The following is a 113,072-nucleotide window of genomic DNA, read 5'->3' on the forward strand; positions in this document are numbered from 1 at the left end:
CACTCCCGCCAGCAGTTATCGCCCACACTCCACCAACCAGCGCGGCGCGGTAAATCCCATTCGGAGAAAAACGAAGATCTGCAATGTTGGGCATACGTTCTTGATGGGTTGAAAAGACAAGCAGGCACGCACCGCCTTTGCACACCACCGTTGAATCAGGATGGGGGATCAGTTTGATGGTTCCGACAACACTGGATAGAATCTCCCAGAGAGGACCACAATGAAGGGAACGACGACCTGTACATTCATCATAATACAATACATCATTGACCCAAGTCCCATCCAACGAAATCCTGATCCGGGATATGGAAAAGGTTCCATGGACCAGCCCTGTGGCATAATGCGCAACCGAAAGTGGATCCAGAATACTGTCCAGCCTTTCGTCCTTGTGGAAAAAAGCAAGAACGACAGTGGAATCATTGAGCCAATTCATAGACCCCTGGTCTTCGTGGATCCAGAGCTGTTTGCCCAGACCACATCCCAGAAGGGACATTGTGAGGAATAGAATCCAGCGCCGCATCCGACTTACTCCTTCTTTGAACGTGAAATTGTTCTTGTTCTCCAGATTGTACCCAGGGAAATCTTCACTTCGGGAGTCCATGTCGAGTAGACCCAGCGATGTGCTCCCTCCAGGTGAATATGCGTAAGGTCCAGTCCCAGAGAAACATACCGATTTGAACCCCTGGCTGTCCTGATCCCCAGAACCCAGCGATTCCCGTGTGCCATGACTTCCCCTGTGGCATACCGGACGTTCACCGTATTCCATTGTACATAGGCGCCATATTTCCATGTGCCCCGTTTGTTCCAGATGGCGGCATGCAATCCCCAGAGATTATGGCCCCCTTCAACCTGAAGGAGTGGATAGGCTTGAATGCCACCGAGGACAAGCCAGGTAGGTGAGAATGTATAAGGAACGGAGATCTGCATTCCCAGCACACTGATCCCCGACCCCAGATAATAACTGGGGATAACCGGCCATGCAGTCCCCAACAGGACAGGCATCCCCAAAGGATGGTTCCAGTGAACACTCAATTTGAGTTCAGCGCATCCCGCATACAAAAGCGCACATGCAAAGGATAGGGGTTCAACCGCGGGTTGTGTCCATGAAATCTCCATCTGATAGGAGGCGGTGGACGACACCGGTGGATAAGATGCAGGTCCCGTGGCAATGCAACCGGAGAAAAGGATTACAGCAACAAGGAAGATTGCGTACTGTACGTTGAGGGCGCGGTTGCGCCCCAAACACATCCTCTTTCCATCTTTACGTTTTCGGAGTTTGCCCGTGGTCATGGCGCTGCCCCCGGGTTTGCCTGTGCCGAACAGAGATCACCACCCGTGGTGTAGATCTTTCCCTTTCTGTCGTACACAACAGCCTCCCCATTCATCCGGTTCACCAGCCAGAATGAACCGTCACGCGTCCAGACCCCGGGATTCATAAAAAGGGTGTCACCTGGATTCCCATACAGATCTGTGATCACAATCGCCGATCCTGTATCCGCGGGAATCTGAAAGGTCAGACTGTCCGGTCCAGGTCCCCAGGAGAGACACTTCCAGTCTCCTGGAAAAATGCCAAGCGTATCCACCTGACTCCGCGTGAACGTGAGAAGTACGTTGTTGACGCACAGACTGTCTCCCGTAATTGACCAGTCTGACGTTGCCCATGGATCAAACAATTTGAAGGTGTCCCCCTCGTAAACGATGGTCAGTTTCTGCGCATTTTTTTCTATCAACGTGTATTTCCTTCCGCCTTCGTGCATGCTTTTTATTTCCCATGGGAACGTATGGACAACATGACGCTGGACGGTCTGCGTTTCTGGACCACCCCAGCGCACCAGGTACAAGATGCCTCCTTCCGTATAATAGATGCGATGAAAGATATCCAGCAGCCATCCTGGATCCACACCACAGGGGGAATCGGGGCCGAATTCTGCGGAGCAGTGTTCTTCATAGATTTGTTCTTCCCGGGTCGCCAGAGTGTTCATTGCGAAGATACGGGTATGAAGGTGATAGAGGCCAATGGTTGCCACACCCGGTTGCGTGATGTCATAATCCGACATGATGTCCCGTATGGTCTGTGTCGCACGATCCACGCACACAAGCACCATCCCGCCATTCGCCCCTCGCCCCACAAACGAAAGACGTTCCCTCTCCCATCGGATTCCCTGACATCCGGCCATCAGCAACGCAATCATCCAGATCCATTCCGCCGTTTTCATCTCTTGTTTCCTTTCTCCATGGGAATCACCATCCCTCCCTCCAGTGTGGGCATCCACCTCTTCGTGCGCGCATTCCCGAACCACAGCACATCATACCACCGCAGGGCCAGTCCCAGAAACATCGGCATTCTTGTGAGATGTATGCCTGCAGCGTTTTGCCATCCGCGGACAATTTCTTCTCCTCCGGTTGCCTTCAGAATGCCCCAGGTCAAGTTTTCGTAGCCCACGACCTGAACACGCCTCCTCTGGTAAAGCACCACCTGATAGGTGAGCCCGATAGGCCAGTGCGTCCCATTCATCCGGGCAAGCGGCCACAGATGCACCATACCGGCCATCGGAAAGCCCCGCCAGGAGAATCGCCTTCCCAGGGTGAATCCCAGCCGTTCAAGTGTCAGTGAGGAGGCAAGGATGGGGAGCTCGGTCGCGATCACCGTGGCCCCCCGCCCTGACCAACCCACAAGCACACCTCCGCATGGATTCTGGAAAAGGTAACACACCACAAGATCCTGATCCCGGGCAACGACACCGCGAATCCACACGGTGGCAGCGCGTGGGGAGGGCATCACGGGCGGCGCAGAAGCCACGCAACCGGTTCCTATAACGGCCCAGAGAACAAGTGTAATCGGCAGAATCTTTCCTGTATTCTTTCTCATCGTCCGCCCCTCCAGTCATACACAATCTGCAACACCGGTCCCACTTTCGCGTCGGGGTTGAGGTTCCAGTCATCGCCGTAATAGATCCACAGCACCTTCTTGATAAAATGCTTCAACTCCGCCCCTGATCCTTTGTCGCGCAGATGTACGCGCACGGGAATTTTCACCGTGTCCCCATTTCTCACTTCGGAGTAGTAATATTCAACCTGGTTCCGCGAGTCATACTGCCCCGGATCAATGGATCCTCCAAAATCGTCAAAATTCAACGCGGCAAGAAAGGTACGGATGGAGGAGTCCGCATCATAGTAAAAATACGGCCTCATCAGATTCCACAGCGCTCTGGATGTGTGCTTGTCCACAATTGTATCGGGTACCACAGGAAAATCTTTCCCTCGCCGAATATCCGCAGTATCTACATCAAACCCCCATGTGTTGGCGTCACTATTGATGCCGTGCACAAGGATGACAGGATACGGACGGTAATGCCCGTCCAGGGGCAAACTCAATAGTCCCAGCGCCAGTACGGCGAACATTGCAACACCTCCTGTGTTGCGTCTTTGGGAGTGCAAATAACCACGTCTGCTTCAACACAACGGATGGCATTGCGCCCAAACCATTTCCACATACTGGAACAATTCCCCGCAGCCCCCGACCATTGCTCCCCCTCCCAGTGAACTGTATCCACCACGCTATCCCCATAATGGAAGTAAAAGCGCGAACGATACATCACCACCAGCGTATCCCCCTTGAACCCAAAATACAGCGCCGGACTGTCCACCACCGTGAAACGGTCTCCTCCCTCCCAGCGGAGAATAACGTCGCCCCATGAAAAATACACGGTTCCCAACGGCCCACCATGGAGAAATCCAAGCGATGAGAGATTCACGATGTGACGCACAAATAGCGTTTCCGGTACGGCGTTCGTGATGTTCAGCGGTTTCCGAATAAAGTAAATGTCTCGATTCTCCTGACACGCATAGTACAATGTATCTGCCCAAAACGATATGTTCCCGCACCCAGGGATCTCCTCAACAACTTCACCAAAAGATCCGTTGTAGTGTCGTATTCCTCCATCCAGCAAAACCATCCACCACCCCCTTCCCCGCGGATCTCTCCACATGTCGGACCCCTGCGGGATCACACCCCCCGGCTCATGGATCACCCACACGCTGTCCACAGCACGGCTCACAGGGTCCACCCACAGCATCACGTCCTGGTCTTTCAGCGTGTCATACGACGCGCCCCACAACCACCCATACGTCACCCGCACGTCCGTAAAATGTCCCAGCACCAGCACCCTCCCATCCTCACTCCAGTCCGCCCCATACACCTTCAAAACCCTCTGCCGCTCCACATCACGCCTGCACGCCCCCAGAATCAGCAGCATGGCCAGCATCGCAAACGTTCTGCTCATCCCGACACCTCCGGATCAAAGGGGGGTTTTCTTTACCATAGGCATTGGGGAGGGGGTTGTCAACCCCCGAACTGTTCCCCTGAAAAAACCGCGGGGCGGGCAACGCCCGCCCCGCTGAAAAGCGTCTCACAACCCAGGGCTCATCCGCACCGGGAATAGCCACACTGCATGCAGGTGGCACACCCGTTGGCCTCCACCATCACGGCTCCGCACTCCGGACAGAGATCCCCCACCGCCAGGCTGTCCTTCGGCGGGGTGAGCACCACCCCGTGCTCCAGCTTCACGGAAGACGCCGGAACCTCTTCCACGGTGGGCACGTGCTTCATCTCCTGGAGAAACCGGCGGAGGGCCTTGGCAATGGCATCCGGAACGGAGAACACAAAGGTCCCGTCCGGCTGACGAATGGCCGGGCCGCTCTTGATCCCCTCCAGCTGCCGGATCACGTGATCGGGTTTGATGCCACTCCGCAGAGCCAGGGACACCAGCCGCCCCAGCGCCTCCGCAAAGGCCATGAGGGTGGAGCCGGACTTGCCCAGGTGGACAAACACCTCCATGGGACCTCCGCCGTTGCGGTTCACCGTGATATACACGTTCCCCATGTCGGTGCGCACCTTATAGGTCCGCCCGTCCAGCGCCACGTCCCGGGGACGGGGCGTGAGATACGGCGTCTCCTTCTCTTTCGCCTTCTCGGTGATCAGGATGCCCTCCCGGGACCCTTCCCGATACACGGTGATCCCCTTGCACCCCTGCCGCCAGGCCTCCAGATACACCTGTGCAATGGTCTCTTTCGGCGTTTCTTTCGGAAGGTTCACGGTGGAGGAGATGCTGTGGTCAATGTGCTTCTGGATGGTGGCCTGCATCTTCACCCGGAAGAAAGGGTCAATTTCATGAGCGGTTACGAAATAGTCTGGAAGATCTTCATCGGACGTGCCCGTGAGCTCCTTGAAGGTCTTCACAAGAGGATGATACACCCGGAATTCCTCCTGGGAGAGGGATTCTGAACGGCGGATATACCACAGGGCAAAAATGGGTTCAATCCCGGACGATACCCCCGCCAGCACCGAACCCGAACCCACGGGGGGCACGGTCAGGAGGGCGCCGTTCCGGAGACCCCCGCGGATCTTGGCCCGGAGTTCCTCGGGAAAGTCCTGGAAGAAGGGACTCTGGAGGTGGCGCTCCGGATCAAACTTCGGAAAGGAACCCTTCTCCCGGGCGATGTTGGCCGACTCGTCATACACCGTCCACTTGATCTTCTGGAAGAGCCGGTCCACGAAGTCCACCGCTTCAGGCGTGTCGTATTTGAGGCGAAGCTGGGCCAGCATATCCCCCAGGCCGGTGAAACCCACCCCGATCCGGCGACTGGTCATGGACGCTTCCGTCTGCGCGGGGAGGGGATGGCGATCCCGGTTATAGTCCAGCACGTTGTCCAGAAACCGCACCGTGTAGCGGGCGGCCTGGAGAAGACCGTCCCAGTCCACCTCGGCGTTGTCGGTGAAGGGCTCTTTCACAAACCGCGCCAGGTTGATGTTGCCCAGACAGCAATCCCCATAGGCCTCCAGGGGGATTTCGGAGCAGGGGTTGGTGGTGAGGACCGGCGCAAAATATTCGGTGGTGGAAAACCGCTTGATGGTGGACCAGAAGATCACCCCGGGTTCAGCGGAATCCCAGGCGCTCGCCACCAGGCGATCCCAGATCTCCCGGGCCGGGATCCGGTCATACACCCGTTTTTTGCGGAGTTCTCCGGTGTTCTCCACATAGAAATACAGGGCGTCCGGGAAGTGATAAAAGCTCTCCCTGGAAAGGTCAATCCGGACAAAGTCGGAACGCCCCTCCAGCGATTCCAGAATGGAGGGAAGATCGTCGGTGCCGAACTCGTCCAGCAGGTCTTCCCGGCGCAGAAGATCGGGATACCACAGGGGCCAGACCTCATCCTTCTCCACCGCCTTCATGAAATCATCGGACACCAGGACGGAGATGTTGGCGAAACGGACGTTTCGCCGTTCCGGGTCGTTTTTGATCTCAATGAAACGCAGCACATCGGGGTGGGCCACATGGATGGTGAGCATCAGGGCACCCCGCCGGCCCGCCTGGCCGATGGTCCCCGTGGTCATGGAAAAGATCTCCATGAAGGACACCGCCCCGGTGGAGTGGAGGGCGGAGTTGTTCACCGGGCTTCCGGCCGGGCGAAGAACGGAGATGTCCGTTCCGCACCCCCCGCCGAAGGAATAGGTCCGGGCCATCTCCTTGGCCGTTTCAAAAATCCCCTCAATGGAGTCTTCCCGAATGGGGATCACATAGCAATTGAGGAGGGTGGCTCGCCGCGGATTGCCCGCCCCGAAGAGAATCCGGCCCCCGGGGACCATCCGGAAATCTTCCAAGAGCCAGAAAAACTTTTCTTCCCAGGTTTTTCGCTTTTCCGGAGCCTCCACCGACGCGACTTCTCTCGCCACCCGGTGCCACATCTCCTCCGGGCGCTTCTCCAGGACGTTCCCGGCCAGGTCCCGAAGGGCGTATTTCTCAAAGAACACCCGTGCCCGCAGCTCATCCCCTCCGAAGGCTTCCAGGGTCTCCGGGGGGATCTCCCGGGGTTTGCGCTGGGTCATGGAAGACGACATCACACACCTCCTTTCTGACGCACCAGGGCGTCTTCAATAAAATGGCGAAAATCCTCCACCGAGTCAAAACTCAAATACACGGACGCAAAGCGGACATAGGCCACGGGGTCCAGGATCTTCAGGCGCTCCATCACCATTTCCCCGATCCTGTGGGACGTCACCACCTGCTCCCCCGCGTCATACAGGGCGCCTTCGATGTCCTCCACCACCCGCTCCAGCTCCTCCACGCTCACCGGCCGTTTGTTCACCGCCACCTCCAGGCTTCGGAGAAGTTTGTCCCGACGGAAGGGCTCCACCCGACCGTCCCGCTTCCGGACCTTGAGGCGGAGCTCTTCCGCTTCCTCATACGTGGTGAACCGCCGCCCACAGAACTCACACACCCGCCGCCGCCGGATGGCCCGGCCGTCCCGGGCAAGCCGGCTGTCCAGAACGCGACTTTCCAGATGACCGCAGAAGGGACACCGCATGATCACCCCCAAGATGTTGTGTGCTTGACAAAGATACACCCAAGAAATTGTATTGTCAACGTCCGCCACCCGGGCCCGAAACAGGAGGGCAAACGGGAACCTTCCCGTACCGTCCGGGCGGGAGACGTCTCAGGATGAAACGCCAAGGGTCATCTCGTTAGGCGACACCAGGCTCAGGTATCCCTGGTTTCGTATAACAGGTGCCGGCTCACTCCTGGGCATGTCTCGTATCCAGGATCCACCGTTGATGGAGCCCCTGATCGTTGGGATGACCGCCTACAAAATCTACACGCTGTTCAGATTCCATATTCCACCGGGACCTCTTGTCCCGGTGGACCGGAAACCCCGGACAGGGTGGGGGGCCAAATCCTTGTGCGGAGGTCAGCTGCTTTCTTGAATCACCCTGCCCCTTCCCGTATCCTTTCGCCCATGCCGTCGCTGGATCCAACCCGGGACGAGGTCTGGGACCGCTTCTGGAGCGGCCGGGACGCGTCGGAAATCTATCCGGCCGTCACCGATCTTCTGTATGAAATCCGCCGGGTGCTCCCCGATCCCCGGGGGGCCCGGATTCTGGAGGTGGGGGCGGGCACCGGTCGGGAGGGCCACACCCTGGCCCGGAAAGGGGCGCAGGTGGTGCTCCTGGATATCTCCCGGGAGGCCCTTCATCTTTCCCGGCGCATCTCCCGGGAACCGGCCTTCCTGCGGGCGGACGCCCTCCGCACACCCTTCCCCGACAACACCTTTGACCTGGTATATCACCAGGGACTTCTGGAACACTTCCAGGATCCCCTGCCCCTCCTCCGGGAAAACTTCCGGATTCTGAAACCCGGCGGGATCCTGGTGGTGGACGTCCCCCAGAAATACCACGTCTACACCCTTCTCAAGCACGCCCTGATGGCGGTGGGGAAGTGGTTCGCCGGATGGGAGACGGAGTTCTCCTATGGCGAACTACGGAAGGTGGTGCAGGAAGCGGGGTTTGAGGTTCTTCATGGCTGGGGTTATGGCATGCGTCCCGGCCTGGGCTATCGTCTCCTCCGGGAAGCCCTGAAGAAGGCCAGCATCCACCTGCCCCTCTATCCTTCTTTCGGCCCCCTCCGGCCGGTGATCCGGGGTTGGTGGCGCCTCACCCTGGCCCTGGAGCGAAAGGGGCTGGGCCCCTATGTGGGGGTGACGGTGGGTGTGGCCGCCCGAAAACCTTCAGAATAGCAGGGTTTCCCGGTAATGGGGCATGTCCACCCGGTGGCCCCGGGCCACCAGGCGATCCCGCAGCACCTCCATCTGGTCTTCTTCCCCGTGCACCAGGAAAATTCGGGGAGTGTTCTCAAACCGGCCGGACCAGGCCAGGAGTTCGTCCTGTCCCGCATGGGCGGAGAAACCGTTGATGGTGTAGATCCGCGCCCGAACCGCCACCGGTTGTCCATAGATATAGACTTCTCGCGCCCCTTCGATGATTTTTCTTCCCAGGGTTCCCCGGGCCTGATACCCCACCACCACAAGGCCCGTCTTTTCTTTCCAGAGGTTATGCTTCAGATGGTGCTTGATCCGCCCCCCGTTCATCATGCCGCTTCCCGCCAGGATGATGGCCCCGCCGTCCACCTCGTTGATCCGCTGGGAGGCCCGCACACTCCGGGTGAACTGGAGCCCTGGAAACTGAAAGAGGGACCGGCCTCTTTCACGGTGAACGTCCAGGGCCTCCAGATCAAAGCACTCCGGATGAGCGAGAAAGATCCGGGTGGCGTCAATGGCCAGGGGAGAGTCCAGGAACACGGGCACGGACGCGGGGACCTCACCCGTTTCTTTGAATTCCCGGAGGACATAGAGGATTTCCTGCGCCCGCTCCAGGGCAAAGGTGGGGATGAGGACATTGCCGCCTCGATCCAGCGTTTCCTGGATGGCCTGGAGAAACTCCCGCCGGGATTCCTCAAAGGGTTTGTGATTCCGTCCACCGTAGGTGCTTTCCAGAAACACCGCCTCGGGATCTTTCAGCACCGGCGCATCCGGGTCCCGCACAATGGGTTTGTTCCGATTCCCGAGATCTCCGGAGAACACCAGCCTGCGGGGGGCTTCCATCTCCACAAAGGCCGATCCCAGAATGTGGCCCGCATCCCGGAAGGTCATCACGAAAGGTCCCACCGTGAAGGTTTCTCCATACGCCACCGTTCGCCAGGGAAGGCGGAAGGTCTCCAGGACGTCTTCCACGTCATACAAAGGCTCCAGGGGCGGGAGGCCTGCCCGGGCACGGCGGCGGTTTTCATGATAGAGATCCTCTTCCTGGACGTGCGCAGCATCCAGGAGCATGATCCGGGCCAGGTCGAGGGTGGCGGAGGTGGCGATCACCTCTCCCCGGAATCCCTGGCGCACCAGCATGGGAAGACGGCCGATATGGTCCTGGTGGGCATGGGTGAGCACCACCGCCTGGATGTCCGAAGGCGGAACCGGCAGGGGATCCCGGCTGGCCTCCTCCATCTCCCCCTGGAACATTCCCGCATCCAGAAGGATCCGGGTGTCTCCCTCCTGCAGCAAATACATGGAACCGGTCACGGTTCGCGCGGCCCCGAGAAGCGTGAGTTCCATAATTCACCCCCTTGTGGTGGTGCCCTAAACGGTATAGCCCGGAGGCGGACGTGTCAACCAGGGACAAAACGCCTCTTCCCATCAGGGTTTTCGGACAGTCACCCCGGGCTTTCCCCCATCAGTTCTTGAAATTCCTGTGGGGGGTGCGTATAATTACCCGCGATCGGTCCCATGAAACGAGGAGGTTACCCATGAAGAAGCAGGATCTCGTGTCCAAAGTCGCCGCCCGTGCTGGGCTCCGGAAAAAGGATGCGGAGGCCGCCCTGGACGCCTTCGTGGAGGTGGTAAAAGAAGCCCTGAAGCGCGGGGATACCGTCCGCCTCGTGGGCTTCGGCACCTTCAAGGTCCAGGAGCGGAAAGCCCGCCGGGGCATCAACCCCCGGACCAAGAAGCCCATCCAGATCCCTGCCCGGAAGGTGCCCGTCTTCCGTCCTTCCCCGCGCTTCCGCGACGAGTTCTGAGTCTGAAGGTCCATCGGGGGAGGGGGAATCCCCTCCCCTTCCAGGTCCTGTTTCCCCATGATTTCTCGTGCCTGGGAAAGGGTATCCCTTTTTGTGGACACGGCCGATGAAATCGAGGGGGAAGGGCTGGCAGCGCGCCTGGCATCCCTGGGCTATGTTCCTCCCGACTCCCCTTCCCGCCGTGTGCCTCCCCCCATTCTCTCCCAGCCTCCCCGGGTTCTGATTCACCCCCAACAGCGCACCGAGGTCCGTGCCTACCCTTTTGGCGTCCTGGAAGTTTCCCTGCGGAGAACGCTTGGAACCGGCATCGCGGACCTCCATCGCACATGGCTCGCAGAGATCCCGGCCACCGTGTATGATCGCCTCCAGAACATCTTTCATCAGGTCATGGAGACGGGGGGCGATGCGTTCCGGGGGCACGGTTCAGGAGAGGAGGAGCTGTATCGGTTCGGGGTGATCGTCCCGGATCCCCCCATCCCGGTGGAACGGCTGTGGGACCAGCTTCCCCTGGTCAAGTGGCTGATGGGAGAAGATGAGGACTTCTCCCCGGAGATTCTGGAATCCGTCCGCCACGCCTCTTTTTCCTACACAGCCTTTGACCTCCTTCTGGTCGGGTGGGACCGGACCCTCCTGCTGGACCCCTGGGAAGAAACCGGGGTGCTGGATATCGTGGCCTATGCCCAGGCCCAGGACCTGGAACTTTCGGCCTTTGACCGGTATCTGGAACAGGAAACGGACCGCGTCCACGAAATCCTCCGGGGGCGCCGCCGGTTCTCCGGTCGGGATCTCCGGGAAATCCGGGAGTGGGCGCTCGACTTTCTGGAATCCCTGGATCGGATCCGGGGGGGCATCCAGCTCACCGAAGACCTCTACTATGCCCGGGTTTATGATCGCGCCCTCCGGGTGTTCGGTGTGCCCCCGCTTCAGGAAAGCCTTGAACGCCGCCTGCGCTATCTGGAAACCCTCCTGGAATTCCTGGAAAACCGCCAGCGGGACCGCCGCCTTGAACTCGTGGAGTGGGGCATTCTTCTCCTGATTCTTCTGGAAGTCCTTCTCTGGCTTCCGGAGATTCTGGGTTAGCTTTCCCGATAGGCGACTTTTCCCCCCGAAACGGTGAGCCGGACCACACCTTTCAGGGACGTCCCATGGAGGGGGTTGTTTTTTCCGCGGGAAAAGGTGTTTCGGGTGGTGGGTGTCCAGGTGGACGTCAGGTCCACCACCACCAGATCCGCCCGTTTCCCTTCCTCCAGCACCCCCCGATCCGTGAGCCCCAGAAGACGCGCCGGCCGGACGGTCATGGCCTCCACAAGGGTGGCAAGGGGCACCCCTCCCTGCTGGACCAGGAAGGTGTAGAGGGCGGAAAAGGCGAGATCCAGCCACGCGATGCCGAAGGGAGCCTCCAGCCAGTCAAACTCCTTCTCAAACACCGTGTGGGGAGCATGATCCGTCCCCATCACCACCCATGCCTCCCCGAGAACGCCCCGGAGGGCGTCCCGATCCGCTTCTTCCCGGATGGGAGGGTTGACCTTGTAGCGGGTGTCCAGCGTCTCCAGCACTTCATCCGTCCAGAGAAGGTGATGAGGGGTCACCTCGGCCGTCACCGCAAGTCCCTCCTCCACGGCCTTCCGGATATGGGCCAGGGAGGTCCCGGCGGAAACATGCTGGATGTGCAGACGCACCCCGGTGAGACGGGCCAGAGCAAGGTCCCGGACCACCGCAAGTTCCTCCGCCTCCCGGGGAATCCCCGGAAGTCCGAGTTTCAGGGCTCGCCGGCCCCAGTGCGCGACACCCTCCCGGTGCCAGCGGCGATCCTCCGCATGGGAAAAAACGGGTTTCCCCAGGGCAGCTGCCATGGCATAGGCCTGATAGGCCACATGGGCATCCTCCACCCAGGACCCGTCATCCGTGAAGGCCACCGCTCCCGCTTCCACAAGGAGGGGCATCTCGGTGATGGCCTTTCCCTTCCTTCCGAGGGTCAGACACGCCGCAAACCGCACGTCCACCGGGAGATTCCGGGCTTCCTCCACAAGTCCCCGGAGCAGTTCGGGGGAATCCAGGGGGGGATCGGTGTTGGGCATGGCCACGACGGTGGTGACCCCTCCGTGGGCCGCCGCCCGGGCCCCGGTCTCCAGGGTCTCCTTGTGCTCCTGTCCGGGGGTGCGAAGATGCACGTGGGGATCAATGAAACCGGGCAAAACCGTTCCTTCCATCTCCAGGAGTTCATCCGCCTCACCGGCGGGGATGTCTGGAGCCACCTTCAGGATCCGATCCTCTTCCCACAGCACCGACAGGGGATTCCCCGCAAGATCCACCGTGCCCCGAAGAAGTGTACGTGCCATCTCATCCCTCCAGCGGCGGAAGCAACAGATACAGAACGGCCATGCGCACGGCCACCCCGTGGGTGACCTGTTCCAGAATCAGCGTGTTCACCTCTTCCTCCACGCCCCGCTCGAGTTCCACCCCCCAGTTCACCGGTCCCGGATGCATGAGCACGCCCCGGATCTTCCGGGCCCGCTCCCGGGTGATGCCATAGAGGAGGTGATATTCCCGGAGACTTCCGAAAAAGGACGCCTCCAGCCGTTCCTTCTGGATCCGGAGAGCCATCACCGCATCCACGCTCTCGAGGAGATCGTTCTCCAGGCGGTGCACCACCCGGACGTTCCCGAGATCTTCAAAAGCCCGGGGCACCAGCGTGGGCGGCCCCACCAGAACCACCTCGGCCCCGAGGGTGGTGAGCCCGAAGATGTTGGACCGGGCCACGCGGGAGTGGAGGATATCCCCGACGATGGCCACCCGGAGCCCCTGAACATCCCCGAAGTGCTCCCGCAGGGTGAAGAGATCCAGGAGCGCCTGGGTGGGATGCTCGTGGGCTCCATCCCCGGCATTGATCACCGAAGTCCGGGTGTGACGGGCCAGCGCGTGGGGGACCCCGGGGGCCCGGTGGCGCACCACCACGGCGTCCACCCGCATCGCCTCCACGTTCCGCAGGGTATCCAGGAGGTTTTCCCCTTTCACCACAGAGGAAGATTTCGGTGAGATGCTCATGATATCCGCAGAAAGCCGTTTGGCCGCAAGATCAAAGGACGCCTGGGTCCGGGTGGACGGCTCAAAAAAGAGGTTCAGGATGGTTCGGCCCCGAAGGGTGGGGAGTTTGGGAATGGGCTGCTTCAGCACCTGGAGAAATCCCCGGGCGGTATCCAGGATGGCCAGGATATCCTCCCGGGGATAGCCCTCCAGTCCGAGAAGATGGCGGGAGGAGAGCTGCACCCGTTCCATCTCAGAGTCCGGCTTTCAGGCCCAGGGAAAACCCGGTCCGGTTTTTGAGGAGGCTCACCTCTCCCACCACTTTCACGAGGGGGAGGGGAGAAAGGAGCAGGCCGGCGTACATCCGGGTGTACCCCTGTTTCAGGAAGTCCTCGTTCAGGCTGCTGTATCCACCGTTGGGATCGGTTCGCCAGTCCACGGTGAGGTTCCCCCGCTCATAACCGATCCCGGCGTAGGGCGTGACAATGAGAAAGTTCTTGGACACGTCGAGCTGCATCCGCAACACGCTGGCCTTCATCCGCATGCCCACGTAATTGCTTCCTTCCTGATAGTCCGAAACCAGATCGCCCCACGAGGTATGGAAGACCGTGACCGACACGCCCGGCACGGGGGGAATCAGACGGTCTTTCAGAATTCCCACCTTCACACCGAACCCGAAACCCTGAGGGGTTTCCACGCTGGACCCCAGGGCGGAGAGTTTGATGGGCGGAAGGTACCGGACCAGGACATCCACTGCACCGATGCCCGAAAGGAGTCCAGGCACCAGGGAAAACCCGTCAAACACCCCCAGCTCAGCCTGAAAGTATGGGGAGAACAGCATCCCCTTGATCTCCTTCGTGGGGTCGGCAGGATTGACGGACGAAAAGCTCACCAGGTTGGCAGCCACACCCAGGTCAAAGTGGGGGATGGGGAAAGGTTTGCCATGGACGGTGGCCGAGGTCATGGTGCCCGATCCCACCAGGAAAAAGAAGGTTCGGGTGGCATCCTCCGCCAGGCTCCGCACCCCCTGCGGCGGGGTCTGGGCCTGGAGGGGCAGAACCAAGAGCATCACACCGAGAAGCCCTTTCCTCATGACAAAAGCCTCCTGTTTTCAGGGGTTTCATCCGGTGAATTCACAAGGCGCTGGGCCTCCTCCACCGCCCCGGCGGCGAGGAGTTTCAGACCCTCCAGGAAGCGGGGGAATGGCTCCACCAGGCGCTCCACCTCCTCCTCTCCAAAGGGCGCAAGGACAAAGTCCCGCAGCGGTACACCCGGAGGGACCGGTCCAATCCCGATCCGGAGGCGGGGAATGCGGTCATGCCCCAGGTGCTGGAGAACCGACGCCATCCCCCGGTGCCCCCCTGCAGATCCCTTGAGCCGCAGCCGGGCACGCCCGAGGGGAAGGGCCACATCGTCATACACCACCACCGTGCGCTCTGGCGCCCATTCCGGGAGGGACGCCGCCAGGATGGGAAGGATCTCCCCCGACAGATTCATCCAGGTGAGGGGTTTGACCCACACGAAACCATGGGCCCGGGCCACCAGCCCCCGGGGAATTTCAGGACGAAAGGCACGGGGAGACCCCACGGCCCAGTCCGCAAACATCCACCCGGCATTGTGGCGGGTGAAGACATAGTCTGCCCCCGGGTTCCCCAGGGCCAGAACCACCCAGACCGACGACCTTTTCACCCGGTGCGTCCCGAGAACGCCTGCGTTCAGGCCTCTCCGGTCCCCTCTCCACCGGCCGGAGGTGCCTCGGGCGCCTCCTCAGCGCCCTCTCCTTCCGCCGCTTCCGCCCGCGGTGCATGGATCACCACCACGGGCTCATCGGGATCCTCAAGAAGGATCACCCCCTCCGGCACCGGGATATCCCGGACATGGAGAACATCGCCCAGACCGAGGGAGCTCACATCCACCTCGATGTGGGGCGGAATCCGATCGGCGGGGGCGCGGAGGTCCACCTCATGAAGGAGGTGATCCAGCACACCTCCTGCCTTCACACCGGGGGCCTCACCCACCAGGACCACCGGAACGGTCACTTCCACCTCTTCGCCAGCGTGGACAATCTGGAAGTCCACATGAAGGACTTCGCCGGTCACGGGGTGAAACTGGACATCTTTCACAAACCCCTTGCGCACGTTCCCACCGATGGAGAGGTCCAGCACCACCACCTCACCGTGGAGCTCCCGCACGAGTTTCTCCATCACCTTCCGGTCCACCTGGACCAGAACGTTTTCCTCCCCGGCACCATACACGATCCCGGGGATTTTGCCCGCCCTGCGGAGTTTCCGGGCTCCGCCCTTTTTGCGGGCGGTCCGGAGTTCAAGGTTCAGGGTTGTGGTCTGGAGAGCCACCATGAATTGCCTCCTTGTTTTTCCACTCTGCGATGAAAATGTTGGCCAGATGAGGATTTTTGCTTCCACGGTTGGACGCCCACACCAGAAAGCGCCCATCGGGTGAGAACATGGGGAAAGAATTGAAGGTGCCTTCAAAGGTAATCCGTTCCAGGTTGGCCCCGTCAAAATCCACCGCCCACAGGTGGAAGGCCCGTCCGGACTGGTAATTCGACGCAAAGATGATGCGCTTTGTGCCGGGGAAGGGGAAGGGTGCAAAGTTCACGGCGTTGTTGTCGGTCACCTGCCAGAAGGTGTCCCGCTCCAGGTCATACACGAAGATCTGAAGAGGCACACCCTTCATGAGTCCTTTCGCAAGGAGGTCCCGGTATTCCGCAAGAGAGGCGGAATCTTCCGGATGCCATCCCCGATAGACGAGATACCGCCCATCCGCCGTGAAGAAGGCCCCTCCGTCGTATCCGGGCGTGTGGGTGACCCGCCGGGGTTTGCCCGTGTAGGGAGGATCCAGGATGTAGAGTTCCATGTCCCCCTCAAAGGTGGAGGTGAAGACCACCCGGCCGTCCGGGGCCACCGTGGCTTCCGCATCGTAGCCGGGACTGGAGAAGAACAACCGGGTTTCACCGGTCCGGATGTTCGTCACATAGATGTCGTAGTCATACAGGGGCCAGACATACGCCTTGAGTTCCGGATCAAACCGCCCACCCGGCAGGCACTCCGGACCGTGCTTTTCGTGGGTGGAGGAATAGATCACAAGCGAATCTCCGGGAAGGAAATAACTGCAGGTGGTCCGCCCCTTGCCGGTGGAAATCAGACGGGGAGCGGGGTTCTCCAGGTCCTCGATCAGGAAAATTTGATCGCAGGCAAAATCCCCGCGAACCGACTGGAAGGTGAGCTTTTTCCCATCAAAGGAAAAATAGGCCTCGGCGTTGTCTCCCTCGTGGGTCAGGGCCCGTATGTTTGCAAGATGGACCTCCCCCATCTGGGCGACCAGTGCCAGGAACCAGAGCATCATGGACAATTCCCCCTTGTGCGCGTCTGGCGCAAAGTATAGGGGACACCGCCCGCCCTTTCAAACGCGAAGGGTCTGGCACCCCTTCAGGGAATCACCACCCGGAGAGGACGGGTTGCCTCCGTTCTTTCCGCCTTCAGGATGTAAACGCCCCGGGGCAGACGCAGGATTTCCGACGGGAGAAGGGATGCCCGGGTGCGGAGACGCCCCGTGGATGCCTCAAAAACCGAGACAACCGAAGGCTCCCCCTCCAGCCGGATTCCTCCAGGAACCACCACGAACCGGAATTCCCGGGTCCGGGGGGTTTCCTGAACGCCTGTCACCTGGATAGGAACCGAGAGGGTGTAGATGGCATCCCCGGTGGCCAGTCCGTTTCCGTTGGCTCCGTTATAGGCGATGTACACGGTGACGTTCGCCGGACCGGACGGGGCGATCCACCGGAAGGACCAGGAGGCGGAATCCGTCTGCCCTGCAAACGTGCCCTGGGAGGTGTGCTTCACGTAGGTCCGGTTGTTGGCGGTGGACATCTGGGTGAGGGTGGGGTCCAGGAGCTCAAAGGTCCCCACGGTCACGCCGGAGGGATCGGGCGTGTCGAGGAGGGTGGCTTCAAACCCCCAGCGCTGGGCATCGGGGTCGGCAAGCAGGACGGTGAATTCCACCGTGTCGCCGGGGTTCACGGGGACGGTGTGAACGAACGACGGAGTGCCGTCCTGCGTCCCTCCACCGTGGCAGCCAACCTGACTGCACAGCCCTTCGCCCGGCGCTCCCGTGACGCCATCGGGCGGCCCGGAAGACCAGGCGATCATCAGTCCAACCATCATCCATGCGTGCATCCTTCCCTCCTTGTTAAGGGCTCAAGGTTTCAATCCACCGGCGAATCAGATCCACCTCCCGGGTGGAGAGCCTCTCGCCGGTGGGAGGCATCCGGCTTCCGCATTTGGCCGGATCGTCCGTGATCTTGAGATAAAGAAGAGATAGATCTGGAAATCCTGGTTTGACGCGCATCATGTTAGGGTCACAGGTAGAAGGTACATTTACGAGGTTTTGCTGTGCTTGACCGGGCTCTAAGGAAAGCCCCCCGTTGTTTCCATGGCATCTCACACAGTAGGCATCAAAAATCGGCTGGATGCACTGGGCGAAATCCACCTGGGTGTCACAGGCTTCCGGGAGGACCGGAGACTTTTTTGTCTGATTGCAGGCGAACAGGCCTGCGCCGATAGCGATGACCACCATCCACAGCCCCCTGCGTCTCACCATATCACCACCCCCACGGTGAGCAGGGTGGCCCCGGTGGCCGCCAGGGCCGCGTTCCGATGGGCGTAATACCGGTCAAATTCCGAAAGGGTGCGGGCCTGATAGGCAAAAACCCCGGCCGTCACATACAGGGCGGTGGCCGTCCAGGAAAGAAGGGCATGCACGTAATGCTTGCGCCGGCGCTTTTCGGGATCCATGGACAGGAGATTCCAGCTTCCCAGCAGGGCGTTGGTGGTGGCCAGACTCACCACCCCGTACCCCAGCACCCGATGGGTGTTCCGGAGAGGATCGGAAGGGGCGTTTCCACTTTCATAGACCGAAAGGGTGGCCCAGCCCAGGCCGGACTGAACCAGACTCGTCCCGAGCAGGGTATAGCCGATGATCCGGTGAATCTTGAACAGGGTGCTGTGGGAACGGGCTTCTTCCCAGATGGGCGTGGGCGCCGGAGGGGGGGCAAGCATGTGGAGAAGAAACAGCACCATCATGGCTCATCTTCCTTGTGAGGGAGAAACCGGAGGTCTCCGGTGAGGTGAAGGGTGTCGTCTGCCCGGGAAACCAGGCCTCCCAGAAGCCCCAGCCCCTTCACCCGGGGGGGATCCAGTCCGAGTTCGGTGAACCGGGTGCCCAGCGCCGTGCGGGCGATGAGGGTGTCTTCCTTTCGAATCAGATTCACCTCCTGGTTCGCAAACACCCTTGTGCAGTCCCGGACGGTAAGGGTGAGGGTCACCGGGAAGCGAAGGGAGTCCCGCTCACCGGAAAGCACGGTCTGGACGAATTCCGGTGCAGCCTGAACGGTGACGGTGATGAAGGGAAAGCGACGGTATTCCAGAATTCCCGCCACGTCCTGATCCCGCTGGAGGTTGCCGGAAGAAAACCGGACCACCGGGACATACAGCGTCCCCACCACCGCCGTGTCCCCCACCCACACGGTTCCCGAAACGTCCATGTTTTCGGCCCGGATTTCGTGGGGGATGAGGCCCGCCGCACTCCGGGCCACCGTCCAGTAGGTCACCGATCCTCCCACCACCTGAAACACCTGCGCCAGGATCCACCAGACCATCCGCCCCTCCTTAAATTTAAACCAAACTTCAAGATACACGCTGGAGGGGGATTTGTCAAGGGGGCGAATCCACCCGGATCTCTTCACCGGACGATATACTCCTCCCAGTTCTTGAGCAACCAGATGCCCGGGGGCAACCTCCACAGGTAGGCGGGACACGAGGCAGATTCCACCTCATCAGGTGCAGGTTCTGCCCACGGCTCCCAGGAGAAAAATACAATCCCCCGTCCGTGCTGTGGGACTTCGGCCCATACGGGGTGGCGAACCGTGGTCACCCCTTCCCACGGGACCTCCACCTCCACACCCGTATTCTCCTGTCGATCCCAGATCAGTAAACGCTTCCGCCATTCGCCGCGCCACCAGCCGACCTGATCCCCCACCACCCATCTTCCCTCCCACGGGTCAATAGAAGGGAAAAACCCGTACGGCATCTGCCACACCGAATCCCCATCCAGCGCATACCCCCGATAGGAATAGAAGCCGTACAGATCCACAAGATCCGCAACTTTCCATGCCGAGTCCTGACCCCGGTCGTAACGCCACACCCCCGGCGTACAGCGTGGGGTACCCATCGTATCCGCCTCATCGTAGGGGATCAAAGCCGCAAAAACCGACTGGCCATCCGGGCTGAACCGGGGATCCACCACCGGCAAATCACATCCCCAGGAAAGGGTATCCACCTGGCCTGAACCTGGACGAACGAGCAGGAGAAAAGGCAAAGGCCGGAACCAGAAAGGCTCCTGAACGCTCGCAACCACAAGCGTTTCTCCCTCGAAGAAGCCCACGTCATACATGTTCGCACAGAGGCTGTCGAAATCCCATACCCGAAAGGATTTTCCCGTTTGAAGGTCCTGGCTCCATAACTCAGGGGCGCAGGTGCAATCGCTCCGGCATTCACCGAGGAGGTAAAACAGCGTGTTTCCGTACACACGGGGGCGAAAGGGCAGCCAGCGAACGAACCCCCGGGTTGTATCAGGAGGTACCATGTAGATCAAATCCGGAGGAGGATCCGGAGGGGGAGGAGGGGGATCGCATACCCGGGGTTCCTTGCACTGCAACCCCATTGCCAGCATCCCTACGAGGAGGAGTCCCACCATCCGCCGCATCCGTGACCTCCCGTTACTCCACCACCCGGTATCCCAGGTGTTCCAGCAGGACGGTGGCATACGCCCCCGAAGGGAGCACCACCTCCAGGCCGTCTTCCCGGGGAATAACCGCTTCGGGGAAGGCGATCACCGCCCGGCGGGTGCCCCGGACGGGGAGGCGCTGCAGCACCTCCGGTGTGAGCCCGGCTTCCTCCAGGACGTCGCGCTCCAGTTCTCCCGGCGCACCCCCAGCAGGGGCCTCTTTCTTTCCCGGGAGGAGATGGGTGGGGACGCGGTCCGGGCGAACGTCCACCGCCTCTCCTTCATAAAGATAGGGCCTCCCACCGGGACGACGGACCACCCGGTCACCGGGGAGGACCTTCCGGAGCCATCCCCGTCCTTCCCGGAGGTCCACCATCCGGTTGAAGCACCACGCCTGAAACACCGAGAGGAGAAAGCGGGTTTCAAACCGCCGGGGGATACGTTCCCCACGGGCAATCCGATCCACCAGATTCCGCGCCCGTTCCAGGTTGTCCCGGGCAAAACGCTGGGGGCCATACCGGTTGGGAAACCCCTGCATCTGAAGGTCCACCACCTCCCCCGGCGAAAGGCGGATCCCGCGGAGAACGAACCGGTTGGCCCGGACCTTCCCGGGACGGAGTTTGTGCCGGTGGGGACGGATTTCCAGGACCTCCACCCCCAGATCTTCCAGGATCTTTCGGGCCCGGACTTCATGGTCCCGATGCACCGAAAGCCACTGAATCACCGTGGCATCCCGATCCTTCAGTCCCGCATAGCCCAGCGCCCCCACGGGGATTTCTTTTCTCAAACGGGACAGAAGGGAGGAGGTGGACCGCCCGGCCATGCAGATCCGGAGAAACCGGTGTTCCCCTTCGCCGGAGGGGTGAAAGGGGAGACGTTCCTCCACGTGGAAGGTGGACGGGGTTTTGACGAACACCCGCCGGGGATCAGGAGACTTCACGCTTTGCCCGTTTCCACCTGCGAATCAGATAGGGCTTCATCTCCTCAAAAATCAGTGCCTGCTCCTCAAAATAGCCTTCCACCTCCTCATCCGGAAGGTCCCGGAGTTCCGTCACCAGGGAGGCCACCCGGGCGTTGTAGAGGGGAACCATCAGGTCCACAAGTTTCAGGCGCTGACGGGGCGCCTCGTGATAAGCCACCGCAAAGTCATACACCACCCGGACCCACAGTTCGGGAGGGAAATGAAAATCCTCTGGCGGGAGGGAAGCCAGCTGGCGGATCTGCCTGTAGGCCTCTCTCCCCACGATCTGGCGCCACACCGGACCGAAATTTTTGAGGCCCAGCCGGAAGTATTCCAGGAGAGCTGGCACGCTGATCTCAAAGGGCTCGGGTTTTCCTGCAATGGGATAGGGGCGCAAAAGGGGGACCTCCTCACTCCCCCGGATGTGCATCCAGAAGGACTCGTGCACCTCCATCAGGGAAAAGATGGTCCCCACCACCTGACGGAACATGGGAGTGAGGTGTTCGGCCGGGTCTTTCACATCGTGGATCTTCACGCCGAGATAGGTCTGCACCACCCGGAATCCCCGGACAATGGCCATGGTGGTGAGCCAGATGTCCACACCGAACCGGGCCACGTCCGTCATCCACACGTCCTCCTCCTCCACGCACGCCCGCACGAGGGGACGGGAAAGGGCAAAATCCCCCCCGATGGGCTGGCGAATCCGCTTGCCAAACAGGGCACGGGTGAGGTTATAGGCGATGGTGTTGGTGATGGTCCCGTCCAGGCGATACCGGGCATAATAGGGGGCCACGAAATCGTAGCCGTGCTCCAGCACGGGTTCCACAAGGTTGGGAATCCATTCAGGCGTGATGGACCGGAGATCCGCATCCAGCAGGACCACCAGCCGGGCCTTCAGGATCACCGCCGCCTCAAAAATCGCCCGCACCGCACTCCCTTTCCCCGGAAGCCCCCGATAGATGGTTACGATCTTTTCGTTCTCAAAGGTCGTGGTGTCCACCTCCGAGGCCACTTCCCGGGTGTCGTCCACCGATCCCCCGTCGGAAACCACAATCAAACTGCGCATGCGGGGATAATAGCGGGAAAGGCCCTGAGCCGCGGTGGCGACCACGTGTCCGATGGTGTCCTGGGCGTTATAGGAGGGAATCCCGACCACGATGTCCGCTTCCCCCATCTGCTCGATCCGGCGGCGGGCCTGATCCCGCAGCGCCGTGGAAAATCGTCTCATCCTTCCACTCCTGTCTCCTTGAGAATCCGTTGAACGCCCTCAATCCACCCCTCGGGGGGCAGGGTCTCCACCCGGGGGAATCCCCGTTCCCGAAGGAGGGGATGCCGCCCGATCACCATGGGGAACTCCACCGCCTCCAGAAGGGAAAGGTCGTTGGGTGCGTTTCCCAGACCGGCGGTGACCCACTCCACGTCCGGAAAGGCCCGGGAGAATACCTCCACAAGCCACCGGACGGCTTCCCCCTTTCCGGCGCGCATACCGATGATGTGGTCAAATCGATCTCCCCGGAGGATCCGGAAGCCCCGGGCTTCCGCCCGCAACGCGATCACCGGACGGAGATGGGGCTTGAGCACCACGAAGGGTTCGGAAAACTCCCTTGCCCGCATGGCCTGGATTTTCTCCGGAGGGAGGCCGGTGAGGCGCACCACCTCTTCATCGTCCATGTCCGACAGGGGGATGAGGGCATCCTCCCCCACCTCTTCCAGGATTTTCCGGAGGGCCCGGAGGGCCTCTTCATGCGGAACCCCGAGGATCCGGACCCGATAGGGGCCATACTGGGCGAGATCCACTCGATCGTGGAGGGGCGAAGAAGGCGGAATAAACACAGCACTGCCGTTTTCCACCACGAACGCCCCCAGCTCCCCCACCCGCTCCACCAGATCCTCCACCTCGATCCGGGTTTTGCTCGTCGTGGGGATCACCCAGTGGCCCCTGCGGGCAAGATCCCGGATCACCGGAATCGCCGCATCATAGGCATAGGTCACGGGATGCATCAGCGTCCCGTCCAGATCCGTGAAGATGAGGAGTCGGCGAGGCATCTCACACAAGGTCCCGCAGGGGTTCCTCCAGCGCTTCCCGAAGAGCGTCCAGCACACCTCCCAGGGCCACATCCACCCGCCGCCAGCTCGGGATCATGGGTGAACCGAAAGGATAGCGGTGAAAATCCTCAAAGGCATAGGTCAACGCCTCGGCAAAGGACTCCACGGCGGAAAGCTCTGAATGGAGATCATAGGTCAGCCCATTCATCCGGGCGAGGGACTCATACACCCCCACAAGCTCCCGGGCCTCGGTGAGATAGGTGAGTTTGAGGGTGTGGAAAAACTCCTCGTTCAGGACAAGCCCCTGGGCGGCAAGCTGGGTGAAGAAGGTCCGGGCAATGTCGGCCACCATCTTGAGAAGTCCCGAACGGGCGTCGGTGCCCACCTGCTGGTGCTTGTGGTCATACCGGTGGGTGAGTTCCACCTGGCACACCCGGTGAGGGGGAAGGAGGCGATAGATCTCCGCCAGGATGCCCACCTCAATCCCCCAGTCCGAGGGAAACCGGATTTCCCGGGCGATGTCCAGCACGGTGGCAAATTCCCCGGACAGGGGATAGCGAAAATCGCCCATATAGGAGAGAAAAGGAAGGTCCCCGAAAATCTCCCGCAGGGAATGCACGAAGGGGAAATAGAAGAGCCGGACCACCCGTCCGAAGAGGCGGTCTTTGTACCGGGCATAGAAACCTTTGGCAAATTGATACCGGAGCACCATGACGGGGAAAAGGAGCCGGGCGAGAAAGGCCCGATCATAGGTCAGGATGTCTGCATCGTGAAAGGCAAGGACATCCACCTCTTCCGTGGCGAGCACATAGCCCAGGGCCGTCCACACCGCCTGTCCCTTGCCCCGGGGTCCCACGGGGAGGGTTTTTTCCACCTCCGCGATGATGGCCCGGACGGCGGGGTTGTCGTTCCAGAGGAGAACGGCTTTCTCCCCCAGGGGGGCCACCACTTCCAGCGCCTGATAGAACTCCTGGCGGTTCGCCCGGTCCAGGGAGATATACACGCGATGGACATAGGGGATGTCGGACAGGACCTCAATGATCCCCTGCATGGCGGGGCTCACCAGATCCGAATACAGCGCGGGGATGATGACGCCGGCCCGCGTTCTCCGGGAGGCCCGGATCAACCGCTCTTCCATCTCCGGGAGGGCGTCCCCCCGGAGGATGGTGAAGGTGGGCACCCGGTTCTGAAAGAAGTCCGCCATATATTTCAATTATAGGCCGACCGCCCCGAACCATCCGGCGGGACCACGACGCTCTGCCCTTTCAGAGCCCCCTCATGCAGGACCCGTTCCATCCCTTCCCCAGAAACGGACGTAGGGGCTCCTGCCTGCAGGGATCGAATCTCACGGTTTTTGCTGCTCTCATACCGTGCAAAGAAGGAAGGTCTCCCGCATAGGGAACATAGGCAAGATAGGAACCCTCAAGGCCCACAAGAAATCCCTCCGGACCGGCGTGAAAAGAAGACACCCAGCCAATTCCGCTCCAGAGGTCCCGGGAAGACATTTCCTGGCCGGTGCGCAGATCCAGCTGGACATACCGCAGGGATGCGGAATCCAGCACCAGGGCACCGGCAAAGGACCCGCCGGGCGGGATGTCCACCATGCGGTAGGGGACGTTGTCCCGTTCCCAGAGGACGCGAAAGGCTCCCAGATCGAAATAGAAGAGGGTCCAATCAGAGAAGCCTTCCCGGATAAGAAACCCGTTCTCACCCTCCACGACACTGACCCAGGGACTTTGTCCATAGCCCAGCGTGGTCTCGGCGAGCACCTGACCTGAAGCCGTGAGTTTCATGATCCAGAGAGAGTCTGCAGCACTGGAGTCCCCCGTACTCCCCAGATATCCGAACCCACCGGATGAGGGAATCAGAATGCCACCGCCGCTGTATGCATGTCGATTTCGATGATACCGATGGAACCACACCTGATGGTACGTTCCCGATGTCCGTTCGAGATACGCCAGGAAGGCAGTGGAGGAATCCGCCCGGATCCAGGAGGTTCCGGCCACCAGAAACCCGCCACTCCAGGGGATGACGTCTGCAAATGCGCAGTTGTATCCTTCCGGATCCCTCACGATGAGACTGTCCTCAAGCCTTCCATCTTGTCCGAGAAGATAGATCCTGCACTGTGTGGGATCCAGGTTAAGAGGAACGGCCAGAAAGCCCCTGCTCCATGGCACGATCCAGTAAGAGATTTCTGGAGGAAGGGTGGTGATGGGCTGGAACGTTTTCCACGTACCTTCCATCGAAAGAATTCCCACGAAAAAAAGGTTCTCCGAAAAAATCCCGAACCGTCCGGACACCGCGATACCCGATGGGAGAAAGGCGACTTCCTGCAATTCCAGCTCATGGCCGCTGGAGTCGGGCGCCACAAGGGGAATGACCCATCCCGAGGGAAGACCAGGCGGACGGGTGGTTCGATCGCACTGCGCCCCTAGCACCCCGAGACCCACCAGAATCACCGCATACGACCGCTTCATCGTGATCCTCCTGGCTTCATCGTGAAGACTCTTGGATCATACCCAGAGGATAACCCGACATCTGCGGACGTTCACCGGCGATGGGACCATAGATCAGGAGACCGCACCGGCAAACGCAAGGTCATCCAATGGATCCACGGACGGGACGCGGAAAATTTCCCGCAAAATGAGGGCGGGAACTAGGGGGCCATATCCCGGCGCTCCTTGACAAACCGTCAGGGGAAGGCTATGCTCATTTCGTGAACAAGGGGTTGCCATGAGGTACGGATGGCCCTTCTCGTTAGTGGGAGGGTTTTTCATTTCTTTTCCGGCGAGGGCTCAGGAAGGGGATTCAGCGTTTCTCTATATCCTCCCCATTGTGGACAGCTTTGATCTTGAAGTTCGGGTCGAAGCGGTGAAGGAAACGGTGATTCAGGAGCCTCTCCGGATGGAAGTGCTGGAGATTCGCCAAAACGCTGCACGTTCCCATGGGCCTTTGCCAGAGGTGGAGGTGACAGACACCGACAGCGTGCGGTTTGTGTACCGGTATAGGATTTACAATCGTCCGAAAAGCAGACAACCCGTGATCACGTTTGAGATCCCGCGATTTTCTACAAATGGAGATGTTCAGGTCTATTTTTACAGACTCGGCAAAGCATGGTGTGAAGGTGCAAGCGGACCTCCTACACTGGATACGGCAGCCACGGCTTTCTGGACACTGATCCACTCGCCACTCCTACCTGGGGAAAGCCTGGGAGGATTTGTGTTTTTAAGCCCTGATTTGCCGGACATCAGCTGGTGGCATGCGGAAGGGAAAGATCTGAATCCTGTAACCCGTGGAACGCCCATCATGACGGAAGGCGCAGAGCAACTTCTTGATTCGGTGTATTATGGCAAAACACCTTTTGGCCCTGGCAAATACGGGCGGACGGTGGGGCCGGGACTGTTGCCGCCGCAGTCCTTGGACTCCATGGCCATTCACCTCCAGATCCGGAACGACACGGCTTTCGCCATCGGGTGGATGAGTGAACGGGCGTATGATCGTCTTGCCCGGCTTCTTCAGCAGGCCCTTCGCTGGGCACGGGAAGAACGCCTGGACCGCTATCGCGCCACGCTGGAGCGGTTTCTCAGCACCCTGGAGCGTCTTCACAACCAGGGACACGTTCGGGACGAGGCGTTTTACGTTTTGTATTACCGCGCCCGGTATATCCTGAACCATCTCCCCTACTCCGAAGGTCCACCCTGCAGGTGAAGATTGCCCTGCTGATCCTCGAGGCTTCTGTCCATGGGAACGCCGAGCATTTTCGATTGCCCTTCCTTACCCGTCTTTCCTCCCGGGTCCTTCTTTACCATTGCACCCGAACATATGGGTTTCTTGATTGAAATACTACAGTTCCTCTTGACAAACCGTCAGGGGGGGGGGGGGGTATACTTTCCCCAACCTGAGTTTTCGAAAACGGAGGGGTGGATATGGGCTTGCTTGCTCTTGTCCTCACGGCAGGAAGCATTTTCCACATCCCCGCTCAGGATTCACCCCGGATAATCCTTCAGGTCCAAACCTCCAGAGGCCCGGCCATACTCCGGGGATGGGATCGGGGTTCGATGGGGATGGGACTTCTTCATCCCCACAAGGACTCGATCACTCCGGTGGTGGAACATGCGGGTTCTGCCTTTATGAAACCGATGTTGCAAACCTTTCCGGGTGGATGGATTCTCCAGCTTCCGGAACCCCGGGAAATCCGGCTGGAGCTGTTTGACGTCGTTGGGAGAAAGGTGGCTCAGTTTCAGGCCCAACTTGCACAAGGAGAACACCGTCTCACGCTCCACGGCCTTCCGCAAGGGGTGTACTTTTTCCGTCTTCAGGCAGGCGCGGATCGGTGGAAGGGTCGGATGGTGTGGATGGGGGTGGTCCGATGAGGCGCATCCTTCTGCTCGCTTTTCCCATTTTTCTTCTTGCAGGGGAGGCAAAGGGGGATGGAGATCTTCAGACCATCTCCATGTGGGTTGACTGGTACCACATCTGGGTGGATTCAACCCTGGCCATTCACCGGGATCCTCTGGACACGGTGGAGGTCACGGACACCATTGCCCTTACCCTAGAGACGTCTTTCAGCCTTGACCACTGTTTCTTGCTTGGAGACACTCTGTTCGTGGAATTTTGGTGTCCGGTACGAGACACGAATGGCCAGGTCCGGGATACGCTGAAATGCATGGACGCGTATGTGGCGGCGGTGGACACGGTGGACTGGGGCCTTGTTCTGAAGTGGTATCAGGACAATCCCTGGATTCTTCCCATTGTAGAATACGACACCGTTGCGTGGGGATGGGAGTGCGGAATGGATATCTGGCACTGGGTACGTCTTGCGACCCGGCAATACGGGTCTCTTCGATTTACGGATTATGCCCGTTTTCCCGGGACATGGATCGGAAGAGCCCGGTATGTTCGTCCAGGCGTTCCCACGTTGCTGGAAGAGCGGGTGAAAGAAGATACGCTTGAGGTGGTGGACCATTATGTGGATGTGGAGATCGTGAAGAACGATCAGGAGACGTTGCAGGTTTTCGGGGAGGATACGCTGAGGGTGCGGTATCATGAGAACACGTTCGCGTGGTTGCGGGTGGAGCTGTGGGAAGATGGGGAGCCGGTTCGGGAGAGTTCGTGGGTGATGGTGGGTGTGGGGCACACGAAGACGTGGCGGGAGGTCCCTGTTGGGGTGGATTTTGGGGAGGACATTGGCGCGATATACAAGGTCCGGGTGGTGGCGGTGGATCTTTTCGGGAACGAGGCGAGAGATTCGGCGTGGGTGGTGGTGATGCCGCGGGTCACAATTACCCTGAGTCCCAATCCCGTACGGCCCTATGTGCCGGCGATATACAATCCCGGCAGGAATTGGGGCATTGAAGACATTGTGACACTGTCTGTCACTGTTCAACATCCCCGAACAGGCGCACCCATGGACAGCATACCCGTGGAAATTCGGTTGAAGGGTATACCCCGAACAGGCTATCATGAACACGACACGGTAAGTGCGTTACCCCCTCTGGGTTCGTGGATTGTTGTGGCACCCTCTTTGACAGATACTACATTTGGTTATAGTCATCAGGCGAAAGGCTGGGATACGTTGCTGGTAGCTCGGGGACGCACCGATACCAGCGGAACATTTGTAATCCAGTATCACCGGGATGCTGTGGCGGGTCTTCGACTGGTGAAGGTTTTGCCTGGAGAAAAGAGGCGATATGCGTTGGTGGACACGCTGGTTATTCGATTCGACGGATTTGCAGAACTTGGAACAGGGGAGGGGTACGAACTGGTAGGTGCCACAGCATCCCATCCGCAGAACCATTATGGTCGCCCCTATCTTCTTGCATTCATTCGCGCCCTGGCTCAGCAAGCACGCCAGGAAATTCCTGGAGAGTTTTTATCCATCAACGACATGAGCCTTCCATGGGGTGGGTTGTTTGACGTGTGTGGAACATATGATCCGAATGACAGGTGTCTTTCCGCTCGTGGGACATGGATTACCGGTCACAACTACCATCGCACAGGAGAACAGGTGGACCTCTGGGGAAGGGGAAATGGAGGGAGCAGCCTGAACGATGTCCTGTTCCGTCAAATCCTGAGCCGCATTGCAAGCGCCATGCATTTGACTCCCTATGTACGCTTCCACAACAGGCACTATCATATTTCGGTCGTCGAAGGAGGGTAAATCATGGCGGCTATCTGGATGTGGTCAATCGTGTCCGTAATCCGCATGTCTCTTGCCGATACGGTGACCCTCTTGATTCCTGAAGATGATCGTTTTTCGCTTTCCATCCAGGTTCTCGTTAGAGAAACTCTGTGGCAGGATTCCTTGCGACTCGTGTATCAATACGTCGTGGTCAACCTCCCTACGAGTGAACAACCATTAGGTCACCTGACGATCGGAGGATTTTCACCCTTCGGAAACGTTCCATGGAACATCGATACCTTGTGGGTTGAAGAGGTTGAAATGCTAAGTTTAAACAGCAACATTAGCTCATGGGGATTCAGGAGCTTTCTACCAGGTGACACCCTGCATGCGCAACTCGTTTCTCCCTTATTACCGGATGTGGTGTTCTGGAAAGCATGGGGCATTGACTCGATTCTGTTCCCCACGGTAACCGGCATCAGCGAAGGGGGGCCCCTGGATGTTGTGATCGACTCCATTCTGGACGCCATGTACTTCAGCAAAACACCCTTTGGGGGGGGTAAATACGGCTACACGGTGGGACCGGGACCCCTGCCGCCTCCTTATCTCGACTCCATGGTGATTCACCTCCAGATCCGGAACGACACGGCTTTCGCCATCGGGTGGATGAGTGAACGGGCGTATGATCGTCTTGCCCGGCTTCTTCAGCAGGCCCTTCGCTGGGCACGGGAAGAACGCCTGGACCGCTATCGCGCCACGCTGGAGCGGTTTCTCAGCACCCTGGAGCGTCTTCACAACCAGGGACACGTTCGGGACGAGGCGTTTTACGTTCTGGATTACCGCGCCCGGTATATCCTGAACCGCGTTCCCTTCCCGGAGGGACCGCCCCGAAGATAACATACGCGAAACCCGATCTGAAGCCTCTTTCCTGAAACTTCGCCGTAAATCCCGTATATCAACGGGGTCAGGTGGGCAAGATCCCCGAAAATGCACCGGATGGTTTGAAAATCCTTCCCCCGTTCTGCACAATAGCCCCTGTCCATGAACCGTCTGCGTGCCCTTCGCTCCTCCCCCCAGGCCCGGGAATCTCTCGGGGTGTTTGCCTCCCGGGTGCTGGCCATCGCCATCCAGGTGGTGAACGGCTATCTCTTGGCCCGGGGTCTGGGGCCTGCCGACTACGGGCGATACGGCTATGCCGTCGCCCTTCTCAACATCCTCCTGGTGGCGGTGAACCTGGGCTTTCCCACCGTGACCATGCGGGAGGTGGGCCGGGCCCTGGTGGAAGGCACCTGGGGCCTGGTGAAGGGGCTTCGCCGGTTCGTCTCTCTCTGGATGGTGAGCGTGGGGGGGATGTTCGCCCTGGGGCTGGTCCTCCTCTCCCGCCTTTCCCCTGACCCTCACGGTCGCCTGGAAACCCTGGCCCTGCTGTCTCCCTTCCTCCTCATCGCCTCCCTGGAGGCCCTTCAGATCTTTTCCCTCCGGGGCCTCAAACGCATCGTGCTGGCCAGCATCCCCTTCACCGGCATCGCCTATGCCCTCAGCCTGATCCTGCTCTTTGCCTTTCCGGGGCTCACCCTCCCCCGGGTGGCGGCTGCCTTTGTGGGCAGTTACGTGTTCGGGGTGATCGTTCTCCAGACGATTTTTCAGCAGAGTGTTCCCCCCGCCTACCGGACCGCCCGACCCACCTATGACATCCGGAACTGGTTTGCCTCCGCCCTTCCCCTGTTTCTCGCCGGAAGCCTTTTCGCCCTGAACACCCAGGTGGACATGGTGATGCTGGGATGGTTCCGGGGAAACGAGGAGGTGGGGATCTATCGGCTGGCCCTCCGCCTGGCGGGGTTTGTGTCCTTTCCTCTTCTCGTGGCCAACGCGTCCATCGCCCCCCGTGTGGTGCAGCATTACCTGACCGGCCAGATGGACCGTTTTGCCCGGTGGGCCCGGCGCCTGATCCGTCTGGCCTTTGTGGGGGCACTTCTCGTTTATGGAGGCCTGGCCCTTCTGGGAGGATGGGCCCTGGGCCTGGCGGGCGACGCCTATCGCCCCGGATACAGCGTGCTCCTCCTCCTGGGACTCGGGCAGCTCGTGAACGTGGGAGCCGGGGCGGTGGGGTGGGTCCTTCAGCTCACCCACCGGGAACGGGACACCGCCACCGGGGTGGGGATCGCCCTGATCACCAACATCGTGTTGAACGCCCTTCTGACCCCCCGGATGGGCTATGTGGGCACGGCCATCGCCACCGCCCTATCCCTCATGATCTGGAACCTCACCCTCTCCTTCTTCGTGTGGCGCCACCACCGCATCCGGGTGGGGGTGATCTGATCAGAACTGAAACACCACGTTGAACCGGAGTTCCGTCCGTCCCGAGACGTTCTCCGACTGATCCCGGGTTTCCCACTTCTGCAGCGTGAGCCCCCCGGAAACACCGGTCCCAAAGTTGTAGTTCCCGGAGAGAATCCACTCCGTCCGGGAGGAACTTCCGTTGGGTGTTCCGTTGGCAAAAGACTCGTTCCGGGACCGGGAATAGGAGAAGTTCAGGGTCAGGTTGCCGGACATCCGGAGGATACGGGTTTCGGAAAGGGGCAGACGAAATCCCCCGGGCCGGGAGAAGGTGTAGGCAAAGGAAAAGGTGAGGGCGGAGTTCCGGTTGAGGGTTTCCCCGGTGTAGCCCACCGTGAAGGTCTTCTGACGGGTGGTGCTCCGCTCATAGGAAAGCTGGGGGCGCACCCCGTTCCGGAGGGAGGCGTTGAGGTTCAGCGCAAAACGATCCGAACGGCTCTCCGTCTCCGGGATTTTCTCCGGTTCGAGCTTCCCGCTCACCTGAAGGGTCCGGTCCACGCTCCCGTTCACCATCAGACTCATGATCCGCCAGGGTTCGGGGAGAGGGAGGGGTGGACGGGCCAGGCTGGTGGACACGCTCACCGAGGGCCAGGTGCGCTGATCCTGGAAGGAGGCCGACGAAGCGGTGAAGGTCCGGGTCCAGGACCAGGACGGACGAAACGTCAGGTTGAGGCTCATGACATTCAGGGTGAGGTTGTTGAGCTGCAACGAGGTGGTGCGGGTTTCCCCATAGGTCTGTTCGTCAAAGGACGGAAGGTCCCGGGAAAGCCCCAGGCGGAACCGCCAGTCCGGCCGTCCGGCCACGCTGTTGGCGTTGAGCCGCTGGGAATAGGTCAGGTTCGCCCCCACATCCGGCATACGGGACAGGCTGCTCTGGAGGCGGTCCAGAAGCCAGGCCGGGGAGCCCACCCGTCGGGTGGTGTCGGGAAGACCCCGCCGGATCCAGTCGGCAACAAGCCGGAGGATCCGGGAGGTGGGCAGGGTGATCCCGCCCCCCACCGTCTGGTTGAGGCTGATGTTCCGGAGTCCACTTGCCAGGACCTGGGGGTCTTCGCTCCGGTTTTCGGAATAGGAATTGTCGTAGCGCGGGGAGAGGACCACGCCCCACCATCCCAGACTCCAGCTTGCAGAATAGCCTTCGGACAGGGACAGTTCCGGAGGACGCAGATCCCCGGGGGCGAGATAGCCCGCAAACCGGTGGGACCGGCGATAGGAGAGGTTCAGGTTCTTGAAGGGCTGGGCTCCCACGTTACCCCCCAGGTCATAATACCACTTCCACGTCTGGATGTCCGTGCCCGCCCGGACATCCCGGCTCCGGCTCCGGTTTTCCGCATAAGAAGCGGTGAGGTTCAGGTTCGTGGGCCAGGGGCGAAGATCCCACCGGGTCCAGCCAGGTCGGAGAACCCGGAGATTCCAGGTTCCGGTGAGGTTCTGGGAGAAACTCGACGAGGAAGCATAGGGTCCCCGCGCACTGGAACGGTTGCGAGTATAGGTGAAGGAGGGGAGGGCCAGTCCTCCCCCCATGAGAGGGGAAAACCCCAGGGAGGCGTTGAACCGGGACGAGGTGTTGGTGCTCGCAAATCGGTCGGCCAGATCCCCTTCGATGAGAAGATCCGAATCGGGGGCATAGCGGGGAACCCGGCGGTCCCGGCTTTCCTCATAATTCAGGGAGAGCTGAACAGGCGGGCGGGAAGACAGCACCCCGAAGGGTTCGCTGTGCAGGGTGTAGGTCACCTGCCGGCTGGTTTCATATCCCGGCTCCCGGCTTTCAAAGGGGACAAAGTCGTCGTCCAGATACGAGCCCTGAACCGAAGCCCGAAGGAGGGGCGAAAGGTTGAGTTCTGCCTGGACGCTCGCCGCATCGCCAGGCCGGGTCCGGGGCTCCAGGAGCTGGATGTCGTCCACCCAGATTTCCAGGGAAAGATCCATCGAATCGGTGTTGGCCAGGCCGAAGGCGAGATAGCCCACCGCATGGAGGTTGGGTTCGCCCACAACGGTGAGGTTTCCGCTTGTCAGGGTGTCTCCGCCCACGGCGTTCCGCAGGCTGTCTTTCACCCGGGGAAGGTGATCCAGATCCAGCCACACCTCCTGCCATCCCCCGGCGAGGGGGGTCCGGATTTCATAGTAGCGCACGGAGTCCGTGCCCACCCGAAAAACGAAGGTGCCGTAGGGGGGGCTCGACCCGGGGCGGGGACGGACCCAGAGTTTGAGTTTCCGGTAGTTCCGGTAATTCTGCCGCCTTTCTCCCAGATCCCGGACCAGCAGGGCGAGATGACCGGGGCGGAGGTTTTCCACAAGAAGGCTGGTGGATCGCTCACTCTCCAGGGTGCCGTCCGCCAGGCGGAGGCGCACCGCATCGGGCGGGGGGGTGTAGTCCGGCGTCTCGTCCGTGCTCACCGTGCCCACCGCCATCCGCTCCACCGTGGTGTCCACCGGAGACGTGCCCGTTTCGTCCACGATCCCCGCCCGGCGCCAGTCGTTCCCCACCACGTCCATCTGGGCGATGAACAGGGTGTCCTTCCGGGTGAAGTTCTCCCACCGCAGCCGCCCAAACCGGACCGCACTTTCCTGGAACCGGGCGCCGTACCGTTCCTGCACCGGGGACCGGATGGGGATGCGATAGAACTTCCACCCGTTCACCTCGGCATAGGGAGCAATGCCGTACACGCTGTAGAGGGCGGGATCCAGGGGGACGGGAACAGAGATGTAGTCGCTGGACACGTCCAGCTGGCCGTTGTCGTTCAGGTCCTCCGTGTCCGGACGGCCCCCGTTTTTCTCCGTTCCGGAGGCGCGGGAATAGTCCGAAAGGTCAAACCGGTAATCGTCGTTGCAGTCGTCCCCCGGAACCTGGGCGTTGTCGTCCCCGGCCACCCCGTCCAGCCCCGTGTCCTCCCCGGGATCCAGGAGTCCGTTGCTGTTCCGGTCTTCCGTCTCCAGGACCAGATCCGCCCCCACGATCTCTCCACGGCAGTTTCTCCGGATGCTGTTTTCGTTCAGGTTGGTGGCCAGATCCACCCACACCACACCGGCATCCCCCTGGACCACCACGTCCAGGAACTCATAGTTGCGCAGGTTCGCCCCCACCGGGTCCAGCACGGTGTTGAGGCTCGCCCAGTTGGTCGTATCCCCGGGATGGATGGGGTCGGCCACCCACATGAGCACCGGCGCCCGTTCGTTTCGCTGCTGGGGTGTGGGGAGGTTGGGATAGATGTCCCCCCGAAGGAAAAAGTTGTCCGGTGCCGCCCAGAAGGCGGAACGGGCGAGTTCCGAGGTGTCCCGGTCCTCCGGTGGACTCCCCCACTTCCAGGCCCGGGCATAGGTCACCGGAAAGGACAGGACCAGGCTCCGGCTCTCCATATCGTCCACATAGGCCCGGCCGAGGGTGTTGGGATTGGGAAAGGACCTTGCTCCTTCCAGCGCAAAGGACAGCAGGTTCTCCCGCCGTCGCTGAGGGGAAGGAGGCAACCGGCGGGCGGCGGGGAAGAGATCCCGGATCCTCCGCAGCCACAGCGGGGCCATCCCGCCTTCCAGCCTCAGATCCGCCACGAAGTTTCTCCCCGGTCCCCCGTCCCAGGTGGGTCTCAGATCCCGGCTGCTCTGGCCCCGATAGAGGAAAACACCCGCCAGGGACAGGGAGGAATCCGGCGTGGTGGAGAACAGGGACATCCCCAGCAAGGAGGTCTGCATGAGAGAGAAGGTTTCGCCGTAGTCATAAGAGACGGATAGGCGGACGGAGGTGTCCTGAAGGATCTGGGGGTTCAGAATGCGGACCACGCCAAAATCGTAGTCCACCTCATAGTCCACCCCTTCCTGCAGGGGCTGGCCGTTCGCCACCACCCGCACGCTTCCCTCCAGCACGTTGAAGGGAAGCTGGATCTCCCGGCTCCGGGTCACATACCGCACCACCAGGCGATAGGTGACCCCCTCGCCCGAAAGAAGCTGGTCCTTGAAATAGATGACAGAATCCGGTTCGGACAGGTCCGAACGGATGAAGGGAAGGGGGTCGGGGAAGAAGAGGAGGCCCCGGGCCCGATCCCACACCGTGATGGGCTGTCCGTTCCGGAACACGGTTTCGTTGATCTGCCCGTCTCCGTCCGGATCCAGACCGAAGATTTGAAGATAGGTCTGACCTCCTTCCCCGGAGAGGAGGACACCGGCGGAATCTCGATAGATGGTGAGCTGGAGGCTCTGCACCTCCGGGGCTTCGACTTCAGAATAGAGTTCATACACGTTGCGAAGCTGCAGGAACCACAGCACCGAATCCCGATGGGTCCCGCTTTCGATGGTGGGGGAGAGGGGGCGGATGAGCTTCAGCACCAGGGTGTCCCCCGAGACGTCACCCACCGTGTCTCCGTTCTGGGTGATGTAGAACACGCCCAGCCGGAAACTCGTCGGGGCGTTTTTGATCTCGATCACGTTGCTGGTTTCGTAAAAGATGTAATCCCCGTTGGATTCAAGGAGGGGATGGAATTTTCCGCTCTCGCAATCGTTGAAGTCGGGGGTGCCGTCCAGGTCAAAAAAGCAGGCCCGGCCCACCTGGGCCCCCAGTTCGTTGTCGTTCGTGACGTTCTGATCGTCGAGAAACACCACAAGCTGCTGGATGGGCTGGGGCTCGCCCAGATAGAAAAACCGGTCCTTCTCATAATCTTTGGCAAAGATGGTTCGCTCCTGCACGGTGCCCCCGGCCTGGAGTTCCTGGGACTGGCTCTGCCCCTGCTGGCGGGTGGCCACAAAGGCAAGGTCCACCGGTCCGAACTGGAGTTCCCCCCGCAGGCCGAACAGCCCCTTTTTGGCCCCACCCCCGGCGGAGAAGGCCGCATACCGCATGGAGAGGGGAAGGCGAAGCTCCGTGTTCCCCGCCTCAAGCACCTTCACGATCTCGTCCTCATCCCCGGTGTAGCGCAGGCGGATGGTGTTCTTGGTGTTGTCCTGGACCTCGGAGTTGTGGTCAATCTGGACACTGATCTTCCGGCCGATGGTGCCCACGAGGGAAAGGAGAAGTTTCTGGTTGAGTTCCAGTTCGGGGAAGCTCGCCGCCCCGCCCTGGGACTCCACGATGGCGGGGTTGGAGGTGTAATTCCGGGAAAAAGAGAAGGAAAGTTCCTGGTTACCGTTGACCTGCAGAGAACTGGTTTCTTCAAGATTTCCGAAGCCCGGCAGGCGCACGGGGATGGTGATGTCCGGAATGAGCCCTCCACCTCTTCGGCCGGTGTCTCCCGCGTTGCGGGTCTGGAGCCCGGCAAGCATCAGGCTGTCCAGGAGCACCTCCGGACGGTAGGTGGCAGGCAGGGTGTCCACCGGAACCCCGGCCGCATACACCACCCGCGCCCATCCCCCCCAGGAGGGAATCCACACCAGACTTTCCGGAAGGGCAAAGGCGAGAAGAAGCCCGAGAATCACGGCGTGGAGCGAAGCTTCTTGAGAAAGTCCTGAAAGGCCTTCATGTTCATGGAGAGGGTCATCTCCACCCGCGGGATCTCACGGGGATGGAAGCGGTAATTTTCAGGATGCTTTTCGGCCAGCACCAGCGCAAGCCCCGCCTCACCCACCCGGTCGTCATACTGGGCGTGCACGATTTTGCCCCCGGCAAAATACACCCCCCGTTCATATCCGTGGCGAAACGCCCCGGAACGGTTGGATTTCATGATCATGACCACCGCCGCCACCATTTTGGGGGAGAGCTCCCCCACCTCCACCTGGGCCGTGGCCTTCTGGATCTTTTCCTGAACCTGGGGAATGGCGGTGTAAAGGTCCACCTCCACAAGTTTCTTGAGGTCCTCATAGTTCACGGGCTTGGGGATGAATTCGTCCGCACCCACCTCCTCGGCCCGTTCCCCCTTCGCCCGATCCCGGGAGAGAACGAAAATCAGGGTGTCCCGCCACCGGGATCGGAGGGCGGCCACGGTGGTGGGGGTCACAAAGGACGAATCGTCCAGATCCACCAGCACCACGTCGGGCGGGAGGGTCCGTTCCAGCGCCCTGCCAAAGGCCACGCTGTTGGCCACCTTCTCGATCTGCACCCCGAGGGAAGCAAGCAGGAGTTCCACCATCCTCATGTCGGGGTTGCCCGACTGAACCACGAGGGCGGTGGGTTTTTTCATACGCGAACCTGCAGAACGTCCATCACCTTCCGGGCAAGCTGAAGGTATCCTTCCCGGGCGGGATGGTCCGTGAGCACCACCGGTCGGCCCTCATCCGAGAACCGGACCACCGCCGGGTCCAGGGGCAGAGAACCCAGCACCGGAACGCCGAATTCCTCCGAAAGGCGCCGGCCCCCCTCCTCTCCGAAGATGTGGGTTTCTTTCCCGCAGTGGGGACAGCGGAACACGCTCATGTTTTCCACAATGCCCAGCACCGGCACCTGCACCTTTTCAAACATCTGGATGGCCCGGCGCACGTCCAGGAGGGCCACATCCTGGGGGGTGGTCACCACGATCCCTCCGGAAACCTCCACGAGCTGGACCAGGGAGAGCTGGGGATCGCCCGTGCCCGGAGGAAGGTCCACCACCAGCACATCCAGCCCGCTCCAATCCAGATCGAAGAAAAGCTGTTCATAGGCCTTGTGGATCATGGCGCCCCGCCAGATCACGGGCGTGCGAGAATCCAGGAAAAAGGCCATGGTGACCATCCGCACCCCGTGAACCAGAGGTGGACGAACCTTTCCGGTTTCCGGATCCGGACGGAGTTCGGCCTCCTCAAGTCCCAGCATCCGTCCCACCGAAGGTCCCCAGATGTCACCGTCAAAAATCCCCACCGAAAGCCCCAGTTCCCGCAGGGCCAGGGTCAGGTTCACAGCCACGGTGGACTTGCCCACCCCTCCTTTCCCGCTCGCCACCGCGATCACGTGCTTCACGCCTTCGACTTCCCGGGGCTTCCCCGGCGTGGCTCCGGGCCGCTGGAGTTTGGGAGGTGGGGGCGCCGCCACCGCTTTCACCGACACCTCCGCATCCGGGAAGTTTTCCCGGACGATGGCCTCCACCTGCGATCGGATCTCCTCTTTGAGCCCCGCCAGTTCGGCGGGCACCGCCAGAGCAAAGGAAATTCGATCATCCTCCACCGCGAGATCCCGAACCCACCCGCTCTTCAAAAGGGGCGTGTTGTCGGGCGGGATCTCGATGCGCATCAGAAGATCGCGAACTTCCTCAATCTTCGGCATGGTTGTGGTCCTCGTCCTCCTCTTCGTCCTGGGCGAAGAGATCCAGCATCGAAAGCAGGGCTTCCATGGCCTCCCGGCCCTTGTTCCCGAACTTTCCACCGGATCGCTGAAGGGCCTGTTCCATGGTGTCCACGGTGAGGATGGCCTGGGTCACCGGCACCGGTCCCCAGACATTGAGTTCGGCCAGAGCGTGGAACACGCTGGACGCCAGGTGGTGATGATGGCTGGTCTCCCCTTTCATCACACATCCCAGCACCACCACCCCCCGGACACCGTCTTCATAGGCCATGGCACTGGCTGCATAGGGGATCTCAAAGGCACCGGGGACCTCCACCAGGATCACGTCGTCCGGATCCCCCCCGGCCTCGTAATAGGCCTCAAGCGCACCGTCCATCAGGGCGCTCACCACCCGTTCGTGATAACGCGTATAGACGACTGCGATTTTGCTCATTCGGACGCTTGCTCCTTTTGAAGGGCCTGCTCCAGACCGTCCAGAAGATGGCCCAGTTTGTCCCGTTTGGCAAGAAGATACCGCAGATTCTCCTCCCTCACCCGCACCGGCATGGGGACCCGTTCCACCACCTCCACGCCGAGTTCTTGAAGGCGTTGCACTTTGTGGGGATTGTTGGTGAGGAGCCGGACCTGCCCCACGCCCAGATCCCGGAGGATCTGATAGGCGGCCACGTAGTCCCGGGCATCCGGCGGGTGTCCCAGCGCCTCGTTGGCCTCCACCGTATCCAGACCGTTGTCCTGCAGACGATAGGCACGAATCTTGTCCAGAAGCCCGATCCCCCGGCCCTCCTGCCGGAGATAGATGAACACACCCCGTCCCTCCGCCTCAATGGCCCGAAGGGCGTCTTCCATCTGGTCTCCGCAATCGCACCGGAGGGAACCCAGAAGGTCTCCGGTCACACACTCGGAGTGGATCCGGACGAGAACCGGCTCGTCTCCCGAGAGATCCCCCTTCACCAGCGCCAGGTGGACCGCCCGGGAATACCGGTCTTCATAGGCAACCACCCGGAAATTCCCGAATCGGGTGGGGAGGTGGGCTTCGGCCTCCCGGACCACCAGACCTTCGTTCCGGAGACGATATTCCACCAGGTCCTTGATGGTCAGGATCTTGAGGCCGTGTTTCTGGGCAAACCGGATGAGGTCCGGGAGACGGGCCATGGACCCGTCCTCGTTGAGGACCTCACACAGCACCCCTGCAGGGTAGAGCCCAGCCAGGCGGGCAAGATCCACGGAAGCCTCGGTGTGACCGGGACGATCCAGCACCCCGCCCGGCATGGCCCGGAGGGTGAAGACGTGACCGGGCCGGATCAGATCCTCCGGCCGGGCATGGGGATCCACGGCAATCCGGATGGTGCGGGCCCGATCGTGAGCCGAAGACCCCGTGGTGATGCCGTGGGCCGCATCCACGGTAAGGCCAAAGTTGGTGTCGTCGGGATGGCTTTTTTCCACAGGAATTTCCAGCCGGAGATATTTGAACCGGTCCTCGGTGAGGGAGAGACAGATGAGCCCCCGCCCGTGCACGGCCATGAAGTTGATGGCCTCGGGCGTGACTTTTTCGGCCGCCATAATGAGATCGCCCTCGTTCTCCCGGTCTTCGTCATCCACCACGATCACCATGCCGCCCTTGCGGATGGTGTCCACGGCCTCCTCCACCGTGGCGAAGACCTCGGGATACTGGGCTTTGAGGGTTGTGTGGTCACTCACCGTATCACCCCCTATGTCCCCTCTTCCCAGGATTCAAGGTAACGGCGCTGCTCCTCCGTGAGCGTGTCCATGGCGATGCCCATGGAGGCGAGTTTCTCCTGGGCCACCGCATCGTCAATCTCCCGGGGGAGGGTGTAGACCCTGGCCTCCAGGGTTTTCCCATGCTCGACGAGATACAGCGCCGCCATAAACTGATTGGCAAAACTCATATCCATCACCGTCGGTGGATGACCTTCCGCCGCCACCAGATTCACCAGGCGTCCTTCGCCCAGCACATACACCACCCGGCCATCTTTCAGATGATACGCGTCCACAAAGGGCCGGACGTTCCGCTCCACCCGCACCGCCATGGCCTCCAGGGCCTCCAGGTTGATCTCCACGTTGAAATGCCCGGCGTTGGCCAGAATGGCACCGTGCTTCAGATTCTGAAAGGCCGGAACGTCCAGCACGTGCTTGTTCCCCGTCACGGTGACAATGAAGTCTCCCCGTTTGGCCGCTTCCTCCACGGGCATCACTTCAAATCCGTCCATCACCGCTTCCAGCGCCCGCACCGGGTCCACCTCCGTCACGATCACCCGGGCCCCCATCCCCTGCGCCCGCATGGCCACGCCCCGGCCACACCATCCATAGCCGCACACCACCACCACCGAACCCGCAAGCAAGAGGTTGGTGGCCCGCAGGATGCCATCGATGGTGGACTGGCCCGTTCCATACCGGTTGTCAAACAGATGTTTGGTGAGGGAGTCGTTCACGGCCACAATGGGATACTGCAGGGTTCCAGCCTTTTCCATCGCCCGAAAGCGGATCACCCCGGTGGTGGTTTCTTCGGTTCCGCCCAGGATGGCGTCCGCGAAGGCCTTCCCCTCCGTGTGGGCAAACACGGTGAGGTCACCCCCGTCGTCCATGGTGATGTGGGGATGGATGGAGAGCACAGCCTTCAGGTGTTCGTAATACTCCTCCCGGGATTCCCCGTGCCGGGCGAACACGGGGATTCCGAAATCCGCCACCAGGGAAGCCGCCACATCGTCCTTGGTGGACAGGGGGTTGGATGCGGAGAGACGGACCTCCGCACCGGCTTCCTTCAGGGCGATCATCAGGTTGGCCGTTTCAGGGGTCACATGGAGGCACGCCGCAATCCGGATGCCCTTGAGGGGTTTCTCGTCACGGTATTTCGCCCGCAGGCGCTGAAGCACCGGCATGTGCTCCCCCGCCCAGAGGATCTTTTTCTTTCCCCCCGGGGCAAGGGAGAGATCCGCCACGTGATGGTCCACCGTCTGACTCATGAAAGAAGCTCCTCAAAGTCTTTGGCCACGTCTGTGCGTTCCCAGGTGAAGCCCTCTTCTTCCCGTCCGAAATGACCATAGGCGGCCGTTTTGCGATAGACGGGGCGCAAAAGATCCAGCTCCCGAATGATCCCTTTCGGAGAGAGATCAAAGCGCTTCCGGATGGCCTTCACGATTTCCTCTTCCGGGATCTCGGAGGTTCCAAAGGTGTCCACATAGATGGCCACGGGCTGGGCGACCCCGATGGCATACGCCAGCTGCACCTCAACCTTCTTCGCCACCCCGGCTTTCACCAGGTTTTTGGCGATATACCGGGCCATATAGGCGGCCGAACGGTCCACCTTGGTGGGATCTTTGCCAGAAAAGGCTCCGCCTCCGTGACGGGCATATCCCCCGTAGGTATCAATCATAACCTTCCGCCCGGTGAGACCGGTGTCGGCCACCGGCCCCCCGATCACAAAACGACCGGTGGGGTTGATGTGATATTGGGTTCTGTCGTCCAGCATGGAGGAGGGGATGACCTTTTTGATCACCTCTTCCAGAAGATCGTTGCGGAGATCGTCCATGGCCACATCCGGGTCATGCTGGGCGGAGAGCACCACCGCCTCCACCCGGGCGGGGACGCCGTCCACATACTCCACCGTGACCTGGGATTTCCCATCTGGCCGGAGATAGGGGAGAATTCCCTGACGGCGCACTTCGGAGAGACGACGAACCAGCTGGTGGGCAAGCATGATGGGGAGCGGCATGAGTTCAGGAGTTTCGTCCACCGCAAACCCGAACATCAGGCCCTGATCCCCGGCACCACCGATATCCACCCCCATGGCGATGTCCGGAGACTGCTCCTGGATGGAAGTGATCACCGCAACTGACTCGGCCTCAAAACCGTATTCCGGACGGGTATAACCGATCTGGCGGATGAGTTCCCGCACCAGGTTGGGGATGTCCACATAGGTGGACGTGCGCATCTCTCCCGCTACCATCACAAGGCCCCGGGTGGTCAGGGCTTCCACAGCCACCCGTCCCCGGGGATCGTCCTCCATCACCTTGTCCAGAATGGCGTCAGAAATCTGATCGCAGATCTTGTCCGGATGCCCCTCGGTCACGGACTCTGAAGTGAAAAAGAAGCGTCTGGCCATCGTTCCTCCCTCGTTTCAGATGGGAAACCCCATGGCGCGAAGCATCTTCTTGCCGTCTTCACTTACCATGGACAGGTTCCAGAGGGGTTCAAAGGTGAGTTCGGCGGACACCTCCTTCACGCCCGGGACGCTCCGAACCGCCTCTTTCACCTGTTCCAGAATGTAATCCCCGATGGGACAGGTGGGAGCCGTGAGGCTCACCAGAACATGGACATTGCCTTCGTCGCTGATCTCCACGCCATACACCAGCCCGAGATCCACGATGTTGATGGGGATCTCCGGGTCATACACGTTTTTCAGGGCCTCAAGAATCTCTTCCTTGGTCGGCTTTTTATCCACGGAAGTTTCCGACATCACACACACCTCCCTCGTTGGGTTGGATGAGGGATATTGTACACGTCCAGAAAAAGACTTTCAAATTGTGGCGATCCGATGGGGCGCCGATGGGATGAACCCCGCCCGGTGTATTGATATTTCCTCACCCCCGGCGTATAATTCCCCCACTATGGCCATTCGGGGGAATTTGCGCACGCTGAATCTGCGGAATCTCGTTCAGGTGAATTGTCAGGGGGGATACACCAGCCGGATCCACGTGTGGACGGATCGCGGGGAGGGCGAGATTTACATCGAGCGGGGTCAGGTCGTCCACGCCTGGTTCGAGCGCATGAAGGGCAAAGAGGCCCTCCTGTATATCCTGAGCCTCTCGGATGGAGAGTTCCTCCAGGAGATGAACATCCCCGCACCGGAACGCACCATTGATCAGGACTGGATGATGCTCTTCCTGGAAACCCTCCAGCGTCAGGATGAGACCTCCACCACTCGACTTTCCGCCTCTCTGGGTGTGGAGGATGAACCCCTGGACATCGAGGTCGAGGAGGCTCCGGAGGATCTGATCCCGGCAGCGGAAGAGCTCCGGCAGAAGGTCCGGGGAAAACTCCTGGTGAAGCGCCACGGGCGTCTTACCGGTGAAGAAATCGATGTGGAAGGTGATGTGATCATCGGGAAGTTTTCCAAAGAAACGGGGCCGGTGGACATCGACCTCTCCTTTCTCCCCGAAGCCCCCTACATCTCCCGCCGTCATGCCCGGATCTTTCTCCGGGAGGACGGGAAGTTTGTGATTGAGGACCTGGGGTCCACCAACGGAACCTACATCAACCGGGGTCCCCGGATCGTGGCCCCCACGGTCCTGGAAGACGGAGACGAAATCACGCTGGGCAACGCCCATTTTGTGTTCCGGTATGTGATCGAGGACGGTTCATGAACTTTCCCCTCATCCAGGTGAACAGGGTCGCGCCCGACCTGGTGCTTCGCTGGATCCCGAAAGAAGAGGCCCCTGACTGGGCACAAAAGGGGGATGTGCCCTTCCTCGTGGGAGAAAACGAAATCCGGGTGATCGCTTCCTTCACCCCCGGGGATATCCGCGCCCGAACCCGCGAGCTTTCCCGCGTGCTGCCTGGAGAAGGCGTCACCCTCCAGGCCGTTCTCCCGGAAGGGTTTGAGGCGCCCGCCCTGGAGGGTCTTCTCGACGCCCTGTATCGCTTTGCCCATCCCGCCCCCCAGAACCCCATCCGGATTGTCCTGGATCGGGACTTTCCCGATTGGACGTGGGTGGAAGGGGTGATGCGGGGCGTCTGGCGTGCCCGAACCCTGGGGACCATGCCCGCCAACCTCCTTTCTCCTGAAGCCTTTGTGGCACGGGCCCGGGAAACCTTCGCGAACCTCCCGGTTCAGGTGGAGGCGCTGGACAAGAAGGAACTCGAAGAAAGGGGCTTCGGCGGGATCCTGGCCGTTGCCCGGGGCTCCCACCGTCCCCCCCGGCTCCTCCTTCTCTCCTATGTTCCGGAAAACCCCGCGAAATCCATCAACCTGGTGGGGAAAGGGGTGGTGTTCGACACGGGCGGGATCAATCTGAAACGATCCCAGATGAACGATCTGGTGGCCATGCGCCAGGACAAGGCGGGTGCCGCCACGGTGGTGGGGATCGTGGAAGCCGTGGCCCGCGCCGGCCTTCCCGTCCGGGTGGAGGCGGCCATCCCCCTCGTGGAAAACATGCCTGGAGGGAAGGCCACGCGTCCGGGGGACGTGGTGCGCATGTATTCCGGACTTCATGTGGAGATCACCAACACGGATGCGGAGGGGCGCCTGATCCTGGCCGATGCCCTGGCCTATATCCAGGAGCGCTTTCCCGGGGTCCCCACCGTGGACTTCGCCACCCTCACCGGGGCGGCCGTGGTGGCCCTGGGGAAAAGCCGGGCACCGGTGTTTTCCAACCGCGATGACCTCCGGGACGCCCTCGTCCGGGCCGGAGAAGAGACGGGTGAACGTCTCTGGCCCCTCCCGGTGGGCGAGGAATACACCCGACTCCTGAAGTCCCGGGTGGCGGACCTCATGAATTCTGCGGGAAAGAGAGAGGCGGGAGCCATCGTGGGTGCCACGTTTCTCTGGCACTTCATCCAGAAGGAGACCCCCTGGGCCCATGTGGACATTGCGGGCACGGGCATCGGCGACCCGTGGGCCACGGGCTTCGGCGTACGTCTCCTGGCTCATTTCCTGAAACAGAAGGCATTCCCGGCCTGAACGCATCGTGGAGTGGGGGTTTTTGCACGGATGGGAAGCGGGATGAATCTTCCGGTTCGATACAGGCCCCAGCGGTTTGAGGATCTGGTGGGCCAGGAAGGGGTGGCCCGGGTGCTCCAGAACGCCCTGCGGGAACGCCGGGTTTCCCCGGTCTATCTCTTTGCCGGGCCCCGGGGTGTGGGCAAAACCACCACCGCCCGCATCCTGGCCCGGGCCCTCAACTGCGAGCAGGGCATCACCCCCGAGCCCTGCGGGACGTGTTCTGCCTGCGTGAGCATCCAGCAGGGGCGGAGTCTTTCCGTGGTGGAGATGGACGCCGCCTCCAACCGCGGAATTGACGACATCCGGGAGATCCGGGAAAAGGTGCACCTTCTGCCCCCGGACGGGCGTTTCAAGGTGTATATCATTGACGAGGCCCACATGCTCACCCGGGAAGCCTTCAACGCCCTCCTCAAAACCCTGGAAGAGCCTCCACCCCATGTGGTGTTTGTGCTGGCCACCACCGAGCCCCACCGCATCCCCGAAACCGTGCAATCCCGCGCCCAGCGCCTCGATTTCCGCCCCATTTCCCGGGAGCAGATCGCCCGGAGACTCATGGAAGTCGCCGAAAAAGAACACATCCCCCTCACCCGGGAGGGTGCACTGGAAATCGCCCGGCATGCCCGGGGAGGGCTCCGGGACGCCCTCCGCACCCTGGAACTCGTCTCCCTCTATGGAGGGGAACGACTGGACGCCCGGGCGGTCCGGGAAGCCCTGGGACTCCCTCCAGAAGATCTCTTCCGTGCCCTCCTTTCCGCCCTGGAAGCCGGGGACGTTGTGGCGGCCTGGAAGGTGGTGGAGGAGGGGAGAGAGCGGGGGCTTCTCCCCCGGGACTGGACGGCTGGCCTGGCCGAGACCCTGGAAGAGCAGATGGATCGGGCCTTTCGGGGGGAACCCGTTGCCTCTTCCCGGCTTCTCGCGTGGAGCCGGTTCCTTCTGGAACACGACGCCCTCCAGCGCTACACCCGGTTCGAAGAACTTCTGTTCCGCTATACCCTCTATCGCATGGCCCATGCCGCCACCCTCCCCTCCCTTGGCGAACTTCTATCAAGAGGCGGCTATCCCCATCGTCCCGCCGTTCTTCACAGCCCACCCCGCCCTGCACCGTCCTCGCCCTCGTCCTCCGCTCCCCCCTCCGAACCCGCGAACGACGCACCCTCTGCCCGGCCGTCCATCGACCTTCCGCCCGTTTTTCAGAATCTTGTGAAGGTGGAATCCCGGGAGATGGTCCTGGGGGTGGTGGCCCATTCGGTGGTGGAAGAGCATCCGGACCGGGTGGTGGTCCGCTACCGGAACGACACGGAGAAATCCATCCTTCAGGAGATCCTTCCCAAACTGGAGCAGGTGGCGGGCAAGCCGGTGGAACTTCTTCACGACCGTCCCCGTGCCCTGCTCTTTGAAGCCCTGAACCTCGAGGAGGTGGCGTCATGATGGATTTCGGAAAGATGAAGGATATGATGAACCTTCAGCGCAAACTGAAGAAAATCCAGAAAGAGATCAAGAAACAGTCCTACCCTTACGAAAGCCCGGCCGGAGTGGTCCGGGTGGTGGTGAACGGCGAGGGTGTGGTCCAGAAACTGGAGATTCTGAAGCCGGAGTTTCTCCAGGAATCCACGAAAAAGGTGGAGAAGGAACTCACCCGGACCATCCAGGAGGCACAGAAACACGCCCTGAAAGAAACGGAACGGAAGATGCAGGAGATGCTTGGAGAACTGGATCTTCCGCTCTGATCAAACCGGGAGGGAACCATGCTGGAGTCGCTCATCCGTGAAGACCGTATGCTCATGGACATGAAGGCCCGCACCAAAGAGGAGGCCCTGGAGGAACTTGTGGACGTGCTGGGTCTTCCCGAGGACAAGAAGGAAATCCTTCTGGTCACGCTGAAGAAACGGGAAGCCATCGGTTCCACCGGTGTGGGCCAGGGGATCGCCATCCCCCACAGCCGGAGTCTGGTGGTGGACCGTCTGGAGGTGGTGGTCGGACGCTCGAAAGAAGGGGTGGATTTTGATGCCATTGACGGAAAACCCGTCCACCTCTTCTTCCTGATCGTGGCCCCACCCCATGACGGGAGCACCGGCTATCTCCTCACCCTGGGGCACATCGCCAACCTGGCGCGAAAACTCGCCCGGCGGAAGGACTGGATGGAGATCGACGATCCCAAGGCCTTTCGGGATTATCTCCTCACCCTCTCCAAGGAGGAAGCATGAAGAAACCGGAGGTGCTGATGCTGGAGCTCCAGGAGCTGGAGGTAATCCTCCGGGACGCCCGGTCTCAGGACTACCAGAAAATTTTCCCCCTCCCGGAGAACGCCCTCCAGCAGCTCCAGGAGCGTCGGGACGAACTCTGCAAGAAGCTGGAGGAGGTGCTGGGCGTGGAAGCGGTGGACGAGTTTCGGCGGATGTGGAAGACCTATGGCCGGGGCATCGTGATCCCGGCCGGAGGGGAAATCTGTACCAACTGCTTTAACGTCCTTCCCACCGCCCTGGAACCGGATGCCCGGACGGGGCTTTTCCGGTGCCCGAGTTGCAGCGTGTTCCTCTATTTTGCCGAGGAGGAGGAATGAGTCGGGATCTCCAGAAAGAACTGGATGTGTTCCGGCAGAACACGGTGGATCTCCTCCCCGAAGAGGAGCTGGTCTCCAAACTCCAGCGTAAAGGGCGGCTTCGCATCAAATACGGTGCAGACCCCACCCGCCCCGACCTGCACCTGGGCCATTACGTCTGTCTCAAAAAACTCAAGGATCTCCAGGATCTGGGGCACGAAATCGTGTTCATCGTGGGGGATTTCACCGCCCGGATCGGAGACCCCTCCGGCCGATCGGCCACCCGGCCCAGGCTTTCCCCCGAAGAGGTGGAAGAAAACGCCCAGACCTATTTCGAGCAGGTCTTCATGGTGCTGGACGAAGCCCGAACCGAGGTGGTGTACAACTCCCAGTGGCTTGAGAAACTTTCTCTTGAACAGGTGATTGAGCTCGCCGCCACCTACACCGTCGCCCGGATGCTGGAACGGGATGACTTTGCCAAACGCTACCGGGAAGGCGTCCCCATCTATATCCACGAGTTTCTCTATCCCCTTCTTCAGGGATACGACTCCTATGAGATCGGGGCGGACGTGGAGGTCGGGGGATCGGATCAGACCTTCAACTTCCTGGTGGCCCGGGAAATCCAGAAGGCCTTCGGTCAGGAACCCCAGGTCATCCTGACCCTGCCCCTCCTTGTGGGCACGGACGGCAAGCTCAAAATGTCCAAATCCTATGACAACACCATCAACCTGAAAGACCCGCCTTTTGACATGTACGGTAAGGTGATGAGCATTCCGGATGAGCTGGTGCTGGATTATTTCCGTCTGGTCCTCTACAAGACCGAACCGGAACTCGCGCAGCTCACCCGAAAGATGGAAGAAAACCCCCGGGACACCAAGGCCCTCCTCGCCTTTGAAATCGTCTCCCTTTTCCACGGCGTGGAGGCCGCCCGGAAGGCAGAGGAAGAGTTTGTCCGGGTCTTCCGCCACCGCGAGGGACCGAAGGATGCCCCGGAAGTCGCGGTGCCCCCTGAAGGGGTGGGGATCGTGGATCTCCTTTCGGGAGAGCTGGGGATTTCCCGCTCCGAAGCCCGGCGGCTCATCCGTCAGGGGAGCGTCCGCCTGAACGGTGAGAAGGTCACGGACGAAACGGCCGTTCTCCGGGTGGATGAGGAGGCCGTTCTCCGGGTGGGCAAACACCGGTTTCTGAAGCTCAAACCGTCATGATTCCCCTGTCCCGACCGGACCTTTCGGATCTGGAGCGGTCCTATGTCCTGGAGGTTCTGGCCTCCGGGCGTCTCGCCCTCGGACCCTTCCTGGAGCGGTTTGAAAAGGCCGTCTCCCGATACACAGGCCGTCCGGCTGTGGCGGTCTCCAGCGGGACCGCGGGGCTCCACATGGCTCTCCTTGCCGTGCGTGTCCGGCCCGGCGATCTCGTGATCACCACCCCCTTCAGCTTTGTGGCCTCGTCCAACGCCATCCTGTATGCCGGGGCCGATCCCCTCTTTGTGGACGTGGAGGAGGACACCCTCAACCTGGATGTCCGGAAAGTGCAGACCCTCCTGGAAAGGGAGGCCGAGAGAACGGAGGAAGGGGTGATCCACCGGCCCACCGGCCGGCGGATTGCGGCCCTCCTTCCTGTGGAGGTGTTCGGCCATCCCCTGGACTATGCCGCGTGGCGGGACCTGGCCGACGGGTGGGGACTCCCTCTGGTGGTGGACGCCTGCGAGGCCCTGGGGAGTTTCTATCTCGCGGGGAACGCGCGATTTCACGCCGGAGCCCTTGCAGACGTGGCCGTGTTTGCCTTCTATCCCAACAAGCAGATCACCACGGGGGAAGGCGGCATGATCATCACCTCCCGGGAGGAACTCCTGCCCATCCTGCGGGCGCTGCGGAACCAGGGACGCCTCCGGGGAGGCCTGTGGCTCACCCACGACCTGGTGGGCTACAACTACCGCATGGACGAGATGTCCGCGGCGGTGGGGCTCGCCCAGATGGAGCGGATGGAGGAACTCCGCGCCCGGCGCCGGGCCGTTTTTGAGCGTTACGATGCCCTTCTTCAGGACCTTCCGGAGGTTCGCCGTCCCCGGGAAGCCCCCTATGCCGAGGTGAACTGGTTTGTGTATGTGATCCGGGTGCCCGCCGACCGGCGGGATCAAGTGATGCGCCATCTGAACGATCAGGGCATTGAGGTCCGCCCTTACTTTGATCCGCCCATCCATCTCCAGCCGGCTTATCAGGAACGGTATCCGGACCTGGCCGGCCGCTTCCCCGTCACAGAAAAGATCAGCCGGGAAGTGATCGCCCTCCCCTTCTTCAACACCCTCACCGAAAGGGAACAGATCCGGGTGGTGGAGGCACTCCGTGAAGGGCTTGCTGGGTAAAGTTCCCCGGAATTTTTATACCCGCGGCGTGGTGTATACCCTCGGGGACACCCTGGTCCGCCTGGGCGCTTTCTTCGCCGCGCGCAGCCTGGTCCCTGTCCCGGTGGAGGTGCTGTTCCTGTATCTTCCCTTCAAGACCTTTGCCGGTTTTCTCTTTCACACACCCGCCCTTCCCTGGCGGCATTTCTCCATGGTGGATGCCTTCCGGGTGGCCCTGGCCGAACTCACCGGAAGCGCACTCTCCGCGTTCTTCTGGGCCCTCACCACCCCCTTTTCCTTTCCTTTTGCGGTGCTGGAGGCCCTGTTCTCCCTGGTGGGGGTTTCCGCCTTCCGGATGGCCCGCCGGGCCTTCCACGAGGTGGTGGCCCCCGGGAGTCCTGAACGGGGACTGGCGATCTATGGGGCGGGGTTCGGCGGCGAGCAGGTGCTCCGGACCCTTCAGCGGGATGGACGGTATCGCCCGGTGGCCATTCTGGACGACGACCCCGCCAAATGGGGAACCCTGATGCACGGCATTCCTGTGGTGGGGGGGCGCCGCTGGCTCCGGAGACTCCGGGCGGAGGGCGTGGATGCCCTGCTCATTGCCATCCCTTCCGCACCCGCCCGAACCATCCGGGAAATCTTTGAGGAGGCCCGGAAGGCGGGCTACACGGACATCCGGGCCATGCCGGATTTCTACGAGTGGTTCCATGCGGACCATATCCCTCCTGCCCGGCCCATCCGCATCGAAGACCTCCTCCGCAGGCCGCCCGTGCCTCTGGACGAGGGAGGCATGGAGCACCTGCTTCACGACCAGGTGGTGTGGGTCACCGGAGCGGCGGGCTCCATCGGGAGCGAACTCGCTGAGGTGGCCTCCCGCTTTCATCCCCGAACCCTGGTGCTCCTGGACATCAACGAAAGCGACCTGTATCTCCTTGCCGAACGCCTCCAGGGGGATGTGCGGATCGCCCTCGCCGACATCCGGGACCCCCGATCCCTTGCCCGTCTGTTTGAAGAGATTCCTCCCCATGTGATTTTCCATGCGGCCGCCCTCAAACACGTGCCCGTGGTGGAAGCCTATCCCCGGGAAGGGGTGTGGACCAACGTTCTGGGCACCCTGTATCTCGCGCGGCTTGCCCGGGAACACGGCGTGCCCCATTTCGTCCTGATCTCCACCGATAAGGCGGTGAACCCCACGTCGGTGATGGGAGCGACCAAACGCCTGGCCGAGCGCATCGTCACGGGTTTTGCCGTATCGGAGAATGCCTGTTATTCTGCCGTTCGCTTCGGGAACGTCCTGGGAAGCCGGGGAAGTGTGCTTCCCGTGTTTGAGCAGCAACTCGCCCGGGGCGGTCCCCTCACGGTGACCCACCCCGACATGCGCCGCTATTTCATGGCCCCCAAAGAGGCCGTCTTCCTCATCCTGCAGGCTGCCCTCTTTTCCCGGGGCGAAGGGGAAGTTTTTGTCCTGGATATGGGGGAGCCCGTGTCCATCCTGGAACTTGCCGAAACCTTCCTCCGTCTCAGGGGACTGGAGCCCTACCGGGATGTGGACATCGTGATCACGGGTCCCCGTCCCGGGGAAAAACTCTTTGAGGAGCTCCTTCAGGCCGAGGAGGGTGTGGAGCCTACCCCCCACGAAAAGGTGTTCCGGGCAAGGGTCCGGGAAGCCCTGACACCCGAAGAACTGGCCCGGCTTGAGGGTGAACTCCTGGAGCATCTGGATGTGATGGATCCCGCCTTCTGGCGGGCGTGGTTGCGGCGCTGGGTTCCCACCTATACCCCCGAAGGAGCCTCCACCCTGCACAGGACATGAAACCCTTCCTTCGGTTTCTCCTTCGTGTGGAAATTCTTCTGGGGCTTGCTCCCGTGGCGCTGGTCCTGAAGTTGATAGGGGGGCCTGCCCTGGGGGTGTTTTTTGCAAGCGCCCTGGCCATCGTTCCCCTGGCTTCCTGGATGGGCCGGGCAACGGAGGCCCTGGCCGAGCGGGCGGGAGCCGCGCTGAGTGCCTTTCTGAACGCCACCTTTGGCAATGCGGCCGAACTCATCATCGCCCTCATGGCCCTGAAGGCGGGCTACACCACCCTCGTGAAAGCCTCCATCACCGGTTCCCTCCTGGCCAATCTCCTGCTGGTGGTGGGAGGGAGCATGGTGGTGGGTGGCCTGCGTCATCCCCTGCAGCGCTTTGACGCGGTCACCGCCGGTGCGCAGTCCACCCTGATGCTCCTCGCCGTGATGGCCCTGTTTCTCCCTGCCATTTTTCACCACCTCCAGCACGCCTCTTCCCGCCTGGTGCTGGATCTCTCCACCGAAATTTCGGTCATTCTGCTCGTCGTGTATGCCTTCTCCCTCCTTTTCACCCTCAAAACCCATGCCCACCGGGTGCGCCATGAGAGCCACGGGGAAGTCCCCCCCTGGTCTGCCCGAAAAGCCCTCCTGATCCTCCTGGTTGCGGTGCTGGGGGTGGTGATCCTGAGCGAGTGGATGATCCACGCCCTGGAGGGAACCCTCAAAACCCTGGGGTGGAGCGAGTTTTTCGTGGGGGTGGTGGTCGTGGCCCTCATCGGCAACGCGGCGGAACACACGGCGGCCTTCTTCATGGCCCACCGGAACCAGATGGACGTGGCGCTGGGGATTGGTCTGGGGTCCAGCGTTCAGATTGCCCTTTTCGTGGCCCCCCTTCTGGTGATTGTGGCCCGTCTTGCGGGCTGGACGATGGATCTCCTCTTTGATCCCCTGGAAATCGTGACGGTGGGGCTTGCAGTGCTGGGCATTCACTCGGTGGCCCACGACGGGCAGTCCCACTGGCTGGAGGGGGTGATGCTCCTTGCAGCCTACGGAATCTTCGCCACCGGTTTTTTCTTCTGGCACCCCTCCTGACCCCCATACCCCGGGGCAGTATACGGTTCGGGCATTTTGTCCTAATATAATATACCAACTCGAAACGGAGGGGATCCATGATGATGGGAACACTGATCTCAACACTTCTGGTCTATGCCGGGATCCCGGTGGGAGGAGGTCCCGGATGGCACGCGGTGGCCTATCCGGTGCAAACGAAGGTGGTGCGGGTGGAGCGGGACGGTGCTTCTTCCCTGGAGTTCAAATCCCTTTCCACGGGTGAACCTTCCCTGAATTTGACGGCCGGCCAGTGGTATCGGTATCACAGCATCACGACGAACATTTATTATTACACCAACGTGCCTCTCTGGATCGCGACGCGGTTTCAGATTTCCCCCGGACCTGGGGAATCCACGCCCATCTGGATCGATTCTCTGGAGGTGTTTTTCGTTGCGGAGAATCAGGACCCCAACCTCACCGATACCCTGTTCCTCTGGACCGGAACCACCAGCCAGCCCACCACCCTTCTCGCCGCCTTCCCCTTTCGGATTCCAGCGGATCCCGCGATCCAGGGCTGGCGCCTTGCGGTGTATTTTGACGATCCCTATCCCGTACAGAATACGCTGTTCTGGGTGGGTTTCCGTTCGCTGGCCACGGCGACGGATACGGTGTGGGTGGCCTCTGAAGCCTGCAACAACTGCGCCAATCCCGCCACCCGGAACATGTATTCCTTCGACGGCACGACCTGGAACGGCCCCTTCACCCGGGACTGGGGTCTGGGCGTGTACGCCCGGAAATCTCACGCCACGGATGAAGGCGTGTGGGCCTTCGTGTTTCCCAACTGGCCCTTCATCACCACCCAGCTTGATGGAGACACAGTTCGGGTGGTCCACCGGAACTGGGGCGGCAACGATTTGACCTCCATGGGGGGCGCCCTTGTGGTGGAATTCCGGGGTTCGTCGGACACCACGACGTACACCCTCACCGCCGGTCCCTACGCTTCCACGGCCGAAGACACCTTTGCGACCTCCCTTGCACCTTATGTCGGACAGGGATATGAAGGCGTGATCACCCTCACCGCCTGGTCAGCGCAGCCCGGAGATCAGGATCCCGCCAACGACACCCTGCGCTTTACAGATTATGTGTTTCCCGACTACACGGTGTGGGCAGAAGGGTTTGAGTTCAACGTCTCGGGCTGGACGGCGTATGACCTGGATGGAAACGGGTCCACCTGGGCGGTGTATGTGGGAAGCGGGATGCACACCGGCTATCACGGTGTGGGGGACACGGCGCGATCCGGTGAAAACAACGTTCTGGTGGGTCCCGCCTGGACGCTGGGCGGAACACCGGGGGATGCTTCCTACGGCAATGTGCTCGCGGCCTTTGTGAACGTTCCCGCCGGTGCGTCTGTCACCCTGACCGTTCAGGCGCTGGATGGACCGGATCCCGGCACGGCCAACGTCCTCTGGCAGAACAGTCACACCCTCACGGGTCTTGTGGGGAAGGCCGGATGGGTGAAGGTGCAGGACACCCTGAGCGCCGCTCTCAACGGGAGCACCGTCTATCCCGCCTGGCGCCTTTCCACCACATCCGCCACGCCGTCTCTCGTGCTCATGGACAACATCCACGGACGTTCGGCCGCTCTCGCCCTGGAAGTCGGGGAAGAGTCCCGTAAGGCGGGGCTCCGGATCGTGTGGGAGGGCCCGCGGATGCTCCGGTTTGCCGGAGAACACCCCCGGAAACTCGTTGTCCTGGATGCCCTGGGACGGCGGGTGTTCCGTCGCGTCTCGCCGGAAGGCATGGAGCGCATCCGTATCCCCCTGCCGGCAGGGGTGTATACGGTGGTGGTGGAGGGTTCCTCCCCGCGGCGCATCCGGCTCGTGCTGCCCTGAGGGGGGATCGCCCCGGTTTCGGGGTTTTTCAGCGTCCGGAGCAGGAGAGGTGCCCCGTTGGGTCCCGACTACGCGCGACCCAATGTGGGGAAGTTTCCTTCAAGCAATGGAACATCTGGGTATGGATGGCATTCGTCGAACATCCCCTGTCAACACCGCCACTTTCTCCCACCCTGTCCCTGGATCGGTATCTCGAACAATACTGCATGCCTTCGGTTTGACCCTCTCTCCCAGCTTCCTCATACTATGGTCAGATCCGTGGCGGAAGGGCAAATAGGAGGTGCAACCGATGGATTCCCGCATGCACCAGGCCCTGGAAGAGATCCGTTCCCTCCTGAAGAGCACCTCCCGCCGGGAGGAGGTGCTCCGCGGGGTGATCCAGGCCATTCACAACGCCCGGGACACCTATCACTGGGTGGGCATCTATATTCTGAACGAAGAAGGAACCCATCTGGACCTCTTCCCCTTTTACATCGGGCGTCCCACCCCCCACACCCGGATCCCGGTGAACCAGGGCATCTGCGGCGCGGCCATCCGGGAAAACGCCACCATCGTGGTGGACGATGTGAATCAGGACCCCCGGTATCTCGCCTGTTCCATCCACACCCGATCCGAGATCGTGGTGCCCATCCGCACCCCGGACGGGAGGCCTGTGGCGGAAATTGACATTGACAGCGACAAACTCGCCGCTTTTGACGAAAACGATCGAACCTTTCTGGAACGGGTGGCGGAAGCACTGGGGGCGGTGTGGGACCGCCTGGGCTGAGGGATCTCAGAACTCCCACTCATACAGGAGTCCCATGGAAACCCGCCCCACCCCGCTTCGCTCAAAATAGACCGACGAGCGCCGGTTCCGGGTGAGATAATATTCGATCCGGGTGGACAAACTCAAAAAGTCCCGGGGATCACCCCAGGTCCGGAGAAACAGATTCCGGCCGATCCGCGCCCCCAGAACGATCTCACCGGTGGCTGACCGCCAGGCCAGTTCCTGAATGCCCACCTCCCGGCGAAGCCGCCCTGCAAGGAGCACGCCCGCCAGGGTGAGGACCCTTCCCTGAAGATAGGAGAGCTCCGCCACCTGGCGGAGGTCGGTGGGACGGGGGGTTCCCAGGGTCAGCAGGGAGAGAATGCTCAGCGTGTCCAGTGGGGGTTCCGAACGAAGGGCGAACAGCGGCTCCTGAAGGGTTCCGGTGAGGGTGAGATACACGATATACGTGTCCACCTCCGTCCGGGCCTCCAGGAAGAGCTCCGGATTGAACGATGGGTCGTTCTGGAAGCGAATGGTTCCCTCGGTGAGGTCAAACACCCGATCCAGATAGAGAAACGTTCCCGAAAGGGCATCCAGGTTCCCCTGGAGATACATGTTGATGTCGTCCGGCTTGTATACGTTGAGATCCGCCGAAAACTCCACGTCCGCGAGTTCGTTGGACAGGATCACCCCGTCCGGTGCCGAAAGGTGGAGGTCCAGCCGGAGGGGTGAGGGCTCCACCGCCCGCTGGGGACCCCCGAGTTTGCTGAACCGGGCGTCAATATAGGCTTCGTCCATCCTCAGATCTCCCCGGACCCAGAGCACCGGAAGCACACCCTCCACCCGAAGGGACCCGGAAAGCCGGGCATAGATGAGGGGCCCCGGTTCCACGGGGAAGCGGGAAATCCGGAGGTCCATCCGGGTTTCCCGGGGCTCCAGATTCTCGATCCGGGTCCAGCCGGTCCCCTCCAGGGTGCCCCCCTGGGCCCGGGCCAGGAGATCCCGAATCACCAGTGTGTCCTCACGGCTCACAAGCAGGGCCGTCACCGAATCCAGGGATGTTCCCGTCCCGATGAGGAGGACGTCCTTCCCCACAAACGCGGCTTCCCCGGACAGAGAGGGCGAGGCGGCGGGTCCCCGCAGCACAAGGGTGCCGTAGCCCCGGAGTTCGTCGGCGATCAGGAGATCCTTCAGGAGCTCGTTGGCCTCCGGCGTCCCCCCTCCATCCAGATGGATGGTGAGATTGAGAAGGTTGGGCGGTTCGGCGAGAATCTGTCCTGCCACGTCAATCCGGCCCCCGGCATCCAGAAGCACCAGGCTGTCAATCACCAGTGAGGGTTTGCGGTAGCGAAACCCCACGCGATACCGGTCCGCTCGAAGTCCCTCAAAGAAAAAGCCGGACCCCTCTCCCCGACCCCGCACCTCCTGGCTGGGGCCCTCCCCCACCAGGTGCACTTCCCCCGCGAAGGTCCCGGCAAGTTCCCGCTGAAAGAACGGCCGAAGCACGGCCAGATTCATGCCGTCCACCCGGGCATCCAGCCAGTAGACCCCTTCTCCAAACACCACCTCCCCGGAGAGATGCGAAAAGGGCCGCACACCGGTGAGGAAAAAACTCGCCCGCCTGTCGGTCAACACCCCCTCCAGCCGGGGATGCTCCACCCCGAAGGGTTCCACCTGGATCCTTCGACTTTCGAGTTCCACCAGGGGCCATCGTCCCTGAAGCACACCGGCAAGTTCGGCCCGAAAAGAACCCCGGGAGAGGAAAAGGCTCCAGGATCCGGGGGCATTCGGCAAATAGAAGGCATACACGCCCACCGAATCCAGCACCAGCGAATCCCTGTAAGAGAGCGCCACGCCGTGCAGACGCACCTCCAGCGTGTCCCGATGCCGGCTCACCATCGCCTGGAGGGTGCGGGTGCGGAACCCCTCATAGGCCGTATACTGAAGGAAACCCCTTCCCCGGATGCGGGACCATCCATCCAGTTCCAGCACCACCGATCCCTCACCCCCTTCGAGTTCCTGTCCTGTCCATTCCCTGAGGAGAAGGGGAAGGTCACGAATGTGGAGCCTGCCCGATCCATGGGGCCCCTCCTCATCCACCATCCCCTGAAACGTGGCGTCTCCCCATCGTGTTCGCACAAAAAGCGTGTCCAGCGAGACCCGCGGGGGGTCCACCATCCCCCGGACCCGAAGGGACTCCACCGGACTGGGCCCCGCCTTCCCCCGGAACCCGGTGAAGGAAAAACGATAGGGGGGTGTGCTTGCGCCCTCCACCTCAAACACCCCCGAAGTCCACAGCGTATCCTGCCACACGGAATCCGCCACCCCCCGGACGACGAAGGGATAAGGATCAACGAGACGCACCAACCCCTGAAGGTTCCGCACCCGTGCCCGGTTCACCACCTCCCCCTGTCCCGTCAAGATCGACAGGGTCTGGAAATCGGGGGAGAAAACCACCGTGGCCGAAACATCCTGGAGGCGCTCCCCCTGGAGGAGGCGGGCCTTTCCCACCCGAACAGCAAGCCGCCGGTGGGAAAGGGTGTAGGTCCCCCCCACATCCCGAAGGGTCCCCACATCGTGGAGAACCAGAAACGGCGTATGGAAACGCACGGTGTCCCCCCGGACCACGAGATCCAGCCCCCGGAGGGTGTCCATCCCCGCGGCTTCCAGGTGATCCACCCGGTGACGGGGACGGTTTTCCGGATAGTCCAGCCGATACACGCCCCGCACGTTGAAAAATCTCCCCCGGAAGGGCACATCCACCGAACGAAAGGCAAACGGGATGACCATGCGGTGGCCCCCCATGGCAAAGCGTCCCGAAAGGCCCGACGCCCGGTATTCCACCCCTCCGGTTCGGACCCGGGCTTCGTTCAGATACAGCGCGTTCACCGCAAGGGGAGGAAACACCGGTGCACGGGGCGGCCCTCCGCCCGCGGGAACCCAGAATCGGGGTATCCAGGCATCCAGATCCACATAGGCCGAAAGGATCCGGGCTTTCCGGATCCGAAACACGGGGAACCACTGGAGGTGGGCCTCCCGCACCAGGAGGACGCTGTCCACCTGGAAGCGGGCGAGATGGATGCCCAGGGGTGGCTCCAGGGATAGTCCCTCAATCCGAACCTCCCCTTTCAGAACCCGGGAAAGAGTTCGCTCCAGGGTATACACCCCGGTGGCCTTCCAGATGTCCAGCGCCAGGAAAAACAGGAAAAAGAACACGCTCCACAGGATCACCCGGAAGGTCCACAATCGCCAGTTCATGCCACGGTCACCAGTTTACGATGTTCTCTGCGCAGTTGAAGATACCGGGCAAGCCGCTCATGCTCCGGGTGTTTCAGGTCCGGATCCCGGACCAGGAGATCCCGGGCATCCTCCCGGGCCTGCTGGATGATGCGGAGGGTTTCGGGATCCCCGGATAGATCTGCAAACACAAACCGGGGAAGGCCGTGCTGGCGTGTCCCATGGAGTTCCCCCGGGCCCCGGATGGCAAGGTCTGCCTCTGCAATCCGGAAACCGTCGCTTTCCTCCACGAACACCTTCAGCCGCTTCCGGGCATCTGACCCGAGGCGGGAGGGGGTGACCACCACACAATAGGCGTCCCGATCGCTCCGGAGGATGCGGCCCCGGAGCTGGTGGAGCTGAGAAAGTCCGAAGCGGTGGGCGTCTTCGATCACCATCACGGTGGCCCCCGGAACGTCCACTCCCACCTCGATCACCGTGGTGGCCACGAGAATCTGAAGGTCTCCTTTCCGGAAGGCCTCCATCACCCTTCTGCGCTCCCGGGCGGGCATCCGCCCGTGCACCAGCCCGAGATGCACACCCTTCGGGGCTTTCTCCCTGAGCTCCTCAAAGAGCTCCTCCGCAGCCTGAACCTCCAGTTTTTCGGAGGATTCCACAAGGGGGGCCACCACGTAGGCCTGGATTCCATCCTCCAGAACCCTCCGAAACAGACGTTGATAGAGCTCTTCCCGTCGCTCCCGGGACCGGATCCAGGTGGTTTCCACCTTCCCCCGGTGGGGGCGCTCGTCGATCACCGATACGTCGAGATCACCATACAGGGTGAGGGCCAGGGTCCGGGGGATGGGCGTGGCCGTCATCACGAGAAAATGGGGCACTTCTTCATTCCCCTTTTTGAGAAGGGCCGCCCGCTGGAGCACGCCAAACCGGTGCTGCTCGTCCACCACCGCAAGCCCCAGCCGGGCAAACTCCACGTCTTCCTGGATCAGGGCATGGGTTCCCACCAGGATCTCCACCTCTCCCCCCCGAACGGCCTCTTTGATCTCGTTTTTCCGGGCAGGAGAGAGGCTCCCCTCCAGGAGGGCCACCCGAACGGGAAGAGCCTCCAGAAAGGACACGTACACCATGAAAAGCTGCTCAGCCAGGATTTCGGTGGGGGCCATGATGGCCACCTGATATCCATTCTCCACCACCGCAAGGGCCGCAAGCAGGCTTACCAGGGTTTTCCCGGATCCCACATCGCCCTGGAGAAGCCGGTGCATGGGGCGACCGGAGGCGAGGTCTGCCTGAATCTCTTCCCAGACACGCTCCTGCGCCCCGGTGAGGGAAAAGGGAAGGTGCTGAAGAAAGGGATTTAGCAGCGCTCCGGTGGGACGGATCACCGGGGCCCGGGCCGTCTGAAGGGGCCGGCTCTCCCGAAACAGGTCGAGAAAATACAGAAACAGTTCTTCATACACGAACCGTCGCCACGCCTGGGGGTCCCGGGCCCTCCCCGGAGGAAAGTGGAGGCGCTCCACCGCTTTCCGGCGCGTGGGGAGTTTCCGCCGTTTCAGAAGTTCCTCCGGAAGGATTTCCACCAGGGCATCTCCATACCGGTGAAGGGCGGCCTGGACGATTTTCAGGAGATCCACGGTGGAGATCCGGCCGCACTGACGATACAGGCCCCCGAAAGACGAAGGGAACACCCCCTCGTCCCCCATTTTCCGGAAGCCCACGGCCCGGGGAAACCGCCCCCTGGGGGGGAGAGAAAACCGGGCCATCACCCTGAGACGTGTGCCCCGCGCATACTGGTTCCGGATGGCCGCCCGCCGTGCTGGATCCTTGGGGAGAGGAACCACCAGTTCGACCGCGCCCGTCTCGTCGGGATCCACCAGGATCAGGCTGAGGGCAGGCCGGCTGCGAAGGGTGATGTCCCCCCGGGTTTCCACCCGGCCTTCAAACACCAGAGGGGTGGACACGCCCCGCCGCACCTCCCGGAGAACGTCCGCAGCCGAAAGGGGCGTGAGGGGAAAGTAATCTCTGGGTGGGAAGAGAAAGAGATCTTCCACCACCCGGATGGGAGGATCGCACTTTTCCAGGGCCCGGGCTCTCGCGGGCCCCACACCGGGGACATATTGAACAGGTGTGAAGAGGCGGTCAAGATCCACGGGGGAACGGGTCACCCACCAGTCCGGTCAATCCATTTCCTGAACACGCCGTTCCAGTTCCCGGACCCTTGCGTGGAGAATCCCGAGATACACAAACAGCCCCAGCCAGACCACACCATAGGCCGCAAAGAGATACACCAGTTCACTCATGGTCCCTCCTCACTTTCCAGGGCGTGTTCCATGCGGGCCACACGTTCCCGCAGCCGCACGAGAAACAACCCCAGGGATGTGAAAAACACCAGGTTGATCAGGAGCGCCGTCAGCATGGGGGGGGAGATCTTCACCGCCTGGTTCTTCTCCAGAAACACCACCGGATGAAGAGAACGCCACAGACGGACGGAGAAATACGTGAGGGGAACGTTCAGAAACACCACCAGACCCACCACCGCAGAGAGGCGGGCCCGACGTTCGGGATCTTCCAGCGTGCTCCGGAGAAGGGCATAGCCCACATAGGCAAGGAAAAGCAACAAAATGGTGGTGAGACGGGGATCCCAGGTCCAGTACACACCCCACGCAGGTTTGGCCCAGAGAGAACCGGTCACGATGGCGAGAACGGAGAACAGCAGGCCCACCTCCACCGCCGAGGCGGCCTTCAGGTCAAAGCGAAGATCCCGTGAGGTGAGATAACGAAAACTCCACCAGGCCGCAAGGCCGAACATGAAGAACATCATCCAGGCAAGGGGAACGTGGAAATAAAAAATCCGCTGAACCTCACCCAGGACCGCGCCTTTGGGACCCGGCCACGCCGCGCGCGGAGCATAAAGAAGGGCAGCCCAGATGCTCGCCAATCCCAGAAACCCATTGACCCACAGCCAGACCGAGCGCCTGCGCATAGCGTTATTATAGTCCCTCACCAGCACCCCTTCAAGGGCCGTTCCACCCCGATATTTTCAGGTTGTGAATACCCCAAAAATGCTGTAAAATTAAGGCGAAACTTGGGATGAGGGGGCCGGGCAACCGCTCCCGTGAGGGGGAGGAAAGTCCGGGCTCCAGAGGGGAGGGCGCTGGGTAACACCCAGGGGGTTGCGGATGCAACCCACGGTAGGGCCACAGAAACAAGACCGCCGAAGGCCCGCATGGGCCAGGCAAGGGTGAAAGGGTGGGGTAAGAGCCCACCGGCGCCACCGCGAGGTGGCGTGAGGGGGTGAGAGGCCCCCGGCTTCCCGAAAGGGAGGCTCTGGCAACCGCCCGCCCGGAGCAAGGCCAAGCAGGGAGGTCACGGGTGTGCCCCGCACCCACGAACTCCCGGGTCGGCCGCTTCAGCCTGTGGGGAAACCCGCAGGCGAGAGAAATGGTTGCCGAGAACAGAACCCGGCTTACGAGCCCCCTCATCCCCCGGTCTGTTGAAGACGGAGGCCACGACGCCGATGGAAGACATGCGTCGGATTTTGCGTGACGAATACGGGGCCCACCCACGACTGGTGGACCTCCTGGTGGAGGCAGGATTCACGTCCCGAGCCGCGGTGGAGGCGGCCCTCAACCCCACCCTGGATCATCTCATCCCCCCGGACACCCTTCCGGACATCAAGCCCGCCGCCGATGTGATTCTCCGCAACCTCAAACGGGGGAAACGCATCCTCATCTGGGGGCACGAAGATGCCGACGGATTCACCTCCATCGCGGTGATGCTCCGCACCCTGGAAGCCATGGGGGCCCGCCCGGGTCAGGTGGATTACATCGTCCCGTCCAAGAGAAAAGACGGCCACGGGCTGACCCGCCCCATCCTGGAATCCCTTGCCGGGAACGTGGATCTCATCGTGACCGTGGACTGCGGAACCAGCAACGTGGACGAGGTGGCCTTCGCCCGGGAGCTCGGCATGGAGGTGGTGATCACCGATCACCACGAACCCCCGGAGGTCCTGCCCGAGACCTATGTGGTGAATCCCAAAATCGGCGGGGACAACTACCCCTATCTGGCCGGGGTGGGGGTCGCCCTGAAAATGGCCTGGTACCTTCTTCGTCTGGACCAGCGGATGGGGCTGGAGCAGATCACCCGGGAACTCCCCGAACTCTTCATCTATGCTGCGGTGGGAACCCTGGCCGACCGGGTTCCCCTCGTTTCGGAAAACCAGATCATCCTTCAGACCGGGACCGAGCTCTTTCACACCCGGAGCCTTCCTTTCACCCGGGCCCTGCAACAGAAACTCGGGGGACACACCGACCTGAATACGCTGGTTCCTCTCGTTTCGTCCGGCTTTTCCGAAGAGGATCGAAAGTCCCTTGCCGTCACCTTTCTCCTCGCCCGGGAGGAAGACGAAGCCATCCGATCCCTGGAGGTTCTCTGGGAACGGGTGGAAACCTGGAACAACCGGGCCCAGAAGGCCCTGGAGCTGGCCCTGTCCCGCCTGGGGCGGGTGCGCCGGTATGTGTATGTGGATCTGCCGGATGTGGAACCTCATTACCTGGGATACGTTGCGTCCCGCCTGAAAGACCAGTTTGGCCTTCCCACCATCGTCACCGGACGAAAGGAAAACCAGGAAGTGGTGGGCGAAGTCCGCTATCCCCACGGCAGAGACTCTCTCCAGATGCTGCGGGCCCTTTCCCATCTCTTTCTCTCGTGGGGAGGGCACAAACTCGCCTCAGGATTCAGCATGGAGAGCCGGGATCTTCCGGAATTCATCGAGGAACTGGAATATTTCTTTTCGGAGGACTCCGGAGGAGCTGTGGCCCTCCCGGTCGATCTGGAGCTTGAGGAGGTGGACCGGGATCTCCTCCGGGATGTGGTGCGCTGGGGGCGCCACAATGTGGAAATTCATCTCCGGATCCACAACGTTACCATCGGGACTCTCCAGCAACTTCCCTTTGAGGGAATTCCCGTGGTGGATCCGGAAGGCCTCCTCCGGCTCTATCCCCCCGACACGCTGGTGGAGGTCACCCTGAAGGGGGGACCGGAAGGGCTCACCCTTCTGGCCCTCACTGCCCTCATGGATGAAAACAAGGAGGTGCCCCGTGGTTATTCGGGACGAAGCACGGCGGTTTGAAGAAATCCTTCGCAAACTCGCCTCGGCTGCTCACGCCGAGGGCCGAAAAGAACTGGAGGAGCTGGACCTCACCCCTCCCCAGCTGGACGTGCTGGCCCGCCTGTATTCCTATGGGGAAACCACCCAGACCGCCCTGGCCCAGGAGCTTTATCTTGCCAAAAGCACGGTTTCCGGCATTCTGGACCGTCTGGAGCGCCGGGGGCTGGTGCGAAGGGACCGGAAGGAAAAGGATCGTCGAACGGCCATTGTGACCCTCACCCCCCGGGGTGAGGTGGTGCTTCGCCGGATCATTGAACGTCGGGCCGCCTTCCTCCACGAACTCATTGATCCCCTTCCCACCGACGAGGTGTGGAAACTCCTGGAAATCCTGGAGAAGATCGAGAAAAAGGTTCCGGAAGGGGCCCCGACCCTGCTCTGACGTCCGGGAACCTTCCGCCCTTTCCAGATCCTGCGTGATGCGTTTCCATCCCCGAACGCTGCGTTCTGCGGACAGCAAGTTGGGACTCCCCGAACTCATTGCCATGGGTGTGGGGGGGATGATCGGAGGGGGCATCTTTTCGGTGCTGGGTCTTGCGGTGAACCTGGCTGGCCATGGTGCGCCCCTCTCCTTTCTTATCGACATGCTCATTGCCCTTGCCGCCGGCTATCACTACGTTCATCTTGCCCTCACCTTTCGAGACGACGGGGCAAGTTACACCTACCTTCTTCGGGCATGGCCCCGGCATCCCTGGATCGCGGGTGTGGAAGGGTGGGTCGTGATTCTGGGTTACATCGGAACCCTGGCCCTGTACGCCTTCACCTTTGGAGCCTATGGGGCAAGTCTTCTGGGCAGTGCAGGAAGCGTCCCGGTGCGCCTGTGGCTCTCCCTGTCCATCATCCTCTTTTTCATGGTGGTCAATCTCCGGGGTGTGCGAAGTGCGGGGGAAACCGAAGATCTCCTGGTGTATGCCAAAATCATTATCCTGGGTCTTTTCGGAGTGATCGGTCTTGTTCAGGTGGAATCCGATCGTTTCTTTCCCCTTCTGGATCGGGGAGCCGGGGGGTTGTTCCTGGGCGCGGCGGTGATTTTTGTGGCCTATGAGGGGTTTCAGCTCATCACCAACGCGGTGATGGAAACGGAACATCCGGAACGCAATATTCCCCGGGGCATTTACGGATCCATTGTGATTACAGGTCTGATCTATCTCCTTCTCGCCGTGGTGGCCATCGGCACGATGAGTCTGGAGGAGCTCGTGCGGGCCCGGGAATATGCGCTGGCAGAAGTGGCGCGACCCGTGCTGGGGAATGCCGGACAGGTTCTGGTGGGACTGGCCGCCCTGCTGGCCACAAGTTCGGCCATTAACGCCACCCTTTTTGGGGCCAGTCACATGATGGCCGAAATGGGGGCGTCAGGGATGATGCCTGCGTTCCTGAACCGGCGCAATCGCCGGGGCGTTCCCTGGATCGCCGTGCTCGTGATGACCACTCTGGCCGGAGGCTTTACCCTCCTCGGTTCCCTCTCCGTGATCGCCGAGTTTTCCAGTCTCACCTTTCTTCTCGTCTCCATCGGCGTGTCTCTGGCCAATCTCAAACTTCGTCACCGGACCGGAGCCCGGCTCGCGGTGGCCCTCCCGGGTCTCGTCTTGATGAGCATCACGGTTCTGGTGATCCTGATCTATATGGGCACCCACAACCCGGATGAACTCTGGACCATTCTGGGACTGTATGGTCTCATCGGGAGCGTGGCGATGCTGTACATCCAGCAATTGAGGGGAAAGGGTCGAGCGAGCCAGATGAAGGACACTCCATGAGGGACGGCTACAGCAATTCCTTATCTACCCCTTTCCGATGGAAGAGGGACGCGCTCCGCGGCGCGGGGTAGAACATTTCGTTGTTTATCACTCGATACGGTCCATTCCCCCACCCTAATTCTCACCCCGATTTCCGTAAGTGCCGTATTCGCCGGATCATTGCCTCCGCCTGTCTCCGGCCCGTCCCGGTTTTCAAAATTTCCATCAGCGCACCCCGCACCCGTTCAAAGGCTCCCTCCCGGTCCCAGACCACCAGGAAGAGATCCACCCCGGCCAGAAAAGCCTCCTCCACCGTGGATTCCAGATCCTCCACGGCCCCCATGGCGAGATCGTCCGTGATCACCGCCCCTGAAAAATCCAGATCTTCCCGAAGGACCCTGCCGATCCAGAAGGGGGAACGAAGGACAGGCCGGTCGTCACCGACCGGAATCCGCATGTGCCCGGCCATCACCGCAGGAAGCCCTTCGTGAATCAGAAACCGGTAGATCTCCAGGTCCGCCTCCAGCTCGTCCCACCCCGCCTCCACCACGCTCTCCCCGGTGTGGGGATCTCCCACCGCCAGACTCTGGGCAAGAAAGTGCTTGGCCACCGGAACCAGCCCCACCCGCCGGTGGGCGGAGAGGGTGATCCACGCGTAGAGGATGACCTGAAGGGAATCTTCGCCAAACGCCCGGCCCTTTCCAGACACCACCGGATCTCCTTCCCGGAACCGGTCCACCACCGGCGCAAAGTTTCCATCCACCCGGGAGGCCAGGGCCTGCGCCATTCGCTCCAGATACGCCCGTGCCCGGGACGGCGGCATCCTTCCCAGTTCCTGGGGAGAGGGGTATCCCGGAAGGAGCCAGGAGGCATACCCTCCTTCCTGATCCGTCACAAGCCACACATCCGGGAGGGTCTTACGGAGCCTCTCGATATGGGCACGCTGTTCGGAGGGAGAGAGATTCCGAAAACGGCTCGTCAGGAACACGCCGAAGGGCCGAAAGGTTCTCAGCGTTTCCAGGTTTTCCGCGTCGTATCCCAGAATCAGGAACCGTCCGGGATCCATAAAAGACCTCAGAAAATCAAAACCCCGGGGAGGCTCGGAGGCGCTCCCCGGGGCAGGAGGGGGTGTTTAGGCGGGGGGCTCATAAGATACAGTCTCACATCCGGGATGTCAAGTCCTTCCGCAAGCATATTGACCGGTCGGTCAAACAGGGCAAGCACTCCACTTCCCGTTCCTGTAAGGGAAATCCAGCGGGCACCCCGGTTCTGAAGCGCATTCACGAGATTCTGAATATTCTGGCAAATTCGCATGGCATGAGGGAAAAACACGTTTTCCAGATGCTGGAAGGCGTCGGGGTCACCGGATGCAAGTCCTTCCAGAAAGGCCCGGATGTGAGAAAGGGCTTCGTCCCGGGGTGTGTGATCCGCCGGTGTGAGGGCTTCGTACATGGCACGGGTGGAGATGGAGCAGGGAGGAACGGCCAGCATCAGGGACCAGTCCTCCGGCCAGAACCAGGGGAGGGGCGTCACCCTCTCCCCGATCCCCTCCACCAGGGCGACCTGCGTCCTGTATAGAAAGAAGGGGACATCCGCCCCCACCCGGCGCCCCAAATCCAGCATTTCCTCAAAACCACGGGGATATCCTGAAAGGTGATTGAGGGCCCAGAGAAGACCCGCCGCGTTGGCGCTTCCTCCTCCCAGCCCCGTCCCGACCGGAACGCTCTTCGCAAGTCGAACACGGAGGCCCGGCCTTCGCCCGAAAACCTCCCACGCCCGGCGCAGGGTGTTGTTCTCCGGGAGCTCCGGGGTGCTTTCAAGAATGAAGGTATTCTCGGGAAGGACCTGGATGTCCAGCTCATCATACAGGGGGATGCGGAGAAAGACGCTCACCAGGTCGTGATAGCCGTCCAGACGCCTGCGGGTCACCCACAGACCCAGGTTCACCTTGGCCGGCGTGAGGAGGCGAAAACGGCTCATTCCACTTTCACCACACGAACAAGATCCCTCGTGGTATCCTCACGGGTCATCGCTTCGAAGGCTTCCCGAATTTCCCCTTTGGAAGAAAAATACAGGATTTGCCATCCCTTCCGGGCCATATCCACAAGCATGGCCAGAAGAAGCCGGAGTCGCTGTGGATCTGCCTTAATAAAGGGATCGTCCAGAAGGAAAAAGCCCGGTTTCCCCTGAAGAACCGCTTCACCCAGAACCGTCCGAACCACGAAATAAAGCTGGTCAAAGGTTCCCCCGGAAAGGTGCTCAGGTTCCAGATATCCGGAATCGGTGGGAAACGCTGGAACCAGTTTGATTTTTTGATCGTTTTCATCATAGATGACCGCCCGGTAGCGTTTCCCGGTAAGGTCCCGAAATCGCCTGGAAATTTCCGTATCCGGTCCCAGCAGGGTTTTGACCTTCTCCCGTTCTATCCGGTCCATCTTTTCGAGGATTTCGATGACTTTCAGCGCGCGTTCTCGATTCCTGTACAGATCTTCAAGCCACCTCTCGATCCGGCGCCGGACTTCTCTCATCTGTCCGATGCTTTCCATGGTCACCGGTTCTCCCAGGATAAACGTTGCCTCCTGACTCCATAAAATCCACGCATCCCTCATTTTCTGCCGCGTTTGCTCAAGTGTCTCCCATTCTTCTTTTCGTTTGGAGAGGGTTTCTCTGAGTTCTCTGTAGCGATCTTCTTCATACGCGATCTCTGGAGGTGAGCCCAGACGGTTTTGTTGTTCTTTTAACAGGTTTTCAAGAAACCGGATGCGGTCTTCCAGGCTTTCACCCTTTCGTCCGTACCGGTGTTCCAGGGCGCTCAGTTTCCCCTCGATCTGATTCTCCAGACGCTGTTTTTCTTGCAATGCCTTTTCCAGTTCCTCATACGTTTTCGCGCCCGTCCGTTCAGCCAGCGTTCGTTCTTTCCGTTCCACCCCGGGGAGTTCTTCATACAGGATCTTATCTCTCTTCTCGCGCAGGCGATCCCGTTCTTCCTTGCGGATTTCCACCTCACTTTGTAACTTTTCGTATGTGGTTTTCAGGCGTTCGATCTCTTCTTTCTTTCTGTAAAATGCTTCAAGGAGTTCTCCGGTTTGTTCACCGTGGATCCCTGCGCGGGCTGCAAGGAGGACCAGGCGTTTCCGGTGTTCTTCCAGCGCGCTTTTTGTAAGGAAAATCCGCGCAAGCCCTGCACCACCCGCTACAAGTCCTGCAAAAAACAGCAAGCTCCAGAGGAACTGACCGCCGAGAAGGCTGAATCCAAGGAGGATCAGAGACACAAGGGTGAGACCAAGCCAGAGGGGCTGCTGTGCCTTTCTGCGTGCCCATACCTGTTCCCGCTGTTCAAGTTCTTTAAGCCCCGGAAGGACTTCCTCTTCCAGTATTCTCTGAAGTCGGGAGACCGTGGTGATGCGGCCTTCGAGATCTTCCAGTCCCTGCTCTTTTTCGTGAATCCTGGTTTCGGCTTCTTTCAGTCTATCGCTTATATCACGCAGCTGGCGTTCCAGGTTGGTACGTTCCTGAAAAAGATTTTGCCATGCTTTCAGGTCCTCCTCCTCGAGATGCTGAACGGGTTGCAGTGCTTTGAGAAGTTCCCGGATCTCCATGATCTGATCAAGATCTTTCTGGAGTTCGTTCCAGGTTTTCGCCCGCTCCATTTCCCTGAGGGTGTGTTCCAGCCGTTCACAGGTTTCCTGGATTTCAAGCAGCTGTCCGTCCAGTTTCTCCAGGTTCTTTTCCCGTATACGCTCTTCAGCTTTTTTCAGGGTTTGAAGAAGCTCTTCCGCTTTTTTCCGGCGATCCTCAATTTTTCCACCCGCCTCGGTATTCTGGAATTTTCCCTTTTCTGTCAGATGAGCGTGTTCCCGAATGGCCGCCTGGAGTTTGCGAATCTGATCGGACCGAATACCCATCAGTCGGTCGGTGATGGAGGTGAGAAACTTCCCTGTTTCGCGGATATCCAGATCGCTGTCCCGAACCACATACAGGTTCAGGAATTCTTCCCGGGAAAGTCCGAGGCGCTCGTGAAGGGGAGAGGGGTTCGGAAATGACAGGCGCTGGTCCACGTCCACCTGTACGTGTCCATCAGGACGTTCTGAAATTCGCGTGTATGGATCTCGTTTTTCTTTTCCCCGTCGTTTCTGGCGGGATTTCAGTAAAAAATCGATGAGCGCTTCGAGGAGGAAGGTTTTTCCCGCTTCATTGTATCCCCAGAGCAGGACAAGGTTCCTGTGATCGAACGTGCACGTGATATTTCGCAGGGGTCCGTATCGAAGGATATGAAATTCACGGATCTTCATGATCCGGACCTCAGTCGGGCGTGGAGGACCAGTTTCCACATCGCTTCCCGCTCCTGTGGGTCCTGAATTTCTTCTGAAAGTACCCTGAAGAGATCCCGCATTAGTCCGTCTTCCATGATGCCATCCACATCGCGTGCCATGAACTGGAGGGCATCCGAATCAATCCGGCGATCGAGAGAGGGAATTTTCTCTTCAAGCTCTTTTTCCGTGAGATTCCACTTTCCGGACCGAAATCCGCCGTCCACTGTGAGCAAAACCTTCGCCGATGAAGGAATCTCTTCCAGATGTCTCTGGATCGTGCGCAGGGGATGTTCTTCGTCAAAGGGGGAAAGGAAGACGGAGAGGGAAACGTAGTGAAAGGTTGCAAGGGGGATCTGGATCGGTTCGCCGTCTTCGATGAGAATGGCGTGCCGGGTCCCCGTTTCTCTGCGGGTGATGGAGACGGGCGAGCCCGGGTAGATAAAATACTTTCCCGGCGCGAAAGGAAGTTCATGGACCCTGCTGTGAAAATGTCCTGCGAGTACAAAATCGAAGGACAGGGCGTGAAACCAGGAGAGTCGAACCGGCATGTATCGTCCTTCTTCGCCTCCGGTATCTTCTCCACTGTAAAACAGATCGAGCAAATCGCCGTGGTAGAGAAGGATACGCAGTCCCTCGTATGCTGAAGCCTGATGGGAAAGGCGTCGAAGGTGTTCCCGGGTGGCTTCCTCGGTCTGAAGGGAAGCGTCGAAAGGCAAGCCCCATAGCCATGCTTTGCCGTTTTTGAGGGGAAAAGGTTTTTCTGGATCGGAGAGGATGTGGACGTTTTTTCCGAAGGTATAGCCCTGTTGAAAGGCCTGTTCGTCGTGATTTCCCGGAATCACCACCACGGGGAAAGAAAGGCCGCTCAGCACCCTTCGGATCTCCGGTCGGAGGGCTTCGGCGTCCAGGGTCCGGTCAAACAGGTCTCCGCTCACCACCAGCGCGTCCACCCGGAGCTCCCGTGCCCTGTCCAGGAGGTGGATCAGGGCCTCCCAGCGCTCATCGCCCACCTGCCTGAGGTGCAGGTCGGCCGTGTGGAGAATTCTCATACCCAGGCCGCCTCAAACAGACGATCGGCCATGTTGCGGATTCTGTCTTCCATGATCCGTTTCTCACACCACCGGGACGGAATGGCCTCGTACCCGTCATAGGCTCCGGCAAGCTGGCCGTATACGGCCCCCACCGTGTCCGCGTCCTCCCCCAGGTGAATGGCCTGAAGAAGCCCTTCTTCAAACGTATCCGTCCGGCGGGAACGGAGGTCGTTCTTCACTGTCCCGTGGCCTCCCGCCGGGCCACCCAGGTCCACACGCTCCGGGGGGAAGGATCCTCACCCGGATTTTTCTGGACGGTTCCTGCTTTCGCTTCCCGGAGGACCAGGCTCAGGATGACTTCCTCTTCAAAGGAGAGCTCCTGGAGGTGCCGGGGGGCTTCAAAGGCCAGGAGGTCCGTCCGCCGGTTCAGGAACTGGACCGAATAGTTCCCTGCAACGAACTCGGGATCGTGGAACAGGCGAAGGTGGAAGGGGATGGTGGTTTCCACCCCCCCCACCCAGTATTCGGTCAGGGCGGTGCGCATCCGGGCCAGGGCTTCCTCCCGATCCTTCCCCCACACCACCAGTTTGGCGAGCATGGGGTCGTATTCCGCCGGAACCCGGGCCCCTTCATACACCCCGCTGTCCACCCGCACAAACGGACCGGCGGGCTCCCGGAGGAGTTCAATCACTCCAGGGGAAGGGAGGAAATGGTTGAAGGAATCTTCGGCAAAAATCCGGGCTTCCACCGCATAGCCTCTTTGTTCGAGGTCCCCCTGATCGAAGGGAAGGGCTTCGCCCTGGGCCACCCGGATCTGCCATTCCACAAGGTCCAGCCCCGTGATCATCTCCGTCACGGGGTGCTCCACCTGAAGGCGGGCGTTGATCTCCATGAAATAGAAGTTGCCGTCCCGATCCAGAAGGAACTCCACCGTCCCGGCATTGGCATAGCCGATGGCCTTCATCAACCGCACCGCCGCTTCCCCCATCCGCTCCCGCAGTTCCGGCGTCATCACCGGGGACGGAGACTCCTCCACCAGCTTCTGATGCCGCCGCTGGATGGAGCATTCCCGTTCAAAGAGATGAACCACCTTTCCGTGCCGGTCAGCCAGGATCTGGAACTCGATATGCCGGGGTTCCACAAGAAACTTCTCCACATAGAGCCCCGGATCCCCGAAGGCCTGGAGGGCTTCGGCGGAAGCCTGCCGGAAGGCGTTTTCAAGTTCCTCCGGTGTGGACACCACCCGCATCCCCTTCCCTCCACCCCCCATGGCCGCCTTGAGAAGAACGGGGAATCCGGCTTGCTCAGCGTATTTCAGGGCTTCTCCCACATCCCGCAGGGCACCGGGGGAACCGGGGACCACGGGAACCCCTGCCTCCATGGCCACCTTGCGGGCGGCCACTTTGTCCCCGGAAAGGCGCATGCTTTCGGGCGGTGGACCGATGAAGGTGATGCCAGCGGCTTCCACCGCTTCGGCAAAGGCGGGATTTTCGGACAGAAATCCGTAGCCCGGATGGACCGCGTCCACCCCTGCCTGGCGGGCCACGTCCACAATCCGCTCGATGTTGAGATAGCTCTCCCGTGGGGGAGGAGGACCGATGGGATAGGCTTCATCGGCAAGAAAAACGTGGAGGGCGTCCTGGTCGGCTTCCGAGAAAACCGCCACACTCCGGATGCCCATCCGCCGGAGGGTCCGGATCACCCGGACGGCGATCTCCCCCCGGTTGGCGATGAGGACTTTGCGAAAAACCTTCATGGTAATTGCTTGACAATATCCGCTGCTAGACGAATGGAGGCCCTGAACATCCACTTTCTCTGGTTCGGCTCGATTTCATTTTCGTAGTCGCATGCGTTCCGCCACAGCCGCAGGCGACCCAGGTCTTGAGCCCAGCTCCCCTGACGATTGTGCAGCAGATGTTCCCGCAAGCGTCCGTGATCTTCAGGACCTCCTGTGGGACGGAAATTCAGATATCGGGCAGCATATTCCCGGAGCGTGCAAAAAAGAGCGTAATAAGCTCGACTGACATCTGATCGCTCTACCGCTTCCTGGGAAAATCCTTCTCCCTGAAAATTCTCCAGCGATTTTGCAAGTTCCAGATATTCTTTCCAATCAAACGCCCTTCCCATATGGATGTTCTCTTTCGGGTTTTTTAAAATCCGTTGTGATCAGCAACCATCCATCTCCACCCGGGAATTGATCCAGGAGATGATCGATCTCCTTCATCCGGCCCAGGAACGTTTCATCGTAGGTCTCCATACGAACATAAAGCACCATATAGGCATCTTCAATCTCGGGATCGCGATAAACCTGAAGCGTCAAATGAGCATCAGGGAATTGCTGGCGTGCTGCACGCACAGCGGCTTGCAGCGCGTCCACAACCCCGGGATGGCGAAAGATATATTGAAGAACTTCGCCGGAATGCACCATTTCCACATGGTTTTCCTGCATCCTCGCAAATACCTGCATAATCGTATCGTAGTAAATCGATATTGCGCTTCTTTCACTCTGCGTGTGGATGATATTTTCCTGTACTGCACTGCTCAACGAGGGAGATGATGGGGAACCCGACGGCGAAAAAACTTTCCTTTTCGGGTCATTCCTCACTTCACCAAGCAGAGAGAAAGAAAGAACAGCGCTCCCTTCCTTCCATTCTTTACCCGAGGGTTCATGAATGTGGCTCAACGGTTCACCTCCTCGGTAAAGCGCTCTCGCAGCATATCAGTAATACTACCTTCAAACATTTCCTCCACCCGCTCGTGCGCTTCCTCGATCCATGTCATCACGTTGTCCGGGGCAAAGTCTTCCGATTTCGCTAAAAAATACTCGATATCGAGGATCAGGGCCATCGGGGTAGAATCCTCTGATATCTCTCTTTTCTCCGGAAACAGTTTGATTCGGCATCGATCCCGGTGCTTGGCGAATGCAAACGTTCCTTCCAGTCCAAAGTGCACAAGACGATCTCCAGGCAACTGGGAACCAAGATCGGGGTGAAACGCAAAAAACTCGCTGATTTCGTTTGGTTTGCATGGCAGTTCGATTCGGTTGATGTATCGGAGGGCAACACGTTCGATTCCCTTTACATCCACAATCTGTCGAAGGTTTTGCCAGGCTTGCTCAATATAGGGCTTGAAGCCTGACCATGAAGGATAAGGTTGGAGTGCGTTCACGGCCAGAACACGTGGACCAAGCTGAACGAGCAAAGGTTTATTTTCGGCGAAAAACAAGATGCGTTCAACGGAACGGATCCGTTGCTGAAACCCGTGAGGTTCCATCGAAAACTCGATCTCCTGAATAATACGCTGTTCTTTTTTCGGGAAATCAGTCCGGATGGTTTCATAAAACAGGCCCGGAACGGTTGCATCCCACGGTGTTTCTGCCGATAGCCGGATTTCACACAGAGCTTCGATAACAGGAGCACGGGGATAACGTTTTCCCATGGCGCATTAATGATCGGGGTTGATTCTGGAAATGTCAAGGCGCCGGCGGGTTTTCTCCTGATAGCGCTGAAGGGCGACATGGATCACCTGATCGTGAAGTTCGTCCACGGGACGGGTCCCGTCCAGGACCACAAAGCGTTTGCGGGCCCTTCGGGCGAGTTTCAGATAGCCCTCCCGGACCCGCTGGTGGAAGGCCATATCTTCCTGCTCAAACCGGTCCCGATCCTTCCCCAGACGGCGGAAGGCCTCGTCCACAGGGAGGTCCACCAGGAAAGTCAGGTTGGGTTTGATGTGGTCAATGGCGTGGCGGTGAAGACGGGCAAGCACCCGGAGGGGCAGGCCCCGGCCAAACCCCTGGTAAGCGTAGGTGGAGTCCATATACCGGTCACAGATCACCACCGCCCCCCGCTGGAGGGCCGGGCGGATCACTTTGGCCACGTTCTCCCGCCGGGATGCCAGCATGGCAAACACCTCTGCCCAGGGATCCCAGGAAAATTCGGGGTTGAGCAGGGCCTGGCGGATGGCTTCGGCGGGAGGGGTCCCCCCGGGCTCCCGGGTTTCCACCACCTCCACCCCGAGAGCCCGGAAGGATTCCGCGAGGCGGTGGGCGAGGGTGGTCTTGCCGCTCCCCTCGATCCCCTCAAAGGTGATGAAGAACCCCCACCGCCCCAATGCCTCAGGATTCCTTCTTGGCTTTGGCCTTTTCTTTGGCCTTGCCGTCGGTGGAGAGCTGGGAATACTTCTTGATCCACTCCTCCAGACGGCGACGGGCCTCAAAGTCGGGAATCTGCTCTGGCGGGGACTTCATGAAATAGGCGGAGGGCTCCACAATGGGCCCCGCAAGGCCGGCATCCTTGGCGATCTTGGCCGCCCGGATGGCGTCGATCATCACACCGGCGGAGTTGGGGGAGTCCCACACCTCCAGTTTGCACTCCACGTTGAGGGGCACGTCACCGAAGGTACGGCCCTCCATCCGGATGTAGCACCATTTCCGGTCTTTGAGCCAGGGGATGTAGTCCGACGGTCCCACATGGACGTTTTCCTCACCCAGGTCATAGGGCAGGAGGCTGGTGACCGCCTGGGTTTTGGAGATTTTCTTGGAGTGCAGACGCTCCCGCTCCAGCATGTTCAGGAAGTCGGTGTTGCCTCCGAAGTTGATCTGATAAGTGCGCTCCAGTTTCACGCCCCGATCAATGAAGAGCTGGGCCAGGGTGCGGTGGAGGATGGTGGCACCCACCTGGGACTTGATGTCGTCTCCGATGAGGGGCAGACCGGCTTCCTCAAACCGCTTGCTCCAGTAGGGCGAGGTGGCGATGAACACCGGAATCCCGTTCACGAAGGCCGCGCCGGCCTGAAGGACCTGCTCCACATACCACTTGGTGGCCTCTTCGCTCCCCACGGGAAGGAAGTTGACCACCACGTCCACACCCTCGTCCCGGAGGATTTTGATCACGTCGTCCGTGGGTCCGGGGGCCTTGATGATCACGTCCGCCAGGTATTTCCCGATCCCGTCGTGGGTCATGCCCCGATACACTTTCGCGTTGAGCTTGGGCACGTCGGTGAACTTGTAGGTGTTGTTGGGCGGGGCAAAAATGGCTTCGGAAATGTCCTTGCCCACCTTCCGCTGGTCGATGTCGAAGGCCGCAACAAACTCAATGTCACTGATGTGATAGCCCCCGAAATCCACGTGCATGATTCCGGGGATGAAATCACCGGGTTTGGCGTTGCGGTAATAGTGCACACCCTGCACCAGACTGGAGGCGCAGTTCCCCACGCCAATGATGGCCACACGGATTTTTCCTTTACCCATCCGTCTTCCTCCTTCCTTGGGAAATGTTTTCGGCGTATTATACGCCCGAAAGGCTGAACGTTCAGCCACAGACCCTTGCATTCCGCCCGTCACGGAAACACCCGGAAAATCTGCAAGCCCGCCCCCCCTCCGCCACAAAACCATACCCCTCATACCCTTCGGCCATCACCACCCTCACAGCCGGAGCAGGAAGGACGGAAGCCCCCACCTCCCGGGGACGCACCGGATCGGAGATGTCCAGCACCTGGATCCGGGTCTCGCCGCCAACCCACAGATAGGTTCCCGCAAGGGAAGGTCCCGCACGGCATCGTCACTCTCCACGACCCCCACCACCCGGGGCCGCACAGGATCCTCCACATTCAGGATATGGACCTTCCCGGCGCTGTCCGCAACCCATGCGTGGCTCCCGGAAGCAGCCACGGAAATCAGCTGAGGTCCGCCCCATGTCCCCACCTCCACAGGGGCAGCGGGATCGGAGACGTCCAGGATCACCAGTCCCCGGCCGCGAACGACCAGATAGCCACGGTTGTCCACCACCACCCCATCCTGGATGACCCCTCCGGCCACGTACTCGCCGATTTTCCTCGGCGCTGCCGGATCCGAAATGTCCAGAACCACCACCCTCCCCCCAGTTGAGATCAGCGTCAATCCATCCTGCACGGCGAGGATCCGCACCCAACCGGACAGGGGATAGGCTCCCACCTCCCGGAGAGACGTCCCGGAAAGTTCGGCGATGCGCAACCCACCAGGAGCGACAGCACAAGATCCCCTGCAACGAACACATCCTCCATCGAACCCGAAAATCCATATGATCCACTTCCATCGGATCATCCAGACGGGAGAGATCCAGCCTCCGCAGCCCAGCCGATCCGGTGGCCAGAAAAGCCGTGGGTCCGCTCACAGCCACTCCCCGCGCATCCCCCCTCCCCACCTGATCACAAACGCACGGTTCTCGTGAATTCACAGGCTTTTCACAGGTGTGCCTGATGGGTGGCTGGCGAGGCGAGGATGTTCAGGGTGGGGTGGTAAGGAACACCAGACTCCGTACCGTGTCCAGGGCAAGGGCGCGGGAAGGGCCAAGAGGCCAGGCCCCCACGGCATGCACCCCCACCGTACCGGGCGATGGGGACGCATTCTGGGCACATCCACTGCCCCTCCCCAGAAGGAGGGCAAACCACAGGATCCTCTTCATGATTCGCCTCCGGGAGAAAGCCCTATGCTCCACCTTCCTGCCCGGTGGGGCAGAGGTCGCGGATGGGACAGATTTCGCACTTCGGCCGGCGGGGGAGGCACACCCGCTGCCCCAGGGCCACGAGAAGGCGGTTCACCCGCGGACGGTCCTCCGGATCGGTGAGGCGCTCCAGCACCCGCTCCGTTTCTTCGGGTTTGCGGGTGCGGGCGAGCCCCAGACGGCGGGCGATGCGGTGGACATGCACGTCCACCCCGATGGTGGGCTCCCCCCACACCTCCGCCAGGACGACGTTGGCCGTTTTTCGACCCACCCCGGGGAGGCGCATCAGGGCCTCCCGGTCCCGGGGAACCTCCCCGCCATGGGCTTCAAGAAGCGTCTTTGCAAGGGCCCGGAGCATCCGGGCTTTGGTCCGGTAAAACCCCACCGGATAGATCTTCTTCGCAAGTTCCTCCTCGGAAAACTTCAAAATGTCTTCGGGCTTCCGGATTTCCTGAAAAAGCTTCCGGGCCACCTCGGCGGTGGTCTCGTCCCGGGTGCGGGAGGAGAGCAGGGTGGCCACCAGCGCCTGAAAAGGCGTTTTCTTCTGAGCCTTGAGATCCCAGATGGCCGCATCCTTGAGAAGGGGATGCCCGTCCAGACGCCTCAGGATCTCCTTGAGACGGGCCCGCTTTTCTTTCTGCGTTTCCCGGCGAAACCTGTCAGCCTTCATCCGTCCAGATCTTGCCCGGATTCATGATGCCTTTCGGATCCAGAAGACGCTTGATCCGCTGGGAAAGCGCCCGGGTCAGGGGGTCCATCTCCAGCGGAAGGAAGTCCCGTTTCAACAGCCCCACCCCGTGCTCCCCCGCAATCGTCCCGCCCAGTTCGATCACGTGGTGATACAGTTGTTCCACCCAGGGGAGGATCTCCGGGGACGCGGGGTCCTCCGCCACAATGTTCACATGGAGGTTTCCGTCGCCGATATGCCCGAAGGCCGTGATCACAAGGCCTGACGCTTCCCGGAGGGCATGGACCCGCCGTACGAGTTCCACCAGGTGCCGGCGGGGCACCACCACGTCTTCCGAACGCACCCGTCCCAGCTTTTCTAGGGAGGGAAGGATTTTTCTCCGGGCTTCCCAGATGCGGTCCATCTGACCGTACCCCTCTCCCACCCGGACGTCCAGGGCCTTTCTGTCAAGAATCTCCCCCACCCGGAACAGGGCGGGTTCCACCGCCGGGGGTTCATCCCCATCCAGTTCCACCAGGAGAAAGGCCCGGGCCTCCTCCGGCAGATCCGGCAGGTCCTCCCGGATCACGTCCATGCTGAAGCGATCGGCAAACTCCAGTGCCCGGGGGAGCACACCGGCCTGAAGGATCTCCGTCGCCGTGGCCGCCGCATCTTCTTCCTCCCGAAAGAGGGCCCACAGCCCCACCACATGGCCGGGGCGGGGCAGGAGCCGCAGGGTGATCCGGGTGATCACCCCCAGGGTGCCCTCACTGCCCACGAAAAGTCCCGGAAGATCATAGCCCGCCACCCATTTCCGGGTGGGCCTCCCGAGATGGAGGACGTGCCCTCCCGGCAGAACGGCTTCCAGAGACAAAACGTAGTGGCGGGTGACGCCGTATTTGAGGGCCCGGGGACCTCCGGCGTTCTCCGCCACGTTTCCCCCGATGGAGCACATGGAAAGGCTGGCGGGATCGGGCGGATAGAAAAGGCCTTCGGCCTCCACCGCGTGATGGAGATCTCCGGTGATCACCCCCGGTTCCACGTGGACCTGAAGGCTCTCCCGGTCGATCTCCAGCACCCGGTTCATCCGATCCAGGACGATCATCAGCCCCCCTCTCACCGCCAGCGCGCCCCCGGTCACCCCCGTCCCCGCACCCCGGGGGACAACGGGAACACCATACTGCTCGGCAAGTTCCAGCGCGATTCGCACGTCCTCAGTGGATTCCGGATGAAACACCAGATCGGGGGGATAGGGCGTGGAAATCCCCGAGGCATCAAAGGCATATTGCATCCGGTGCTCGGGGGTGTCCACCACCTTGTGCTCCCCCACCCGGCGTTCCAGGGCAACTCGAAAGGCGGCGAGATCCGACATGGCCATATTGTACGCCCCCTGCCTGAAATCCACAACCGCACCCCTGTGCGTCCCACCATGAAACTTCTGGCCCGCAGGTCCGCCCTCACAGCCCTGCCAGCGGTCTTCCGGAGGTATTGACGGAACCCGAGATGTTCTGTACGCTATCGGCATATGATGGGCGCCGTGCTGATGATGGGGCTTCTTCAGACGGTCCCGGTGCGGGATCCCGGGAAGGCGGTGTGGTGGAGCCTGGTGCCGGGAGGAGGGCAGTTTTACAACGGAAAACCCGTGGCCGGCCTGATCCTGGGGGCGGGGGAGGCGTTCTTCCTTCTCCAGACCGCCACCCGGGCGTGGGATGCCTATGATGCCCTCCGGACCTATCGGCAAACGGGAAGCCTGGCCGATCGTGAGGTGTTCCTTGCCCGACAGCAGGACGCCCTGTTCTCCTTCTTCTGGTATCTCACCTTCTGGGCCTATGCCACGGCGGATGCCTATATCTCAGCCCATCTTGACCCCGTGGAAATCCGGCTTCGGGTCCTCCGCAACGAACTGGGCGTGGGGGTCGATATCCGTCCCTGACAGGAGGGACCATGCTTGCTCTTGCCCTGATCCAGGCCCTTCACCTGGTTCCAGCGGGATCGGCCCGCTCGGTGTGGTTCCTGGACTCCCTCCACATGGCCGTGGGGACGTCCGAAATGATCGCAGTGTACCGTCTTCCTGACGGGACCCTGGTCCAGGAGGTTCCCGTTCGGGAGGTGGTCAAGGATCTGTGGGGGAGTGAGCAACTTCTGGTCGCGGCCGTGGGATGGGAGGGCTACCAGGTGTACCGGTGGGAAGGAGAAAAGCTCACCTTCGTGGGGAAAATCCCTTCGGAAGCCTTTGCCAGCCGGGTGACCGGCATGGACACCCTGGTGTTTGTGTTTGAAAAGGGCGCCGGTGTGCGGGCCTTTTCCCTGAGCCTGGAACCCTTCCGCGCCCGGGAAGTGCTCTTCTTTGACTATCCGGATGTGCGGGACATGTTCACGGTGGGGCAGTTCCTGATGATCGTGGACGCCCGTCTGGGCATCCAGGTGTTTGACATGGTGCAGCTTTCCAGGGAGGTTCTCTTCAGCCTCACCCCTCCCTGTCCCATCCGTCAGGGCGGAGGGAGCCGGGCCTATGTGGTGGTGTTCTGTCAGGATTCCACCGGTTATCTCATGGAGGTGGACTTTCTCTCCCGCAGCCTGAAAGGCAAACCCCTGAAGTTCTCCTTCCCCCTTGCCCGGAAGGTGGAGCGAGTCCGCTGGAGAGGGGATCGGATGATTCTGGCCCTGGGACGGGAAGGCGTCCAGATCCACCGGTATGATCCGGAGGCCCGAACCCTTCGTCTCCTCAAGGCGGTCCCGGCCGAAAGCCACGTGTATGACGTGGCCCTCACGGACCGGTGGGTGGTGATCGTGGAGGGAGGCAACGGCGTGCGGCTCCTACCGGCGGAGCTTTAGGTTTTTCCGAATCAGGGTATCCTTCCAGGCCGCCACCACCGAGAGAACATCCCCCTGGAGTTCCACATCATACAGCCACATGCCGGGGATAAGAAGGGTGTCGGTCCGGACCTTGCCCGAAGGGAGAGAGACCCCCCGCACCCGGACCCCTTCGGGATGAAAGGCCGTGTCCACCGGTGTGGTGACAAGCACCAGCAGAGAATCGGCCTCCAGCACGCGTGAGCCCACCAGACCCCGATTCCCTCCCCAGAGAAGCAGGGGTTTTCGGCGGCCATGGTCGGGATGCAGAAACACATACCCCAGGGGAGGGCCCAGAACGGGCGACCAGCCCAGCACCAGGGCGTTCTGGAGGGGGTGGATCTCCAGGACGGGATAGGGGAAGGCAAGGAGGGTGTCCGGCGAGGACCACGTGCGTCCCCCGTCCCCGGATCGGCTCCCCATCACCTCCCCCCCCACCGCCCAGAACACCTCCAGCATCCCCCTCTTCACACGCAAGGCCGCCGTCTGGCCCCGAAACGGAAGCGTCCACCACCGTCCCTTATGGAAAAGCAGCAATCGGGAGGTGAGGGTCACGAGCAGGGCGTCCCCTTCGGGGTCCATGCCGAGAAGGGTGGAGGGGACCGTGTCCGGAAGGGCCAGCAGGGTGTCCACCTCGGGGAATCTTACCCGCAAGAGATGATGTCGGTCCCGGGCGATCCAGAACCACGTATGCCCGTCCTTGCGAAGAACACGACCGGGAGGCAGGTGAAGAATTTCCTCCCAGGGGGGCCCCCGGAACACCGCACCATCGCGATAGGTCACCAGGAAGGTTCCACCAATCGGAACAATCCCTAAAGGGTCATCCCTTCGGGGAAGGGCCCATGTCCCTTCACCGGGTGGCGAGGACGTACAGGCCAGGAGGGTCAGGAAAACGAGGGGGAGGGTCGCCCCTCCCCCTCGCCTGCATGCACGAAGCATCCCTTGCTTCAGTTCAGGGAAGCCACGGGCTTGAAGGGCTTCTGCGCAGCCACGGGTTTCAGGTCAAAGGACCCATCGCCGGCCCATTTGCCCTGGAAGTTGAGGGACAGGCTGGCATCCACCCCCGGTCCAGCATCGTAAAGATAATCCGCCATGATCTGGATGCCGACGGGCTGGGGCGGAATGCGGAGAAATGCCGCCGCACCATAGGCGAGTTCCGCCACGCTCCCGAAGGAGAAACTTCCACCAAACTGGCGCTCAAACGTCCCGTTCACCAGAATGCTGAGGTCCACCATAATGGGGTCCTGGGAATTCCCCTTCCCCCAGGCGATGATGCCGACCGCGGCGCCGGCGGCCACACCGGCAAAACCCTGATAGCTCGTTCCCCAGCCCGCAAGGGCACTGATGGTGAGATAAGAAGGCGGAAGCTGGCTGTCCGCGTTCAGCTGGCAGTCCACATAATTGGTCACATTGTCCGGAATGTTGATGACGCCCAGCGCCTCGAGGGTCTGGAAGAGATCGGCACAGGAAATGCTCACGTTGAGGGAAGCGTCCCCGGGCTTCCAGGGAAGATCCACCTTGTCGGTGGTGGGAGCCTGGATCATCCCCAGGGCGACCATGTCGTTCGCGTCCAGGAACTGAACATAGTCGCTTCCCCCACCCGGGAGGACGACACCGGATTTCGCCTGGAGGGCCGCCTCGGGTGTGGTGGGCGCCTTCTGGCACCCTGCCATGAACACCACGAGAGCCCCGATGATGACGAGCCTGCGCATATCCAACCTCCTGTTTAAGGAATCCATACTTTGCGAATCATGGGGGAAGTCCCGTCTCCCTCAAGCCGGAGGAAGAAGACTCCCCGCCTGGGAACCGAAATCACAAAGGGCACCCGGCTCACCCCTCCCCGGAACACCGGCCGCCCCAGCACATCCAGCAGCACGACCCGGGAACCGGCGCGCACCGCACCTGTAAGGAATATCCGACCCGGAGCCGTCCGAACCTGGACCTTCTCCGTGGTCCGGGATTCTGAAACATCCACACCCCAGTAGGTTCCCACCGACACGAGTTTCAGCGTGTCTCCCTGAAGGACATACACCGCGAACACGCTGTCCGACGGAACCGAAGCCACATCCACCCGCTGGAAGGTCACATCGTTGATCTGGGAACCCAGGCTGGCGGAATCCTGGAAGGAGGGGTGATGAATAAAGAGAACGCTGGGGGCAAACAGGTCGGTGTAGGCATACCACGGTGCTTCGGTCTGCCAGCGATACACGCTCGCCCCGGGAAGGAAATTCACGATGGGGGTTACGATGCCGGTGTTCACCCAGGACAGTCCACCGGATGTGATGGTGACCGTCATCAGGGTATCCTCCCCAGCCGACGAGAGATCGGGGTCCACCAGGGCATAGAAGGTGCCTGCCCCGGGGGCGTCATCCAGAGACATCACGGAACGGGCATCGGTGTGCTGGGCAACAAGGGCCCCGCTCCCATCCCTCAGTTCCAGGGTGGACTGGCCGGTAGCAAGGTCCAGCCAGGAGAAGGCAAAGGTGTTCGGCCCTTCCACCGCGAATCCTGCAAGGAAAGGCGTGGCATGGTATGCCTGAAACAGGGACGTGATCTGACCCGTTCCGGGATCCAGGGCCACCACCTCCACCGTATCCTGTGCGAGGGTCCGGACAAGATACACGCTGGAGCAGGTTCCGCAGTTTGCCACCCGGGTGAAGGTGGTGTCGGGAAGAACCCAGAAATCCAGGACAGATCCAAAGTAGGGCACGGAGGAAAAGCTCACCCGCAGGGTGTCATTGGACGGGTTCATATCTCCCGCAAGCTGCACCACCGCCTCTCCCAGAAAATCTGTCTGGGCGGTGGGGGAAAAGTTTGAGAATGCCACCAGCGTGGTTTCACCGGCAGGAAGATTGCTCACATTCTGGGTTTCCTGGAACACCACCTGACTGGTATAGATGTCCCAGATGGTGAAGGTCACGGAAAAGCTCTGGGCCTGGGAGGAGAGGTTTTCCACCGAAACTTCCACCGGGACCGAACTCCCCACGCCCACATATTGCCCATCCTGGGGCGAGAGGATCGTCCGCACCCCCACATCCGTGGCACCCGGGAGGCTGGCTTCCACCGTGATGTTATCCAGCCCCAGGGTAAGGGCATTCCCATCCCCCCACACATGAAAGGCCAGCTGAAAGCTGTCCACGCCTGCAATGGAAAGGGGAAGGGTGTCGGTTCCGATGGTGAGGTCCACCACCTCCATCACGAGAAGATCGGTCCAGCCGCTCCAGGACCCGCCCGAAAACGTCCGGACATACACCCCCAGGGTCTCACCGCTGGGGGAACCCTCCCCCCACCAGGATTCGTCAAACCGCAGAATGTGGTTGGTGGCGGCGGGATCGTTGGGGATGGCCGGGGTGATGAGTGTGTCGTTCTGGGCCACCGATATGTTCAGGAAGACGGAAAAGGTCCCCGCGTTGGGAGGGGCAGGGAAATAGCTGGCTGCGGCGTCCACCGTCCAGGTGGAGGCATCCCCTCCGTTGCCCACGACCCATCCGGCCGGAAGAGATCCGCTCTCAAACGTTTCCTGAAAAACCACTGCCTGGGCGAGCATCAGGACCCATACGCCGATCATTCATCCCTCCTTGGTTCATCAATTCGGAGTGTACACATGGGTGGCAAGGCGAAGGCGAAGGTTCATCTTGTTCAAGATAACGAACACCCGGATTCCGACATATTTATACACCGTAAATGTGGCCAGAGCGATGAGGCCGATGATCATGGCGTATTCCACTGCGCTCGCCCCACTCTCCCCTTTCAAAAGCTCCCTGATGCGGGCCATGGTCCACCTCCTGTGTCTGTGTATTATATAGGATGGAACCGGCTTTCTGTCAACCCCCCCGGCTCCCCGGGTTTCGGAAGGAGGCGGAAGCCCACCAGGCCCGTCAGGGTTCCGAGTACACCGGGCATGAAAAACACAAGGGGAATGGGGACATGATCCGCCAGCACGCCGGTGAACAGGCTGGAAAGGGCCATGAACCCCAGCACGGTGAGCTGGATCAGGGCAAACACCCGTCCCTGATATTCCGCCGGGACCACCTTCTGGATCAGGGTGGTCCGGGTGACGGTGATGAGGGGAATGGCCAGTCCGTGGAGGGCAATAAACCCGAGGGCCACGGGAAAACTCCGGATCCACAGGAAGGGAAGATAGGTGGCCCCATCCAGCACAATTCCCCAGAGCAACCCCCGGCGCAGATCCTGCACCGGCCGGGCAAGAAGGAACAGCGTGCCCCCAAGCCAGCCCAGCCCCATGGCGGCCTCAAACCAGGCAAACTCTGCCGCTGTGAGCCCGAAGGTTTTCTTCACCAAAAGGCTTGCCCCCACCGTGGCCGGTCCCATAATGAAGAAGTTGTCCAGGGCGGTGAGCACCAGGAGGGTGCCCACAAACCGGTGCCGCAGGGCAAACCGCAACCCCGCCATCGTCTCGACCAGCACGTTCTTCCCCTCCCGACGAAGGCCTTCCCGAACCGGAAGCACCAGGAGGGTGAGGGCCGAAACCACGAAGGTGAGAGCGTCCACCGTGAGGACCTGGAACATCCGCAGGAGGTCCGCCCCTCGGGCCAGAAGGCTTCCCGCCAGCACGTTGCCCACCACCATGGCAAGCTGGGTGGAGCTCTGGATGAGGGCGTTGGCCTGGAACAGGAACCGCCCTGCGATCTGGGGGATCAGGGCGTCCCGGGCAGGCATGAAAAAGGTGGAAAAGGCCGTGTGGAGAAAGGCAAGACCTGCAATATGAAAAAAGCGGAGGTCACGCCCCCAGAACACCCAGAAACTCAGGAGCACCCCCATCCGGGCGAGATCCGAAGCGATCATCACCCGCCTCCGGGGGAGGCGATCCACCACCGCCCCGGCAAAGGGCGCCACCACCAGGAAGGGAAGGGTTTCGGCAAAGCTCACAAAGCCCGTTTTCCAGCCCACCCCTTCCTTCTCCACCGCCATCACCAGAAAGGGGAGCAGGGAATAGAACATAAAATCCCCTGCGGTGGACACAAACTGCCCGATCCAGAAGAGGGCGAAATGATGGGGCCGGATGCGTTCCGTGCTCAAAAGCCCAGGCGTTCGAGGTTGACCTTTCCGGCGAGGTTGCTTGCCAGAATCTCTTCCTTCAGATATTCGGCCGGGAACACCCCTTCATCCTGAAGGAACTGCACCAGCGCAGCGAGCATGGCGCTCCGGGCCCCCGCACGCTTCCGGAAATCCACCACCCGCACCCGGGCGGGCGTTTCGGGAACCGGGAGGGACGCATCCACATACACCACACCGGAGGGATCCATGGTTCGCGCCCGGTGACCGGAATGCCGGAGTCCATCCTCGGAGGTGAAGATCATCACATCCGGCTTCTGGATCCCCGTGTAGCGAATCTCTTTCGGTGAGAAGATGATTTCCGCCGTGGAAAAGCCCACGCCCACCGTGACCGGATAACTTCCCTTCTTGCTCGCAAAAAGCCCTGCCCGCATCCCCGCCAGGGCCAGGAGTTCAGCCGCTTTCTGCACCCCCTCCCCCGCCGATCCCGCCATCACGATGCCCACGGGCCGGGTGAGGGGGGACGCCGACGACGCCTCCCTCAGGGGCAGATGGTCCAGAAGAGACGAGGTTGTCCGGGGTTCCGGAAGCCGGTAGGGCGGCCGGGGATGGTCCGCGATTTTCCCCACCGTGTAGCCGTGTTCCTGAACGATGGCTTTGAGTTTCAGCCCCGGATTGAACTTCACCGCATAGGCCGTGCACAGTTCCACCACTTCCACCACCGAAAACCCGTCCCGGAGAACGGCCTCCCGCAGAACCTCGGAATAGTCCCCCAGACCCACCACCCGATACACCAGAGATGCGCCCGCTGTGGCCAGGAGTTCGGCCAGACGGTAGCCCGGTTCGCCCTTTCCTTCCGGGGTGGTCCGGGTGTGGAACCCTTCCGGCGTGAGACCGCTCGGCTGTCCCCCCGTCATGCCATACAGGAAGTTGTTGTGGATGATCACCGTCATGGGGACGTTCCGGTTGGCCGCCTCCACCAGATGGTTCACCCCCAGGGTGGCTCCTCCGTCCCCGATCATCACGATTACCCGCTTGTGGGGATTCTCCAGGGCCATGGCGATGGCCTCTCCCAGGGCCACCGAACGTCCGTGCAGACCGTGAACCGTATGGGTGTTGAGGTCTTTGTCAATGATCCCGTGACATCCGATGTCGGTTACCACGATCACATCCAGGGGCGAAAGCCCCGGAATCCCCTGAAGGGCTTTCTCCAGGTTGAATCCCACATGATGATGGCCGCATCCCTTGCAGAAGGGAAGGGCGGTGGTTTTCAGAAACCGGAGTTCTTCAACCTTCATGGCGACGCACCTCCTGAACGATCTCCACCGGCGCGATCAGTCCGCCGATCCGGTGGATACCCACGAGACGAAGTTGCGGGAAGGAGGCCCCAAGCAGTTCCCGGAACTGCCCGGTCAGATTCTCTTCGGCCACGAACACCCGTTCATACCGGGAAAGGATCTCACCATACACCGGGGGTACAGGGAGCAGGGTGTGGGGGATAAACAGGGAGATGGGATGTCCCTGCGCAACCAGCATGTCCCGGGCTTCCCGGGCAGCCTCCGCCGTCACCCCCCAGGCCACCAGCACATCCCGTGCTTCTGGATGGGGCTCATACACATACCGGGTGTAGGACGAAAGGTGGTGGAGAAGCTTTTCATACAGGCGGCGGGTGTTGGCCATGGCTTCTGGTGAACTGTGCTGCAGGATCCCATCCGGATTGTGGGTGGAGGCGGTGAGGCGAACCTGATGGCGGTCGTCGCCCACCGGAAGGAAGGGGGGCACCCGATCCGGCGTGTCCGCATAAGGGCGATAGGGGGCTTCACCTGCATAAAAGGAGCGTTTCACCGGTTCGATGTCCGGGAGGTCAGCAAGGTCAAAGGCCTTTTCGGTCATCACCATCTCTTTGGACGTGAGCAGGACCACCGGACTCCGGAGTTTCACCGCGGTGTGGAGGGCGAGTCCTGCAAGGGTATAGGCGGAGGTGAAGTCGGACGGCGAGAGGGTGGGCAGGGGAAAGCCGCCCGAGATCACCCCCCGCAGAGCCAGGAGATCCCCCTGCGCGCCCAGGGTGGCCGTCCCGGTGGAGGGCCCCATCCGCTGAGCCAGGATGATCACCATGGGGAGTTCCATCATGAAGGCCATGCCCAGGGACTCCACCATCAGGGCAAACCCCGGAAAGGCCGTGGCCGTGACCGGAAGCAACCCCACCGCCGAAAACCCGGACATCCACTGGAGGGTGGTGATTTCATCCGGCGCGGCCAGTGCGCGGGGAAACCGCTCGGTGGCATAGGCGTAGATCCAGTTGGCCGGGGTGATGGGATAGCCCACATAGATGTCCGCCCCCGCCCGGGCCAGACCCTCCACAATGAGACGCGAAGCATCCACCAGGGCTCGTCGGGTCATGATGTCCTCCGTGTTTATCGAGCCTCCTTCAGCCGGGAAACATACAACCCCGTGGAATCCCGGCGCTCCAGCAAAGCCACAAGATCCGGTCGAACCGAATCCGGTGCCACCAGCGCCCCCAGGTACAGGACCGGGAGGTCCCAGGACGCCGGCTCCCGTTCAGCCCGAAGGCTGTCCAGAAAACGCCAGGCCCGTTCCCGATCTCCAAAGTCAAAGGCCCAGATCTGGGCCTTGCGGATCCATGCCGTCTCCCGGGACAGGGTGGAATCGGCCACCACCTTCTCCAGACGCTGGAGTCCGGCAAGCCACCGCCGGGCCTCCTGCTTCATGCTCTCGTTGGGCCCCTCCAGCGCTTTGTTGAACCACACCCGGGCATCCTCCACCTTTCCGGCATACAGGGCCCGTTTTCCGAGAAGAAGGGCGGCCTTCTGGCCCTCCACCGTTCGCTTCAGCGCAAGCCCCTGCAGGAGCTTTTCGGCCTGAGCCGAATCCCCCACCTCCTCCAGGAGCCGGGCCTTCCGCCAGGCCACCGGCGACCAGAGGGTGTCCCGTTCGTCCACCTCCATCCCCTCCAGAACCGATAGCGCCCGCCGGGGATCCCCCCGGCTCGCCAGGAGATCCACGAAACGGAGGGTGGCCAGACGCTCCCGGTCCGTCTGCGCATACGCTTTCCGGAAGATGTCCAGAAGGGTTTCCGCCTGATCGTAAAACCCCTCCTGGATGGCCTGATCAATGCCTTCCAGAAAGAGATCCACCGACACCGCGTCCGGGAACTCCCGGGCAAGGGAGACCAGGGCGTTGAGGAATGCCCGGGTGTCCCCTTCCTCCCGGGCCACAAGGAGCCTCAACCGCCGGGCCTGACGCCGTTCGTCCCGATTCCGCAGGGTGAGGGTGTCCAGGATGATCCGGGCATCCTCGGGACGGCCTTCCAGCAGAGAGGCTTCGGCCAGTCCCAGGAGGGTCTGGCTCCGCAGAGGACTGTCCGGGAACACAGAAAGGAGCTCCCGGAAGCGCCGGCGGGCCCGGTCATAATCCTTGAGGCGAAGATAGGAAACCCCCAGCATATACAGGGCGTCATCCACATAAGGAGTGTTGGGAAAATACCGGATGATCACCACGCTCTTCTCGATCACCTTGTTGTATTCATCCCGAAGGGCCGGCGTGAAGCCCTCCCGGAGATAGCGGGCTTCGGCTTCCTGAAAGATGCGGCGGGCGTTGTAATAGGTGTTGAAATAGGCCCGGAACCGGGCACAGGAGAAAGAGAGGGCAAAGGCAAGCACGACAAAAATTCGTTTCATGCTTCGTGGGGAAATCGCTCGCGCACCGGGCGCACCACAAGGGTCATGCCCCGGACCGCCACCACTACCACCGGTGTCCCCGGCGGAATGCTTTCCTCGCTCACCGCGTTCCAGAGTTCACCGTGCACAAACACTTTGCCTCCCCGGAACGTGATTTCGGACCGCGCTTCTCCCTGTTCCCCCACAAGCCCCTCCATCCCGGTCACCACCTTCCGGCGCTGGGCCGCCAGCGCCTTGGCCACCAGGAACAGGAAAAAGGCCGCTGTGAGAGCAAGAAAGAACAGAATCAGACCCATGGAGATCCTCAGAACCGGAATGGCCCGGTCAAAGAGGAGCAGGCTCCCGAACAGGAAGGATACCACCCCTCCCGTCGCCAGAAGACCGTGGGAGGTGATTTTCACCTCCGCGAGAAAGAGGAGCATGGACAGGAGAATGAGGAGCACCCCGGCATAGTTCACCGGGAGGATCTGAAAGGCGTAGAGGGCCAGGATCAGGGAGATGGCACCGAACACCCCCGGGAAGATGGTCCCCGGGTGGGAGAGTTCAAAGAAAAGGCCATAAAACCCAAGGACAAGAAGCATATACGCCACATTGGGATCGGCAAGGAGGGCAAGGATTCTCTCCCGCAATCCCGGCTCCAGATGCCGGATCCGCCCCCGGTCCACCCGGAGGGTTTCCCCCGCCACCCCCCGTCCGTCCAGGCTGTCCAGAAGGGCGTCCAGATCCGGGGCGATGAGGTCCACCACACCCAGACGGAGGGCGGAATCGGCACCCACCGATGCGCCTTCCCGCACGGCCTGTTCCGCCCAGTCGACGTTGCGATCCCGTGCCCTGGCAATGGAACGGATATAGGCGGCCGCATCGTTCATCGCCTTCCGGAGCATCACCGAATCCATCTGGCCCTGCAGAGACACGGGGCTGGCGGCTCCGATCCGGGTCGCCGGCGCCATGGCCGCCACGTGGGCTGCCAGGGTGATGAAGGTCCCGGCGGATGCCGCTCGTGCACCCCGGGGAGCCACATACACCACCACTGGAACGGAACTGTTGAGAAAGGCATCCACCACCCGACGCATGGACTCCATCAGCCCGCCGGGTGTGTTGAGCTGGAGGATATACACACCGTCGGCCTTCCGGGTCTCCTCCAGCCCCCGCAGGATAAACTCCGTGGCCACGGGGTGGATGGGCCCGTCATAGGTGGCCACCACCACGGGCCGGGACGGGAAGGCAAGGAGGCCGAAGAGGAGGCCGACCATATCAGGATTCAGGGACCACCAGGAGGATTTCCTCATCCCCCCGGTGGACACGCTGGGCCCGCACGCCCTTCACCTTCCGGATGGCCCGCTCCGCAATGCGAAGTTCCCGGGGGCCCAGCTGGTCAATCCGCATCTCCTGCCCCGTTTCCAGCACCCTCCGGGCCACCGCCACCGCCTTGTTGGCGATGAACTTTCGGCGACGCTCCAGATAGCCGGCCACATCCAGGGTGATGGGCAGGTCCACCCCTCGCTTGCGGAGCATCAAACGCACCAGATACTGCAGGGCCTCCAGGGTGCGTCCCCGGCTGCCGATCAGGGCTGCGTCCATTCCCCGGGTGGTGATGTTGACGTAATACTGCCCACCCTTGGAACGGACCTCCATTTCCAGGAGCTCCGAGCCCATCCGGGTCAGGATCTCGTTGAGGATGTCGGCCAGGTGGTTGAGTTCCTCAATGTCCAGATAGAGACGGACCTTCGCGGGTTTTCCCGAAAGCCCGTCGTTGAGGACCTCAAACCAGGCCTCCTCCATGGTGATCCCGGCCTCTTCAATGGCAGCTTTCAGCGCTTCCTCCACGGTGGGTGCCTCTTTGTCAACGTATCGCATGGGTGCCCTCCTTGCTTGCATAGATCCGGCGAATCACGGCCTGTTCAATGGCCGAAAAGACGTTATACACCATCCAGTACAGCACAATCCCTGCGGGAAAGTTGAGAAACACAAAGGTGAACACCACGCTCATCATCACCCCTATCTGCCGCCCCTGGGGATTGTCCCGGCTGGAAAGCCAGGCATTGGCGGCGCTCACCAGGCCCATGAGAATGGGGAGCACGTAATAGGGGTCCCGCAGGGAAAGGTCCTGAATCCAGAACATAAAGGGCGCGTTCCGGAGTTCGATCCAGTCCTGAAGGACCTTATAAAGCCCATAAAACACGGGGAGCTGGAAAAGCAGAGGGAGGCACCCGGACAGGGGGTTCACCCCGGCCTGACGATAGAGCTTCATCATCTCCTGGTTGAGGCGCTGGGGATCGTCGGCGTATTTTTTCTGAAGGGACTTGAGCCGGGGTTGGAGGTCCTGCATCTTCTTCATGGCCACGATGCTGCGGAAGGTGAGGGGGGCAAACACCAGCTTCATCAGGAGGGCAAACACCACGATCACCCATCCGTAGTTGGGAATCACCCGGTGGAGGAGGGTGAAGGCCCAGAGGATGAAGCGGGTGAAGGGGGCGATGACGGGGTTTCCATAGTCAAAAAGCCGGGCCAGACCATAGCCCACCCGGGAGAGGGTGCGGGGTTCAATGGGGCCGGCATAAACCAGAAGGTGATGCCGTCCTTCCGGGAAGGTCACCTTCACCGAAACCACAAGAGACGAATCGTTCTGAAGATGGGCTTCCAGACGTTCCCAGGATCGGGCGGTGTCCACCACCGCCACAGCGAAAAACTTGGTGCGAAGGGCCCACCAGTACACCTCATCCAGGGCTTTCCGGAAAGTCTTTTTCAGGTCTTTGTGCTTGCGGGTGATTTGTTTGTTTTCCGTGAGGAGAACGAGTTTCAGGTGGCGGGATTCATCCCGGAGGTCGGGCTCGCTGGGCCGGATCCCCGCCGGGAGTTCCAGAAAGAAGGTGTCCGGCGCCGAAAGCTCCAGCGCAAGGGCATAGGGGGCGGTGCGCGTCACCCGGAGGGTGCCTGCCGGCTCATTCAGCGTGTCCCGGAGGACAAAGATCACGGATCCCTCCGTGAGGGTGGTTTCGGGAAGGGGTGTCTCCCACCGGTACCCCGGGACGGGAAAGGTCATCAGGGGAATGTCGGGGTGGTTGAGGGCCAGGGGTTCACCGGAGCGCTCCCGATAGCGCCGGAGGGTCACACGCAGGAGGGCACCGTCTCCGGAAAAGGTGTAGGTTCCTTCCTCGGCCACAAGCTGGATCCGGGGGTGGAGGGTTCCCGCCTCCACCAACGGTCCGGTCAGTGCTCCACCGGACAGGGAAGCCTCCGTTGTCTCGGGCAGGGCCGGGGCACGCTGAACGGTGGTATCAGCCTGAACTTCTGCCTGAGACGGTGGGGAAGGCGGGAAAAACTTCTGATACAGCAGAAGCGCCCCCATGGACAGGAGAAACGCCACCAGAAGGTTCCGTGCTTGATGGGTCTCGTTCATCGTTCTCTTTCCTCCCTCGGTGGTACGGGATCATATCCCCCCGGATGGAGGGGGTGACATTTGAGCACACGGCGCACCGCAAGCCAGAGTCCCCTGCCGGGTCCGTGGACCTGGATCGCCTCCACCGCATAGGCCGAACACGTGGGCGTGAAACGGCAGGAAGGCGGGAACAGGGGAGAAAGCAGGACCTGATAGGCCCGAATCAGGGCGATCAGGATGCCGGAAAGAGCCTGTCCAGCGCGGCGCGCAGGGCCTCCACCAGTTCCTCCCACCGGGCTTCCAGGATGGGCGGACGGGCCATCAGGACGTACCAGCCGGGGCGAAACCAGGACTTGTGCAGGCGATAGAGCTCCCGAAGCCGGCGCTTTGCCCGGTTGCGACGGGGTTTGTTGGAGAATTTCCGGCTTGCGGCCACCCCCACGCGGCGCGTGTCGGCCGGAAGATAATACACCACGAAATAAGGTGTGGAAACCCATTGGCCTCCCTGCAAAACCCGCTGAAACTCAGCGGCCGTTCGAAGGCGTTCGTGTTTTGGAAAACGCCCATCAGTGGGTGAGGCGTTTCCGTCCCTTGGCACGGCGCCGCCTGATGACCGCACGTCCACCCCGGGTGCGCATCCGGGCCCGGAATCCGTGAACCCGCTTCCGGTGAATCCGCGACGGCTGGTACGTCCGCTTCATGATCGCTCCAGGGTGGGCGGTGGAGGACTCGAACCTCCGACCTCTTGCATGTCAAGCAAGCGCTCTAACCGCCTGAGCTAACCGCCCACCTTTGTCTTTGCGCTTGCATACAATATAACCTGAAACCCCCATGGAAGGGGTGGTGTGTTCAACCGGGATGGTGGGCGGTGGAGGACTCGAACCTCCGACCTCTGGTATGTGAAACCAGCGCTCTAACCAGCTGAGCTAACCGCCCACCTACGAAGGGTATTATACGCAACCCGTTCGGGACTTTCAAGCACGCCCTCGCTGACCTCCGGACAAGAGTTCGGACAGGGGTGAAAGGGAGGTGGGGATCCTCCGGGGGAAAGCTGTATACTTTCCCTGCTGAACAAGAAACAACGAAAAGAAAGGAGGATCCCCATGAGGAAGTTTATACCCCTGAAGTCGTTCATGCAAGTTCTTTTTCCGGATCCTCGCTTTGCAGAACGAGCAACGGAAATCGGATATGCTCTCCTGGACGCCCGGTCACTCCGTATCTCTTCCATGGCTCGCAAGATGAAAGGCGTTTCTGAAAGCGCCGCGTATAAGCGTATCCAGCGCTTCCTCGAACATTTTAATCCCCATGAAACCCTCTGGAGGCTTTTCCCCGAAACCGCTCCCTTCGTGATCGCTGACGTCACCGAAATCGAAAGACCCCAGGCCCGCAAGACAGAATACGTCGGAACCCTGAAAGATGGCAAAACCCGCGGCTTCTGGCTCCTCGTTCTCGCCGCCCCTCTGCGAGGACGCGCCATCCCCTTTGCCATGACCACCTTCTCTTCAAGAACCTTCAAAGATACGGGAAGCTCACGAAATGCCGTCCACATCCAGACGCTTCTTTCCTGGAAGGTTCTCTGGAAATCGTCCCCTTGTGATGGACCGGGAATTCAGCTATACGACTCTCCTGCGCCATCTGCGGGAAGCGGGGATGAATTTCGTGATCCGCTTGAGAATGGGATCCCGTCCTCCGGTTTTTCTGGACGCCGAGGGACGAAAGGTCCATCTCACATGTCCTGTTGGAGAAAAAGTGGTCTTTCGGGGGCTGCGATACCGTGGGGAAGTGGAGGTCAACGTTATCGGGGTGTGGGAGTGGGGCCAGAAGGAACCCCTGTGGCTGATGACCACACTGGAGCCTGAAGAAGCGCTGCGGTTGTACCGCAGGCGGATGGAGATTGAGGAATCGTTCCGGGACATGAAAAGCCTGCTGGGGTTGGGAGATGTGATGAGCAAGAAACAAGCGGTGATGGAAAAGCTGGTAGGATTTATGCTCCTGGTCTACGGCATTGTGCTGCTTCTTGGAGGAGAGGTGCGTCAGGAACTTCTCCGTCGTACAGGCTCTGCAAGATGGAAACGCTTCTCCGGGCCTTTTGTCCTGCTTGAGAAGAAATGGCGATTGCCACCCAAAGAATGGAGATCCTTGATTCAACGTGTCCACCACACGTTCATCCAATCCCTATACCCAGGTGTCCGAACTCATGGGTGAACTTCAGCGCCCTCGCTGTCACCGGACGATCACGACCTTCCGATCCGGTCCCCCCTGCACCCGGAGGAACACCACGCCCGTCCCCCGGACGGGGATGCGAAGGGCGCCTGACGGACCTGCCCGAAACACACCCCGACGGCGTCCCAGGGCGTCCAGCACCTCCACCCGGGTCCGGGGGGCAAGCCCCGCAAGCCGGATCTCACCGGCACGAAGGTCCACCCGAACCGCCGGGGTGCCCGGCCTCTCCGCCACACCGGTCACCACACCGCTGGAGGTGAGGGTCGCGTCGCCAAAGGCCCGCCCCCAGGCATCCCGTGCCCGCACATAATACTCCACATGGGTGACCGGCTGTCCGCCCAGAGAATCCGGAAAGGCGTAGTAATACCGCTGAACCACGCCGGATGTCTTCGGATAGGCGTTCACCGAATCATGGGCCACACCGGTCCAGGCCGACCAGGTGTTGCCCCCGTCCGCGCTCAGACGGTAATAGAGCGTGTCCGCCTGGAGGGTGTCGCCGGCGGGCAGGGTGTCTCCCATCACCACCTCCACCACCCAGACACCCCCGCCTCCGGATTGATATGCGGGAGATCCGATCTGGATCACCTGGGGCGGAAGGTCACCCGGGGAAGGGCTTGTCTGCTCATAGAAGTCCTGGGCCGGCGTTCCCGTCCAGAGGCCGTACGTCTTGCGCTCCAGGGAAGAACCGGCTGGCACGTCCGGCGCTGCCCCTGCAGAACCGAGGTCCCCCCCGTTTCCATACCACATGCTGTCCACCTCCACGAGCAGGGTGGTGTCATAAGGCGACACCTGTCCGCCAAAAAGGTGAACATCATCCCCGCTGTTCGCGAGCGCGAGGGAGCCCGTGTATTCTCTGCCGCCATACGCCAGGATGAAAGGCGATGGATACAGAGCGGGCAAAGGGAAATATTGGTTCAGGGTATCCGCATCGTTGGCCAGAATCAGGAAGGCACCCGGAGGGAGATAGAAGTCTTTGGGAAACTGAAACCGACCTTCATTGGTGGAATCAAGCGGTTCATCGGTCAGGATGAAGAAGGAGAGGTCCGCGGTGTCGGAACCCGTGTGCAGAATCTCCACAAATTCGGAGGCGGGCTCGGGTTCTCCCCCGGTGGGCATGTCGTAATACACCTCGGTGATCCGGAGTCCCTCGCCGGTCCGGCGAAACCGGGAGAGGCGCACCAGGGCGGAAAGGGTGTCGGTGTCGTGACGTTCATCCGCACCGTCCCCGCACTGCCCGTCAAAGGGAATGCAGTCCACGGCGCTGAAAGGCGGTCCTGCATTGTCTTTCACCACGCCATACAGGTTCAGGTGGAATGCGTTGACCGTCCCTGTGATTCCCAGATCCTGCAGGGCGATTTTCCATTCCACCGTGAGCGTGTCAAAGCCGCTGCTGTATTGACAGGCGTACGACCCCGTGGCCCCGAGCAGGTTCCATCCTCCACTGTAGTCATATGTGCTGGCCAGACAAGACGCACCCGATCCCGTGGGATTGGATCGCAGAACCAGTTCTTTCTCTGGAGCGAAATAGAGCGTATCCCAACCTCCGAGAACCAGGGATAGCTCATTGCCAGAGAGAACGTCAAAACCGGCGGCATCCTGCGAACATCCCGTGTATGCGCAACCTGATCCATTGACGCGATCAAGGTCTCCCGGTATCAGGAAGATCAACGTGTCGGTGGCAAATCTTCCGGTTGCCTTGAAGGCCACATAGAGCGTGTCGGCCGTGAGATAGCCCCACAGCGTGTCCAGGTTGAGGGAAGGATCCCCCGCCGAGGTGGACGCCCCCAGAAGAATCCAGTTCTCCCCGGGAGAAATCACACCATCCACCGTGATGGACGGCGAGGGCATCTGGCTCAGCACCATTATCCATAGCACACCCATTCCCATAACGGTCCTCCTGTTCTGCGATATTTCTTCAATCATACACCCTCCCACCGGGAGCGTCTCCGGTCACCTCCCGCGCCGGATCCTCCCGCTGGCGTGTCCGAACGACACCCGGTCCCGGATTTGACAACCCCACCCCCGGCGTGTATGCTTGAATCCAACCCACTCCCGCAGGGGAGAAAGGGGAATTCCCATGAGATTTCACGGCGTGGTGAAACGTTTCAGCAGCAGGATGGGGTATGGCTTCATCACCCCCGAGAACGGTGGAGAGGACGTGTTCGTCCTTTCGCCCGACGTGGCGGATGCCGGAGGAGGCAAACACCTGGAAGGCGGACAGCGGGTCACCTTTCAGGTGGATCACACCCCGCGGGGCCCGGTGGCCCGGGAGGTGCGCGTCCTTCCCTCTGCCCCCCGCTCCTGATAAGGGAGCACTGGAAATGGCCCAATCCTTGACAGGTTCCTGACCGGTGTGTATACTATTTTCGCATGCATGAGGCACAAACAGGAGGTTTTTCCATGCAGATGCGCCGTCTTGCCGTGCTGGCCCTCCTGGTTACAGGTCTTGCCGGAACGGCCTGTGGCCCCAAGGGGGCATCCAAAGAGACTCTCACGGCCCTGGAAGAGGCCAAAACGGCCTATGAGCAGGCCGTCGCCCGCCGGGATGAGCTCAAGTCCCAGCTCGAGGAACTCCAGGCCAAGCTCTCTCTGAAGGAAGAGTGCGAAAACCTGCGGAGCGAGCGCGACTCTCTGAAAAACTATCTGGACCTGCTGGAACAGGGATACTGAGGAGGGGAAACCATGAAAAAGCTCTGGATGATCGCCCTTTTGCTGCCTGTCACCGGCTGGGCCCAGGAGGGGAAAAAGCTCACGGAGGAAGAGGCCCAGGCCCAGCTTGCGGAGTATCGTCAGAAGCTGGACCAGGTGAACGCAGAGATCGCCGAGCTGGAAGCCCAGGTGAACGAACTCCAGGGCCAGGTATCGGAATATGAGTCCTGCGTCCAGAATGCCCGCCAGGAGATCGAAAATCTGAAGGCCGAGATCGCCAAATATCCTTCGGAATACACCGTTCAGGAAGGCGACTTCCTCTACAAGATCGCCGGTATGCGGTACATCTACAACAACCCCAAGGCCTGGCCCCGCATCTGGCGTGCCAACCGGGACAAAATCAAAGATCCCAACCTGATCTATCCCGGATGGGTGCTCACCATCCCCCACGGCCTCGTGAAAGAGTTTGAGGTGATCCCCGGAGATTACCTCTGGAAGATTGCCGGATTCTCCTGGATCTACGGGGATCCCTACAAGTGGACCAAGATCTACGAGGCCAACCGGGACAAAATCAAGGATCCGGATCTCATCTATCCTGGATGGGTGCTCACCATCCCGAGAGATTGAAGCTCATTGCAGGGTTCAAAGGGTGGGGAAGCTTCCGAGAGGGGGCTTCCCCCCTTCTTGTTTTTACACCCTTCGGGAAGGGAGGTGAAGGAGACCGTGGTGCGTAGCCGTGTATCCCTGGGGGATGTTCCCCTGAAAGCCTTTCTGGGCGTGCAGGATCGGAATCTCTCCCGTCTGCGCGCCTTGTTTGAGGACGTGCAGCTCGTGGTCCGCGGGGAGGACCTCATGCTCCGTGGACCGGAAGCCCGTGTCCGGCTGGTGGAGCAGGTGGTGGAACTCCTCAAAGAACACCTGCTCACCCACGGGGTGCTGGAAGAGACGGATGTGGTGGCCACCGTCCATGCCGTCTCCGGCCAAAGGCAGACTGAACCTTCTTCCCGCCGCAACGGAACCCCCGTGATCCATACGCCGAAGAAAAAAGTCCAGCCCCTCACCCCCCAGCAGGCCCGGTATCTGGAGGCCATGGAGACCCACGATGTGGTCTTCGGCATCGGTCCCGCCGGAACCGGGAAAACCTTTCTGGCCGTGGCCATGGCCCTCAAGTTCCTGTGGGAAGAGCGGGTGGAGCGCATCATCCTCACCCGTCCGGCCGTGGAAGCCGGTGAGTCTCTGGGCTTCCTTCCCGGCAGCTTTGAGGAGAAAATCAACCCGTATCTCACTCCCCTGTACGACGCCCTCCAGGCCATGGTTCCCTTTGAGAAAGTCCAGTCCATGATGCACCGGCGCATCATTGAGATCGCTCCTCTGGCCTACATGCGGGGGCGCACCCTTTCGGATGCCTTCATCATCCTGGACGAGGCCCAGAACACCAAAACCGTGCAGATGAAAATGTTTCTTACCCGAATCGGACCCCGTTCCCGGGTGGTCATCACGGGGGACATCACCCAGATCGACCTTCCTACCCGGGAGCGTTCCGGCCTGGTGGAGGCGGTGGACGTCCTCCGGGACGTCCCCGGCATCGCCATTGTTCGCCTGACGCAGGCCGATGTGGTCCGCCATCCCCTGGTGAAACGCATCGTGGATGCCTATGAGCGAGCCCGACAGTCCCAGGATACCTCCGGATAAGTCCCCCTTCCGATTCCTCCCCCTTGCCCTCTGGGCAGCCCTGATCGGGGGCGGGTGGTCTCTGTTCTCCCTCGACCTTCGGGGGAAGGTCGTGGTGGCCGGTGTCCTCTTTGTGGGGTTTGGGCAGCTGTATTACCCCTATCTCTTCAAAGCGGTGAAACGGCACGCCCTGCCCCTGTCCCGGATCCACCTGGGAACCAGCCTCCTCCTGGCCCTCCTGTCTCTGGAAGTGCTTGCGCGAACACTCTATCCCCTGCCTGTTCCCCTGACCGTGCTCGTGGTGCCCGCCCTTTTTCTCTCTTTCTTCGTGGGGCGACGGGCGGCCATGCTCCTGGGTGTGCTTTTTTCTTTATGGAACGCCTTTCTCTGGCCCCCTTCCCTGTTTCCCCAGGTCTTCTGGCACCGGGCGCTTCTCGTGGTGGTGGCGGTCCTTGCCCTCTATCCCTTGTCTCGGGCACGGGATGTGTATCGCCTGGCCTTGGCCCTCATCGTTGCATCCCTTCTGGGGCAATGGCCCTTCGCCCAGTGGGTTCCCCTCACCACCCTCCTCCCGGAAAGTTATCAGGCCTTCCTCTGGGGCGTGGCCGAAACCACCTTCGTGGTGGCCCTTCTCTTTCTGATCCTGCCCCTCCTCGAGCGCTGGCTGCACCTCACCACCGATTTCTCTCTCCTGGAACTCCTGCGGCTGGACCATCCCCTGCTGGTGGAACTCGCCCGCAAGGCCCCGGGGACCTTTGAACACAGCATGGCCGTGGCCAGCCTGGCGGAAACGGCGGCCCGGGCCATCGGCGCCAACCCCCTCCTGGCCCGGGTGGGAGGCATGTTTCACGACATCGGGAAAATCCATCGGCCGGCCTATTTTATCGAAAACCAGCGCGGGGAAAATCCCCACGATCGTCTTTCTCCCCGTTTGAGTGTGCTGATTCTCCGGGAACATGTAACCCACGGGGTTCAGCTTGCCCGAATGCACAACCTCCCGGAAGCCGTGGTGGCTATCATCCAGACCCATCACGGAACCACCCTGATTCGCCCCTTCTATAACAAAGCCAAGGAAATGGGTGAACACCCCGATCCCCGGGAATTTTCCTATCCAGGGCCCCGGCCCTGGACCAAGGAGCAGGCCATCGTGATGCTTGCAGACTCAGTGGAAGCTGCCTGCCGGAGTCTCCCGGACCCCACGCCTGCTCGCATCGAAGACACCCTGAACCGCGTGTTTCGGTGGAAAATGGAAGAAGGCCAGCTGGACGAGGCAGATCTCTCTCTGCGGGAAATCCACACCATCCGGGAAGCCTTCCGTCCCCTCCTTCTGGGTCAGTATCACCGCCGGATCGTCTATCCGGAGGAAAAGGATGTTCGTCAGAATCTACGTCGCCACGAAAAGCACACCATCGCCCAGCGTTTTGAATAACCTGAGGACGCTCCTTTCCGAGATGCTGGAGAATCTTTCCTGCACCCGAAGGGTGCGGTTGATCCTGGTGGGGGCACGCCGTGCCCGGGATCTGAACCGGCGGTTCCTGGGTCGGGACTACGCCCCGGACGTCCTCACCTTCCCCCTCGACGACGAAGTGGAAATCTACATCAACCTGGACGTCCTTCGCCGCACCCGGAATTTCAGTGAAATGCTGGGGTTCTATGCCATCCACGGCCTGCTCCACGGGTGCGGCTTCACACACCATGGGGACAAGGACAGCGGGGAAATGGAACACCTGGAACAGGTGTGGTTTGCGCGATGGAAAACCTTCCTGCCCTCCTGATCCTGGGGGTCCTCCTGTTTCTTTCGGCCATCTTCTCGGGCAGCGAGGTGGCCCTCCTGGGACCGCCTGCCTCCTGGCTTGCCCGGAGGGTTCCCGGCTGGTTTCGCTCGTTTCTTGCCTATCCCGATGGACTTCTGGTGGCCATCCTGATCGGGAACAACCTGGTGAACAGCTATGCCGCCATCCTCTTTGACCTGCTGGCCCAGGATCTCTTCCCCCCGGCGTTTCAGGAGGCCCTCTCGGTGATCGTCTTCGGAATGGTGGTGTTTGCCCTTTCCGAACTCCCTCCCAAGCTCCTTGCCTACACCGCCCCGGAAAAAATCGCCCGCCTAGGTGCCTATGTCATCGCGCCCTTTGCCCTCCTCACAAACCTCCCCTTCCGGCTGCTGCGCCCCTCTCCTCCGACAAATGAGCCTTCGCTGAGCGAAATTCTCGGGCTTCTGGACCTTCAGGACGACGAACAGCTTGTCCCCCTGCGCTCTTTCCTCTCCTTTCTGAACATGACGGTGGACGATGTGATGACCCCCTGGTCCCGGGTTCGGTGGATCCCACCGGATGAGGACCCTCTGGAGGCTTTCCGCAAATATCCCCATCACACCCTTCCGGTGTATGATCCCGAACAAGGTGCGGTGGTGGGCCTCGCCACCCTGAAGGCTTCTCTGTGCCGCACCGGGGGCTGGCTTCCTCCCCGGGTGATTCTGGACACCGCCCCTCTGCCCGTTGCCTTTGACCGGTTCCGCCGGGAACGCCTGCCCATGCTCCTGGTGGTGGACGAGTTTGGCAACCTCCGGGGCATCGTCACCCAGCGGGATATCGTCCGTCCCTTCCTGGAGCCGGTGCGCTCCCCCATGATCCGGCCGGTGGACGATCACACCTGGATCGTGGACGCAGGGGCGCTGGTGGAAGAGCTCTATCAGCAGACCGGCATCGAACTGCCAGGGCCCCGCTTCGACACGGTGGCCGCATGGCTGCTGGACCACCTGGAGCGCATCCCTGAGGAAGGGGAAATCATTGAGGTGGACGGGGTGGAGATCGAGGTACTCCGCCGGCAGGGCGCGGCGGTGGAGCGGCTCAAAATCACCCGGAGCACACCGGCATGACCCTTCTTTTCGCAGGCGTTGTGGCCGGATTGCTTCTCTCTGCCCTGTTCTCGGCGAGTGAAACCGCCTATATCACCGTTCCCACCTCCCAGCTTCCCCGCCTCCTTTCCCGCCCCCTCGCCCGGTGGTTCACCGAGCATCCCGACCGGGTCTTTGCCACCATCCTGTTCGGGAACAACCTGGCCAACGCCATGGTGGCCATCCTGCTCGCCGTGGCTCTGTACCGGATTCGCCCCGAGGCGGAAACGTGGGTGCTCTCGGGCGCAGGGGCGACCCTTCTCCTGATTCTGTTTGGTGAGATTCTGCCCAAAACCCTGGCCCGCCGGATGGGGACCCTTCTGATCCCCTGGCTCTTCCCTCTGCTTTATGCCTTCGGGCAGGTTCTCACCCCTCTTCTCGAAACCTATCTCAGCCTCTGGCGACGCATTCTTTCCATGAGCCGGGAGCGATTGCTCCTTCAGGAAATTTCCTGGGCCCTTCTCTCGCTGCGCCGGCACCGCTCCCGCCATGTGGGTCCCTGGGCGCTGAAACTGGCCTTGGATTTCATGGATCAACCCGTCCACACCGTGATGATCCCGGCCCACCGGCTCCGCCGTGTTCCGGCTTCGGCCACCTTTGACGAGGTGCTGGCCCATCTGTGTCGTGTACCCTGGAACCGCCTGTTCGTGTATGACGAAGACCCCGACAACATCATCGGCATCATCCATATCAAAGACCTCCTCCGGACCCAGAACCGGCCAGACACCTGGTCTCAGCGCATCCGTCCTCCTGTGCGGGTGCTGGCGAGCTGGCCCCTTTCCAGGGTGCTGGAGGTGCTCCGAAAAAGCCAGGTTCCCATCGCCCTGGTGGTGGATGAACGGGGGACCCTTCGGGGAATGGTGAGTGACGAAATCCTCTTTGAAACCATGGTATCCTTTTTCTGGCCTCAGGGGAAGTGGAGACCCGGTGTGGAGGTGTCCACCTTTCTTCCCCTGCGGACCCTCAAACTCCACGGGGTCCCCATCGAGGGGCCCGACGAGGAGAGTCTGGCCTCCTGGATGCTCCGAAAGCTCAACGCCCTCCCGGGGCCGGAAATGCGTCGGTTCACCCTGGAAGGGCTGCGTTTTGAGATCACGGAGCGGACAGGCAGTCGCATCGAAAAAGTGCGGATCTGGTGGGATGAACCGGGAGGAAATCCATGAATCATCAGACCTGGCCACACCCTCTCGCCGTGAACGCCCTGCGATACGGCGACGTTCCCGCGCTGATCTGGGAGCACGAAACCCTGTCCTGGCGAACCTTTGCCCGGGTGGTTCAGCACGTGGCCCGGGAACTCGCCGAACACGACGGGATCCGGGCGGGCATGACGGTGGTGGTGGAAGCCCATTTCCTTCCGGAAACGGTGGTCCTGCTTCACGCCCTCTGGTGGCTTTCCGCCATCCCTCTCCCCATCCACCCGTCCTGGACTCCGGAAGAACGCCAGCAGGCCCTTTCCGGCATCCTGGTCCATGCCACCCTCAACCCCCGGAACCTGCGCCTCCGTGAACTCCAGAAAGAGGCAGAGCGTGCCCGGTCTCCCGTCCGCCTGCCCTGGGTCCACGGCCAGGACGGCGCTTCCGTGATCTTCACCTCGGGGAGCCGGGGGATCCCGAAACCCGTTCTTCACACCTGGGCCAATCACCGGAGTCAGGCCCTGGCCTCCGCCGTCCACCTGGGTCACCGCCGGAGGGATCGGTGGCTTCTCACCCTGCCCCTCTTCCACGTCGGAGGGCTCGCCATTCTCACCCGCACCCTCTTCACTGCGGGCACGGTGGTGATGGTGCCCTTTGACGCCGAACGGGTCGCGACCGTCCTGGGCGACGTGGAGTTTGCCTCTCTTGTCCCCACCATGCTGCACCGCATCCTCCCCCACCATCCCCGACGCGGCCGCCTGCGGGGGATCCTGCTCGGAGGCGCACCGGCCCGATATGCACTGGTTCAGGAAGCCCTGGAGCAGGGTCTTCCCGTGCTCCGAACATATGGCATGACCGAAACCACCTCCCAGGTGGCCACCGTCCTCCCGGAATCCCCGGAAGCAAGCCTCCGGGGAAGCGGCATGCCTCTCCCCTGCGTGGAAATCCAGGTGGTTCGCGAAGACGGGACCCCGGTTGGACGGGACGAGGAAGGAGAAATTCGGGTTCGGGGAGAAACCGTGGCTTCGCCCCTCCGCCTGGACCTGGGGATCCGGCGGTGGAGTGGGGGCTGGTTCTATACCGGAGACATCGGCATGTGGAACCCATACGGTGAACTCGTGGTGCTGGGACGGAAAGACGATACGGTAATCACGGGCGGCGAAAAGGTCCATCCCTCCGAGGTGGAAGCTGTGCTCAGCCGTTATCCCGGGGTTCAGGATGTCGTGGTGTTCGGCCTTGAGGATCCGGAATGGGGGCAGCGCCTGGTGGCGGTGGTGGCCTGCCCGGACTGCACAGAGGAGGAACTCCGGGTCTATCTGCGTGACCGCCTTTCCGGCTACAAGGTCCCCAAGGAAATCCGTGTGGTGGACCGCATCCCCCGAAACGCGGTGGGGAAGGTTTCCCGGGAAACGCTTCTCGCACTCCTGAAGAGCCCGCACAACTCGAAATCGTGAACGCCCTTGCCTTCCTGGATCACGGTCGCCTGCTTGCAAGCACGTCCTTCAGCGAGGGGATTCGGGAATCCTCGCCCAACGCCTTGATCACCTTCCCTTTCCCTGGAACTGCCGGTCCCCTGTGGCAGGGGATTCCCCTCGCCACCACCTGGGCTCCTGCCGAAACCCCGCATTTTCCTCCCCCACCCTTTCAACCCCTCCATGTGGAGAAGGTGGTGCTTCGCCCTTCCCGTGACCGTTTTTTCCAGCGGGTGGAACGGGCGCTTCAGGCCCTTCAGAAGGGAATGTTTTCCAAAGTGGTGGTGGCCCGTGCTGTGGAGTTCCGGCTTTCCCGTGCCCCAAAATCCGTGGAACTGTTCGCTCAACTGCGAAAGGCCCGTAAACCCCATGAAACGGCCTTCGGGATTGCCCATCGCTCCGGAATGTTTTTGGGGCTCACCCCGGAGCGGCTCTTCCGGCTTCGGGGGAACACCCTGGAGGTGGATCTTCTTGCCGGAACCGCCTCCTCACCGGAGGAACTGGACAGGCCCCACCTGGTGGAAGAGCACGCCCTGGTGGGGGAAGGGGTGAAAGCCCAGCTGAACGGTCTGGTGGAGGGAGTTCAGATTCAGGATCTTGCACCCCTGAAGGCGGGGCCGGTCTGGCACCGCCGGGCCCGGTTCACGGCCCGGCTCCGGAACGGGGTCTCCTGGGCCACGATCCTCCGTCATCTTCATCCCACACCGGCCCTGGCCGGCCATCCCCGGGACGCGGCACTCCGCTGGATTGAAGAGGAAGAAAGAGGCCTACGGGGACTTTATGGAGGCGTGGTGGGCTATGTGACCCCCGAGGAGGTGGCGTGCTTCGTGGCCATCCGGAGTGCCCTGGTGCGGGGGTCTCGACTGATCCTGTTTGCCGGAGGCGGCGTGGTGAGGGGTCACACCCCGGAAGAACTCTGGGAGGAAACCGCCTCCAAGCTACGGCGTATGGCGTCCCTGTTTATTCCGGACGCCCCCCTGCCCGTCTGAGCCCCGCGGTCTCGAGCACCAGAAGCGTCAGCACGATTCCCCAAGAGACCACACACCAGGTGCAGATGGCGCGGAGCACGAACACCTCGATCCCCGTGAGATAGGTGGAAAACAGCGCCCCCCACAGGGCAAGGCCCCACAGAACCCGGTTCATCCAGGGTCGGGGAGCCTCCAGACGGGCGAGGGCGAGGGCGAAATACAGGGCATAATACAGCACGCCCCATACCGCCGTGGGGATTCCCAGAAATTCCGCATAGGAGGAGGACTGTACGATCTCGCATCCTCCTCCCGTCACACACACCACGGACCCGATGTACCCGAGTTTGTAGAGGGAGAGATAAAATGCATCCAGCAGCCCCCCTGCGGCGAGGAGGGCCACCCATTCCTCTCGATCCATCATGCCCCTGTGCCGATTCCCCTTCCTGCCCCGAGGTGTTTCAGGAACCGGAAAGTTTGCTGTCCAGAACCTTGAGAAACTCGTTCAGATCCCGGGGAAGCCCCTCATACTTTTCTCCGTTGATGAAAAACGTCGGCGTGGCCCGCACGCCCACAGACCGACCGAAGGCCGCATTCTGCTCCACAAGATCGTGCATCTTCCCGCTCTCAAAGCAGGAACGGAGCTTCTCCACGTCGGCCCCGGCCTCCCCTGCCCACTCGATCAGGATGGAGGTGGGATTGGGAAGGCGTCCCCACTCCCGCATCCGGGCAAAATAGAGTTTGTGGAGTTTCATGAAGAGCCCCTGCTCTTCCCCGCACCGGGCGAGAACGGCTGCAATGAACGAAGTCCGGTGGGATGGGAGAGGGAAGTCCACAAAGATCCAGCGGACCTTGCCCTCCCGGATATACAGGGAATCCACAAGGGGGAAGAGTTCCAGGGTGGCTTTTCCGCAATACGGGCACAGGTAATCCATGAATTCCACCACCGTCACGGGTGCGTCCGGGGAGCCCACCACCACGCCCAGTTCCTCCGCCCGGGCAAGTTCCTGCGGGGACGGCGCAAGAGGCGTCACCGCCTCCGCAGGCTTCTGAGCACGGGAGGGGCGACGCATCTGGGCGGCAATCACCCCCAGGCCCGCAATCACCACGATCCCCAGGATCGCATAAAACGCTCCACGATTTTTCCGCTTTGCCATCGCTCACGGCCTCCTTCGGAGTTTCAAGGGTGCGTGCTCACTCCGTGGCTTCGACTGGAACTTCCACAGGAACCGATTCCACGTTCTCTTCACCCTGCACGCCTTCCACATCCGTCACGACGCCTTCTGTCCCTGCACTGGCCGCCGCCACATCCTCCACGATCTCCGGCGTCACGAAGATCAGGATCTCTCCCTTCGTCTTGCTGTATTTCTGGCCTCCTCCCAGAAGCCATCCGATCACGGGGATCCGGGAAATGAAGGGGATGCCCGCCGTGGCCTCGCTGTTGGATTCCTTGATCACACCGCCCAGCACCACGGTTTCTCCGTTCCGAAGGGTGAGCCGGGTGCTGGCCTCATGGGTCAGGATGATGGGATAGCCCCCGGCACCCACCTGCTCCGAAAGTTCGGAGAGTTCCGGATTGAGATCCAGGGTGATCATCCCATCCGGGGACACGTGGGGCGTGACCTTCAGGCGGAGGACGATGTCATAGAACCGCACAATTCGGTTCCCCGCCTGGTCCTGGGTCACGATGGGAATCTTCTTACCGGATTTGATCTCGGCCTCCACGTTGTCCGCCACCAGGATGGAGGGTTCGGAGAGAACCTGGGCCTTGTTCTGGGTCTCCAGTGCCTGAATCTTGGCAAAGAGGTCAAAGGTGTTGAACACCCGGCCATAGGAGAAAGAAGGGGCATCCTCCACGGTTTTGGAGGACTGCACACCCCATTTGGTGCCACCCGCCGAACGTCCCAGGGTTCCGGTGTTCCAGTGGATACCCAGATCCTGAACGGCCGAACGGTCAATCTGGACGATCTTGGCCTGAATCCGGACCTGCGGCGTGGGGCGATCGAGGGAATCCAGGATGGCGGCCACCTTGTCCAGGGTTGCGGGAACGTCCGTCACGATCAGGGTGTTGGAATAGGCATCGACATCGATCTCGCCCCGCTTGGTCAGGAATTTCCGGAGCACCTCCGAGATTTTCTGGGCATCCGCAAACTTTACCGGATAGAGCCGGGTGGTGAGTCCGGCCACCCCCACATACTGATCCAGTTCGGACGGTGTCATCACAGTGATGACGTCTTCGTTTTCAATGGACGCCAGGCCCGACACCTGGAGAACGGTCTGAAAGGCCCGTTTCCAGGGGACATCCTGGAGCTCCAGGGTCACCGTCCCCTTCACGCTGGGGGAAACCACCAGATTCACCCCTCCGGCCCGGGCAATGGCCTGAAGGACGCTCACCACATCGGCATTCTGGACCTTGAGGGACACGTTCTGCGCCTGGGCCACCCCCGTCCACAAAAGGGCGATCATCCAGAGACGTTTCATCATAAAAACCCTCCTTTATTTTTCTTCCGCGCTGAGTTTGACCCGATAGGCCCGGGCAACCCCATATTCATACACGGAAAAGATCACATAATCCTCCCCGATCCTGGAGAGGCGCCCCTGGGCCACCCGATCCCCTTCCCGAAGGACGTAGTTCTGCTCTCCGTCGGTGAGCAGAGCAAATCGCTCCCCTGCGTCATTCTTGACGATCCCCAGCAGTTTCGCCCGCTGGGGAACCAGGAGGGTGTCCTCGGAAGGGTTGGGAGGCTCGAAGGGATCCCGTCCCAGACGGACCACATGAACGGGGGGCGGGTTTTTCAGTTTCAGGATCCGGGTTTCCAGGGTGTCGCTGTCCTCATGAGGAGACGTGGCCTGAACCTCAGGTTGCGCCGGAGGGGCAGGGGACACAGGGGAAGCCGGCGCGGATGCCGGAACCACCGCCAGTTTGCCCTCCCCGAGCTCCCGAACCTCAAAAGGCGCAGGGCGCTCCAGATCCAGAACAACGCGCACCACGGGCCGGGGGTCCACCGCATGCTGGGCAATCCGCACCCGGGCCACACCCTGGACCCCCACCGGAATTTCATCCATTCCGGGATAACGTGCACCCACCAGGTCCACCACGAAACGGGGTGGCTGGGCCAGGGCGAACTGCTGGAATCCCTGAAACGCTCCCTGGAGGGTCACCTGAAAGGGTGTTTTCTGCACTTCCACCCGGATCTGTCCAAAAAGCAACGCGGGCATCAACCAACCGACGAGCACCTTCATCCCCCTCATGGTGCACCCCCTTCGGGAAAGCTATAGACCGTGTAGACAAAGTTCGCTTCCACGTTGTATTCCACCCACCCTTCTTCTTTTTTCTTCTCGGGGCTGTAACGGATCTGCACCTGACCGACTTTCCCGAGTCGCTCTGCACGGAGAAGCTGGCGGGCGAAATCCATGATTCCATAAAAGGTTCCGCGAAGCTGCAGAGCATACGCGTGGGAACGATAGGAAAGGGCTGGCTGCTGCGGCTGTGCAGCCTGTTGACGGGAGCGTCGAGACGGGGGGGTGGCCGCAGCAGGCTGGGCGGAGGGCTGGGTCGTTGCCGCCGTGGGCCGGACCGAGACCACGGCCACGCCGCTTCGGGTTGCCGCATCGTGAATAAGCCGAAGCACACCCGGCAGATCCTCCTCCTGAGGGAGCACGTCCTTCAGGAGATTCCACTGTTCCATGAGCCGGGCGTATTCCTTCTCCAGGGCCTCTTTCTCCTTCTCCTGACGGGCGATCACCCGAAGCTCCCGCTCCAGCCGGATCTGTTCCTGCTGGAGCCGGGTGATCTCCTGGTTCTGGGGTTTCCACACCCCCTGAATCCCGCCCACAATCACCACCACCAGCACCACGAGGCCGATCAAAAGTCCACGAACGAGGGGATTGCGAAGCACCTCAGCACCCTCCCGGCGTTCCCCAGCGGAATTCGGTCAACTGGGTTAACTCCTCATAAGGCACGACCCCGATATCCAGGGTTCCTTCATCCTGAAGCTGGAAAATTCGTGTCGCCGTAATCACCGTGTAGATATCCCACAGCATGCGCACCCCGCCCGTCGTATCGCATTCCGACCCCGAGTAAACCACATCCTGGAACTGGAGAGAAATGGGAAGTCCGACGGCTGGGACGAGACCGGAGGGGTTGGTCGGGTCATCCACCACCCCGGAAAGGGGGACCTCAAGGGTAAATCGTCCCTCCGCATCGGTGGTGCCGACAACCGGAGGGAAGGATGGAACGATTTCTCCCGGATTGGCCGGCTCGTTCACCATTGTGGCCGTGACCTGGACACCGGGGACGCCCGCAGGCGGTGTCGCGTTATGCCGCATCACCCGACCGGTGATCGTCACGGTGGAGGAAGAATCCTTGGCGCTGCAGGCCACAAGGCCCAGCGCAGAGAGCATCATGAACGCCAGGAAAACCTTACGCATCCCTGAACCTCCTGTTTGTCTTCACTGCGGGGCAAGAGGACCGCCCCGTTTGGTCAACACCAGCGAAAAGCGGAACACCCCCAGACCCTCCACCTCTTCTTCCCTGGCCTCCACGAACCGAACGTCCGTGAACGCCTCCGACAGGCGAAGGCGACGGAGATATTCCGCAATGGCAGCATAATGATAGGCCCCCCCCGTGAGGGAAATCTGCTGGGCCTGGTCCTGAATGTTTTCAAGCCACACCCCCGGCGGCAGCGCCTTGATCACGGCGTTCACCTCCTCCACCGCCCGGGTCTGATCCTGACGGAGGTTCTGGATGGTTTCGATCTTCCGGGAAAGGGCTTCTTTTTTCTGACGAAGATCCGCCAGATTGCCCAGGCGGGCCCTGCGAAGATCCAGTTCTTCCTGCATCTCGCTCACCTTGACCTGGAGGTCCTGGATTTTGCTCCGCCGGGTCCACCACCCTCCGGCGATCACCAGACCACCCACCACCAGGAAGGCGAGGGGAAGCACAAGATCCGGTCGGGGAATGGGAAGGGCTGCTTCTTCGGCGGCAAGCCGTTCCTCTTCCGGAAGAAGATTGATCCGGTAGGGCATGGGCTGGATGGCCCGAAGACCCATCCCCACCGCAACCGGCAGGAGATAGCCCGCATCATAGTCCAGCGTGGTCTGGTTGTCCACATAATCCAGGGCATTCACCCGGGTCACCGGAACGCCCAGGGTGCTCTCCAGCGTTCCGGCAAGATTCTCCACGGTGGCACCCCCACCGCTCAGGAACAGACCATCCAGTTTCCCCTCTTCCAGCACCCGCTGAAACACGGCCTGAATATCCCCCGCAAAGGTGGTGCGAAGACTTTCAAGCCCCGTGCGAACGCTGTCCGCCGAAAAGCCTTCCGGGATCTCTCCCCGTGCTGCCCTCAGGGCATCCTCGGTCGAAACGCCCACGAGACGCGCAAGCCCTTCGGCAATAAACTTCAGGGCAACATCCAGTTCCGCAAGATAGGTGGGCTGGCCATCCCGGACCACGATCAGATAGGTAATGTCGAAACCGACGTGGAGGATCCCATAGGTCCCGGATGGGGGAAGCACCTGCAATCCCTGATAGAAGTTCAGAAGTCCCAGCCCTTCATAATCCACAATCACCGGTTCAAACCCGGCATCCCGAAGAAGATAGAGGGTGTCCCCGACCGCCTCGCTCCGGGCCACCACAAGGACACCGTTCAGCCCGGTATCGGTCCGGGAGAGTTCCACAAAATCATACAGAACGTCCACATCCTGGCCCGGGAGGGAGCGAACATAGGTGGCCAGCGCATCTTCTTTTTTCTGCCCCTTTGAGAGGGGGATGGATTCCAGCCGCACCAGGATGCCCCGCCCTCCGATGCCGGCGATCGCCCTCCGGGTCTCGGCCCCAAGGGCGGCTTCCAGACCGGCAAGCACCTCCATCACCGCACCCCGGTCCACAAACTCACGCCCCACAATCGCGTCTTCGGGAACGGCTTCAATCTGCGCAAAGGTCAGCACCGGACGTTCCGCGCCTTTCTTCAACACCACACTTTTCACTGCCCGCGTTCCAATATCCACCGCGACCAGCGGCCCTTCACCCCGACGTTGAAACCAGGCCAGCATCCCAAGCCCCCTTGTTAGGTTGCAAGACGTTTCACCAGGTCAGGAGAGACCCTGGACCAGTCTCCCCCAACCGCAGCCCGAAGGCTGTCCAAAAGTGCCACAAATCGGCCCAGATGCCCCTTCGCCGTTTTCCAGAGCATCTGCACCGTTCGATCTTCCAGATTCGCCCCCCGATGCTGAGCAAGCACCCGGGCATCTTCCTCGGCGGGTTTGTCCACGGCCACCCGGATGGCCCGCCCAAGAACGTCCGTAAGGATGGACACCTTTTCTCCCGTCACCACAACCGTGATCCCCCCCCGTTGCAGGCGCTCTTCCATCACCTGAGACCAGAGCTTCTCCGTGGAGGGATCGTCCACAATGAGGAGAGGGGGCATGGCAAGCACCTCCACAAGGGTGTCGTCCATGCCTTTACGCTTCATTCGCTCAAATCGGGCTTCCATCGCCTTTCCACGAGCCCACCGGACGTCCCCGGGCT

At 61.1% G+C, this 113,072-nt stretch carries 111 protein-coding genes, 2 tRNA genes, 1 other RNA gene and 1 pseudogene (2 of these 115 running past the window's edge); 37 read left to right on the forward strand and 78 right to left on the reverse strand.

Features of this window, described 5'->3' with window-relative positions:
* The 8 genes from AC6HU3_RS03725 to nrdR all read right to left on the reverse strand — a co-directional run.
* On the reverse strand, window positions 1–520 hold the 5' portion of the coding sequence (locus AC6HU3_RS03725; protein WP_497474781.1) for a hypothetical protein. It extends 377 nt beyond the left edge of the window; 520 of the gene's 897 nt are visible here — the first part of the coding sequence; the start codon lies at window positions 518–520; the stop codon falls past the left edge of the window.
* A gap of 5 nt (window positions 521–525) precedes the next feature.
* On the reverse strand, window positions 526–1,290 hold the full coding sequence (locus AC6HU3_RS03730; protein ID WP_497474782.1) for a hypothetical protein: 765 nt from the start codon (window positions 1,288–1,290) through the stop codon (window positions 526–528).
* Complete coding sequence (locus tag AC6HU3_RS03735) at window positions 1,287–2,216, reverse strand: hypothetical protein (RefSeq protein ID WP_497474784.1); 930 nt, start codon at window positions 2,214–2,216, stop codon at window positions 1,287–1,289. Before AC6HU3_RS03735 ends, AC6HU3_RS03730 begins: the two co-directional genes overlap by 4 nt.
* Window positions 2,213–2,800 carry a hypothetical protein gene (locus AC6HU3_RS03740; RefSeq protein ID WP_497474786.1) on the reverse strand — a complete coding sequence of 196 codons (588 nt, stop codon included), beginning with the start codon at window positions 2,798–2,800 and terminating at the stop codon, window positions 2,213–2,215. The genes AC6HU3_RS03735 and AC6HU3_RS03740 overlap by 4 nt, the downstream gene beginning before the upstream one ends.
* A gap of 65 nt (window positions 2,801–2,865) precedes the next feature.
* Window positions 2,866–3,402, reverse strand: coding sequence for a hypothetical protein (locus AC6HU3_RS03745; RefSeq protein ID WP_497474788.1), 537 nt, complete (start codon window positions 3,400–3,402; stop codon window positions 2,866–2,868).
* A complete protein-coding gene (locus AC6HU3_RS03750; protein ID WP_497474790.1) occupies window positions 3,372–4,283 on the reverse strand; it encodes a hypothetical protein in 912 nt (303 codons plus the stop codon). The genes AC6HU3_RS03745 and AC6HU3_RS03750 overlap by 31 nt, the downstream gene beginning before the upstream one ends.
* A gap of 140 nt (window positions 4,284–4,423) precedes the next feature.
* On the reverse strand, window positions 4,424–6,898 hold the full coding sequence (locus tag AC6HU3_RS03755; RefSeq protein WP_497474792.1) for an adenosylcobalamin-dependent ribonucleoside-diphosphate reductase: 2,475 nt from the start codon (window positions 6,896–6,898) through the stop codon (window positions 4,424–4,426).
* Window positions 6,898–7,365: a transcriptional regulator NrdR gene (gene nrdR, locus AC6HU3_RS03760; RefSeq protein WP_497474793.1), complete on the reverse strand. Its 468-nt coding sequence runs from the start codon at window positions 7,363–7,365 to the stop codon at window positions 6,898–6,900. Before nrdR ends, AC6HU3_RS03755 begins: the two co-directional genes overlap by 1 nt.
* A 429-nt stretch (window positions 7,366–7,794) precedes the next feature.
* Here nrdR and AC6HU3_RS03765 point away from each other — a divergent pair, with 429 nt between their 5' ends.
* Complete coding sequence (locus tag AC6HU3_RS03765; protein WP_497474795.1) at window positions 7,795–8,571, forward strand: class I SAM-dependent methyltransferase; 777 nt, start codon at window positions 7,795–7,797, stop codon at window positions 8,569–8,571.
* Here the strand turns inward: AC6HU3_RS03765 and AC6HU3_RS03770 are convergent.
* Window positions 8,563–9,939, reverse strand: a complete 1,377-nt coding sequence (locus AC6HU3_RS03770) for an MBL fold metallo-hydrolase RNA specificity domain-containing protein (RefSeq protein ID WP_497474796.1) — start codon at window positions 9,937–9,939, stop codon at window positions 8,563–8,565. The two genes, AC6HU3_RS03765 and AC6HU3_RS03770, sit on opposite strands and share 9 nt — an antisense overlap.
* 191 nt (window positions 9,940–10,130) lie before the next feature.
* On the opposite strand from AC6HU3_RS03770, the gene AC6HU3_RS03775 reads away from it, so the two are divergent.
* On the forward strand, window positions 10,131–10,400 hold the full coding sequence (locus tag AC6HU3_RS03775; RefSeq protein ID WP_497474798.1) for an HU family DNA-binding protein: 270 nt from the start codon (window positions 10,131–10,133) through the stop codon (window positions 10,398–10,400).
* Window positions 10,401–10,457: 57 nt separating this feature from the next.
* Entirely contained in the window at window positions 10,458–11,480 is a 1,023-nt protein-coding gene (locus tag AC6HU3_RS03780; RefSeq protein ID WP_497474799.1) for a hypothetical protein, read from the forward strand.
* Here AC6HU3_RS03780 and AC6HU3_RS03785 read toward each other — a convergent pair.
* From AC6HU3_RS03785 to AC6HU3_RS03860, 16 genes are all read right to left on the reverse strand, one after another.
* The gene (locus tag AC6HU3_RS03785) at window positions 11,477–12,739 is read right to left on the reverse strand and encodes a dihydroorotase (RefSeq protein ID WP_497474800.1); all 1,263 of its coding nucleotides are present in this window, start codon (window positions 12,737–12,739) and stop codon (window positions 11,477–11,479) included. The two genes, AC6HU3_RS03780 and AC6HU3_RS03785, sit on opposite strands and share 4 nt — an antisense overlap.
* A 1-nt stretch (window position 12,740) precedes the next feature.
* Window positions 12,741–13,676, reverse strand: a complete 936-nt coding sequence (locus AC6HU3_RS03790; protein ID WP_497474802.1) for an aspartate carbamoyltransferase catalytic subunit — start codon at window positions 13,674–13,676, stop codon at window positions 12,741–12,743.
* A gap of 1 nt (window position 13,677) precedes the next feature.
* Window positions 13,678–14,517, reverse strand: coding sequence for a DUF6588 family protein (locus AC6HU3_RS03795; protein ID WP_497474804.1), 840 nt, complete (start codon window positions 14,515–14,517; stop codon window positions 13,678–13,680).
* Complete coding sequence (gene pth / locus AC6HU3_RS03800) at window positions 14,514–15,113, reverse strand: aminoacyl-tRNA hydrolase (RefSeq protein WP_497474806.1); 600 nt, start codon at window positions 15,111–15,113, stop codon at window positions 14,514–14,516. The genes AC6HU3_RS03795 and pth overlap by 4 nt, the downstream gene beginning before the upstream one ends.
* 26 nt (window positions 15,114–15,139) lie before the next feature.
* The gene (locus AC6HU3_RS03805) at window positions 15,140–15,781 is read right to left on the reverse strand and encodes a 50S ribosomal protein L25/general stress protein Ctc (protein ID WP_497474808.1); all 642 of its coding nucleotides are present in this window, start codon (window positions 15,779–15,781) and stop codon (window positions 15,140–15,142) included.
* Window positions 15,747–16,790: a TolB family protein gene (locus AC6HU3_RS03810; protein ID WP_497474809.1), complete on the reverse strand. Its 1,044-nt coding sequence runs from the start codon at window positions 16,788–16,790 to the stop codon at window positions 15,747–15,749. Before AC6HU3_RS03810 ends, AC6HU3_RS03805 begins: the two co-directional genes overlap by 35 nt.
* An 83-nt stretch (window positions 16,791–16,873) precedes the next feature.
* Window positions 16,874–17,620: a choice-of-anchor V domain-containing protein gene (locus AC6HU3_RS03815; RefSeq protein WP_497474811.1), complete on the reverse strand. Its 747-nt coding sequence runs from the start codon at window positions 17,618–17,620 to the stop codon at window positions 16,874–16,876.
* A gap of 13 nt (window positions 17,621–17,633) precedes the next feature.
* Window positions 17,634–17,795, reverse strand: coding sequence for a hypothetical protein (locus AC6HU3_RS03820; RefSeq protein WP_497474813.1), 162 nt, complete (start codon window positions 17,793–17,795; stop codon window positions 17,634–17,636).
* 242 nt (window positions 17,796–18,037) lie between these two features.
* Window positions 18,038–18,526 carry a hypothetical protein gene (locus AC6HU3_RS03825; protein WP_497474815.1) on the reverse strand — a complete coding sequence of 163 codons (489 nt, stop codon included), beginning with the start codon at window positions 18,524–18,526 and terminating at the stop codon, window positions 18,038–18,040.
* Window positions 18,523–19,101 carry a hypothetical protein gene (locus tag AC6HU3_RS03830; protein ID WP_497474817.1) on the reverse strand — a complete coding sequence of 193 codons (579 nt, stop codon included), beginning with the start codon at window positions 19,099–19,101 and terminating at the stop codon, window positions 18,523–18,525. The genes AC6HU3_RS03825 and AC6HU3_RS03830 overlap by 4 nt, the downstream gene beginning before the upstream one ends.
* An 83-nt stretch (window positions 19,102–19,184) precedes the next feature.
* Complete coding sequence (locus AC6HU3_RS03835; protein WP_497474819.1) at window positions 19,185–20,207, reverse strand: hypothetical protein; 1,023 nt, start codon at window positions 20,205–20,207, stop codon at window positions 19,185–19,187.
* A gap of 13 nt (window positions 20,208–20,220) precedes the next feature.
* Entirely contained in the window at window positions 20,221–21,168 is a 948-nt protein-coding gene (truD, locus tag AC6HU3_RS03840; RefSeq protein ID WP_497474821.1) for a tRNA pseudouridine(13) synthase TruD, read from the reverse strand.
* Window positions 21,155–22,417 carry a glycosyltransferase family 2 protein gene (locus AC6HU3_RS03845; RefSeq protein ID WP_497474823.1) on the reverse strand — a complete coding sequence of 421 codons (1,263 nt, stop codon included), beginning with the start codon at window positions 22,415–22,417 and terminating at the stop codon, window positions 21,155–21,157. The genes truD and AC6HU3_RS03845 overlap by 14 nt, the downstream gene beginning before the upstream one ends.
* A complete protein-coding gene (locus AC6HU3_RS03850; protein WP_497474825.1) occupies window positions 22,414–23,235 on the reverse strand; it encodes an HAD-IIB family hydrolase in 822 nt (273 codons plus the stop codon). Before AC6HU3_RS03850 ends, AC6HU3_RS03845 begins: the two co-directional genes overlap by 4 nt.
* 1 nt (window position 23,236) lies before the next feature.
* Entirely contained in the window at window positions 23,237–24,439 is a 1,203-nt protein-coding gene (locus AC6HU3_RS03855) for a glycosyltransferase family protein (RefSeq protein ID WP_497474827.1), read from the reverse strand.
* Window positions 24,440–24,500: 61 nt separating this feature from the next.
* Complete coding sequence (locus AC6HU3_RS03860) at window positions 24,501–25,712, reverse strand: hypothetical protein (RefSeq protein ID WP_497474829.1); 1,212 nt, start codon at window positions 25,710–25,712, stop codon at window positions 24,501–24,503.
* A 256-nt stretch (window positions 25,713–25,968) separates the two neighbouring features.
* Here AC6HU3_RS03860 and AC6HU3_RS03865 point away from each other — a divergent pair, with 256 nt between their 5' ends.
* The 5 genes from AC6HU3_RS03865 (at window position 25,969) to AC6HU3_RS03885 (ending at window position 31,675) form a co-directional block, all read left to right on the forward strand.
* A complete protein-coding gene (locus AC6HU3_RS03865) occupies window positions 25,969–26,943 on the forward strand; it encodes an FIMAH domain-containing protein (protein ID WP_497474831.1) in 975 nt (324 codons plus the stop codon).
* A 218-nt stretch (window positions 26,944–27,161) separates the two neighbouring features.
* Window positions 27,162–27,608, forward strand: a complete 447-nt coding sequence (locus tag AC6HU3_RS03870) for a T9SS type A sorting domain-containing protein (RefSeq protein WP_497474833.1) — start codon at window positions 27,162–27,164, stop codon at window positions 27,606–27,608.
* Complete coding sequence (locus AC6HU3_RS03875) at window positions 27,605–29,395, forward strand: hypothetical protein (RefSeq protein ID WP_497474835.1); 1,791 nt, start codon at window positions 27,605–27,607, stop codon at window positions 29,393–29,395. Before AC6HU3_RS03870 ends, AC6HU3_RS03875 begins: the two co-directional genes overlap by 4 nt.
* Window positions 29,396–29,779: 384 nt before the next feature.
* Window positions 29,780–30,253 (forward strand): FIMAH domain-containing protein, encoded by a 474-nt coding sequence (locus AC6HU3_RS03880; RefSeq protein WP_497474836.1) that lies wholly within the window; start codon window positions 29,780–29,782, stop codon window positions 30,251–30,253.
* Window positions 30,254–30,397: 144 nt separating this feature from the next.
* Window positions 30,398–31,675, forward strand: a complete 1,278-nt coding sequence (locus AC6HU3_RS03885; protein ID WP_497474838.1) for a flippase — start codon at window positions 30,398–30,400, stop codon at window positions 31,673–31,675.
* On the opposite strand, the gene AC6HU3_RS03890 is transcribed toward AC6HU3_RS03885, so the two are convergent.
* Genes AC6HU3_RS03890 through AC6HU3_RS03925 form a run of 8 tightly spaced genes read right to left on the reverse strand, consistent with a single transcriptional unit; the run spans window position 31,676 to window position 43,341 of the window.
* Complete coding sequence (locus AC6HU3_RS03890) at window positions 31,676–37,093, reverse strand: hypothetical protein (protein ID WP_497474840.1); 5,418 nt, start codon at window positions 37,091–37,093, stop codon at window positions 31,676–31,678. It abuts the gene before it with no gap.
* Window positions 37,090–37,794, reverse strand: a complete 705-nt coding sequence (locus tag AC6HU3_RS03895) for a hypothetical protein (RefSeq protein WP_497474841.1) — start codon at window positions 37,792–37,794, stop codon at window positions 37,090–37,092. The genes AC6HU3_RS03890 and AC6HU3_RS03895 overlap by 4 nt, the downstream gene beginning before the upstream one ends.
* Window positions 37,791–38,849, reverse strand: a complete 1,059-nt coding sequence (locus AC6HU3_RS03900; protein WP_497474843.1) for an Mrp/NBP35 family ATP-binding protein — start codon at window positions 38,847–38,849, stop codon at window positions 37,791–37,793. Before AC6HU3_RS03900 ends, AC6HU3_RS03895 begins: the two co-directional genes overlap by 4 nt.
* Window positions 38,836–39,300: a 6,7-dimethyl-8-ribityllumazine synthase gene (gene ribH / locus AC6HU3_RS03905; RefSeq protein WP_497474845.1), complete on the reverse strand. Its 465-nt coding sequence runs from the start codon at window positions 39,298–39,300 to the stop codon at window positions 38,836–38,838. The genes AC6HU3_RS03900 and ribH overlap by 14 nt, the downstream gene beginning before the upstream one ends.
* The gene (locus AC6HU3_RS03910) at window positions 39,297–40,565 is read right to left on the reverse strand and encodes a bifunctional 3,4-dihydroxy-2-butanone-4-phosphate synthase/GTP cyclohydrolase II (RefSeq protein ID WP_497474847.1); all 1,269 of its coding nucleotides are present in this window, start codon (window positions 40,563–40,565) and stop codon (window positions 39,297–39,299) included. Before AC6HU3_RS03910 ends, ribH begins: the two co-directional genes overlap by 4 nt.
* An 11-nt stretch (window positions 40,566–40,576) precedes the next feature.
* Entirely contained in the window at window positions 40,577–41,836 is a 1,260-nt protein-coding gene (ahcY, locus tag AC6HU3_RS03915; RefSeq protein WP_497536282.1) for an adenosylhomocysteinase, read from the reverse strand.
* Between the two features lie 8 nt (window positions 41,837–41,844).
* Complete coding sequence (gene metK / locus AC6HU3_RS03920; protein ID WP_497474849.1) at window positions 41,845–42,987, reverse strand: methionine adenosyltransferase; 1,143 nt, start codon at window positions 42,985–42,987, stop codon at window positions 41,845–41,847.
* Window positions 42,988–43,002: 15 nt separating this feature from the next.
* Window positions 43,003–43,341 (reverse strand): metal-sulfur cluster assembly factor, encoded by a 339-nt coding sequence (locus AC6HU3_RS03925; protein ID WP_497474850.1) that lies wholly within the window; start codon window positions 43,339–43,341, stop codon window positions 43,003–43,005.
* A gap of 151 nt (window positions 43,342–43,492) precedes the next feature.
* On the opposite strand from AC6HU3_RS03925, the gene AC6HU3_RS03930 reads away from it, so the two are divergent.
* The 12 genes from AC6HU3_RS03930 to AC6HU3_RS03985 all read left to right on the forward strand — a co-directional run bounded on the left by AC6HU3_RS03930 (window position 43,493) and on the right by AC6HU3_RS03985 (window position 55,982).
* Entirely contained in the window at window positions 43,493–44,248 is a 756-nt protein-coding gene (locus tag AC6HU3_RS03930; protein ID WP_497474851.1) for an FHA domain-containing protein, read from the forward strand.
* Entirely contained in the window at window positions 44,245–45,564 is a 1,320-nt protein-coding gene (locus AC6HU3_RS03935) for a leucyl aminopeptidase family protein (protein ID WP_497474853.1), read from the forward strand. The genes AC6HU3_RS03930 and AC6HU3_RS03935 overlap by 4 nt, the downstream gene beginning before the upstream one ends.
* 42 nt (window positions 45,565–45,606) lie before the next feature.
* Entirely contained in the window at window positions 45,607–47,034 is a 1,428-nt protein-coding gene (gene dnaX / locus AC6HU3_RS03940; protein WP_497474855.1) for a DNA polymerase III subunit gamma/tau, read from the forward strand.
* On the forward strand, window positions 47,031–47,333 hold the full coding sequence (locus AC6HU3_RS03945) for a YbaB/EbfC family nucleoid-associated protein (protein WP_497474857.1): 303 nt from the start codon (window positions 47,031–47,033) through the stop codon (window positions 47,331–47,333). The genes dnaX and AC6HU3_RS03945 overlap by 4 nt, the downstream gene beginning before the upstream one ends.
* Before the next feature lie 18 nt (window positions 47,334–47,351).
* A complete protein-coding gene (locus tag AC6HU3_RS03950; protein WP_497474859.1) occupies window positions 47,352–47,810 on the forward strand; it encodes a PTS sugar transporter subunit IIA in 459 nt (152 codons plus the stop codon).
* Window positions 47,807–48,166: a hypothetical protein gene (locus tag AC6HU3_RS03955; RefSeq protein ID WP_497474861.1), complete on the forward strand. Its 360-nt coding sequence runs from the start codon at window positions 47,807–47,809 to the stop codon at window positions 48,164–48,166. Before AC6HU3_RS03950 ends, AC6HU3_RS03955 begins: the two co-directional genes overlap by 4 nt.
* Window positions 48,163–49,350, forward strand: a complete 1,188-nt coding sequence (gene tyrS / locus AC6HU3_RS03960) for a tyrosine--tRNA ligase (RefSeq protein WP_497474863.1) — start codon at window positions 48,163–48,165, stop codon at window positions 49,348–49,350. Before AC6HU3_RS03955 ends, tyrS begins: the two co-directional genes overlap by 4 nt.
* A complete protein-coding gene (locus AC6HU3_RS03965) occupies window positions 49,347–50,507 on the forward strand; it encodes a DegT/DnrJ/EryC1/StrS family aminotransferase (protein WP_497474865.1) in 1,161 nt (386 codons plus the stop codon). Before tyrS ends, AC6HU3_RS03965 begins: the two co-directional genes overlap by 4 nt.
* Window positions 50,488–52,302 (forward strand): polysaccharide biosynthesis protein, encoded by a 1,815-nt coding sequence (locus AC6HU3_RS03970; protein ID WP_497474867.1) that lies wholly within the window; start codon window positions 50,488–50,490, stop codon window positions 52,300–52,302. The genes AC6HU3_RS03965 and AC6HU3_RS03970 overlap by 20 nt, the downstream gene beginning before the upstream one ends.
* A complete protein-coding gene (gene cax / locus AC6HU3_RS03975) occupies window positions 52,299–53,366 on the forward strand; it encodes a calcium/proton exchanger (RefSeq protein ID WP_497474869.1) in 1,068 nt (355 codons plus the stop codon). Before AC6HU3_RS03970 ends, cax begins: the two co-directional genes overlap by 4 nt.
* 77 nt (window positions 53,367–53,443) lie before the next feature.
* A complete protein-coding gene (locus AC6HU3_RS03980) occupies window positions 53,444–55,216 on the forward strand; it encodes a hypothetical protein (protein ID WP_497474870.1) in 1,773 nt (590 codons plus the stop codon).
* A 289-nt stretch (window positions 55,217–55,505) separates the two neighbouring features.
* Window positions 55,506–55,982 (forward strand): GAF domain-containing protein, encoded by a 477-nt coding sequence (locus AC6HU3_RS03985; RefSeq protein WP_497474872.1) that lies wholly within the window; start codon window positions 55,506–55,508, stop codon window positions 55,980–55,982.
* 6 nt (window positions 55,983–55,988) lie between these two features.
* Here the strand turns inward: AC6HU3_RS03985 and AC6HU3_RS03990 are convergent, their stop codons facing one another.
* From AC6HU3_RS03990 to ccsA, 4 genes are read right to left on the reverse strand one after another with little or no spacing between them, the layout of a single operon-like run.
* On the reverse strand, window positions 55,989–59,222 hold the full coding sequence (locus AC6HU3_RS03990; RefSeq protein ID WP_497474873.1) for a translocation/assembly module TamB domain-containing protein: 3,234 nt from the start codon (window positions 59,220–59,222) through the stop codon (window positions 55,989–55,991).
* The gene (gene recG / locus AC6HU3_RS03995; protein ID WP_497474875.1) at window positions 59,219–61,345 is read right to left on the reverse strand and encodes an ATP-dependent DNA helicase RecG; all 2,127 of its coding nucleotides are present in this window, start codon (window positions 61,343–61,345) and stop codon (window positions 59,219–59,221) included. The genes AC6HU3_RS03990 and recG overlap by 4 nt, the downstream gene beginning before the upstream one ends.
* Before the next feature lie 27 nt (window positions 61,346–61,372).
* On the reverse strand, window positions 61,373–61,495 hold the full coding sequence (locus AC6HU3_RS04000; protein ID WP_497474877.1) for a CcmD family protein: 123 nt from the start codon (window positions 61,493–61,495) through the stop codon (window positions 61,373–61,375).
* Window positions 61,492–62,178 carry a cytochrome c biogenesis protein CcsA gene (ccsA, locus tag AC6HU3_RS04005; protein WP_497474879.1) on the reverse strand — a complete coding sequence of 229 codons (687 nt, stop codon included), beginning with the start codon at window positions 62,176–62,178 and terminating at the stop codon, window positions 61,492–61,494. Before ccsA ends, AC6HU3_RS04000 begins: the two co-directional genes overlap by 4 nt.
* Window positions 62,179–62,286: 108 nt before the next feature.
* Between ccsA and rnpB the strand changes: the two genes are divergently transcribed.
* The 4 genes from rnpB (at window position 62,287) to AC6HU3_RS04025 (ending at window position 66,116) form a co-directional block, all read left to right on the forward strand.
* An RNA gene (gene rnpB, locus AC6HU3_RS04010) (RNase P RNA component class A) lies at window positions 62,287–62,680 on the forward strand.
* 32 nt (window positions 62,681–62,712) lie between these two features.
* Window positions 62,713–64,326: a single-stranded-DNA-specific exonuclease RecJ gene (locus tag AC6HU3_RS04015; RefSeq protein ID WP_497474880.1), complete on the forward strand. Its 1,614-nt coding sequence runs from the start codon at window positions 62,713–62,715 to the stop codon at window positions 64,324–64,326.
* On the forward strand, window positions 64,295–64,744 hold the full coding sequence (locus tag AC6HU3_RS04020; protein ID WP_497474881.1) for a MarR family winged helix-turn-helix transcriptional regulator: 450 nt from the start codon (window positions 64,295–64,297) through the stop codon (window positions 64,742–64,744). Before AC6HU3_RS04015 ends, AC6HU3_RS04020 begins: the two co-directional genes overlap by 32 nt.
* A gap of 37 nt (window positions 64,745–64,781) precedes the next feature.
* Window positions 64,782–66,116, forward strand: a complete 1,335-nt coding sequence (locus AC6HU3_RS04025; RefSeq protein WP_497536283.1) for an APC family permease — start codon at window positions 64,782–64,784, stop codon at window positions 66,114–66,116.
* 121 nt (window positions 66,117–66,237) lie between these two features.
* On the opposite strand, the gene AC6HU3_RS04030 is transcribed toward AC6HU3_RS04025, so the two are convergent.
* From AC6HU3_RS04030 to AC6HU3_RS04105, 16 genes and pseudogenes are all read right to left on the reverse strand, one after another.
* Window positions 66,238–67,161, reverse strand: a complete 924-nt coding sequence (locus tag AC6HU3_RS04030) for a glycoside hydrolase family 3 N-terminal domain-containing protein (protein ID WP_497474883.1) — start codon at window positions 67,159–67,161, stop codon at window positions 66,238–66,240.
* Window positions 67,162–67,169: 8 nt separating this feature from the next.
* Window positions 67,170–68,075 carry a 4-(cytidine 5'-diphospho)-2-C-methyl-D-erythritol kinase gene (gene ispE, locus AC6HU3_RS04035; protein ID WP_497474885.1) on the reverse strand — a complete coding sequence of 302 codons (906 nt, stop codon included), beginning with the start codon at window positions 68,073–68,075 and terminating at the stop codon, window positions 67,170–67,172.
* On the reverse strand, window positions 68,072–70,153 hold the full coding sequence (locus AC6HU3_RS04040) for an ATP-binding protein (RefSeq protein ID WP_497536329.1): 2,082 nt from the start codon (window positions 70,151–70,153) through the stop codon (window positions 68,072–68,074). Before AC6HU3_RS04040 ends, ispE begins: the two co-directional genes overlap by 4 nt.
* Before the next feature lie 150 nt (window positions 70,154–70,303).
* Window positions 70,304–70,387 (reverse strand): annotated as a pseudogene (locus tag AC6HU3_RS04045) (hypothetical protein); the annotation flags it as partial.
* Window positions 70,384–71,457 (reverse strand): metallophosphoesterase family protein, encoded by a 1,074-nt coding sequence (locus tag AC6HU3_RS04050; RefSeq protein WP_497474887.1) that lies wholly within the window; start codon window positions 71,455–71,457, stop codon window positions 70,384–70,386. The gene AC6HU3_RS04050 and the pseudogene AC6HU3_RS04045, both read right to left, overlap by 4 nt.
* Window positions 71,454–71,678 carry an ADP-ribosylglycohydrolase family protein gene (locus AC6HU3_RS04055; RefSeq protein WP_497474889.1) on the reverse strand — a complete coding sequence of 75 codons (225 nt, stop codon included), beginning with the start codon at window positions 71,676–71,678 and terminating at the stop codon, window positions 71,454–71,456. Before AC6HU3_RS04055 ends, AC6HU3_RS04050 begins: the two co-directional genes overlap by 4 nt.
* On the reverse strand, window positions 71,675–73,195 hold the full coding sequence (accC, locus tag AC6HU3_RS04060) for an acetyl-CoA carboxylase biotin carboxylase subunit (RefSeq protein ID WP_497474890.1): 1,521 nt from the start codon (window positions 73,193–73,195) through the stop codon (window positions 71,675–71,677). The genes AC6HU3_RS04055 and accC overlap by 4 nt, the downstream gene beginning before the upstream one ends.
* Window positions 73,192–73,566, reverse strand: coding sequence for a hypothetical protein (locus tag AC6HU3_RS04065; RefSeq protein ID WP_497474892.1), 375 nt, complete (start codon window positions 73,564–73,566; stop codon window positions 73,192–73,194). The genes accC and AC6HU3_RS04065 overlap by 4 nt, the downstream gene beginning before the upstream one ends.
* Window positions 73,550–74,122: a hypothetical protein gene (locus AC6HU3_RS04070; protein WP_497474894.1), complete on the reverse strand. Its 573-nt coding sequence runs from the start codon at window positions 74,120–74,122 to the stop codon at window positions 73,550–73,552. The genes AC6HU3_RS04065 and AC6HU3_RS04070 overlap by 17 nt, the downstream gene beginning before the upstream one ends.
* Window positions 74,119–74,877 carry a TIGR04255 family protein gene (locus AC6HU3_RS04075; RefSeq protein WP_497474896.1) on the reverse strand — a complete coding sequence of 253 codons (759 nt, stop codon included), beginning with the start codon at window positions 74,875–74,877 and terminating at the stop codon, window positions 74,119–74,121. The genes AC6HU3_RS04070 and AC6HU3_RS04075 overlap by 4 nt, the downstream gene beginning before the upstream one ends.
* 6 nt (window positions 74,878–74,883) lie before the next feature.
* A complete protein-coding gene (gene tmk / locus AC6HU3_RS04080; RefSeq protein ID WP_497474897.1) occupies window positions 74,884–75,549 on the reverse strand; it encodes a dTMP kinase in 666 nt (221 codons plus the stop codon).
* A gap of 4 nt (window positions 75,550–75,553) precedes the next feature.
* Window positions 75,554–76,687, reverse strand: coding sequence for an inositol-3-phosphate synthase (locus AC6HU3_RS04085; RefSeq protein ID WP_497474899.1), 1,134 nt, complete (start codon window positions 76,685–76,687; stop codon window positions 75,554–75,556).
* Between the two features lie 174 nt (window positions 76,688–76,861).
* A complete protein-coding gene (locus AC6HU3_RS04090) occupies window positions 76,862–77,428 on the reverse strand; it encodes an LVIVD repeat-containing protein (protein ID WP_497474901.1) in 567 nt (188 codons plus the stop codon).
* 271 nt (window positions 77,429–77,699) lie between these two features.
* Window positions 77,700–77,879, reverse strand: coding sequence for a hypothetical protein (locus AC6HU3_RS04095; protein ID WP_497474903.1), 180 nt, complete (start codon window positions 77,877–77,879; stop codon window positions 77,700–77,702).
* Window positions 77,880–77,901: 22 nt separating this feature from the next.
* On the reverse strand, window positions 77,902–78,588 hold the full coding sequence (locus tag AC6HU3_RS04100) for an endonuclease III domain-containing protein (protein WP_497474904.1): 687 nt from the start codon (window positions 78,586–78,588) through the stop codon (window positions 77,902–77,904).
* Window positions 78,578–79,963, reverse strand: coding sequence for an FAD-binding oxidoreductase (locus AC6HU3_RS04105; RefSeq protein ID WP_497474905.1), 1,386 nt, complete (start codon window positions 79,961–79,963; stop codon window positions 78,578–78,580). The genes AC6HU3_RS04100 and AC6HU3_RS04105 overlap by 11 nt, the downstream gene beginning before the upstream one ends.
* A 147-nt stretch (window positions 79,964–80,110) precedes the next feature.
* Here AC6HU3_RS04105 and AC6HU3_RS04110 point away from each other — a divergent pair, with 147 nt between their 5' ends.
* Both AC6HU3_RS04110 and AC6HU3_RS04115 read left to right on the forward strand, forming a co-directional pair.
* On the forward strand, window positions 80,111–80,518 hold the full coding sequence (locus AC6HU3_RS04110; protein WP_497474907.1) for a DUF5683 domain-containing protein: 408 nt from the start codon (window positions 80,111–80,113) through the stop codon (window positions 80,516–80,518).
* 11 nt (window positions 80,519–80,529) lie between these two features.
* Entirely contained in the window at window positions 80,530–81,420 is an 891-nt protein-coding gene (locus AC6HU3_RS04115; protein WP_497474908.1) for a hypothetical protein, read from the forward strand.
* Here the strand turns inward: AC6HU3_RS04115 and AC6HU3_RS04120 are convergent.
* The 16 genes from AC6HU3_RS04120 to AC6HU3_RS04195 all read right to left on the reverse strand — a co-directional run bounded on the left by AC6HU3_RS04120 (window position 81,403) and on the right by AC6HU3_RS04195 (window position 94,470).
* Entirely contained in the window at window positions 81,403–82,221 is an 819-nt protein-coding gene (locus tag AC6HU3_RS04120; protein WP_497474909.1) for a hypothetical protein, read from the reverse strand. The two genes, AC6HU3_RS04115 and AC6HU3_RS04120, sit on opposite strands and share 18 nt — an antisense overlap.
* 164 nt (window positions 82,222–82,385) lie before the next feature.
* Complete coding sequence (locus AC6HU3_RS04125; protein ID WP_497474911.1) at window positions 82,386–83,150, reverse strand: hypothetical protein; 765 nt, start codon at window positions 83,148–83,150, stop codon at window positions 82,386–82,388.
* A 14-nt stretch (window positions 83,151–83,164) separates the two neighbouring features.
* The gene (locus tag AC6HU3_RS04130; protein WP_497474913.1) at window positions 83,165–85,006 is read right to left on the reverse strand and encodes a hypothetical protein; all 1,842 of its coding nucleotides are present in this window, start codon (window positions 85,004–85,006) and stop codon (window positions 83,165–83,167) included.
* Window positions 85,007–85,024: 18 nt separating this feature from the next.
* Complete coding sequence (locus AC6HU3_RS04135; RefSeq protein WP_497474915.1) at window positions 85,025–85,213, reverse strand: Flp family type IVb pilin; 189 nt, start codon at window positions 85,211–85,213, stop codon at window positions 85,025–85,027.
* A 23-nt stretch (window positions 85,214–85,236) separates the two neighbouring features.
* Window positions 85,237–86,478: an MFS transporter gene (locus AC6HU3_RS04140; protein WP_497474916.1), complete on the reverse strand. Its 1,242-nt coding sequence runs from the start codon at window positions 86,476–86,478 to the stop codon at window positions 85,237–85,239.
* Entirely contained in the window at window positions 86,475–87,752 is a 1,278-nt protein-coding gene (locus tag AC6HU3_RS04145; protein WP_497474917.1) for a thiamine pyrophosphate-dependent enzyme, read from the reverse strand. Before AC6HU3_RS04145 ends, AC6HU3_RS04140 begins: the two co-directional genes overlap by 4 nt.
* A complete protein-coding gene (locus AC6HU3_RS04150; protein WP_497474918.1) occupies window positions 87,742–88,857 on the reverse strand; it encodes a hypothetical protein in 1,116 nt (371 codons plus the stop codon). Before AC6HU3_RS04150 ends, AC6HU3_RS04145 begins: the two co-directional genes overlap by 11 nt.
* A gap of 14 nt (window positions 88,858–88,871) precedes the next feature.
* Window positions 88,872–90,155 carry a tetratricopeptide repeat protein gene (locus tag AC6HU3_RS04155; protein WP_497474920.1) on the reverse strand — a complete coding sequence of 428 codons (1,284 nt, stop codon included), beginning with the start codon at window positions 90,153–90,155 and terminating at the stop codon, window positions 88,872–88,874.
* Window positions 90,152–91,408 carry an NfeD family protein gene (locus AC6HU3_RS04160; protein ID WP_497474921.1) on the reverse strand — a complete coding sequence of 419 codons (1,257 nt, stop codon included), beginning with the start codon at window positions 91,406–91,408 and terminating at the stop codon, window positions 90,152–90,154. The genes AC6HU3_RS04155 and AC6HU3_RS04160 overlap by 4 nt, the downstream gene beginning before the upstream one ends.
* Window position 91,409: 1 nt before the next feature.
* Window positions 91,410–92,012, reverse strand: a complete 603-nt coding sequence (locus AC6HU3_RS04165; protein WP_497474923.1) for a Jag family protein — start codon at window positions 92,010–92,012, stop codon at window positions 91,410–91,412.
* The gene (gene yidC / locus AC6HU3_RS04170) at window positions 91,999–93,555 is read right to left on the reverse strand and encodes a membrane protein insertase YidC (RefSeq protein WP_497474925.1); all 1,557 of its coding nucleotides are present in this window, start codon (window positions 93,553–93,555) and stop codon (window positions 91,999–92,001) included. The genes AC6HU3_RS04165 and yidC overlap by 14 nt, the downstream gene beginning before the upstream one ends.
* Window positions 93,552–93,773 carry a membrane protein insertion efficiency factor YidD gene (yidD, locus tag AC6HU3_RS04175; protein WP_497536284.1) on the reverse strand — a complete coding sequence of 74 codons (222 nt, stop codon included), beginning with the start codon at window positions 93,771–93,773 and terminating at the stop codon, window positions 93,552–93,554. Before yidD ends, yidC begins: the two co-directional genes overlap by 4 nt.
* Window positions 93,767–94,159 (reverse strand): ribonuclease P protein component, encoded by a 393-nt coding sequence (gene rnpA, locus AC6HU3_RS04180; protein WP_497474927.1) that lies wholly within the window; start codon window positions 94,157–94,159, stop codon window positions 93,767–93,769. The genes yidD and rnpA overlap by 7 nt, the downstream gene beginning before the upstream one ends.
* A complete protein-coding gene (gene rpmH / locus AC6HU3_RS04185; RefSeq protein ID WP_497474929.1) occupies window positions 94,101–94,235 on the reverse strand; it encodes a 50S ribosomal protein L34 in 135 nt (44 codons plus the stop codon). Before rpmH ends, rnpA begins: the two co-directional genes overlap by 59 nt.
* Window positions 94,236–94,248: 13 nt before the next feature.
* Window positions 94,249–94,322, reverse strand: a tRNA-Val gene (locus AC6HU3_RS04190).
* A 71-nt stretch (window positions 94,323–94,393) separates the two neighbouring features.
* Window positions 94,394–94,470, reverse strand: a tRNA-Val gene (locus AC6HU3_RS04195).
* A 660-nt stretch (window positions 94,471–95,130) separates the two neighbouring features.
* Between AC6HU3_RS04195 and AC6HU3_RS04200 the strand changes: the two genes are divergently transcribed.
* Entirely contained in the window at window positions 95,131–95,739 is a 609-nt protein-coding gene (locus AC6HU3_RS04200) for a transposase (protein ID WP_497474931.1), read from the forward strand.
* 18 nt (window positions 95,740–95,757) lie between these two features.
* Here the strand turns inward: AC6HU3_RS04200 and AC6HU3_RS04205 are convergent, their stop codons facing one another.
* Complete coding sequence (locus AC6HU3_RS04205; protein WP_497474932.1) at window positions 95,758–97,644, reverse strand: lamin tail domain-containing protein; 1,887 nt, start codon at window positions 97,642–97,644, stop codon at window positions 95,758–95,760.
* A 190-nt stretch (window positions 97,645–97,834) separates the two neighbouring features.
* Here AC6HU3_RS04205 and AC6HU3_RS04210 point away from each other — a divergent pair, with 190 nt between their 5' ends.
* The 10 genes from AC6HU3_RS04210 (at window position 97,835) to AC6HU3_RS04255 (ending at window position 106,564) form a co-directional block, all read left to right on the forward strand.
* A complete protein-coding gene (locus AC6HU3_RS04210; RefSeq protein ID WP_497474933.1) occupies window positions 97,835–98,062 on the forward strand; it encodes a cold-shock protein in 228 nt (75 codons plus the stop codon).
* 95 nt (window positions 98,063–98,157) lie between these two features.
* Window positions 98,158–98,427, forward strand: a complete 270-nt coding sequence (locus AC6HU3_RS04215; protein ID WP_497474934.1) for a hypothetical protein — start codon at window positions 98,158–98,160, stop codon at window positions 98,425–98,427.
* Between the two features lie 12 nt (window positions 98,428–98,439).
* Entirely contained in the window at window positions 98,440–99,033 is a 594-nt protein-coding gene (locus tag AC6HU3_RS04220) for a LysM peptidoglycan-binding domain-containing protein (RefSeq protein ID WP_497474935.1), read from the forward strand.
* A gap of 99 nt (window positions 99,034–99,132) precedes the next feature.
* Window positions 99,133–100,098, forward strand: a complete 966-nt coding sequence (locus AC6HU3_RS04225) for a PhoH family protein (RefSeq protein ID WP_497474937.1) — start codon at window positions 99,133–99,135, stop codon at window positions 100,096–100,098.
* Window positions 100,061–101,506, forward strand: a complete 1,446-nt coding sequence (locus tag AC6HU3_RS04230) for an HDIG domain-containing metalloprotein (protein ID WP_497474938.1) — start codon at window positions 100,061–100,063, stop codon at window positions 101,504–101,506. The genes AC6HU3_RS04225 and AC6HU3_RS04230 overlap by 38 nt, the downstream gene beginning before the upstream one ends.
* 22 nt (window positions 101,507–101,528) lie before the next feature.
* Window positions 101,529–101,852: an rRNA maturation RNAse YbeY gene (gene ybeY, locus AC6HU3_RS04235; RefSeq protein ID WP_497474940.1), complete on the forward strand. Its 324-nt coding sequence runs from the start codon at window positions 101,529–101,531 to the stop codon at window positions 101,850–101,852.
* Window positions 101,828–102,952: a transporter associated domain-containing protein gene (locus AC6HU3_RS04240; protein WP_497474942.1), complete on the forward strand. Its 1,125-nt coding sequence runs from the start codon at window positions 101,828–101,830 to the stop codon at window positions 102,950–102,952. Before ybeY ends, AC6HU3_RS04240 begins: the two co-directional genes overlap by 25 nt.
* A complete protein-coding gene (locus tag AC6HU3_RS04245) occupies window positions 102,949–104,133 on the forward strand; it encodes a CNNM domain-containing protein (RefSeq protein WP_497474944.1) in 1,185 nt (394 codons plus the stop codon). Before AC6HU3_RS04240 ends, AC6HU3_RS04245 begins: the two co-directional genes overlap by 4 nt.
* Window positions 104,130–105,557, forward strand: a complete 1,428-nt coding sequence (menE, locus tag AC6HU3_RS04250) for an o-succinylbenzoate--CoA ligase (RefSeq protein ID WP_497474946.1) — start codon at window positions 104,130–104,132, stop codon at window positions 105,555–105,557. The genes AC6HU3_RS04245 and menE overlap by 4 nt, the downstream gene beginning before the upstream one ends.
* Entirely contained in the window at window positions 105,554–106,564 is a 1,011-nt protein-coding gene (locus AC6HU3_RS04255; RefSeq protein WP_497474948.1) for a chorismate-binding protein, read from the forward strand. The genes menE and AC6HU3_RS04255 overlap by 4 nt, the downstream gene beginning before the upstream one ends.
* Here AC6HU3_RS04255 and AC6HU3_RS04260 read toward each other — a convergent pair.
* The 8 genes in view from AC6HU3_RS04260 to AC6HU3_RS04295 are tightly spaced (at most 37 nt apart) and all read right to left on the reverse strand, a layout consistent with a single transcriptional unit that may run on beyond the window.
* On the reverse strand, window positions 106,536–106,964 hold the full coding sequence (locus AC6HU3_RS04260) for a vitamin K epoxide reductase family protein (protein ID WP_497536044.1): 429 nt from the start codon (window positions 106,962–106,964) through the stop codon (window positions 106,536–106,538). The genes AC6HU3_RS04255 and AC6HU3_RS04260 overlap by 29 nt on opposite strands.
* 37 nt (window positions 106,965–107,001) lie before the next feature.
* Window positions 107,002–107,697, reverse strand: a complete 696-nt coding sequence (locus tag AC6HU3_RS04265; protein WP_497536045.1) for a DsbA family protein — start codon at window positions 107,695–107,697, stop codon at window positions 107,002–107,004.
* 37 nt (window positions 107,698–107,734) lie between these two features.
* Window positions 107,735–109,024 carry a secretin GspD/PilQ domain-containing protein gene (locus tag AC6HU3_RS04270; RefSeq protein WP_497536046.1) on the reverse strand — a complete coding sequence of 430 codons (1,290 nt, stop codon included), beginning with the start codon at window positions 109,022–109,024 and terminating at the stop codon, window positions 107,735–107,737.
* Window positions 109,025–109,036: 12 nt separating this feature from the next.
* Window positions 109,037–109,792 carry an AMIN domain-containing protein gene (locus tag AC6HU3_RS04275; RefSeq protein ID WP_497536047.1) on the reverse strand — a complete coding sequence of 252 codons (756 nt, stop codon included), beginning with the start codon at window positions 109,790–109,792 and terminating at the stop codon, window positions 109,037–109,039.
* A complete protein-coding gene (locus AC6HU3_RS04280) occupies window positions 109,789–110,439 on the reverse strand; it encodes a hypothetical protein (RefSeq protein WP_497536048.1) in 651 nt (216 codons plus the stop codon). Before AC6HU3_RS04280 ends, AC6HU3_RS04275 begins: the two co-directional genes overlap by 4 nt.
* A gap of 1 nt (window position 110,440) precedes the next feature.
* Entirely contained in the window at window positions 110,441–110,971 is a 531-nt protein-coding gene (locus AC6HU3_RS04285) for a hypothetical protein (protein WP_497536049.1), read from the reverse strand.
* A 21-nt stretch (window positions 110,972–110,992) separates the two neighbouring features.
* Window positions 110,993–112,597: a pilus assembly protein PilM gene (gene pilM / locus AC6HU3_RS04290; protein WP_497536050.1), complete on the reverse strand. Its 1,605-nt coding sequence runs from the start codon at window positions 112,595–112,597 to the stop codon at window positions 110,993–110,995.
* Window positions 112,598–112,611: 14 nt separating this feature from the next.
* Window positions 112,612–113,072: the 3' end of a GspE/PulE/PilB domain-containing protein gene (locus tag AC6HU3_RS04295; protein WP_497536051.1), read on the reverse strand. 643 nt of this gene lie beyond the right edge of the window; 461 of the gene's 1,104 nt are visible here — the last part of the coding sequence; its start codon lies off the right edge, out of view; it ends in the stop codon at window positions 112,612–112,614.

It is taken from the genome of Caldifarcimen microaerophilum (assembly GCF_055387105.1).

Excerpts from the sequence above, each read along its gene's own strand:
- AC6HU3_RS03730 (WP_497474782.1), bottom strand. The coding sequence starts at position 1,290 with ATGACCACGGGCAAACTCCGAAAACGTAAAGATGGAAAGAGGATGTGT.
- AC6HU3_RS03735 (WP_497474784.1), bottom strand. The coding sequence starts at position 2,216 with ATGAAAACGGCGGAATGGATCTGGATGATTGCGTTGCTGATGGCCGGA.
- AC6HU3_RS03745 (WP_497474788.1), bottom strand. The coding sequence starts at position 3,402 with ATGTTCGCCGTACTGGCGCTGGGACTATTGAGTTTGCCCCTGGACGGG.
- AC6HU3_RS03750 (WP_497474790.1), bottom strand. The coding sequence starts at position 4,283 with ATGAGCAGAACGTTTGCGATGCTGGCCATGCTGCTGATTCTGGGGGCG.
- AC6HU3_RS03755 (WP_497474792.1), bottom strand. The coding sequence starts at position 6,898 with ATGTCGTCTTCCATGACCCAGCGCAAACCCCGGGAGATCCCCCCGGAG.
- nrdR (WP_497474793.1), bottom strand. The coding sequence starts at position 7,365 with ATGCGGTGTCCCTTCTGCGGTCATCTGGAAAGTCGCGTTCTGGACAGC.
- AC6HU3_RS03765 (WP_497474795.1), top strand. The coding sequence starts at position 7,795 with ATGCCGTCGCTGGATCCAACCCGGGACGAGGTCTGGGACCGCTTCTGG.
- AC6HU3_RS03770 (WP_497474796.1), bottom strand. The coding sequence starts at position 9,939 with ATGGAACTCACGCTTCTCGGGGCCGCGCGAACCGTGACCGGTTCCATG.
- AC6HU3_RS03775 (WP_497474798.1), top strand. The coding sequence starts at position 10,131 with ATGAAGAAGCAGGATCTCGTGTCCAAAGTCGCCGCCCGTGCTGGGCTC.
- AC6HU3_RS03780 (WP_497474799.1), top strand. The coding sequence starts at position 10,458 with ATGATTTCTCGTGCCTGGGAAAGGGTATCCCTTTTTGTGGACACGGCC.
- AC6HU3_RS03785 (WP_497474800.1), bottom strand. The coding sequence starts at position 12,739 with ATGGCACGTACACTTCTTCGGGGCACGGTGGATCTTGCGGGGAATCCC.
- AC6HU3_RS03790 (WP_497474802.1), bottom strand. The coding sequence starts at position 13,676 with ATGGAACGGGTGCAGCTCTCCTCCCGCCATCTTCTCGGACTGGAGGGC.
- AC6HU3_RS03795 (WP_497474804.1), bottom strand. The coding sequence starts at position 14,517 with ATGAGGAAAGGGCTTCTCGGTGTGATGCTCTTGGTTCTGCCCCTCCAG.
- AC6HU3_RS03805 (WP_497474808.1), bottom strand. The coding sequence starts at position 15,781 with ATGGTGGCTCTCCAGACCACAACCCTGAACCTTGAACTCCGGACCGCC.
- AC6HU3_RS03810 (WP_497474809.1), bottom strand. The coding sequence starts at position 16,790 with ATGATGCTCTGGTTCCTGGCACTGGTCGCCCAGATGGGGGAGGTCCAT.
- AC6HU3_RS03815 (WP_497474811.1), bottom strand. The coding sequence starts at position 17,620 with ATGCACGCATGGATGATGGTTGGACTGATGATCGCCTGGTCTTCCGGG.
- AC6HU3_RS03820 (WP_497474813.1), bottom strand. The coding sequence starts at position 17,795 with ATGATGCGCGTCAAACCAGGATTTCCAGATCTATCTCTTCTTTATCTC.
- AC6HU3_RS03825 (WP_497474815.1), bottom strand. The coding sequence starts at position 18,526 with ATGATGGTGCTGTTTCTTCTCCACATGCTTGCCCCCCCTCCGGCGCCC.
- AC6HU3_RS03830 (WP_497474817.1), bottom strand. The coding sequence starts at position 19,101 with ATGGTCTGGTGGATCCTGGCGCAGGTGTTTCAGGTGGTGGGAGGATCG.
- AC6HU3_RS03835 (WP_497474819.1), bottom strand. The coding sequence starts at position 20,207 with ATGCGGCGGATGGTGGGACTCCTCCTCGTAGGGATGCTGGCAATGGGG.
- AC6HU3_RS03845 (WP_497474823.1), bottom strand. The coding sequence starts at position 22,417 with ATGAGACGATTTTCCACGGCGCTGCGGGATCAGGCCCGCCGCCGGATC.
- AC6HU3_RS03850 (WP_497474825.1), bottom strand. The coding sequence starts at position 23,235 with ATGCCTCGCCGACTCCTCATCTTCACGGATCTGGACGGGACGCTGATG.
- AC6HU3_RS03855 (WP_497474827.1), bottom strand. The coding sequence starts at position 24,439 with ATGGCGGACTTCTTTCAGAACCGGGTGCCCACCTTCACCATCCTCCGG.
- AC6HU3_RS03860 (WP_497474829.1), bottom strand. The coding sequence starts at position 25,712 with ATGAAGCGGTCGTATGCGGTGATTCTGGTGGGTCTCGGGGTGCTAGGG.
- AC6HU3_RS03865 (WP_497474831.1), top strand. The coding sequence starts at position 25,969 with ATGAGGTACGGATGGCCCTTCTCGTTAGTGGGAGGGTTTTTCATTTCT.
- AC6HU3_RS03870 (WP_497474833.1), top strand. The coding sequence starts at position 27,162 with ATGGGCTTGCTTGCTCTTGTCCTCACGGCAGGAAGCATTTTCCACATC.
- AC6HU3_RS03875 (WP_497474835.1), top strand. The coding sequence starts at position 27,605 with ATGAGGCGCATCCTTCTGCTCGCTTTTCCCATTTTTCTTCTTGCAGGG.
- AC6HU3_RS03885 (WP_497474838.1), top strand. The coding sequence starts at position 30,398 with ATGAACCGTCTGCGTGCCCTTCGCTCCTCCCCCCAGGCCCGGGAATCT.
- AC6HU3_RS03895 (WP_497474841.1), bottom strand. The coding sequence starts at position 37,794 with ATGAAAAAACCCACCGCCCTCGTGGTTCAGTCGGGCAACCCCGACATG.
- AC6HU3_RS03900 (WP_497474843.1), bottom strand. The coding sequence starts at position 38,849 with ATGCCGAAGATTGAGGAAGTTCGCGATCTTCTGATGCGCATCGAGATC.
- ribH (WP_497474845.1), bottom strand. The coding sequence starts at position 39,300 with ATGAGCAAAATCGCAGTCGTCTATACGCGTTATCACGAACGGGTGGTG.
- metK (WP_497474849.1), bottom strand. The coding sequence starts at position 42,987 with ATGGCCAGACGCTTCTTTTTCACTTCAGAGTCCGTGACCGAGGGGCAT.
- AC6HU3_RS03925 (WP_497474850.1), bottom strand. The coding sequence starts at position 43,341 with ATGTCGGAAACTTCCGTGGATAAAAAGCCGACCAAGGAAGAGATTCTT.
- AC6HU3_RS03930 (WP_497474851.1), top strand. The coding sequence starts at position 43,493 with ATGGCCATTCGGGGGAATTTGCGCACGCTGAATCTGCGGAATCTCGTT.
- AC6HU3_RS03935 (WP_497474853.1), top strand. The coding sequence starts at position 44,245 with ATGAACTTTCCCCTCATCCAGGTGAACAGGGTCGCGCCCGACCTGGTG.
- dnaX (WP_497474855.1), top strand. The coding sequence starts at position 45,607 with ATGAATCTTCCGGTTCGATACAGGCCCCAGCGGTTTGAGGATCTGGTG.
- AC6HU3_RS03945 (WP_497474857.1), top strand. The coding sequence starts at position 47,031 with ATGATGGATTTCGGAAAGATGAAGGATATGATGAACCTTCAGCGCAAA.
- AC6HU3_RS03950 (WP_497474859.1), top strand. The coding sequence starts at position 47,352 with ATGCTGGAGTCGCTCATCCGTGAAGACCGTATGCTCATGGACATGAAG.
- AC6HU3_RS03955 (WP_497474861.1), top strand. The coding sequence starts at position 47,807 with ATGAAGAAACCGGAGGTGCTGATGCTGGAGCTCCAGGAGCTGGAGGTA.
- tyrS (WP_497474863.1), top strand. The coding sequence starts at position 48,163 with ATGAGTCGGGATCTCCAGAAAGAACTGGATGTGTTCCGGCAGAACACG.
- AC6HU3_RS03965 (WP_497474865.1), top strand. The coding sequence starts at position 49,347 with ATGATTCCCCTGTCCCGACCGGACCTTTCGGATCTGGAGCGGTCCTAT.
- cax (WP_497474869.1), top strand. The coding sequence starts at position 52,299 with ATGAAACCCTTCCTTCGGTTTCTCCTTCGTGTGGAAATTCTTCTGGGG.
- AC6HU3_RS03980 (WP_497474870.1), top strand. The coding sequence starts at position 53,444 with ATGATGATGGGAACACTGATCTCAACACTTCTGGTCTATGCCGGGATC.
- AC6HU3_RS03985 (WP_497474872.1), top strand. The coding sequence starts at position 55,506 with ATGGATTCCCGCATGCACCAGGCCCTGGAAGAGATCCGTTCCCTCCTG.
- AC6HU3_RS03990 (WP_497474873.1), bottom strand. The coding sequence starts at position 59,222 with ATGAACTGGCGATTGTGGACCTTCCGGGTGATCCTGTGGAGCGTGTTC.
- AC6HU3_RS04000 (WP_497474877.1), bottom strand. The coding sequence starts at position 61,495 with ATGAGTGAACTGGTGTATCTCTTTGCGGCCTATGGTGTGGTCTGGCTG.
- ccsA (WP_497474879.1), bottom strand. The coding sequence starts at position 62,178 with ATGCGCAGGCGCTCGGTCTGGCTGTGGGTCAATGGGTTTCTGGGATTG.
- AC6HU3_RS04015 (WP_497474880.1), top strand. The coding sequence starts at position 62,713 with ATGGAAGACATGCGTCGGATTTTGCGTGACGAATACGGGGCCCACCCA.
- AC6HU3_RS04025 (WP_497536283.1), top strand. The coding sequence starts at position 64,782 with ATGCGTTTCCATCCCCGAACGCTGCGTTCTGCGGACAGCAAGTTGGGA.
- AC6HU3_RS04030 (WP_497474883.1), bottom strand. The coding sequence starts at position 67,161 with ATGGATCCCGGACGGTTCCTGATTCTGGGATACGACGCGGAAAACCTG.
- ispE (WP_497474885.1), bottom strand. The coding sequence starts at position 68,075 with ATGAGCCGTTTTCGCCTCCTCACGCCGGCCAAGGTGAACCTGGGTCTG.
- AC6HU3_RS04050 (WP_497474887.1), bottom strand. The coding sequence starts at position 71,457 with ATGAGAATTCTCCACACGGCCGACCTGCACCTCAGGCAGGTGGGCGAT.
- accC (WP_497474890.1), bottom strand. The coding sequence starts at position 73,195 with ATGAAGGTTTTTCGCAAAGTCCTCATCGCCAACCGGGGGGAGATCGCC.
- AC6HU3_RS04065 (WP_497474892.1), bottom strand. The coding sequence starts at position 73,566 with ATGGGAAGGGCGTTTGATTGGAAAGAATATCTGGAACTTGCAAAATCG.
- AC6HU3_RS04075 (WP_497474896.1), bottom strand. The coding sequence starts at position 74,877 with ATGGGAAAACGTTATCCCCGTGCTCCTGTTATCGAAGCTCTGTGTGAA.
- AC6HU3_RS04085 (WP_497474899.1), bottom strand. The coding sequence starts at position 76,687 with ATGGGTAAAGGAAAAATCCGTGTGGCCATCATTGGCGTGGGGAACTGC.
- AC6HU3_RS04095 (WP_497474903.1), bottom strand. The coding sequence starts at position 77,879 with ATGAAGAGGATCCTGTGGTTTGCCCTCCTTCTGGGGAGGGGCAGTGGA.
- AC6HU3_RS04100 (WP_497474904.1), bottom strand. The coding sequence starts at position 78,588 with ATGAAGGCTGACAGGTTTCGCCGGGAAACGCAGAAAGAAAAGCGGGCC.
- AC6HU3_RS04105 (WP_497474905.1), bottom strand. The coding sequence starts at position 79,963 with ATGGCCATGTCGGATCTCGCCGCCTTTCGAGTTGCCCTGGAACGCCGG.
- AC6HU3_RS04110 (WP_497474907.1), top strand. The coding sequence starts at position 80,111 with ATGATGGGCGCCGTGCTGATGATGGGGCTTCTTCAGACGGTCCCGGTG.
- AC6HU3_RS04115 (WP_497474908.1), top strand. The coding sequence starts at position 80,530 with ATGCTTGCTCTTGCCCTGATCCAGGCCCTTCACCTGGTTCCAGCGGGA.
- AC6HU3_RS04125 (WP_497474911.1), bottom strand. The coding sequence starts at position 83,150 with ATGCGCAGGCTCGTCATCATCGGGGCTCTCGTGGTGTTCATGGCAGGG.
- AC6HU3_RS04130 (WP_497474913.1), bottom strand. The coding sequence starts at position 85,006 with ATGATCGGCGTATGGGTCCTGATGCTCGCCCAGGCAGTGGTTTTTCAG.
- AC6HU3_RS04135 (WP_497474915.1), bottom strand. The coding sequence starts at position 85,213 with ATGGCCCGCATCAGGGAGCTTTTGAAAGGGGAGAGTGGGGCGAGCGCA.
- AC6HU3_RS04145 (WP_497474917.1), bottom strand. The coding sequence starts at position 87,752 with ATGAAGGTTGAAGAACTCCGGTTTCTGAAAACCACCGCCCTTCCCTTC.
- AC6HU3_RS04150 (WP_497474918.1), bottom strand. The coding sequence starts at position 88,857 with ATGACCCGACGAGCCCTGGTGGATGCTTCGCGTCTCATTGTGGAGGGT.
- AC6HU3_RS04155 (WP_497474920.1), bottom strand. The coding sequence starts at position 90,155 with ATGAAACGAATTTTTGTCGTGCTTGCCTTTGCCCTCTCTTTCTCCTGT.
- AC6HU3_RS04160 (WP_497474921.1), bottom strand. The coding sequence starts at position 91,408 with ATGGTCGGCCTCCTCTTCGGCCTCCTTGCCTTCCCGTCCCGGCCCGTG.
- AC6HU3_RS04165 (WP_497474923.1), bottom strand. The coding sequence starts at position 92,012 with ATGCGATACGTTGACAAAGAGGCACCCACCGTGGAGGAAGCGCTGAAA.
- yidC (WP_497474925.1), bottom strand. The coding sequence starts at position 93,555 with ATGAACGAGACCCATCAAGCACGGAACCTTCTGGTGGCGTTTCTCCTG.
- rpmH (WP_497474929.1), bottom strand. The coding sequence starts at position 94,235 with ATGAAGCGGACGTACCAGCCGTCGCGGATTCACCGGAAGCGGGTTCAC.
- AC6HU3_RS04200 (WP_497474931.1), top strand. The coding sequence starts at position 95,131 with ATGGACCGGGAATTCAGCTATACGACTCTCCTGCGCCATCTGCGGGAA.
- AC6HU3_RS04205 (WP_497474932.1), bottom strand. The coding sequence starts at position 97,644 with ATGGGAATGGGTGTGCTATGGATAATGGTGCTGAGCCAGATGCCCTCG.
- AC6HU3_RS04210 (WP_497474933.1), top strand. The coding sequence starts at position 97,835 with ATGAGATTTCACGGCGTGGTGAAACGTTTCAGCAGCAGGATGGGGTAT.
- AC6HU3_RS04215 (WP_497474934.1), top strand. The coding sequence starts at position 98,158 with ATGCAGATGCGCCGTCTTGCCGTGCTGGCCCTCCTGGTTACAGGTCTT.
- AC6HU3_RS04220 (WP_497474935.1), top strand. The coding sequence starts at position 98,440 with ATGAAAAAGCTCTGGATGATCGCCCTTTTGCTGCCTGTCACCGGCTGG.
- AC6HU3_RS04230 (WP_497474938.1), top strand. The coding sequence starts at position 100,061 with ATGAGCGAGCCCGACAGTCCCAGGATACCTCCGGATAAGTCCCCCTTC.
- ybeY (WP_497474940.1), top strand. The coding sequence starts at position 101,529 with ATGCTGGAGAATCTTTCCTGCACCCGAAGGGTGCGGTTGATCCTGGTG.
- AC6HU3_RS04240 (WP_497474942.1), top strand. The coding sequence starts at position 101,828 with ATGGAAAACCTTCCTGCCCTCCTGATCCTGGGGGTCCTCCTGTTTCTT.
- AC6HU3_RS04245 (WP_497474944.1), top strand. The coding sequence starts at position 102,949 with ATGACCCTTCTTTTCGCAGGCGTTGTGGCCGGATTGCTTCTCTCTGCC.
- menE (WP_497474946.1), top strand. The coding sequence starts at position 104,130 with ATGAATCATCAGACCTGGCCACACCCTCTCGCCGTGAACGCCCTGCGA.
- AC6HU3_RS04260 (WP_497536044.1), bottom strand. The coding sequence starts at position 106,964 with ATGATGGATCGAGAGGAATGGGTGGCCCTCCTCGCCGCAGGGGGGCTG.
- AC6HU3_RS04265 (WP_497536045.1), bottom strand. The coding sequence starts at position 107,697 with ATGGCAAAGCGGAAAAATCGTGGAGCGTTTTATGCGATCCTGGGGATC.
- AC6HU3_RS04270 (WP_497536046.1), bottom strand. The coding sequence starts at position 109,024 with ATGATGAAACGTCTCTGGATGATCGCCCTTTTGTGGACGGGGGTGGCC.
- AC6HU3_RS04275 (WP_497536047.1), bottom strand. The coding sequence starts at position 109,792 with ATGAGGGGGATGAAGGTGCTCGTCGGTTGGTTGATGCCCGCGTTGCTT.
- AC6HU3_RS04285 (WP_497536049.1), bottom strand. The coding sequence starts at position 110,971 with ATGCGTAAGGTTTTCCTGGCGTTCATGATGCTCTCTGCGCTGGGCCTT.
- pilM (WP_497536050.1), bottom strand. The coding sequence starts at position 112,597 with ATGCTGGCCTGGTTTCAACGTCGGGGTGAAGGGCCGCTGGTCGCGGTG.